Consider the following 113011-nt stretch of genomic DNA (forward strand, 5'->3'; position numbering starts at 1 on the left):
GGCCCTCTTCTCCCCCCGGGAGCACCTCCCCCTGGCCCGGGCGGAGGGGCGGGTGTGCGCCCAGCAGATCGCCCCCTATCCGCCGGGGGTGCCGGTGGTGGCCCCGGGAGAGCGAATTTGCAAAAAAAGTATCGCATATTTGGATGAAATAGGTTATAATACTCGGGAGGACATTGCGGTCGTGCCGCAGTCTGTGTGTGTTTCATAGGATTGGTTCAGAGCACCTTTTCTATAGGAGGGAGATACCATGAAGCTGATTCTTGCCATCATCAACCACGATGACGCCAACACCGTCACCCAGTCCCTGACCAAGAAGGGCTTTTCGTCCACCAAGCTGGCCACCACCGGCGGCTTCCTGATGGCGGGCAACGTGACCATCCTCATCGGCGTGGATGAGGAGAAGGTGCAGACCGTCATCGACATCATCCGGGAGCACTCCCACAGCCGCAAGCAGATGATCCCCACCGCCAGCGAGATGAGCTACGGCTACTACCCCTCCATGCCCGTGGAGGTGGTGGTGGGCGGCGCCACCATCTTCGTGGTGGATATTGAGCGGTTTGAGCGGGTGTAAGGCCCCATGAACCTGACGCGCCTGGCGGGCAACGGCCCCCTGAAGCGTCAGCTGGAGCTGGAGACCGCCCGGCGGGGCCTGTCCCACGCGTACATCCTCAGCGGCCCGGCGGGCTCCGGCAAGCGGACGCTGGCCGGGCTGCTTGCCGCCGCCCTGGTGTGCACCGGCGGGGGGGAGCGCCCCTGCCTGTCCTGCCCCGGCTGCCGCAAGGCCCTGGCGGGCATCCACCCGGACATCGTCCGGGCGGGGGACGACGGGAAGGACATCTCCGTGGCCCAGGTGCGCCAGCTCCGGGCCGACGCCTACATCCGGCCCAATGAGGCCGACCGGAAGATCTACATCCTGGAAAATGCCCAGACCATGAACCCCAGCGCCCAGAACGCCATGCTCAAGCTGCTGGAGGAGGGGCCGGCCTACGCCGCCTTCCTCCTGCTCACCGACAACGCCGCCGCCCTGCTGCCCACGGTGCGCTCCCGGTGTGAGCTGCTCCCCCTCTCCCCCGTCACCGAGGCGGAGGCGGAGGAGTGGCTGGCCGGCCGCTTCCCCAACCGTTCCCCGGAGGAGCGGCGGCAGGCCGCCCGGCGGTGCGAGGGCCTGCTGGGCCGGGCGGTGTCCCTGCTGGAGGGGCAGGCCGGCGGGGAGGACAAGGCCCTCTCCGCCGCGCTGGAGCTGGTGAAGCGCCTGGCCGCCCGGGACGAGCTGGCCCTGGCCGAGCACTGCGTCACCCTGGAGAAGTGGGATCGGGACGGCCTGCGGCAGGTGCTGGACGAGACCGTCCTGCTGCTGCGGGACGCCCTGCTCTGCGCCGCCGGCGCCCCCTGCGAGGCCGATCCCGTCCGGCGGGAGGCGGCCCGGAACGCCGCCGCGGCCCTGTCCCCCAGGGCCCTCAGCCGGGCGGTGTCCGCGGCGGAGCGCCTGCGGGACGCCCTCACCTACAACATCGGCGCCGGCCACCTGGCCGGCTGGCTGGCCGCGGCGCTGAGCACCTGACGCTATCAGGCGGGGCACGGGCCGGCCAGGTGTCCGGCCCCTACAACACATCGGAACCCCTGTTACAGGCGTACGCCGCGTAAATCCGGTATCCCGCGCCTGCCTGTAGGGGCCGCCGCCCTCGGCGGCCCGTCCGGCCCGAACCGGCGGCCCATCCTTTCCAACAGAATCGGAGGAAATTATGACCGAGATCATCGGCGTCCGCTTCAAGAGCGGAGGCAAGCAATACTATTTCGACCCCCAGGGCCAGACGGTGGAGCCGGGCCAGGGGGTGATTATCGAGACCTCCCGGGGCCTGGAGTACGGCGAGTGCGCCCAGGGCAACACCATGGTGGAGGACGAGGCGGTGGTGCCCCCCCTGCGCCCCCTGATCCGCCTGGCCACCGACAGGGATCTGGAGACGGTGGAGAAGAACCGGGAGAAGGAGAAGCGGGCCTTCGCCATCTGCCAGGAGAAGATCGCCGCCCACGGGCTGGAGATGAAGCTGGTGGAGGTGGAGTACAGCTTTGAGGGCAACAAGATCCTCTTCTTCTTCACCGCCGAGGGCCGGGTGGACTTCCGGGCCCTGGTGAAGGATCTGGCCGGGGTGTTCCATGCCCGCATCGAGCTGCGGCAGATCGGCGTGCGGGACGAGGCCAAGATGCTGGGAGGCCTGGGCATCTGCGGCAAGCCCTTCTGCTGCGCCACCTTCCTGGACGAGTTCCAGCCCGTGTCCATCAAGATGGCCAAGACCCAGAACCTGTCCCTCAACCCCACCAAGATCTCGGGCACCTGCGGGCGGCTCATGTGCTGCCTGAAGTACGAGCAGGAGGCCTATGAGGACGCGGTGAAGCGGATGCCCAAGAACGAGTCCTTTGTGGAGACCCCCGAGGGGGTGGGCACCGTCACCCAGGTGAACCTGCTGAAGGAGACGGTGAAGGTGCGCCTGGAGGAGCAGCCGGAGAGCCCCAAGTGCTTCCACAACTGCGAGATCTGCGTGGTGCGCAACGGCAAGGGCAAGATCCCCGAGGGGTACGTGCCCCCGCCGCCGGAGGAGCTGGCCAAGCTGCGCAAGGTCACCCCGGTGGAGGAGCCCCGCCATCTGGCGGGCAGCCTGGACGCGGCCCTGAGCCACCTGGGCGTGGACGCCCAGCCCCAGCCGGAGGAGAAGCCGGAGGGGAGCTCTCGCCGCTCCCGCCGCCGGGGCCGCGGCGGCTCCAGGCCGCCGCCCAGTCCGGCGGGGGCAGGCCGCCCCCAGCGGAGGACAAGCCCGCCCAGCAGCCCCAGGCAGCGCCCCAGGCAGGCGGAGGCCCCAGGCCGGAGGGCGAGGCCAGAGCGCCGGGGAGAAGTCCGGGGAGAAGAAGCGCCCCCACCGCCGCCGCTGGCGGGGCCGCCCCCGGGGCGGGGACAAGGGCCCCAAGCCGGAAAACTGACGAAAAAACGGGCGGCCCCGGCGGCCGCCCGTTTTTTGGAAAGGATGCGTCTCCATGACGGAATACGAGAAAATGCTGGCCGGGGTGTGGTATTACCCCGGTGAGGAGGAGCTGGCCGCCCTCCGCCGCCGGGCGGCGGAGGTGTGCTTCGCCGCCAACCGCCTGCCGCCGGGGCGGGAGGAGGAGCGGATGGAGCTGCTGCGCCCCCTCTTCGGCAAAACCGGGGCGGAGTTTACCATCACCCCGGTTTTCCACTGCGACTACGGCGGCAACATCACCCTGGGGGAGGGCTTTTACGCCAACTACAACCTGGTGATCCTGGACTGCGCGCCGGTAACCTTCGGGGACAACGTGCTGGTGGGCCCCGGCTGCGGGTTCTACACCGCCATCCACCCCCTGGACGCCGCCCACCGGGCCACCGGGGAGGAGAAGGCCGCCCCCATCACCGTGGGCAGCGACGTGTGGTTCGGCGGGAACGTCACCGTTCTGCCCGGGGTCACCATCGGCGACGGGGCGGTGATCGGCGCGGGCAGCGTGGTCACCCGCGACATCCCGCCGGGCGTGGTGGCGGCGGGCAACCCCTGCCGGGTGCTCCGCCCCGTGGATCAGGAGCAGGCCCCTTGACAGGGCGGGGAATTGATGGTATCATTCCCCTTGTCAAATTCATAGATTTGCCGCCGGGTAAATAGAAGCGCAGGCGTTTGTACCGATAGGCCTTTTTGCAGGTACAGACCAACCACGCTTCTTTTTTTTGCGGCAAATGGAGAGGAGTTTTTTGTTATGGCATGGCTGTTCCTGCTGGTGGCCGGCGCGCTGGAGGTGTTCTGGTCTACCTGCCTGAAGTTCTCCCAGGGGCTGACGGTGCCCAAGTTCACCGTCTGCACCATCGTGGGCATGGTGCTCAGCTTCGTCTTCCTGTCCCAGGCCACCAAGGTGCTCCCCCTGGGCACCTCCTACGCCATCTGGACAGGCATCGGCGCCCTGGGCGCGGTGGTGGTGGGCGTGGTGATCTTCCACGAATCCCTCTCCCCCGCCCGGCTGCTGTTCGCCGCCCTCCTGCTGGTGGGCATCATCGGCCTGAAGGCCACCTCGGGGCACTGAGGAGGAGATGTCCGTGACTCTGGCTATGCCCTGCGGGCCATCCAATACCTCCAGCGGGACGCCCTGGTCACCACAGAGCAGGTGGAGGCCGCAGAATAAAAGCAGAAAGACGCGCGCCTGGTACAACACCCGGCGCGCGTCCTGCATTATTTCTCTCCGGCCTGGAGCAGCTCGGTGGCCTGCTTGCCGGAGAGGTGCTCCACCGTCATCTCCAGCATGCACAGGGGGGCCCACTCCTTGTCGATGTAGCGGTTGCGGTTTTCCCGCGTGTCGCCGGGGTGGTACTTGAGGGCCAGCCGCTCCACGGCGGAGCGCCTCTCCCCGTCGTCCCCGATCACCCGGATGCGGCCGAAGGCGATCACGCTGCGGAAATAGGTGGTGTACTCCTCCGGCACCACGCGATCCTGGTCGATGACGCAGAAGGAGGCCTTGTCGCACCGGGCGACGGCGTCGAGCTTGTGGCCCGCCTTGGCGCAGTGGAAGAGCAGCTTCCCGTCCTCATACAGATAGCTCAGGGGCACCGCGTAGGGATAGCCGTCGTCGCCGGCCAGGGCCAGCACGCCGGAGGTGCCCCGGCTCAGCACCGCCTCGCAGTCGGCCCGAGACAGGGCCTGCCTCTTTCTTCTCAGCTCGCGGAACATCAGCGCTCCTCCTCCCGTTTCAGAATGGCCCGGGTAAAGCTCCGGGCGCCCTCCAGATCCATCGGATCCGGGTGGGTCTTGGCGTGGTCGTAGGCCGCCAGCATGTTCTCCAGACGCTTGTCTTCGGGGTGCTCCGCCAGCTGGGCCTCATACCGCTCCCGTACCGCCGGCGGCATCTTCCCCGGGCAGAACCAGGCGTCCACCACCCTGCTGTCCGCCGGCAGCTCCGCCTTGAACCGGTCTCCCAGGGAGGCGAAATAGCTCTCCGACAGGCCGAAGCCCGCCGTGCCGAACAGGACGACGTTCTTGCCGTGGAGGGTGTGGAGAAACGCCCGCATCTCCGGCGCGCAGGTTCCCCTGTCCGTCCAGGAGCCGGCAAACACCAGCTCCGCCTCCCCCACGTCCGCCGGCGGCGGGCCGAAGGCCACGATCTCGTGGCCCGAGCACCCCTCCCGAACCGCCAGGGCCACCTGGAGGGTGTTCCCCGTCTGACTGGCAAATATGATGGCTACTTTCATGGACGAACCTCCTTTTCTCACTGCTTGAACCTGCGGCTCTCCGCCACCGCTAATTCATCGCAGCGGTTGTTATTTGGGTTGTCGGCGTGGCCCTTGACCCAGTGGAGGCGGACGGTGTGCTTCTCGCACAGCTCCAGCAGCCTCTCCCACAGATCCGGGTTGAGGGCCGGCTTCTTGTCCGCCTTGACCCAGCCCCGGGCCTTCCAGCCCTTGGCCCAGCCCTTCTTCAGGGCGTCGATGACGTATTTGGAGTCGGAGTAGAGCTCCACAATGCAGGGCTCCTTCAGCGCCTCCAGCGCCGTGATCACCCCGGTGAGCTCCATCCGGTTGTTGGTGGTGTGGGCCTCACCGCCGGAGAGCTCCTTGCGAAACTCCCCGTACTGGAGGATGGCACCCCACCCCCCGGGGCCCGGATTGCCCGAGCAGGCCCCGTCGGTGTAAATGGTGACTGTTTTCATGTTCCTCGTTTCCATGTGTGGGCCATGCGCCCCCTCATCCGGCCCTCCGGGCCACCTTCCCCCCTGTGGGGGGAAGGTCTTTTCTTTGGCTTCCCCCCGCTGGGGGGAAGCTGGCTCGCGGAGCGAGACTGATGAGGGGATCCGCCCTTTGACCGTCCGGTCTATGGCAGCGCACACGCCCTCCAAATTCTGCTGAACCTCCAGATTGGAAAACCGCAGTACCAGCAGGCCCCAATTTCGTTCCAGGGCTTCCGTCCGTTCCCGGTCATTTTCCGGCCCGGTTCCATCGAAGTGCTGAGAGCCGTCCAGTTCCACCACAAGCCGCGCCTTTGCGCAGAAAAAATCCACAATATACCGGCCAAACACCGCCTGCCGCCGGAACTGGACGGGATAGGTGCGCAGAAAGCCGTACCAAAGCCTGTTTTCCTCCCTGGTGGCCTTCTTACGCAGTGTCCGGGCATATACCCGCATATCAGGGCGCATATCCAAAGCCCCCTCATCCGCCCCAGTCGGCGCACTGAGGCATCCCCCACAAAGGGGGAAGGCTTTTTTTACAGCTACAGCTCCTTCAAAATCTCCTGCCGTTTGCGCTCATACTCCTCCTGAGTGATGAGCTTCTGGTCACAGAGCCGCCGGAGCTCCCGGAGGCGGGCCTCCCGGCCGGCGGGCAGGGACTCCTCCGGCCACCGGCAACGGAAGAACATCCCCTTCTCCTGGAACACGCAGTAGACACAGACAGCGGCCACGGCGGCCAGCAGCGCAAGCCACCCAAGGCCCATAATCCCCAGGTAGAGGAAGCCCTCCTGCCGCAGGAAAAACACGAGCAGGCACACCGCGGCGATGGCAAAACCAGCGGCCAGAATCCGGCTCAGTATGATTTTTCCCTGCCCCGGGGCGCGGGACAGCTGCACATACCTCATGACGCCCTCCTGTCTGTCACAGCTCCTTCAAAATCTCCTGCCGTTTGCGCTCGTACTCCTCCGGGGTGATGAGCTTCTGCTCATAGAGGGCGCGGAGGGTCTCCAGCCGCTGCTGCACGTCCTCCGGTTTTCCACACTCCTCGTCCTCGATGTGGATTTCCGGGCCGGTATACTTCCTGCCGAAGGCCTGGTAGAAGCTGGCGATGGTGATGCCGGCGGCCAGGAGCGTCCACAGCACGCCGAAGGGGCCGAAGGCGGGGATGACCACGAACAGGCCGATGCCCACGAAGATGAGCCCCGCCACGCCGCCGAAGACGGAGCCGGCCTTGCTGGGCCGGTAGGTGACGCGCTTTCTGGCCATGGCTTACTCCTCCCCGGCGGCCTGGGCGTCGGCGGGCTCCTCCTCGTCCTCCTCGTGGTCGGTGCGGGCGAAGGAGATCACCTTGACCCCCTCCTCCAGGTTCATGATCTTCACGCCCTGGGCGGCGCGGCTGTAGGTGGAGATGCCGGCGGCGGCCATGCGGATGATCACGCCGGCGTCGTTGATGACCAGGATGTCGTCGGCGTCGCTGACCACCTTGACCCCCACCACGCTGCCGGTCTTTTCCGTGACGTTATAGCCCTTCAGGCCGAAGCCGCCCCGCTTCTGGGGCCCGTCGGCGCGGATATACTCGTCCATCTCGGTGCGCTTGCCGTAGCCGTGCTCGGTGATCATCAGCACCTGGTGATCCCGCTTGGCCCGGGCGGCGCCCACCACCCAGTCGCCCTCCCGCAGCTTGATGCCGCGCACGCCGCAGGCGTCCCGGCCCATGCAGCGCACGTCGTCCTCGTGGAAGCAGATGGTCATGCCGTCGTGGGTGGCGATGAGGATGGCCTGATTGCCGTCGGTCTCCCGCACGCAGATGAGCTCGTCCCCCTCCTCCAGGGTGATGCAGCGGATGCCCGCCTTGCGGGCGGTGTGGATGGAGGAGAGCTGGATGCGCTTGACGGTGCCGCTGCGGGTGACCATCACCAGGTAGCGATCCTCGGGGAAGTCCCGCAGGTGGATCATGGCGGTGACCTTCTCGTCGGACTCGATGGGCAGGATGTTCACCAGGTTGGTGCCCTTGGCGGTGCGGCCGGCCTCGGGGATCTGGTAGCCCTTCTTCCGGTGAACCCGGCCCTTGTTGGTGAAAAAGAGGATAAAGTCGTGGGTGGAGGCGGTGAACACAGTGTCCACGTAGTCCTCCTCCTTGGTGGCCATGGCGGTGATGCCCTTGCCGCCCCGGCGCTGGGCCTTGTAGGAGGAGGCGGCGGTGCGCTTGATATAGCCGCCGGCGGTGAGGGTGAAGACGCACTCCTCCTCCTCGATGAGATCCTCGATGTCGATCTCGTCCTCCACGTCCTGGATCTCGGTAACGCGCTCGTCGCCGTACTTGTCCCGGATGGCGGTGAGCTCCTCCTTGAGGACGCCGCGGATCTTCTCCTCGCTGGCGAGCAGCTCGTTGAAGTAGGCGATGCGCGCCTCCAGCTCCCTGTACTCGTTCTCCAGCTTCTCCTTCTCCAGGCCCTGGAGCCGCTTGAGCTGCATGTCCAGGATGGCCTGGGCCTGCACCTCGTCCAGGCCGAAGCGGGCGCACAGCCGCTCCCGGGCGTCGTCGTAGCTCTCCCGGATGGTCTGGATCACCGCGTCGATGTTCTCCTCGGCGATCAGCAGGCCCTCCAGCAGGTGGGCCCGCTCCTGGGCCTTTTTCAGGTCGAAGCGGGTGCGGCGGACGATGATCTCCTCCTGGAAGGAAATATACTCGTCCAGGATGTGCCGCAGGGAGAGGATCTTGGGCTGGGACTGGTTCTGCACCAGGGCCAGCATGTTGATGGCGAAGGTGGTCTGCAGCTGGGTCTGGGCAAAGAGCCGGTTGAGCACCACCTGGGGGTTGGCGTCCCGCTTGAGCTCGATGACCACCCGCATGCCGTTGCGGTCGGACTCGTCCTGGATGTTGGAGATGCCCTCCAGCCGCTTGTCCTCCACCTGGTCGGCCATGTTCTTGATGAGCTGCCGCTTGTTGACCTGGTAGGGGATCTCGGTGACGATGATGCGGGTGCGGTTCTGCCCGAACTCCTCAAACTCGGTGCGGGCCCGGATGCAGACCCGCCCCCGGCCGGTGGCGTAGGCCGCCCGGATGCCGGAGCGGCCCATGATGATGCCCTTTGTGGGGAAGTCGGGGCCCTTCACGTGCTCCATCAGGTCGGACAGCTCCGCCTCCGGGTTGTCCAGCACGCAGATGGCCGCGTCTACCACCTCCCGCAGGTTGTGGGGCGGGATGTTGGTGGCCATGCCCACGGCGATGCCGCTGGAGCCGTTGACCAGCAGGTTGGGGAACCGGCTGGGGAGCACCCGGGGCTCCTTCCGGCTCTCGTCGAAGTTGGGATCCCAGTCCACCGTGTCCTTCTCGATGTCCCGGAGCATCTCGTCGGAGATGCGGGACATGCGGGCCTCGGTGTAACGGTAGGCGGCCGGGGGGTCGCCGTCGATGGAGCCGAAGTTGCCGTGTCCGTCCACCAGGGGGTAGCGCATGGAGAAGTCCTGGGCCAGGCGCACCAGGGCGTCGTACACCGACGCGTCGCCGTGGGGGTGGTAGCGGCCCAGCACGTCGCCCACGCAGGTGGCCGACTTCTTGAAGGGCTTGTCGGCGGTCAGGTTGTCCTCGTACATGGCGTAGAGGATGCGCCGGTGGACGGGCTTCAGGCCGTCCCGCACGTCGGGCAGGGCGCGGCCCACGATGACGCTCATGGCGTACTCGATATAGGACTGCTCCATCTCGTGCACCAGGTAGGAGGTCTCGATCTTCTGGTCGGGGAAGCGGATCTCCTCCGGGTCGTACTGCGGTTTTTTACTCATGTATCTGCCTCACAATCTTTGTGATAAGGTCTCAAAGGTCTCAGCGGACGCGGCCGTCCTATATGGCGGCCCTACGGTCTCAACAGGCCGTACAGATTCCCTCGTAGGGCCGCGATACATCGCGGCCGTTCCGCGTTTCTCCCCAGGGGCCGGCCCCCTGGCCGGCCCGCCTTTCCCCGTGTTTAATAGTCCAGGTTCACCGCGTACTTTGCGTTTTTCTCGATGAACTCCTTCCGGGGCTCCACCTTCTCGCCCATGAGGATGGTGAAGGTCTCGTCGGCGGCCACGGCGTCGTCCAGCTCAATGCGCTTGAGGGTGCGCCGCTCGGGATCCATGGTGGTCTCCCACAGCTCGTGGGGGTTCATCTCGCCCAGGCCCTTGAAGCGGGAGATGTCCACCTTGGCGTTGGGGTTGTCCCCCCGCAGCTGGTTGGAGATGGCGTCCCGCTCCTCCTCGGAGAAGGCCAGGCGGGTGGTCTTGCCACGGCTCAGCTTGAACAGGGGGGGCACGGCGGCGTAGACGTAGCCGTGCTCGATGAGGGGCCGCATGAAGCGGAAGAAGAAGGTGAGCAGCAGCGTGCGGATGTGGGAGCCGTCCACATCGGCATCGGCCATGATGATCACCTTGTGGTAGCGCAGCTTGGACAGGTCGAACTCGTCCCCGATGCCGGCGCCCAGGGCGGTGATCACGGGCTGCAGCTTGTCGTTGCCGTAGACCTTGTCGGCCCGGGCCTTCTCCACGTTGAGCATCTTGCCCCACAGGGGGAGGATGGCCTGGAACCGGGAGTCCCGCCCCTGGGTGGCGGAGCCGCCGGCGGAGTCGCCCTCGACGATATACAGCTCGGTGAGCTCCGGGTTGACCTCGTTGCAGTCCCGCAGCTTGTCGGGCATGGCGGCGCCGCCCAGAGCGGTCTTGCGCCGGATGGACTCCCGGGCCTTGCGGGCGGCCTCCCTGGCCCGGTTTGCCATGAGGGCCTTCTCCAGGATGGCCTTGCCCACCGCCGGGTTCTCCTCCAGGTACTCGGAGAGCTTCTCGGTGACGATGTTGTTCACCAGGGTGCGGATTTCGCTGTTGCCCAGCTTGGCCTTGGTCTGGCCCTCGAACTGGGCCTCGGTGAGCTTGACGGAGATGACGCAGGCGATGCCCTCCCGGCAGTCCTCGCCGGACACCTTGTCGTCATCCTTGAGCAGCTTCATCTTCCTGCCGTAGGCGTTGAGCACGGTGGTCAGGGCCCGCTTGAAGCCCTCCTCGTGCATGCCGCCCTCGGGGGTGTGGACGTTGTTGGCGAAGGACACGATGGTCTCGTTGTAGCCGTCGTTGTACTGGAAGGCCACCTCCGCCATGGAGTCCTCCTTCTGGCCGGACATGTAGATCACGTCCGGGTGGATGGGATCCTTGGAGCGGTTGATAAAGGACACGAACTCCCGGATGCCGCCGGCGTAGTGCATGGTGTCCTCCTGCTCCCGGCCGGGGCGGGCGTCGATGGTGTGGATGCGCAGGCCGGCGTTGAGGAAGGCCTCCTCCCGCATGCGGGTGTGGATGGTGTCGTAGCTGTACTCGGTGACCTCGAACATCTCGGGGTCGGGCTTGAAGGTGACCTCGGTGCCGTGGCGGTCGGTGTCCCCCACCACCTGCATGGGCTGGGTCACCTTGCCCCGGGAGAACTTCATCTCATAGATCTTCCCGTCCTTGTGCACCCGCACTTCCAGCCACTCGGAGAGGGCGTTGACCACGCTGGCGCCCACGCCGTGGAGGCCGCCGGAAACCTTGTAGCCGCCGCCGCCGAACTTGCCGCCGGCGTGGAGGATGGTGAACACCACCTCCAGGGCGGGCAGGCCGGTCTGGGGCTGGATGTCCACGGGGATGCCGCGGCCGTTGTCCACCACGGTGATCACGTCCCCGTCGCCGATGGTGACGGTGATCTCGTCGCAGTAGCCCGCCAGGGCCTCGTCGATGGAGTTGTCCACAATCTCATACACCAGGTGGTGCAGGCCGCTCTCCGACGTGGAGCCGATATACATGCCCGGGCGCTTGCGGACGGCCTCCAGGCCCTCCAGCACCTGAATCTCGGAGCCGCCGTACTCGTGCTCCACCTGGGTGGGGTTGTGCTCAAATGTCTCTGCCATGGAAAAACCTCCAATTGGGAATATGGCCGGGCAGCCAAGGGCCGCCCCCGCGAAGGGCCCGCGGGAGCCGCCTTTGGCGGCCCGAATCTGTTCTCACTTATTCAAAGCTGTTGCTCTCCGCCCGCCGCAGCAGGGTGGCCGGGGAGAGCTGGGACAGGTAGATCCGCTCCTCTCCCCCCCGGTGGCGGCACAGGACAAAGGACTTGGGCAGGTCGCCGCTGGCGTTTACCACCCGGCCGGCCCGCTCCGCCCCCTCCAGAAAGGCGCGGGTGACGCGGGAGGAGCTGGTGTTGTCCAGATCAAACACCCCCAGCACGTCCCGGTAGGGCACCACCACCCCCTGGCCCAGGTGCAGGTACATCAGCCTCCCCTCCTGTCCTTGACCACCCGGGGGCCCCACAGCCGCTTCCACAGCCGCCAGCCTAGCAGGGTGCCCAGCAGCGCAAAGGCCGCCGGCACGCCGGGGACAAACAGCAGCTGGGTTACCGGGGAGACATCCGACTCCCACACGCTCAGCCGCCCCGCCGTCACCAGCGCCGTGATGGCCGCCACCGCCAGCGGCGGCAGCACCTTCCACCACTTCCGCCTGGTGAAGCGGCACACCAGATACTCCGGGATCAGCCCCGCCAGCAGCGGCAGGACGCAGAAAATGGCAATGTAGATGGGCATAGGGTTCTCCTTTTTTTGCTCGGGTGGCTGCGGTTTTCTCCGGAAGCGGGCCGCCGCCGCGGAAATGTCCGCTGCCAGCTCCGCAGGGGCGGCCTGTGGCCGCCCGTCTGGCGGGATACAGGAACTCTCCCGCATGACCCGTGGGGCGCGACGACTCGGCGCGCCGGCCGTCTGGCGGGATACAGAAATTGTCCCGAATCGATCCGTAGGGCCGCCATACATGGCGGCCGCTCAGTGGGGGCCCCGGTAATCGGGCGGCGCGTCAGGGATGCCGCGCCCTGCAGATCCGGGCGGCCACAGGCCGCCCCTGCCGGCATGGCGGTTGACACGCGCGCCGAGGTCGTCGCGCGCCACGGGCCGGCGATCTCGGCGGCCCTGGGCGGGCGGATGCTATCCGCCCCTACAGGCTGTCTTCATCTCATCGGGCAAAAGGCCCGCCGATTGGGCATGTTGACATGTTTCAAACAAGCCCTAGGAAACCAGCTGTCCGTCCCGGATGCGGAAGGTCTTCCCCTCCCCCAGGCGGTTCAGCCCCACGTCCTCACAGCAGGTGATGAACACCTGCCCGCCGGTGATGCGCCGGAGGACGAACTCCTGCCGCCGCTGATCCAGCTCGGAGAGCACGTCGTCCAGCAGGAGGACGGGCCACTCCCCGGTCTCGTGGAAGAAGATCTCCCGGGAGGCCAGCTTGAGAGACAAGGCGGCGGTGCGGGTCTGGCCCTGGGAGGCGAAGGCCTTGGCGCTCACCCCGTCCAGCTCCACGGTGAGATCGTCCTTGTGGGGGCCGGACAGGCACTGCCGGGCCTCCAGCTCGGCCTTGCGGTGGCTCTCCTGGTGGGAGAGCAGCTGGCCGAGGATCTGCCTGGGGCTCCCCTCCGGATCGGTGACGGTGGACACCGTCTCATACCGGAGATCCAGCCGCTCCCGCCCGCCGGAGAAGTCCCGGTGGATGGGGGGCGTCACCTCCCGCAGGCGCTTGACGAAGTGGGCCCGGTAGTGGATGATCAGGGCGCCGGTCTGGGCCATGCGCAGGTTGAACTCGTCCAGGGTGTCCAGCAGGGAGGGGTGCTCCTCCCAGTCCCGGAGTATGCGGGTCTTGTGCTCATAGAGCCGCCGGTACTCCGCCAGGGCCTCGGCGTACTTGGGCCGCAGCTGGCAGATGCAGGTGTCCAGGAACCGCCGGCGGGTGGCCGCCCCCTCCCGGATGAGGTACAGATCCTCCGGGCAGAAGAGCACGGTGTTGAGCACCCCGGACAGCTCCCCGGCGGACTTGAGCCGCACCCCGTTGGAGAAGAGCTGCCGCCGCACCCCCCGGCCCAGCCGGGCCTCCAGGGTGAAGTCCCGCCCCCGGGCGGACACCTCCCCCTTCACAAAGGCGTGCTCCACCCCGAACTGGATGAGCTCCTTGTCGTACCGGGCCCGGTGGGAGGAGGCGGTGGACAGGTAGGCGATGGCCTCCAGCAGATTGGTCTTGCCCTGGGCGTTCTCCCCGCAGATCACGTTGACCCCCGGGGCAAACCGGGCCTCCAGATGGAGGTAGTTGCGGAAAAAGTCCAGGGTGAGGGCGCGGACGATCATACCAGCGTGAGCTCCACCCCGTCCAGCGACACCCGGTCGCCAGGCCGGAGCTTGCGCCCCCGCTGGGTGCAGACCTCCCCGTTGACGGCCACCTCCCCGGCCTGGATGCGCTCCTTGGCCTCCCCGCCGGTGGAGGTGAGGCCCTCAAATTTCAGGAGCCCCTCCAATTTGATGAAATCCGTGTGAATGTGAACCTCTCGCGTCTCCATAACGACAACCTTTTTGAAAAAATTGATAATTGAAAATGGATCATGGACAATTTGGCTTGCTACAGCAGGGACTGAAGAATTCCGTACACCTCTGGCAGGGCCCGCTTCAGGGCCACGGGGCGGCCCTTGCTCCGGTCGTAGAAGAAGTGGCCGGAGGTGCCCTCCGCCTTCAGCTCCCCGGTGGTGGTCTCCACCATGCGGTAGCCCAGCTCCAGCTTGGCGGGGGACAGGTGGTTGATGGTCAGGGTGACAGCCACCTCCTCCCCGAAGCGGGTCATGGAGCGGTACCTGCAGGACACGTCGGTGAGGGCGAAGTCGATGCCCGCGTCCACGGCCCTGGAATAGGGGAAGCCGATCTGATCCATGAAGTCGGTGCGGGCCTCCTCCATCCAGGCGATATAGTTGCCGTGCCAGACGATGTTCATGCCGTCGGTCTCATAGAAGTGGGGCCGGCGGAGGTAGGGCTTCAGCTCCATCTCACTCCCCTGCCTTCAGCCGCACGGGCAGCACCATGTAGAGGAAGTTCTCCTCCCCCTCGGTGGGCAGGATCACGCAGGGGGACACGCCGGTGGTCAGCTCCAGCCGCACCTTGTCCGCCGGGGCGGCCTTGAGGGCGTCCATCAGGTACTTGTTGTTGAAGCCGATCTCCAGCCCGCCGCCGTCCCCCTCCAGGGGGCACTCGTCGTAGGCGTCGCCGATGGCGGTCTTGGTGGAGATCTTCAGCAGGTTGTGGTCAAAGGTGCAGCGCAGGGGGCTCTTCAGCTTGTCGCTGATGATCAGGCTCACCCGGTCGATGGAGGAGAGCAGGGCCCGGGTGTCCCCCACCACGTGGATGGTGTTGTTGCGGGGGATGGCCTGGCGGTAGGCCAAAAACTCCCCCTCCAGCCGGCGGGACACCAGCATGGTGGAGCCCACCTTGAACATCACGTGGCGGGCGCCCTGGATGATCTGGGCGGGCTCATCCACGTCGGAGCAGATCTTCTCCACCTCGGACAGGGCGGCGCCGGGCACCACGAAGGAGAAGGACTCCGCCCCCTCCTTTTTGTCGATGGCCTCGTGCCGCAGGGCCAGGCGGTAGCCGTCCACCGACACGATGGTGAGCCCCTTGTCGTCCGCCTCAAACAGGGAGCCGGTGTGGATGGGGCGGCTCTCGTTGTCGCTGACGGCGAACAGGGTCTGGCCGATCATGGCGCGCAGCTTGGCCTGGGACAGGGTGATGGTATTCTGGTATTCCACGGTGGGCAGCTCGGGGAACTCCTCCGGGTCGGTGCCCAGGATGTTGAACTCGCTCATGCCGCAGGTGATATTGACCATATAGTGGTCGGCGCGGAAGGTGACGATGTCGTCGGGCAGCTTGCGGATGATGTCGCCGAACAGGCGGGCGCCCAGCACCAGGGTGCCCTCTTCCTGGATGTCGGCGGGCACCACGGTGCGGATGCCGGTCTCCAGGTTGTAGCCGGTGAGGCGCAGCTCATTGCCCGCCTCCAGCAGGATGCCCTCCAGGGCGGGAATGGAGCTCTTTGGAGACACGGCCCTGGAGGTGGTGGAGATGGCGGCCTGCAGCAGGGCCTTTTCACAGGAGAATTTCATGGAAGGGTGACCTCCGTTCGTAGGATGGCGATCTCCCGGGAGAGGAGGGGGATCAGATCGTAATAGTAGACCGTAGGGAAATTTTTTGTGGAAAAAGCCCGGAATATGCTGGGCGGCAGGGCTTTGCCCGTCCACAGGGTATGTGGAGGCGGCCCGCCGCTTTCCACACGGGGGAGGGTGGCGGCCTGTTTGTCCACACAGGGTTGTCCACATTCCCACAAAAAGCCGTGGAAATGTGGACAGCGGCTATTCATACCGGGCGTTGATGTTGGCGTTGATGTCCTTGATGACCTCGGCCACCTCGGGGGACTGCTTGGTCAGCTTCTCGATGCGGTCGATGGAGTGCATGACGGTGGTGTGGTCGCGGCCCTCGAACTCCTTGCCGATCTCCTTCAGGGACAGGTTGGTCATGCGCCGGATCTGGTACATGGCGATCTGCCGGGCCAGGGCGGTGTCCTTGGTGCGGCCCTGCCCTCGGATGGCGTCGGGGTCGATGCCGTAGAACTTGCCCACCTCGTCGATGATGATCTCCGGTGAGGGGAGGAAGTCGGCCTTGTCCTTGAACATGTCCCGCACCGCCCGGGTGACGGTGTCCACGTCCACGCTCTCCCCCATCAGCTCCTGGAAGGCCAGGATCTTGTTGACGGTGCCCTCGATCTGCCGCACGTTGGAGGTGATGTTCTCCGCGATATACTGGAGCACCGGGTCGGGCAGGTTCATGCCCCGGCGGATGGCCTTGTTCTTGATGATGGCGACCCGGGTCTCGTAGTCCGGGGGCTGGATGTCCACGGGCAGGCCCCACTCAAACCGGGTGCGCAGCCGGTCGTCCAGCCGCAGCATCTCCTTGGGGGGGCGGTCGGCGGTGAAGACGATCTGCCGGCCCGCCTCGTACAGGGTGTTGAAGGTGTGGAACATCTCCTCCTGGGTGGACTCACGGCCGGCGATGAACTGCACGTCGTCCATCAGGAACACGTCGGCGGAGCGGTACTTCTCCCGGAACTCCGGATTGCGCCCCTCCCGGATGGCCTGGATGAGCTCGTTGGTGAAGGAGTCGCCCTTGATGTAGACGATGCGGTACTCCGGATGGTTCTGGTGGATCTTGTGGGCGATGGCGTAGAGCAGGTGGGTCTTGCCCAGGCCGGACTCGCCGTAGATGAACAGGGGGTTGTAGGTCTGGGCCGGATGCTCCGCCACCGCCAGGGCCGCCGCGTGGGCGAACTTGTTGGACGAGCCCACCACGAACCGCTCAAAGGTGTACTCCTCCGTGCCGGGGAGGAACAGCTCGTCGGTCTTCTTCTCGCCGAAGTCCTCCAGCTCCCCCTCCCCCAGCACTACCACCTCGAAGTCGGCGGAGAACAGCTCGTGCAGCGCCTTCTGGATGGCGGGCAGGTAGCGGGACACGATGATGTCCCGCTTGAAGTTGGTGGGGGTGTGGAGAATAAACCGGTTGGCCTCCAGAGCCACCGGCACGGCGTCGTCAAACCAGGTGTTGATGGTGGTGGCGGTCATGTCCCCCTCCGTCTCCATCAGAGAGAGCACCTTGGCCCAGATGTCGGCCGGGAAATTCACGAAAAGACCACCTCTTTTGAAAAATATCACAGCACTTTATTATACCAAAAATTCCGCCTCCGCGCAACAGATACTATTATAAAAAAGAAACTCTTTTTGGCTGGGGATATTGTGGGGCGCGGCATCCCTGACGCGCCGCCCGTCTTCCCCAGTGCGCACACCGGGGTGGATGAGGGGTTCCCGGATGCCCGCCCAGCCACCGCTATCCGTGGGGCGCGACGACTCGGCGCGCCGTCCGTAGGGGCGGCCTGTGGTCGCCCGTCTGGCGGGGCCCCCGCGCGGGGCGGGCCTGCCTGACCTGTCCACAAGATCTGGTATTCCCCGGGGAAGGCCGGCCCAAACGGGAAAAAAGATTGCAAAAAGGGAGTTGACAGGGCATTTTGGAATAGGCTATAATATCATCTGCATCGTATGGGCATCCATGGTGTAAAGCAGTTTTCTTTGACGACCGCAGCCGCAAGGCTGTTGTGGTGGGCGGCTCTGCCGCCGGATTACAGGACAGGAGGTGTACCGAAATGGTTCGTACCTATCAGCCCAAGAAGCGCCAGCGCTCCAAGGAGCACGGGTTCCGCAAGCGGATGCGCACCGCCAACGGCCGCAAGGTTCTGGCTCGCCGCCGCGCGAAGGGCCGCGCCCGTCTGACCCACTGATGGTCAGAGAAACGGAATAGGGCATTTCAGAGGGGCGGGGGAGCTTTTCCCACCGCCCCTGCGGAGCATACGCAGAAAAAGGGGGCGGGAGACGTGGAGCACACGGTTTCGCTGAAACTCAATCACGTGTTCCGCCGCCTGTACGGCAGGGGCAAGAGCGCGGTGAACCCGTGCCTGGCCCTGTACTGCCGCAGGAACAACCTGGGCTACAGCCGTCTGGGCCTCACCGTGGGGGTGAAGCTGGGCAAGGCGGTGGTGCGCAACCGCACCCGCCGCCGCATCAGGGAGGCCTACCGCCTCCACGAGCACCAGTTCCTCCCCGGCTACGACCTGGTGGTGGTGGCCCGGGTGAAGGCGGGGCACAGCCGCTACCGGGAGATCGAGCGCAGCCTGCTCTCCCTGGCGGACAGGCTGGGCCTGCTGCGAAAAGAGGGAGCGTAAGTGAAGCGCCTGCTTCTGGCCCTCATCCGGGGCTACCGCAAATACATCTCCCCGGCCCGTCCCCCCTGCTGCCGCTTTATCCCCACCTGCTCGGCCTACGCCCTGGAGGCGGTGGAGAAATACGGCGCGTGGAGGGGGGGGCTTCTGGCCCTGCGCCGCCTGCTGAAATGCCACCCGTTTCACCGGCAGAAATCCATCGAGTACGACCCGGTTCCGTGAGGAACCAAGAAGTAGTAAAGTAACTTGGAGGCGCGCAAATGGATATTATCCTATCCCCTTTTGTCTGGCTGCTGGAGTGGTTTAACAGCTGGTTCAACAGCTACGGCCTGGCCCTGATCCTCTTCGCCGTGGTGGTCAAGGTGGTGCTGTTCCCCCTCTCCCTCAAGGGCAAGCGCAGCATGATCCAGATGAACATGCTCTCCGGACAGATGCAGAAGCTGCAGAAGCAGTACGGCAACAACCGGGAGCGGTACAACCTGGAGGTGCAGAAGCTCTACGAGAAGGAGAAGGTCAACCCCATGGGCGGCTGCCTGTGGTCTTTCATTCCCCTGATCATCCTGATGGTGCTCTACCCCATCATCCGGGAGCCCATCCACTACATGATGGGCATCAACGACGCCAACGCCCTCAACGCCATTGCCCAGACCGTCAACTGGGGCAGTGTGGCCGTGGACAACGGCTGGATCCGCGAGGCGGCGGACACCTTTGCCAACACCGCCTACAACCAGCTGTACCTGTCCTCCCTGATCACGCCGGACAACCTGTCCGCCGTGCAGTCCGCCGCCACCGCCGCCGGCGCGGCCGGGCAGAACATCTTCTCCATCAACTTTGATTTCCTGGGCCTCATCGACCTGTCCCAGATCCCCAAGCTCCAGTTCTGGACGATGGAGGGGGGCTTCGGCCTGTTCCTCCTGCCCGTCATCTCCGCCGGCTCCAGCGTGATCTTCTCCCTCATCTCCATGAAGACCAACGCCGTCAACAAGCAGGCCCAGCAGGCGGCCAACAACGCCAGCATGAAGAGCATGATGATCGTCTCCCCCCTCATCTCCCTGTGGATCGGCTTCACCATGCCCGCCGCCCTGTGCGTGTACTGGATTGCCAACAACCTGTTGTCCATGCTGCAGGAGTTCATCTGCGGCCGGCTGCTGAAGAAGGACTATGAGAAGGCCGCCGCCGCCCAGGCCGAGCGCGAGCGCCTGGAGAAGGAAGAGGAGAAGGAGGAGCGCCGCCGCAAGGCCGAGGAGCGCGCCCGCCGCATCGAGGAGGCCAAGCTCAGCAAGGGCAAGAAGAAAAAGGCCGAGAAGAAGAAGGACGAGGACGACGACAAGATCCCCGGCTCTGTCAAGGAGAACAGCCGGGTGGGCATGCGCCAGTATGCCCGCGGCCGGGCCTACGACCCCTACCGCTACAGCGAGGACGGCCCCACCCCCTACCCCGGCGAGGCGCCCATCTTCCCGCCCCGGGCCGACTCCCGGGAGCTGAAGCGGGAGGCCCGCGAGGTGGAGGAGGAGCTGCGGGAGCTCCACACCGACGAGGCCGTTGAGGAGACCATCCTCACCGGCGAGATCCCCGCCCCCGAGACGGACAGCCAGCCCGACGCCCAGCCCGGCGAGGCCCCCGCCCCCCAGGCGGAGGAGAGCGCGCCGGCGGAGGGCGGCGGCGACACCAAAACCGACGGCGAGTCCGGCAAGTGACGGCTGGCCGCTTTCATAAGGAGAGATGCCATTTATGCTGAAATGGATCGAGAGCACCGGCAAGACGGAGGACGCCGCCATTGAGGCCGCCCTCCAGAAGCTGGGCCTGGACAGGGACGACGTGTCGGTGGAGGTGCTGGAGCGGGCCAAGTCCGGCTTCCTGGGCATCGGCAGCTGCCCGGCCAAGGTAAAGGTGACCTATGAGGCCCCCGACGAGCCGGAGGAGGCCCCCGCGCCGGAGCCGGTGCGGGAGGAGCCCCGGCCGCGGACGACGAGAAGGCCGCCAAGATCGACGCCTTCCTCACCGGCCTGCTGGAGCACATGGGCGCCGACGCCCGCCCGGTGGTGAGGGTGGACGAGAACGGCACCTACCAGGTGGAGCTGGTGGGCCAGGAGCTGGGCAGCCTGATCGGCCGCCGGGGCGAGACCCTGGACGCCATCCAGCAGCTCACCGGCTACGCGGTCAACCACGGCCAGTCCAGGCGGGTGCGCATCCACGTGGACGCCGAGGGCTACCGCGCCAAGCGGGAGGAGTCCCTGGTGCGCCTGGCAAAAAAGACCGCCGCCAAGGCGGTGAAGTACCGCCGCAACGTGACCCTGGAGCCCATGAACGCCTATGAGCGGCACGTGATCCACACCGCCCTCCAGGAGACCCCGGACGTGACCACCTACTCCATCGGCACCGAGCCCAACCGCCGCACGGTGGTGGCCTACAGCCGCGGGGAGCACCGATAAGCAGTATGAAAAGGGCGCCCGGCCGGGCGCCCTTTTTCCACAGCAGGCGGAATTTTGGGGACGGCGGCCGGCATGTATGCCGGCCCTACGCACAATCCGAATCTGTTTTGTAGGGCCGCCATATATGGCGGCCGCGCCCTGCACCCACTGACCGTGAAGAGGAGGCCCACCGTGAACAAGACTGAACTGCTGAACAAGCTGTCCCGGGACGGCGACGAGCGGCTGCTGCTGGCCCGGACGCTGGACAGGCTGGAGCTGGCCCGCACCCGCAATATCCCGGCCTGCACCGGCTTTTTGTCCCCACAGGAGCGGGCGAGTGTGGAAAACCTGCTGAGCGCCTCCGGCCATCCGGCCCACCTGTTCTACGGCGGGTATGAGGGGGCCGAGCGCACGGTGTGCGCCTTCCTCCCCGACTGGCTGGAGGGGGCGGACTGGGCCGCCGACCCGGACAGCTGCCCCGTGCGGGCCATCCGCTGCACCTGGAGCGGGGTCAGCCTGAGCCACCGGGACTTCCTGGGCGCCATCCTGGGCCTGGGCCTGGATCGGGAGAAGGTGGGCGATCTGCTGGTGGGGGACGGCGTGTGCGACATCCTGGCGCTGGAGGAGATCACCGGCTTTTTGCTTCTCCACCTGGAGCAGGCGGGCCGTGCAAAACTCAAGGCCGCCCCCCTGCCCCTGGACAGGCTGGAGCCCCCGGAGGTGAAGGTGAAGGCCATCCGGGACACCGTCAGCTCCCTGCGGCTGGACGCGGTGGCCGCCTCCGGCTTCTCCCTGTCCCGGGGGAGGGCGGCGGAGCTGATCTCCTCGGGGAAATTCCAGCTCAACCACCGGGAGTGCACCAAGCCCGACCGCCCCGTGGTGGAGGGGGACGTGCTCAGCTGCCGCGGCCTGGGCAAGTGCGCCGTCAAGACCGTGGGCGGCCCCTCCAAAAAGGGGCGCATCATGATAGAATTGGAGCGATATGTGTAATGGAACAGGCAAAGATCGACCGCATCAACGAGCTGGCCAGGAAGGCCAAGAGCGAGGAGGGCCTGACCCCGGCGGAGATGGTGGAGCGGGATCTGCTCCGGCAGGAGTACATCGCCGCCTACCGGGACAACCTCATCGCCCAGCTGGAGAACACCTACATCGTGGAGCCCGACGGCACCAAGCACAAGCTGGGCAAAAGGCCCGACTAAACCAACAGCGCCGTCCTCATTCCAGAGGGCGGCGCTGTTTTGCAGGCGGCGGTCAGGCCGCCGCGGATATCAGAACTTGACGCGCTCAGCAATATAATTTTTGACCTGATCCATGGGAATGCGCACCTGCTCCATGGAATCCCGCTCCCGGACGGTGACGCAGCCGTCGGCGGGGGTGGTGTCGTCGCCCACGGTCTGGAAGTCCAGGGTGATGCAGAAGGGGGTGCCGATCTCGTCCTGGCGGCGGTAGCGCTTGCCGATGGAGCCGGCGTCGTCGTAGTCCACCATGAAGTCCTTCGCCAGCTCGTCCCGCAGCTGCTGGGCGGGGCCGGAGAGAACCTCCTTCTTGCTCAGGGGGAGCACGGCGCACTTGAAGGGGGCCAGGGCGGGGTGGAGGCGCAGCACGGTGCGCACGTCGTCGTTGCCCTTCTTGTCCTGGCCCACCACCTCCTCGTCGTAGGCGTCCACCAGGAAGGCCAGGGTGACCCGGTCGGCGCCCAGGGAGGGCTCGATGACGTAGGGGATATAGTGCTCGTTCTTCTCCTGGTCAAAGTAGGTGAGATCCTTGCCGGAGTGCTCCTGGTGCTGCTTCAGGTCGTAGTCGGTGCGGTCGGCCACGCCCCACAGCTCGCCCCAGCCGAAGGGGAACATGAACTCGAAGTCGGTGGTGGCCTTGGAGTAGAAGGCCAGCTCCTCCTTCTCGTGGTCGCGCAGGCGCAGGTTCTCCTCCTTCAGGCCCAGATCGGTGAGCCACTTGCGGCAGAACTCCCGCCAGTACTGGAACCACTCCAGATCGGTGCCGGGCTGGCAGAAGAACTCCAGCTCCATCTGCTCAAACTCCCGGATGCGGAAGATGAAGTTGCCGGGGGTGATCTCGTTGCGGAAGGACTTGCCCACCTGGCACACGCCGAAGGGCAGCTTTTTGCGGGTGGTGCGCTGGATGGCGGGGAAGTTGACGAAGATGCCCTGGGCGGTCTCGGGCCGCAGGTAGACCTCGGTGCTGCTGTCCTCGGTGACGCCCTGGTGGGTCTTGAACATCAGGTTGAACTTGCGGATGTCGGTGAAGTCGCTCTTGCCGCAGCCGGGGCAGGTCACGCCGTTGTCCCGGATGAAGGCCACCAGCTCGTCGTTGGTCATGGCCTCCACGTTCACGTCGGTGCGGTTGTTCTCGGCGCACCAGCCCTCGATGAGCTTGTCGGCCCGGTGGCGCATCTTGCACGCCTTGCAGTCGATGAGCGGGTCGTTGAAGGTGGACACATGGCCGGAGGCCACCCACACCTCGGGGTTCATCAGGATGGCCGCGTCCAGACCCACGTTGTAGGGGTTCTCCTGCACGAACTTCTTCCACCAGGCCCGCTTCACGTTGTTCTTCAGCTCCACGCCCAGGGGGCCGTAGTCCCAGGAGTTGGCCAGGCCGCCGTAGATCTCGCTGCCCGGATACACAAAGCCCCGGCCCTTGCACAGGGCCACAATCTGCTCCATGGTCTTTTCGGTGTTCTTCATCGGTTGTACTCCTTTTTTTGAATTGAGAATGGATAATGGATAATTGAGAATGAATCCTTTTGCCGCAGGGGCCGGCCCCTTGGCCGGCCCGGCGGGGAAATATCCGCGGCAGCAAAAAAACGCCCCGAGCCGTAAGGCTCAGGGCGAAGCAAGCTCCGTGGTGCCACCTGAATTCGGGGTTATGGATGAAAACCCCGCGCTCAAATCCCATAACGGCGGGAACCGGCGGGGCATTGCCTCCCCGCGGCTCGCGGGCGCCTTCCGCCAGACCCTCGGAAGCCTTTCACCGTCCGGCTTCTCTCTCAGGGCCAGGTCTGCGCGTACTCCTCCCGGTCACTGCCTGTCGCTGGCCGATATTGTATCACGCAAAAAGCCCGCCGTCAAGGCATTTCGGCCCCTATTCCACCAGAATCAGGCCGAAGTGGCTGTGCTCCTCCCCCATCTCCCGCAGGGTGTGGATCTCCAGGCCGTGGGCGCGGGCGGTGGCGAACACGTCGATGCCGCACCCCTCCATGGAGGGGATGGCCTTCCCGGGAAAGCGGCACCCCGCCGGGTCGCAGGAGGGGCACAGCTTGCACGGCCCGCTGCCGAAGGCGAGGGCCTTGTAATACCCCGCCAGGAAGAGCCGCCGGGCGCACTCCCAGGCCATGCGGCTGGCGCCGTAATGGTGGATGCGGAACAGGATGGCGGTGGAATAGCTGTCCAGCACCGCCCGGGTGCGGGTGTAGTCCGGCGCCTCCGGCGGGCAGCAGTGGTTGTGCCCGTAGCTCTCGCACCCGAACTGGCACCGCAGCCTGGGCCACGGCGCGGTGATTACCGTATGTGGGTCGATGACGATGGCCGGGTCGGCCCCGTTTTCCCGCAGATACTCCAGACAGGCCTCCATATCGCCGTCCCTCCTCTCCCCCACAGTGTACTCCCGGCGGGAAAAACCGTCAAGGGGGGAGACAGCATCCACAGAAATATGATATAATGTGGAAAAACAGCCAGGAGGCGATTGTGATGAAACGACCCGCTGTCCGCATTACCCTCATCGACCGGCTGGGCAGGTGCGGCTGCCACCGGGGCCACAAGGTGGGGGACAGCTATGATTTCGACACCCAGCGGGGCCAGCTGTGCCCCATGGCCATGCACGTGGCCTTCCCCTATGTGGATATCCTCCGCTACGGCGGCGCCATCCCCGGCCAGCCGGAGGGTACCGCCACCTTCTGCTGCCCCGATGTGGACACCATCAACGTGTTCAAAATCGAGGTGGAAAAGTAGGGCGCGCCATCCGTATGGACGCGCATTGTGCGCCCGCCTTGTGGAGGCCCAGCCTCCCGACGGTGGCCTGCCCGGCCGGGGCCTACGCGGCCGGCGCCCCGCTTTTGATGGCAAAAGCGGGGGGAAAACCAGCAGGGAGGGGGATTTCGATTTCCCCCTCCCTGCACCCACCCCTTGAAACGACCAATCAGGGGGGAGCTGCGGCTCCCCCCTATTGGATGTACCCCCCGGAGCTGTTCTACAGGTAGCTTACCGGCGGCGAAGGCTTACTTCGTAACGCCTCCGCCGCTCGGATGCCGCCGCGACCGCCCCGGTATTTCGGAGGCATGGCACCGACGGCGGCCCGGCGGGCCAAGTTGGTACAGCGCAACTACTTTCAGGGCTTGCAGGGTAACCCCGATGCGTGCCGCCCAAGGCGCGGCAGCGCCTGTGACAAAACTACCAGGAAAACTTGCGGCGATGCTCGGCCGGTCTTTGCGGGCCAAAGACAGCGCACCGCCGCCATGAGCCCCCGTATTGGGGGCTGGGGTCGAAGGCGCCGGGGGCGCCTTCGATGAAAATCAATGCGAAGCCACCTCAAAATAGGCGAAGCCCCCCGGCCCTTCTTTCTCCCCATTTCTTCGGGAAGAAATGGGGGCGCCCGCCGCGTAGGCGCGTCCCCCGGGGGGAGCCCCCGGTAATCGAGCGGCGCGCCGAGTCGTCGCGCCCCACGGATAGCGGTGGCCGGGCGGGCATTTGGGAACCCCTCATCCGTCATTTGCTCCGCAAATGCCACCTTCCCCCCACAGGGGGGAAGGCTTCGGGCGGAGGATATCCGCCCGTGGGAAACGCCGGTTTTACGGCTGAACCTCAATGGGGATGGCGGTCTGCTCCGTGTCCGTGGTGATGGAGCGGAAGGCGGCGGCGTTGAGCAGTATCAGCAGGACGGTGGCCGCCGCCAGGCCGATGAGCACCCCGGCCACCACCCGCCAGATTCTCCGGCTCCGCCGGTTGCGCTCGGCCAGCAGGCGGTTGAGCTCGGCCAGGTGGGCGGCCACCTGGTCGGGGGCGGGCTCCTCCTCCACCGGGCCGCCCAGCAGACGGCTCACCGGCACCTCCAGCTCCTCGGCCAGGCGGAGGAGCAGCTCCGCGTCGGGCACCGACAGGGCGTTCTCCCACTTGGAGATGGTCTGCCGGGTGACGTGGAGGCGGCCGGCCAGCTCCTCCTGGCTCAGGCCCCTGGCCCGGCGTAAGGTCTTGAGATTGTCAGCGAACATGGATATCATCTCCTTTCCGCCCCAGCATACCCCAAAAACCCCCGTTGCGGCAAGCAACGGGGGCGGACATGGGCGGGATTTCACGTCTGATCCAGCCGGCGGCGGTACCAGACGCAGTTGAACACATCCCCCAGGATGAGGATGTTGCCGCAAAGGTAGAGCCACACCAGCAGGATGATCACCGAGGCCAGGGAGCCGTACACCAGGGAGTACCGGGCGGACAGGCCGATGAACCAGGAGAACAGGGCGGTGGCGGCCACCAGGGCCCCGGCGGCCAGGAAGGCGCCGGAGAGGACGGGGGGCCGGGGCTCCCCTCTGGGGGCGGCCATGCGGTAGGTCAGCAGCACGAAGAGAAGCACCAGCAGGAACAGCAGCAGGAAGCGGAACCACTGCCACTCCCAGGGCATGGCCTCCTCCGGCAGCTCCAGCCGCCCGGCCAGCCAGGAGAAGAGCCACTCCCCGGTGAAGAGCACCGCCACCGCCAGGTAGACGGTGAGCAGGAAGAGCACCGAGAAGGCCACGCTGGCCGCGATGCGCTTCACCCCCCGGTAGCCGCCCCGGCCGTACAGCTCCTCCATCACCCGCATGAGGGTGCGGAAGGCCGCCGAGGCGGAGAACAGGGTCATGCCCGCCCCGGCCAGCAGCAGGGCGGGGGACTGGTTGGTGGTGATGTAGCCCATGTAGTCGGCCAGGATGCCCAGGGTCTCCCGGGGGAGGATGGCGGCGGCGGCGTCCAGCACCGCCCCCACGTCCAGGCGGAGCAGGCCGATGAAGGCGTTGACGCAGATGAGCAGGGGGAAGAAGGACAGCAGCAGGAAGTAGGCCAACGCCGCCGCGGAGCGGGACACGTGCCGGCCGAAGTAGAGCCGGGCCACCTCCAGGCCGAAGCGCACCGGCGCCCAGTCCAGCAGCTTTTTCACGGCCTCCCCTCCCCTCTCCTACCAGCATACCCGCTTTTCCCCGGCCCCATGCCTCCGGAAAAAGCAAAAAAGCCGTCTGCCCGGCAGACGGCTTTTTCATGGGTTCACGCGTTAGGCCAGCTTGTTCAGCTTGATGGTCATGGCGCTCTTCTTGTGCGCGGCGTTGTTCTTGTGCAGCAGACCCTTGACCACAGCCTTGTCGACCGCCTTGACGGCCACCTTGTAAGCGCCCTCGGCCTCGCTGCGGTTGCCTTCGACCACCGCGGCCTCGAACTTCTTGATGTCGGTCTTCAGCGCGGACTTAGCGGCCTTGTTCTGCGCGGCCTTGGTCTTGTTCACCAGGACACGCTTCTTGGCAGACTTAATATTCGGCAAACCAAACACCTCCTCCGATGACGAAATCATATTCTTACACAGTTTGCCCGTGCAGATTCTTATTTTAACAGCCATCGGCCCAAATTGCAACTGTTTTTTTGAACTTTTTTCTCTTTTTTTGTATAGCCCGGCCTCCTTCGCAAAAAATAGGGGTATCAAATGTGCAAAATACCACATCTTGCGGTGCGGAGGGGACGACTATGCTGACATGGAGAACGGATCTGGCCCTGGAGGCGGCCCAGCTCTGGCGGGAGAGCGCCGGGGAGGCGGCTCAGCTGCCGGGGGTGGAGAGCGCGGAGGGGCTGCGGGAGGGCTACCCGGTGACCACGGTGCGCATCCTGGACGGGCGGGGGGAACAGGCCCTGGGCAAGCCGGCGGGCACCTATATCACCCTGGAGCTGGACGGCCTGGCCCACCGGGAGAGCGACGCCTTCGGCCGGGCGGCCCGGGCCTGGCCGCCGAGCTGGCCCCCTCCTCCCCGGATCCCCGGGCCCCCGCCCTGGTGGTGGGCCTGGGCAACCGGCCATCACCCCGGACAACATCGGCCCCAAGGCCGCCGACCACCATGGTCACCCGCCACCTGGTGGAGCAGGTGCCGAGCACTGGCGCCTTCCGGCCGGTGGCCGCCCTGGCCGCCGGGGTGCTGGGCACCACCGGGGTGGAGAGCGGCCAGCTGGTGCGGGCTGTGGCGAGCGCATCCGTCCGGCCTGCGTGCTCTGCGTGGCCGCCCTGGCCGCCCGCAGCGTCCGCCGGGTGTGCCGCACCGTCCAGGTGGCCGACACCGGCATCACACCCGGCTCCGGCGTGGGCAACGCCCGGGAGGCCCTCAACGCCCAAACCCTGGGCGTGCCCGTCATCGCCATCGGCGTGCCCACCGTGGTGGACGCCGCCACCCTCACCCGGGACGTGCTGGCCCAGGCCGGCCGGGAGGAGCTGGAGCCCCACGCCCTGGGAGAGGCCGGCGGGGGGCTGATCGTCACCCCCAGGGACATCGACACCCAGGTTCACGACCTGGCAAAGGTCATCGGCTACGGCATCAACCTGGCCCTCCACCCCGGCCTCACCATCCAGGACGTGGAGCTGTTTCTGAGCTAGCGGCGGGGAATCGCCGTGCCCTGCCGGGCCGGAGGGACAGGTCGCCCATGCGTGGGGCGCGACGACCCCGGCGCGCCATTTGCCAGCCGCCGCGACCTCCATGATAGTTCAGAGGCATGGCACCGACGGCGGCCCGGCCAGCGCGGGGGCACCCCGCCAGACGGGCGACCACAGGTCGCCCCTACGGACGGCGCGCCGAGTCGTCGCGCCCCACGGATAGCGGTGGCTGGACGGGCATCCGGGAACCCCTCATCCGCCCCAGTGCGCGCACTGGGGCACCTTCCCCCCACTGGGGGGAAGGCTTCGGGCGGATGATATCCGCCCCTGCGGGCTTGCCCGTTAAGGATGCTGTGCCCCGCGGGTGCGGAAGAGGAGAACGGCCCCGGCCAGGGCGGTGCACAGCTGGGACAGGGGCACGGCGGCCCATACCCCCGTCAGCCCCAGCGCCCGGGGCAGGAGGAGCAGCAGCGCCAGCAGGGCAGCGGGCTCCCCGTAGATGAGCAGGCAGGCCAGGCGATCCCGCTGGGTGGCATAGCAGTAGGAGGTGGCGGTGCGGGACAGGGCGGCGCACAGCAGGCCGGGCAGGAACACGGGCAGGGCCAGGGCGGCCTGGGCGGTCACCTCCGGGGAGGCGCCGAAGAGGGCGGCGGCCCCGCCCCGCAGGAGAAAGAGCGCCCCGGCGCACACCCCGGCGGTGAGCAGGGCCCCGGCCAGGGTCATGCCCCGCAGGGTCAGCACCCCCCTCTCATCCCCCCGGCCGTGGGCCAGGGAGAGCAGGGGCTGGCTGCCGTCGGTGACCCCCTGGATGAGGAGGAGCACCACGCAGGTGAGATAGCTGATGGCGGCGTAGCAGGCCACGGCGGAGTCGCCGCCGGCCAGGACGGCGCTCTTGTTGACAAAGATCAGGGTCAGGTTGGGGGAAAAGGTGAGGCCGAAGGGGGACAGGGCGGCCCACAGGATGCGCCGGAACAGGGCGGCGTCCCCCAGGGTGGGCTTCTCCCCCCGGCGGAGCATCACCGCCGCGCACACCAGGAAGGTGACCCCCTGGCCCAGCACGGTTGCCGCGGCGGCCCCCGCCATGCCCCAGGGGATCACCCACACGAAGAGCCAGTCCAGCACGATGTTGGAGGCAAAGCCCGCCATCATGGCGGCCATGGCCGCCACGGAGCACCCCATGTTGCGCAGGAAGGGCACCAGCCCGGTGCCCAGCACCTGGAACACCGCCCCCAGGGTCACCCAGGTCAGGTACTCCCGGGCCAGCTCCAGCACCTCCCCCCGGGCGCCGAAGAGGCGGAGCACCCCCACGCCGAAGAGCAGGTAGAGGGCGGTGAGCAGCACCCCCGCCGCCCCCAGCAGGGTCAACCCCGTGCCCAGGGCCCGCCGTCGGCCGGGGAGATCCTCCCCGCCGGTGCACACGGCGTAGCGGATGGCCCCCGCCATGCCCAGGCCGGTGCCCGCGGCCTGGAGAAAGGCGGTGAGGGGGAAGGCCAGGTTCACCGCCGCCAGGGCGTTGTCCCCCAGGGCGTTGCCCACAAAGAAGCCGTCCACGATGGCGTACACCCCGGACAGGGCGAAGGCCAGCATGGAGGGGGCCACGCTGCGGAAAAAGTCCCGCCGGTAGTCCGTCCGCATCACGCCTGCACCTCCCGGAATGTGCGGATGTAGCGGGCCTGGATGGTCATGAGGGTGTCCACCGTGTCCTCCCCCAGGGCCTCCCACACCCGCCGCTCATGGTCTATGATCTCCCGGTGCAGGGGGAGCGCGGCCGCCTCCCCCGCCGCCGTCAGGCGGACGGTCTTGCTCCGGCGGTCTTCCGGCCGGGTCTCCAGGGTTACCCATCCCCGGGCCTGAAACTGCCGCAGGATGGAGTGCACCGTCTGCTTGGACATGCTCCACTGGTCACAGATGTCCCGCTGGGTGCGCCCCCCCTCCGCCAGGGAGGAGAGCACCATCAGCTCAAAGTAGGAGAACCCCCGGGCCTGGGCCCACTCCCCATAGATCTCGTTGTCCTCCCGCCACAGGGCGTAGTAGCGGCGGAGCTTTTCCAGAAAGACGGCGTCGTCCATGCAAATTCCTCCATTGGTCTGTCTGTGGACTATAATAGTCCGAACGGGGACTATTATAGCGGGAGGGGGCGGGAAAGTCAAGGAGTGCGAAATTCAAAAAAGATGTCATCTTTCTTCATGCTTTATACATAATTTTTGTTTATCCTAGGTATCGTTCCAAGGGAACAGCGTGAGTCCGTGAAAAGGAGAGAGCAAATATGTATAACAGTGATTATAACCGGATCCCGGAGGATCGGGAACCGATCGAGACCGAGCAGTTCCACGTCTATGAGGCCGAGCCCCCCAAGCAGAAGAAGCGGAAGGGAGCGGCCCGGTTTGTGGCCCTGGGCCTGTGCTGCGCCCTCATCGGCGGCCTGGCCGGCGGCGGCGGCGTGCTGGCCTACAACCACTTCGCCGGCGGCTCCACCACCATCTATCAGGGCAGCGCCCCCACCACCGCCGTCAACCTTGCCAGCGTGGACGGCCACACCGTCCTCACCCCGGAGGAGATCTACGCCGCCAACCTGGGGGCCGCGGTGGGCGTCAACGGCGACGTGACCACCAACGCGTGGGGCTACACGGTGCGCAATGCCGTGTCCGGCTCCGGCTTCGTCATCAGCTCCAACGCCACCTCCAGCTACATCGTCACCAACTACCACGTGATCAAAAACGTGCAGGACATCAAGGTGTTCTTCGCCAACGGCGACAGCTATGACGCCACCCTGGTGGGCGGCGAGGAGGACAACGACATCGCGGTGCTCCGCATCGAGGTGGGCAACCTCCAGACCGTCACCCTGGGCGACTCCGACGCCCTCAACGTGGGCGAGAACGTCTACGCCATCGGCAACCCCCTGGGCGAGCTGACCTTCACCTTCACCGGCGGCTACGTCTCCGCCAAAGACCGCTCCGTCACCATGAGCGACGGCACCGTCATGAACATGCTGCAGACCGACACCGCCATCAACAACGGCAACTCCGGCGGCCCCCTGTTCAATGAGTACGGCCAGGTCATCGGCATCGTCTCCGCCAAGCTGTCCAGCAGCTCCAGCTCCGAGGCCAGCGTGGAGGGCCTGGGCTTCGCCATCCCCATCAACGACGTGCGGGATATGATCACCTCCATCATCGAGAACGGCTACGTCACCGGCAAGCCCAGCATGGGCATCCTGCTGGACGACGTGCCCCAGGCCGCCCAGCAGTACGGCGTGCCCGCCGGCGCCGAGGTGCTGGCCATCCTGGACGGCTCCGGCGCGGACAACGGCGGCCTCCAGGTGGGCGACATCATCACCGCCGTCAACGGCACCGAGGTCTCGGGCAGCAGCGATCTGCAGAGCGCCGTGTCGGAGTTCTCCGCCGGCGACACCGTCACCCTGTCCATCTACCGCAGCGGGGAGACCACCACGGTGGACGTGACCCTGGACGAGGAGAACACAGACCGCAACGCGGCCATGGATGAGCTCCAGCAGGAGTACAGCGCCAGCCAGCAGCAGCAGTCCCAGCAGCAACAGCAGCAGGGCGGCTACTTCCAGTGGCCCTTCGGCTGGTAACAAAATCCCAGGACAAAACAGCGGCGGCGCACGGATTTCCGTGCGCCGCCGTTTTTTTGCCTGCTATTCCCCGCCGCGGTACTTCCGCCGGGTGGCGATGCCCCCCCGGATGTGCCGCTCGGCCTTGTTCTCATCCAGCACCTGCTTGACCTGGAGGTAGAGGGGCTTGTTGAAGGCGGGCAGCCGCTCGCTCAAATCCTTGTGCACCGTGGACTTGCTGATGCCGAACCTCTGGGCCGCGCCGCGCACCGTCGCCTTGTTCTCTATGATGTAGAGCGCCAGCTGGCAGGCGCGCTCCTCGATGTTCCCTTTCACACAGCAACACTCCCCCGAATTTGTTCTCTCGGGGGATGTATATGCGCCGGCCGGGGTGGTTATGAAAAAGCTGCGGCGGGGGGCATCGGCCCCCGCCGCAGCTTTTTTGCGCGGATATGGTTCAGGAACGGCGATCAGGTCTTACACATTAAATCGGAACAGGACAATGTCGCCGTCCAGCCCCACGGAACTGCGTTCCGCGGGGGCCCCAGATTTCAACTCAGCCAGGGCGGAGTGAATCCGCCCTGGCCCAAGATTTTGGCCGGGGCCAAAACGCTTGTACGCGCAGAGCGCGTCCCGCCTTCGGCGGGTTCCACATGAAGGACGGCGATTGGGGCTTACACGTTGAACCGGAACAGGACAATGTCGCCGTCCAGCCCCACTCAACTGCGTTCCGCGGGGGCCCCAGATTTCAACTCAGCCAGGGCGGAGTGAATCCGCCCTGGCCCAAGATTTTGGCCGGGGCCAAAACGCTTGTACGCGCAGAGCGCGTCCCGCCTTCGGCGGGTTCCACATGAAGGACGGCGATTGGGGCTTACACGTTGAACCGGAACAGCACGATGTCGCCGTCCTTCATGACATACTCCTTGCCCTCGGAGCGGACTAACCCCTTCTCCTTGGCGGCGGCCATGGAGCCGCAGGCCATGAGGTCGTCGAAGCTGACCACCTCGGCCCGAATGAAGCCCCGCTCAAAGTCGGTGTGGATCTTGCCGGCGGCCTGGGGGGCCTTGGTGCCGTTGGTGATCGTCCAGGCGCGGCACTCGTCCTCGCCGGAGGTGAGGAAGGAGATCAGGCCCAGCAGGGCGTAGCTGGCCTTGATGAGCCGATCCAGGCCGGACTCGGCGATGCCCAGGTCGTCCAGGAACATCTTCTTCTCCTCCGGCTCCAGCTCGGCGATCTCCGCCTCCAGCTTGGCGCACACGGGGATCACCTGGGCCCCCTCCCGGGCGGCCAGATCGGCCACCTGCTGATAGTAGGCGTTGTCGGCGTAGGCGGCGAAGCCGTCCTCGTCCAGGTTGGCGGCGTAGATGATGGGCTTGAGGCTCAAGAGCTCCGAGGTGGCGATGAGGGCGGCGTCGTCCTCGTCGCACTGGAAGGAGCGGGCGGAGTTGCCGTCGTTGAGCCAGTCCTTCAGGGCGGAGAACACCTCCACCTCGTGGAGGAACTTCTTGTCCCCCTTGGCGGCCTTCTGGGCCTTGTCGATGCGGCGCTCCACCATCTCCACGTCGGCCATGATCAGCTCGATGTCGATGACCCCGATGTCCCCCACCGGATCCACCGGCACGTTGGTGCTGGTGTCGGCCACCACGTGCATGATGTTCTCGTCGTCAAAGCAGCGCACCACGTGGACAATGGCGGCGCACTCCCGGATGTTGGCCAGGAACTTGTTGCCCAGGCCCTGGCCCTGGCTGGCCCCCTTCACCAGGCCGGCGATGTCCACGAACTCCACCACCGCCGGGGTGGTCTTCTTGGGGTGGTACATCTCGCTGAGGGCGTCCAGGCGGTGGTCGGGCACCGCCACCACCCCCACGTTGGGGTCAATGGTGCAGAAGGGGTAGTTGGCGCTCTCCGCGCCGGCGTTGGTAATGGCGTTGAACAGGGTGCTCTTGCCCACGTTGGGCAGGCCCACGATGCCTAATTTCATCTCTATCCTGCATCTCCTTAATGATCACAATTCCAACAGGGCCGGGGCCCATACAGTAAAAGCATTGTAACACGCGGGCACCGTTTTCTCAATAGAAAAGTTGTCCGCCGGCGCGGTCATTCCCCGGCTTTGGACTGGTGGAAATAGTCCAGCAGCTCATAGAGGATGCGGATCTCCCGCTCCGTCAGGCCGGACAGGCTGAGGTGCCCGGCGGATTCCAGCCCCAGGATGAAGTCGGTGGAGACGTGGAACAGCCTGGCCAGCTCAATGATATACACGGCGGTGGGGGCGGACAGCCCGCTCTCCCAGGCGTTTACGGAAGACCGCGTGACGGAGAGCCGCCTGGCCAGCTCAGACTGGGAATAGCCGGCCCGCTCCCGCAGGATCCGAATGGTATCGCCGATCATGCCATCACCCCTTTTGTCCATCTTACAGGACTTCTTGTGACAATAAATTGTCATACAATGTATTGATTTATTGACAAACGGCGGCGGAAGTGCCATAATGGAGCCGGTATTTCGAAGATGGAAAGGATGGTTCTGACATGAAGCAGCGTATTCTCACCCTGGCCGCCCTGGCCTGCATGCTCCTCACCCTGGCGGCCTGCGGCGGCGGGCAGCAGGCCGCCGGCCCCGACGCCGCAGAGCCGGCCCAGACCACAGCGCCCGCGGCCATGAGCAAGGAGGACTACCAGACCGAGGTGGAGAATCTGAGCGCCGACATCGCTGACGCCATGACCGCCATGGGCAGCCTGTCCATCACGGACGAGGAGTCCGCCCGTACCGGCGTGGACACCCTGCGCTCCATGGCCCAGCCCTTCCGGGACTTCGCCGCCATCCCCAATCCCCCGGAGGAGTGGGCGGAGGGCCACGGCAAGATCGCCGAGGGCTGCACCCTCTTTGCCGACTCCCTGGAGGGGCTGTGCGACAGCGCCATCGGTGTGCTGGACGGCGAGATGGATCAGGGGGCGTATGCCGCGGCCATCACCGACTACAGCACCAGCCTCACCGACGCCGCGACCCTGATCACCGAGGGCCTCGGCATGCTGGAGATGTAAGCCGGCACCGTGCCGGTGCGCCCGGAAAAGGCCGCCCCTGCCCACAGGCAGGGGCGGCCTTTTCCGTCCCGTCGGCGGCGCGTCCCGCCGGGACGCAAACTTTCCTGCCGCCCCCCTTGCTTTTCCGGTGGGAAGCGTGTAGAATCGTATTCGCTCCGCCCGCGGAGGCGGAATTGAGATTTTCAAGGAGGGGTTTCCATGGGACTGCTGCGCCAGCCCACCGGCGACATCACCCAGGGCGTGATCTGGAAGCAGCTGATCGGCTTCTTCTTCCCCCTGTGGTTCGGCACCTTTTTCCAGCAGCTTTACAACACGGTGGATACCCTGGTGGTGGGCCGCTTCGTGGGCAAGGTGGCCCTGGCCGCCGTGGGCTCCACCGGCGTGATCGTCAACCTGACCGTGGGCATCTTCACCGGTCTGTCCGCCGGCGCGGTGGTGATCATCGCCCAGCAGTTCGGCGCCCGGAAGTGGGAGGACGTGCACAAGAGCGTCCACACCACCATGCTGCTGGGCGTGATTGTGGGCGCGTTCTTCATGGCGGCGGGCTTTATCCTCACCCCCTGGGCCCTGCGGGCCATGGGCACCACCCAGGAGGCCATGCCCGGCGCGGTGCTCTACCTGCGGGTCTACTTCCTGGGCATGGTGCCCAACGTGGTGTACAACATGGGCACCGGCGTGCTCCGGGCCATCGGCGACTTCCGCCGGCCCCTGTACTTCCTCATCGCCGCCTCCGGGTGCAACATCGTGCTGGATCTGCTGCTGGTGCTGGTGTTCCACCTGGACGTGGCCGGCGTGGCCATCGCCACCATCTGCTCCCAGCTGCTGTCCGCCGTGCTGGTGGTGGTGGCCCTGCTCCGCTCCGAGATGACCCCCTATCAGCTCTTCCCCCGGCAGCTGCACATCCACCCGGAGCCCATGAGGGGCATCCTCCACATCGGCGTGCCCACCGCCCTCCAGTCGGTGATGTACAGCGCCTCCAACATCGTCATCCAGGCCGCCATCAACTCCTTCGGCACCGACACCGTGGCCGCCTGGACGGCCTACGGCAAGATGGACGTGATCTTCTGGATGACCGTCACCGCCATGTCCCAGTCCATCACCACCTTCGCCGGGCAGAACTACGGCGCCGGGCAGTACCAGCGGGTGAAAAAGGGCCTGTGGGTGTCGGTGGGGATGCTCAGCGTCTTCACCATCGGCATCAGCGCCGTGTTCTTCTTCCTGGCCCGGCCCATCCTCACCATCTTCACCCCCGACGCCGCCGTGCTGGACATCGGCGTGGACATGGTGCGCTTCCTGGCCCCCTGCTACATCACCTACATCCTCATTGAACTCATCGCCGGCGCCGTCCGGGGGGCGGGCAAGTCGGTGGGGCCCATGCTCATCGACGTGTTCGGCGTGTGCGGCCTGCGCCTGGCCTGGCTCTTCCTGGTGGTGCCCGTCCACCACACCCTGACGGTGGTCATGGCCAGCTACCCCATCACCTGGACGGTCACCTCCGTGGCCCTGCTGATCTACTACTTCTTCGGCCGCTGGCTCAGGGAGCCCCAGCCCGCGCCGTAAGGGCCGCCCCCGGCACGCAGCCGCCGCAAGCGCCATGGTATTTCAGGGGCGTGGCACCGATGGCATCGTCGGCCCAAGCTGCGGATCGTTCGCTTCCGCGTAACCGCGAAAGCTCATTCCCTTCGCTGGGCCTCCTCTCCCCACGACGACCACTTCGTTGGGTCGCCGCGGGGGCCCCATTGGGCGCACCTGGTACAGCGTAGCGGCTGTCAGGGCCTGCCGGGTGTCCGGCGCGGGCCGCCCGAGGCGCGGCAGCGCCTGTTACGAAAGCAAAAAAGGAACCGGGCGTGGATGCACGCCCGGTTCTTGCCCTGTCTGTACACCTTTCCGCCGCCGTGAACCCCCGTACTGGGGGGCGCCGGGGGGACTTTCCCCCGGCCCCTTCTTTCCCACCGCTTTCTTTGGAAAGAAAGCGGTGCCGCCGGAGGCCGGGCCTCCATCGTCGGCACAAGTTACGGATCGCTCGCTTCGCCGCAAGCGGCAAAGCTCGTTCCCTCCACTGTGCCCTTGCTCCCGTCGCGGCATTGCGATTCCCGGGCCAGACTGGCCCGCCAATCGCGCCGCTCCTTTTCCCCGGCTTGCTTTATCCGCCATTGGCGGCGCTTCGCCGGGGAACTCTCCCCACCGAACCCGCTGCGCAGCCGTTGGCGGCTTTGCCGCCTTACGGATGCGGCGTGCCCCTTGCGGGTACTTCGCTGGGCTTCGGCGGGGGCCCCATCTATGGCGACCACAGGTCGCCCCTACGGACACGGCAGTTGGCACGCGCGCCGGGGTCGTCGCGCGCCACGGGCCGGTGATTCCGGGGGCGGGGGGATGATATCCACCCCAACAGGGTGGGGCAGTTATCCGCCGGCCGGGCAGGCCCCGCCCTACCCCTCCAGTTCCAGGAGCACCTGCCCGGCGGAGCGGGCGAAGAGCCGGGCGGCGGCGAGGGCCTCCTGGAGGGTGTTGCCGTGGGTGCCCACCTCCACCAGCACCGAGCCGGTGGACAGCTGCTGGTTGTACCGGGAGGAGCGCATGGTCATGGGCCGGGCCAGGGTGGGATAGAGGTTGTTCATGCTCTCCTGGAGCCTGCAGGCCAGGGCCAGGTTCTCCATCCAGCTGGGGTGCTCGCCCCCCTCGCTGGAGCCCAGCACCAGCATGACCTGGGCGGTGTCCACCCCGTCGATGCGGGTGACCGCCTTGTAGACGGTGCCGTCCTCCCCCACCAGGGCGTCCCGGTGGACGTCCAGCACGATTTTGATGGTGGGGTACTGCGCCAGGTAGTTCTTCACCGCCTCGGCGGAGCGGTCGTAGGCCCCGCTGTACCTGGGGTAGTCGTAGAGGGTGGTGTCGTGCACCACGCTCAGGCCCAGCTCGGTGAACACCCGCTCCATCTCGTCCCCCACCCGCACCATGTTGTAGTTCTCGTCCAGGGTGCGGGTGTTGTTGTCCGAGGGCTCGTAGATGTCCGTCCCGTCGGGGGTGTAGGCCTCGCTGCCGTGGGTGTGGATGATCAGGATCTGGGGCCCGTCGCCGGACAGGGTGATGTTCACCGGCGCGGCGGCCGCCGCCGCCAGATCCACGTCCAGCCCGGTGCGGTTATAGAGGTAGATGCCCCCCGCCGTCACATAGCCCTGGGGGCTGGTGGGCACCAGGGTGCGGGCCACGATGTCCCCCGGGGCGGCGGTGGTCTCCGGCGGCGGCTCGTTCACGTCGTCGTGATCCTCGGCGGGCTGCCCGGCGGGGAGATCGGGGGTGTCCGCCGCCTCCGCCCCGTACTCCGCCGCGGCCTGCCCGCCCGCCAGCAGCAGCGGTGACTGCCGCACCACCAGGCGGCCCCAGCCGTCCAGGCCCGCCAGGGGCCCGGTCTCCCCGGGGGCCTGTCCCAGCTCCAGGGCCAGGGCGGCGGAGACGAAGCCCGGGTTCTCCCCCAGGCCCCGCAGGGCCCCGGCGGCGGAGCCCCCGCCCGACACCAGCAGCAGGGCCCACACCGCCAGGGTGGCAAGGAACAGGGCGGCGCTCCGCCGCAGCAGGCGGCCCCATCGGATCTTCGGCTTCATACGGCATCATCATCCTTTGTAGTGGGATGGTGATCTCTATGCCCCGGGGCGGCAGATTATGCTACACTTCCCGGAATGTGTCCGCTTGACTTTTCGCGTCAATCCGATATAATGACTTTTACAGTTGTACAGGTTGTATGGAAAGTCTGAAAAGAGGTTCTTTATGAGTAGAATTGCCATTGCCACCGACAGCAACAGCGGCATCACCCAGGCCCAGGCAAAGGAGCTGGGTATTTTTGTGCTGCCCATGCCCTTCTATATCAACGACGAGCTGTTCCTGGAGGACATCACCCTGACCCAGGAGCAGTTTTACCAGAAGATGGAGGAGGGGGCCGACGTCAAGACCACCCAGCCCGCCCCCGGCGACGTGATCGAGTTCTGGGACAAGATCCTCCAGGACTACGACGAGATCGTGCAGATCCCCATGTCCAGCGGCCTGAGCAGCACCTGCGAGACGGCGGAGATGCTCTCTGAGGACTACGGCGGGAAGGTGCAGGTGGTCAACAACCAGCGCATCTCCGTCACCCAGCGGCAGTCCGCCCTGGACGCCCTGGCCCTGGCCGCCGCCGGGTGGAGCGCCAGGGAGATCAAGGAGCTGCTGGAAAAGACCAAGTTTGACTCCGACATCTACATCACCGTGGACACCCTGAAGTACTTAAAGAAGGGCGGCCGCTGCACCCCCGCCGCCGCCGCCATCGGCACCGTGCTGGGCATCAAGCCGGTGCTGCGCATCAAGGGGGAGAAGCTGGACTCCTTCGCCAAGGCCCGTGGGTGGAAGGCCGCCAAAAAGACCATGCTGGACACCGCCCGGAAGGTGATGGACACCGACTTCGCCGACTGCCACGGCCCGGCGGATCTCCACATCGCCGTGGCCTACACCAGCACCCGGGAGGAGGCCGAGGCGTGGCGGGCCGAGCTGGAGGAGGCCTTCCCCGGCTACGACATCCACATGGATCCCCTGTCCCTGTCGGTGGCCTGCCACATCGGGCCCGGCGCCCTGGCCGTCACCCTCACCAAGGCCATCCACATCTGAATCGGAACAGAAAAAATCCCGCTCCGGTATTCCGGAGCGGGATTTTTGATCTGCGATCAGCTCAGGTAGGACAGGGGGTTAACCGAGGTGCCGTTGATCTTCACCTCAAAGTGGCAGTGGTTGCCGGTGGAGCGGCCGGTGGAGCCCACCCGGGCGATGGGCTGGCCCTGATAGACCTTGTCGCCGGCGGAGACCAGCACGCTGGAGCAGTGGCCGTAGTAGGTCTGCTTGCCGTTGCCGTGGTCGATGATCACCAGGTTGCCGTAGCTCCACATGCTGCCGGTGGCCCGGCCGGCGAACACCACCGTGCCGCCGTCGGCGGCGGCGATGCTGGTGCCGTAGGAGGTGGCGATGTCGATGCCGCCGTGGTAGCTGTAGGAGCCGAAGATGGAGCGGTAGCCGAAGTAGGAGGTGATGTTGCCGTACACAGGCCAGATGAAGTACCCGTTGGGCAGCCAGGAGGGCCGCACCTTGGTGCCCACCGCGATGACCTTGTTGGTAGCCTCCCGGGTGACCTGGGTGGAGAGCACGGTGCGCTCCTGCTCCACGCCGTTGAGATAGGCGATGTCGGCGTTGACGATCTGCTCGCCGGGGACGCCCGCGTCAATGACCCGGGACTCGCCCTGGTACATGGAGTCGTCCTCCACCTCCACCACCGGGCAGGCGATCTCCTCGGTGTAGGTCACGTTGTCCACCGTCTTGACGGAGAGGAAGGGGATCTCCTCCTTCACGTTGAGCAGCTGGCCGATATAGATGACGTTGATGTCCACATCGGGGTTGAGCTCGCTCATCTCCGAGACGGTCATGCCGTTGTCCAGGGCGATCTGCATGAAGGTGTCGCCCGCCTGCACCTCATACACGGTCTGGCCGTTGGTGTTGGCGGTGAGGGCGGCCAGCATGGCCGCGGGATCCTGGTTCACGTCGGAGGCGGTGTACTCGTGGGTGATGTACACCCCGGAGGTGAACTCCGCGGACACCGTGTTCTCCGTGGTGTAGGCGGCCTTGATCTGCTCCAGCACCGCGTCCAGGGTCGCCCGATCCTGGGCCGCGCCGATGAACTGGCCGTCCACCGTGAGCACGTAGCTCTTCATCACCTCGCCGATCTGGTCGAAGAGATAGGTCTCAAAGTCGGCGATGGGGGTGATGCTGTCCCGCTCCGTCAGGGCGGGGGCGTAGCTGATCTCCCCCGCAATGTCGTAGTCATAGCCCAGGATTCCGGTGGCGCGGGACTCCACCCGGTTCACCACGGCCTCAAACTCAGCGGGGGCAGTGACGGTGCCCAGGGGCACGCCGTCCAGCGACACCACGTAGCTGGGGGTGTAGACCGTGCCCACCACGGCGGCCACGCCAAGCACGGCGGCGGCGGCCAGCAGGTGGAGCGGATTGACCACCCGGCGGCCCCCGGCGGTGGCGGCGTCCAGCTTGTGGCGCAGAGGCGCCAGCCGGGCGCGCAGGGCGTCGGCGCCGCCGGTCAGCCTGGCGCGCAGGGGCGCCAGAGAGAGACCGGATTCCTGGGCCTCCTCATGGCCTGTGTGCAGGAGTTCATCCATGAAGAAAAACCCTCCTATTCAGATTCTGTGGTTTGGGGCGCCGGGGCGCGAAGCCCCCGCCCGTAACAGTTGGAAAACGAAAAGTTACAAATGGTTACAATGCGTATCATACACGCTTTTTCCCAAAAAGTCAAGACTTTGGCCGAATTGGAGGGAAAACAGGGCGGTTGGCGGCGGCCGCCGGATCTGCCACGACATGTGGTGGTCGGGGGGCGGATAGGCCGCGCCCCACCCCAAGAAGGGGGAGGGCCGCCCCGCGGCGCCCCGAAAATTTTGTCAGATCTGACAGCGGGGCGTCCGGCGGCCCTTTCCGTTGACGGGAGGCGGTGGGGCGTATTATAATGAGGGAAACACACACAGAAAGGCGGACGGGCCATGAAAACGCTGGTCATTGAGCGGGAAGCCCTGCGGCACAATATCGGCGTCATCAAGGAGCGGGCGGGGCAGGCGGTGATCTACGCGGTGCTCACCGGCGACGGCCACGGGGCCGGGCTGGTGGAGCTGGCCCGGGTGCTCCGGGAGGAGGGCATCGGCCGCTTCGCCGTCAGCGAGCCGGCGGAGGCCGCCGCCCTGCGCAAGGCGGGCTTTGTGGAGGAGGAGATCCTCATGCTCCGCCCCACGGTGGATCGGGAGGAGCTGGCGCAGCTCATCGAGCTGGACGTGGTGTGCACCGTGGGCTCCTCGGACACGGGCATGGCCCTCAACGCCGCGGCGGAGGAGCGCTCCACCGTGGTGGAGGCCCACATCCAGATCGACACCGGCATGGGCTTCGGCGGCTTCCTGGCCGACGAGCCGGAGAAGATCCTGTCGGTCTACCGCAACCTGCCCAACGTGGCCATCTCAGGCATCTGCACCCAGATCCAGGTGCGCAAGAAGGACGGGCGGGACCTCACCGCCCAGCTGGAGCAGTTCCACCGGGCGGTGGACGCCATCCGGGGGGCCGGGTTTGAGACCGGCACCGTCCACGCCGCCGGCTCCTACGCCCTGCTCCACTGGGACGAGGCCCGGCTGGACGGGGTGCGGGCGGGCTCCGCCCTGCTGGGCCGGTGCCGCCGCACCCGGGGGGACGGCCTGCGCCGGGTGGGCTACGGCGAGGTGGGCATCGAGGAGACCCGCTGGCTCCCCAAGGGCCACACCGTGGGGGGCGACAGCCCCGTCAGCCTCCGCCGCCCCACCCGGGTGGCGGTGCTCCCCGTGGGCTATCAGAACGGCTTCGGCGTGGCCCGGGCCAGGGGCGGCGGCCTGTGGGAGCAGGTGCGCCGCTGGCTCGCCTCCCGCCGCCGCACCGTCCGGGTCAACGGCCAGAAGGCCCGCATCCTGGGCTCCATCGGCGCCATCGAGACCGTGGTGGACGTCACCGACATCAAATGCGCCGCCGGCGATCCGGCGGTGTTCGACCTGGATCCCCTCTACGCCAGGGGCTTTGTCCGGGAATACCGATAACAAGGAAAGGAATTTATCCACTATGCGCGCAGTTGTCACACGGGTAAAGAACGCCTCCGTCACCATCGAGGGGCGTGTCAACGGGGAGATCGGCCAGGGGTTCCTGGTGCTGCTGGGGGTGGGCCCCAACGACACCGAGGCCCAGGCCGTCAAGATGGCCGACAAGATCTGCGGCCTGCGGGTCTTTGAGGACGAGAACGGCAAGATGAACCTGAACCTGGAGGCGGTGGGGGGCTCCCTGCTGGTGGTGAGCCAGTTCACCCTCTACGCCGACACCAAGTCCCGCCGCCCCGGCTTCACCGGGGCCGCCAAGCCCGACACGGCCATCCCCCTCTATGAGAAGTTCATGGCCGAGTGCGCCGCCCGGGGCTTCCGGGTGGAGCACGGCGAGTTCGGCGCGGACATGCAGGTGTACAGCCAGAACGACGGGCCGGTGACCATCCTGTTCGACACCGACCAGATGTAGGGCGCCTTATGATGGGGAGTGAAGGCCCGCCGACGGTCTGCCAACTGCCAAGCCTGTAGGGGCGGATAGTATCCGCCCGCCCAATGGGGCCCCCGCCGAAGCCCAGCGAAGCGGGTTCGGTGGGGAGAGGAGGCCCAGCGGAGGGAATGAGCTTTCGCGTTTACGCGGAAGCGAACGATCCGCAGCTTGGGCCGACGATGTGGGGCGCGACGACCCGGCGCGCCATCTGCCTGCCGGGATGCCCCCGGGGGCGGGCCGCTTTTTTGGAGGTGGCTTCGCTGGATTTTTATCGGAAGCGCCCCCGGCGCCTCCGACGCGGCGGGCGCACCGCTTTCTTTCCGAAAGAAAGCGGTGGGAAAGAAAGGGCCGGGGGTGTGCCCCCGGCGCCCCCCAAAAACGGGGGCTCATGGCGGCGGTGGGCTGTACGGAGCTTGCAAAAACCGGGTCGGCATCGCCGCCCGCCCCATTGGCGCTTGCAGTAATTGGGGCCCCCGCCGAAGCCCAGCGAAGTACCCGCAAGGGGCACGCCGCATCCGTAAGGCGGCAAAGCCGCCAACGGCTGCGCAGCGGGTTCGGTGGGGAGAGGAGGCCCAGCGGAGGGAATGAGCTTTCGGGCCTGCCCGGAAGCGAACGATCCGTAGCTTGGGCCGACGACGCCGCGCCTTGGGCGGCCCGCATCGGGATGACCCCGCAGGCCCTGGGAGCGGGTGCGCTGTACCGGCCTGGCCCGCCGGGCCGCCGCCGGTGCGGTGCCCCTGAGAGACCGGGGCGCCTGCGGCGGCTGTGTGAATCAAAGCATCCATCTTTGCGTATTGAGGTGACAGGATATGAACATCAAAACCATGCAGGTGGGCCCGCTGGGCACCAACTGCTACCTGCTGGAGGACGAGCACACCCACGCCGCGGCGGTAATCGATCCCGGCGGAGACGGGGCGCGGATTGAGGCCCAGCTGCTGGCCGACGGGGCGGAGCTGAAGCTGATCCTCCTCACCCACGCCCACTTCGACCACACCGGCGGCGTGGCGGAGCTCCACGCCGCCCACCCCGACGTGCCGGTGTTCCTCCACCCGGCGGACGCCGCCCGCCTGGGCAGCCAGGTGTTCCCCCCCATCGGCGCGCCCACCGTGCCCTACGGCGACGGCGACGTGGTGAAGCTGGGGGATCTGGACATCCAGGTGCTCCACACCCCCGGCCACACCCCCGGCGGGGTGTGCCTGCTGGTGGGGGACGCCCTCTTCACCGGCGACACCCTGTTCCAGGGCTCCATGGGCCGCATCGACTTCGAGGGAGGCTCCTACGAGGATATCATGGCCTCCCTGGCCCGGCTGGCCCACCTGCCCGGCGACTTCCGCGTCCTCCCCGGCCACATGGACGCCTCCACCCTGGAGCGGGAGCGCAAGACCAACTACTACATCCGGGAGGCCCTGAGGGGATAAGGGGCGGGGGCATACCCGGCGTCTCCCGGCGGGCGGATGATATCCGCCCCTACACTCCCTGAAAGGAAACGCCCAATGAAGCTCTATTATCGCGGACACAACTATAAATACGCGGCGGAACAGATGCTGCTGACCCTTTTCCCCACCGAGCGGCCGGAGTACGCCGACGCACCCCCCGGGCCGGGGGAGGACGCCCTGGTGCTCTCTTTGAGCCGGGGGAAGACCTGGGCCACCGCCACGGCGGCGCTGACCTGGGGCGGGGCGGAATACCGGGCCGCCCGCCGGTGCCGGGTGTCGGAGCTCACCGACCAGCTGTCCGCCGACCGGGCTCTCCAGCGGATTCTCAAGCTGGCCTTCTACGACGCGGGCACGGCGGCGCTGGGAAAGGAGCCCCCCTGGGGGGCCCTCACCGGCGTGCGGCCGGTGAAGATCCCCGCCAAGGCCATGCTGGCCGGGGCCACCCCCGCCCAGGCGGAAAAAGTCCTGCGGGACACCTACCGGGTGAGCCCCGGCCGGAGAAAGCTGGCCATGGACTGCGCCCAGGCCAGCCTGGCCGCCCAGCGGAGCCTGGGGGAGCATGAGGTGTCCCTCTACGTGGGCATCCCCTTCTGCCCCACCCGGTGCGCCTACTGCTCCTTTGTCTCCGCCGACGTGGGCCGGGCGCTGAAGCTGATCGACCCCTTCCTGGACGCCCTGTCCGAGGAGATCCGGGCCACCGGGGCCATGCTGGAGGGGGCGGGGCTGCAGGTGCGCACCGTCTACTTCGGCGGCGGCACCCCCACCACCCTCACCGCCCCCCAGCTGGATCGGCTGATGGGGGAGCTGGCGGAGCACATCGACCTGTCCGCCTGCACCGAGTACACGGTGGAGGCGGGCCGGCCAGACACCATCACGGCGGAGAAGCTGGCGGTGCTGAGGCGCCGGGGCTGTGACCGGGTGTCGGTGAACCCCCAGTCCATGTCCGACGCGGTGCTGGCCGCCATGGGGAGGGCCCACCGGGCCGCCGACATCCTGCGGGCCTTCGCCCTGGTGCGGGAGAGCGGCATCGGGTGCGTCAACATGGATCTCATCGCCGGCCTGCCCGGCGACAGCGCGGACGGCTTCCGCGCCTCCCTGGATCAGGTGCTGGAATTGGCCCCGGAGAACGTGACGGTGCACACCCTGGCCCTGAAAAAGGGCTCCCGCTTAATGAACGGGGCCCCCAACAAGGGCAAGGCCCTTGTTGGGGAGAGGACGAGCGGCGGCATGAGTGAGCTTCCCTGGAAACAGGGAAGCGAAGGATATAAAGCCCGCGAGGACGAGGGGGATACCCCTCTGCCCGCCGGGGAGGACGTGGCCGCCATGCTGGACTACGCCTGGGCCGCCCTGCGGGAGAGCGGCCAGATCCCCTACTATCTCTACCGGCAGAAGTACATGTCCGGTTCCTTTGAGAACGTGGGCTGGTGCCTGCCCGGCACCGAGAGCCTGTACAACATCTGCATGATGGAGGAGCTGCACACCATCGTCTCCCTGGGGGGCGGCGGGGTCACCAAGCTGGTGGATCGGCACACCGGGTACATCCAGCGGGTGGCCAACGCCAAGTATCCCCAGGAGTACATTCAGAAGATCGACGCCATCTGCGCCGACAAGGCCAGGGTGGCGGAGTTCTGCCGCCAACACGGGTAAAGGAGGGAAACCATGCCCTATCAGCTCAGTGAGATCAACGACAAGATCCGCAGGGATCCGGCCGCCTTCCTGGCCGAGTGCGACGCCCACTACCAGGAGCGCATCCACACGGCGGTGGACACCATCCTGGAGCGGATGAAGGTGAGCCCCATCGCGCTGCTGTCCGGCCCCTCCGGCTCCGGCAAGACCACCACGGCCATGAAGCTGGAGCAGGAGCTGGAGCGCCGGGGGGTGAACAGCCACACCATCTCCCTGGACAACTACTTCAAGACCCTCAACCGCAAGACCGCCCCCCGCACCCCCGAGGGGGACATCGACTACGAGTCCCCCCTGCTGCTGGACATGGAGCTGCTGGACGACACCTTCTCCCGCCTGTCCCGGGGGGAGTGGGTGATCGTCCCCCACTTCGAGTTCGCCCGCCAGATGCGCAACGACAGCCAGGGCACCCCCCTCAAGCTGGAGAAGAACGAGATCGCCATCTTCGAGGGCATCCACGCCCTCAACGACGACATCGCCGGCCGCCACCCGGAGGCCACGGGCATGTACATCTCCGCCCGCTCCAACATCCTGGAGGGGGAGGCGCTGCGCTTCAAGGGCACCTGGATGCGCATCACCCGCCGGGCGGTGCGGGACTACAACTTCCGGGGCACCGACCTGCTGGAGACCCTGCTCATGTGGTATAATGTCCGCCGGGGGGAGAAAACCTACATCTCCCCCTTCAAAAGCCGGGCCCACGTGATCATCGACTCCTCCCTGCGGTATGAGGTGCCCGTGTTCGCCCACTACGCCGACGCCCTCCGGGCCGCCGTGGAGCAGGTGCCGGAGGACAACCCCCGCTGCCGGGAGTTCCACGACCTGGTGGACGCCTTCCGCTGGTTTGAGCCCATCGACCCCGCCCTGGTGGCCCCCGACTCCCTGATCCGGGAATTTATCGGCGGGGGATCCTATCATTATTGAGGGGCATCCGTCTGTAGGGGTGGTCTTTGACCGCCCGCGGGCGACCACAGGTCGCCCCTACGGGCCCCGCGTCCGGTTGCGGCGGGCAGCGCCCCCTCATCAGTCAGCCTTCGGCTGCCAGCTTCCCCCCTGAGGGGGGAAGCCAAATCCGGTTTGCAAGCCCTGTTGAACCCACAGAGCCCCCCCCTCCCCGGCCATTCTCAATTTTCCATTATCAATTATCAATTCAACCCGAGGAAAGAAGGAACGATTATCATGTCCGAATGTACCCACAACTGCTCCTCCTGCGGCGAGAGCTGCTCGGAGCGCACCACGCCCCAGGATTTCCGCGCGCCGGCCAACGGCCTGTCCCACATCGGGAAGGTGATCGCCGTGGTCAGCGGCAAGGGGGGCGTGGGCAAGAGCACCGTGACCTCCTCCCTGGCCGTAGCCATGCGCCGGCTGGGCAAGAAGGTGGGCGTGCTGGACGCCGACATCACCGGCCCCTCCATCCCCACCGCCTTCGGCGTCCACACCAAGGCCGAGGGCAGCGAGCTGGGCATCTACCCGGTGGAGACCAAGACCGGCATTGAGATCATGAGCCTCAACCTGCTCATGGAGAACGAGACCGACCCGGTGGTGTGGCGGGGCCCCGTCATCGCCGGGGCGGTGAAGCAGTTCTGGACTGACGTGATCTGGGGCGACGTGGACTACCTGTTCGTGGATATGCCGCCGGGAACCGGCGACGTGCCCCTCACCGTGTTCCAGTCCCTGCCGGTGGACGGCATCATCGTGGTCACCTCCCCCCAGGAGCTGGTGAGCATGATCGTCACCAAGGCGGTGAAGATGGCCGAGATGATGCACATCCCGGTGCTGGGCCTGGTGGAAAACTACAGCTACTATGAGTGCCCCGACTGCGGCAGGCGCCACGCCGTCTTCGGCGAGAGCCACATCGACCAGACCGCCGCCCAGCACGGCCTCAAGGTGCTGGCCCGGCTGCCCATCGACCCGGCGGCGGCCGCCGCCTGCGACGCGGGCACCATCGAGGATTTCGAGCCCAACTACCTCGCCGATGTGGCAAAGGCCCTGGCGGAGTAACCCCAATCAGCAAAGGAAGTGCATCCCCATGTCCCATACCGCCGAGCTCATCGCCGTGGGCACCGAGCTGCTGCTTGGAAATATTGCCAACACCGACGCCCAGATGCTCTCCCAGGGCCTGTCCGCCCTGGGCATCAACGTCTACTACCACACGGTGGTGGGAGACAACCCCCAGCGGCTCCGCGCCGCCGTGGAGCTGGCCCGCACCCGGGCGGACATTATCATCACCACCGGCGGCCTGGGCCCCACCTGCGACGACCTCACCAAGAACGTGCTGGCGGAGTGCTTCGGCAAACCGCTGGTGTTCCATGAGCCCTCCGCCCGCCGCATCGAGGCCTACTTCCAGCGGCTTCACGCCGGCCGGCCCATGACGGAGAACAACTACCAGCAGGCCATGCTCCCCGAGGGGTGCACGGTGCTGGACAACGACTGGGGCACCGCCCCCGGCGTGGCCTTTGAGGCCGGCGGCGTCCGGGTGATCATGCTCCCCGGCCCGCCCCGGGAGTGTAAGGCCATGTTCACCCACCGGGTGGTGCCCTATCTGAAAAGCCTGGCCGACGGGGTGATCGTCTCCCGCACCCTGAAGCTCTTCGGCATCGGGGAGTCCTCCATGGAGGCCCAGCTGCGGGACGAGATGAACGCCATGACCAACCCCACCCTGGCCCCCTACGCCAAGGAGGGGGAGTGCGAGCTGCGCATCACCGCCAGGGCGGAGGATGAACAGGCCGCCCACGCCCTCATCGACCCGGTGGAGGCGCGGCTGCGGGCCAAATTCGGCCCCCTGATCTACGGCGCCGACGTGCCCTCCATCGAGGCGGCGGTGTTCCGGCTCCTGAAGGAGAAAAACCTGACCTTCGGCTGCGCCGAGAGCTGCACCGGCGGCCTCATCGCCAAGCGCATGACCGACCTGTCCGGGGTGTCCGCCGTGTTCCGGGGGGGCGTGGTGAGCTACGCCACCCAGGTGAAGCACACCGTCCTGGGGGTGGAGCAGGCCCTCCTGGAGCAGTACGGCGCGGTCAGCGAGCCCGTGGCCCGGGCCATGGCCGAGGGGGCCCGGCGGGTGCTGGGCTGCGACATCGCGGTAGCTTCCACCGGCGTGGCCGGCCCCGATCCCGACGAGCGGGGCAACCCGGTGGGGCTGGTCTACCTGGCCCTGGCCGCCCCCGACGGCACCTGGGTGCGGAAAATCCAGCAGGGCATGGGCCGGGAGCGGGTGCGCCACGTGGCTGCCTCCCACGCCTTCGACCTGGCAAGGCGGTACCTGAGCGGCCTGGAGATGAAGTAAACAGAAAACAGCGGGTATTCTGCAAAATGCAGAATACCCGCTGTTTTCTTTTCCCGAGCCAAGTAGCGGAAATCACCCCGCCCTGTAGGGGCGGATATCATCCGCCCGTCTAATGGGGCCCCGCGGCGACCCAACGGAGTGGTCGTCGTGGGGAGAGGAGGCACAGTGGAGGGAACGAGCTTTGCCGCTTGCGGCGAAGCGAGCGATCCGTAACTTGTGCCGACGATGTAGGGGCGGATATCATCCGCCCGCTTGCCCCCGCAACCGCTGGCCCGTGGGGCGCGACGACTCGGCGCGCCGTCCGTAGGGGCGACCTGTGGCCGCCCGTCTGCCGGGGTGCCCCCGGGGACGCGCCCAATGGGGCCCCCGCGGCGACCCAACGGAGTGGTCGTCGTGGGGAGAGGAGGCCCAGCGGAGGGAATGAGCTTTCGGGCCTGCCCGGAAGCGAACGATCCGCAGCTTGGGCCGACGACGGCGCCCCCATTTTTTCCCGAAGAAATGGGGAGAAAGAAGGGCCGGGGGGCTTTCCGCCTTTTCAAAAAGGATGCTTCGCATAGATTTACATCGAAGGCGCCCCCGGCGCCTTCGACCCCGGCCCCCCAAACGGGGGCCCAGGGCGGCGGTGGGCTGTACGCACAGGGCAGAGACCGGGCGTGCATTGCCGCCCGCATCGTCGGCACAAGTTGCGGATCGCTCGCTTCGCCGCAAGCGGCAAAGCTCGTTCCCTCCACTGTGCCTCCTCTCCCCACCGAACCCGCTTCGCTGGGCTTCGGCGGGGGCCCCGTAATGATCATCTCTCCAGGCGCTGCCGCGCCCCGGGTGGCACGCATCGGGGTTACCCTGCAAGCCCTGAGAGCTGCTGCGCTGTACCGGCTTGGCCCGCCGGGCCGCCGTCGGTGCCATGCCTCCGAAATACCAAGGCATTCGCGGCGGCTGGAAAACGGCGCGTCAGGGATGCCGCGCCCTACGCCTCCAGAGTGATGGCCACGGCGTAGGCCCGGTCGTACTGGTTGAGGTAGGCCACGTCAAAGAAGCTGTCGGGCAGGGCGGCGGAGGTGACCCCCTCGCCGTCGTCGTACACCGCCAGGTAGAGGGGCGCGCGCTCCCCCACGGTCAGGGCCTGGGGGTCGTTCAGCCACGCCCAGGTGCGGCCCGTGTCGGTGCGGGTGACGCCGCTCAGGGCGGCGTTGACGCTGTACCGGCCGGAGCCGTCCTGCCAGTTGATGCGGATGCCGTCCTCCTCCAGCACCACGCCCAGCCGGAGGCTGTCGGAGGAGCCGGAAACGCCCACCGAGCCGCCCCCCACGGCCAGCCACTGGCCGTCCTGCCAGGAGAGCACCTCGATGCTGCAGCCGGTGACCGCCTCACCGGCGGAGAGCTGGTACACGCCGTACTCCGTGTCCGCGCCCCCCACCAGGGCCAGCAGGGCCGCCTCTTCCTCGCTCGGCTCCAGGGGAGCCACGGAGTTGTCCCCCAGCTCCTCGTTCTGCTCCCCGCCGCCCCGGGGGGCGCAGCCCGCCAGGGCCAGGGTGCACACCAGGGCCAGACAGATCAGCTTTTTCATGTTCCTCGTCCTCTCTTTTTAGGTAATCCAGGCGCTTCCCAGCACCGTGTCGCCGTCGTAGAACACCGCCAGCTGCCCCGGCGTGGGGGCCCGGGCGGGGGTGTGCATGCGGAGCACCACGCCCTCCCCGTCCGCCTCCAGGGCGGCGGGGAACTGGGTGCGGGAGTGGCGCAGGCGCACCTGCACCTCCACCGGGCCGGTGAGGCCGTCCGCGGCCAGCCAGTTGGGGCGGACACACCGCACCGTGTCCCTCCCCAGGTCGGAGCCGTCGGAGAGCACCACCTCGCAGGTGTCCGGCCGCAATTCCGTGACGAAGTACCGGTGGGGCCCCGACACCCCCAGGCCCCGGCCCTGGCCCAGGGTATAGCGGTGGATGCCCTTGTGCTGTCCCAGGATATGGCCCGATTTGTCCACAAAATTGCCGGGCGGTGTGGAAAAGCCACGCGCCTCCAGCCAATCGCCGTAGTCCCCCTGGGGGATGAAGCAGATCTCCATGGAGTCGGGCTTGTCCGCCACCGGGATGCCGAAGCCCCGGGCCAGGGCCCGTACCTCGGTCTTTTCGTAATCGCCCAGGGGGAAAATAACCCGCTGTAATTGCTCCCGGGTGAGCCGGGAGAGCATATAGGACTGGTCATTGGCGGGCCGCCCCTTTTTCAGCAGGCCGTTTTCCACCCGGGCGTAGTGGCCGGTGGACACATACCGGGCCCCGATTTTCTCCGCCAGGGCGAAGAGGGCGGGGAACTTCACCAGCCGGTTGCAACGGGCGCAGGGCAGGGGCGTCCGCCCCGCCAGGTAGTCGGCGGCGAAGGGGGCGCACACCTGTTCCTCCAGCTGCGCCCGGATGTCCGCGATCTCCAGGGGGATGCCCAGCCGCTCCGCCACGGCGGCGGCGTCCGCCGCCCCGCTCCCCCCCAGGCCGATGTCCAGATAGAGGCCGGTGACGTCGTAGTGCTCCTGCAGCAGCTTGGCCGCCACGGCGGAGTCCACCCCGCCGGACAGGCCAAGGACAATTTTCTCTCCCATAGGTTCTCCTTTGTGTTGGGTGATCTCAGACGGCGGGGGCAAGCCCCCGCCCTACAAGCCGGGGGCGGAATCGGGCCTGCCTCTACTTCTCCAGCTGGAGCATGAGCACGGCGATGTCCGCCGGGCTCACCCCGGAGATGCGGGAGGCCTGCCCCAGGCTGAGGGGGCGGATCCTGTCCAGCTTCTGCCGGGCCTCCAGCCGCAGGCCGGCCATGGACAGGTAGTCCAGATCCGGCGGCAGGGGCCTGTCCTCCATCTTCCGCTGCTCCTCCACCTGCCGCAGCTGGCGGTCGATGTACCCCTGGTACTTCACCGCGATCTCCACCGCCTCGGTGACGTCGGGGGGCAGGTCGGGCCGGCCCCTGTCCGCCGCCGCCAGGCCCTCATAGGTGTTCTCCGGGCGGCGGAGCAGATCCACCAGCCGCCCGTCGGGGGTGCCGGTGTGCTCCAGCCGCCTGATCTCCTGATCCACGGCGGCGTATTTGTCCAATACTTTTTGATACCGCTGGTCGCTGACCAGGCCGATGGCGTGCCCCACGGGGCACAGCCGCCGGTCGGCGTTGTCCTGCCGGTGGAGAAGCCGGTACTCGGTGCGGGAGGTCATCATCCGGTAGGGCTCGTTGGTGCCCTTGGTGACCAGATCGTCGATGAGCACCCCGATGTACCCCTGATCCCGCCGGAGCACCAGCGGCTCCCGCCCCAGAATCTTCAGCGCCGCGTTCACCCCGGCCACAAAGCCCTGGGCGGCGGCCTCCTCATACCCGGAGGAGCCGTTGAACTGCCCGGCCCCGTACAGGCCCTGGATGCGCTTGCACTCCAGAGTGGGCAGCAGCTGGGTGGGGTCTAAGCAGTCGTACTCGATGGCGTAGGCCGGGCGGGTCATCTCGGCGCGCTCCAGCCCGGGAATGGTGTGGAGCATCTGAATCTGCACGTCCTCCGGCAGGGAGGAGGAGAAGCCCTGGATGTACAGCTCCTCGGTGTTCAGCCCCATGGGCTCCACGAAGAGCTGGTGCCGCTCCTTGTCGGCAAAGCGCACCACCTTGTCCTCGATGGAGGGGCAGTACCGGGGCCCCACCCCCTCGATCACCCCGGAGAACAGGGGCGACCGATCCAGGTTGGCCCGGATCACGGCGTGGGTGGCGGCGTTGGTGTAGGTGAGCCAGCACACGGCCCTGTTCTCCGGCGGCGTCTCCGTCTCGAAGGAGAAGGGGAGCGCCTGCCCGTCCCCCTCCTGCAGCTCCATCTGGGAGAAGTCCACGCTGCGGGCGTTGACCCGGGGGGGCGTGCCCGTCTTGAACCGCCGCAGCTCCAGCCCCAGCTTTTCCAGGCTCTCCGTCAGGGGGAGGGCGGCGGCCAGCCCGTCGGGGCCGGACTGCCGCGTCACGTCCCCCACGATGGTGCGGCCACCCAGGTAGGTGCCGGTGGCCACCACCACAGCTTTGACCCGGTACACCGCCCCGTAGGCGGTGCGCACAGCGGCGACCCGGCCGTGCTCGGCAAACACGTCGGTGATCTCCGCCTGCTTCACCCACAGGTGCTCCTGCCGCTCCAGGGTGTGCTTCATGATCTCCTGGTACCGGCGGCGGTCGGCCTGGGCCCGCAGCGACCACACCGCCGGGCCCTTGCCCCGGTTTAAGAGCCGGTACTGGATGCACGCCTGGTCGGCGGCCTTTGCCATCTCGCCCCCCAGGGCGTCCAGCTCCCGCACCAGGTGGCCCTTCCCCGTGCCGCCGATGGCCGGGTTGCAGGGCATGTTGCCCACCGCGTCCAGGTTCACCGTGAAGCACAGGGTGTCCAGCCCCAGCCGGGCGGCGGCCAGCGCCGCCTCAATGCCCGCGTGGCCCGCGCCGATGACCGCGATATCGTATGTTCCTGCTTCGTAATCCATGCGTTCGATACTCTTTCCTCTGTGATGTGTATGCCTGTGCGTGGGGCCTGGAGCCCCTCATCCGCCCCGGCGGGGGCAAGCCCCCGCCCTACGAGTGGTGCGGATTCAGAACGTGCTGTGTGCCGCCACATCCGCCAAGCTCGTTCGGCGGCATGGCACCGGCGGCGGCCCGGCGGGCCAAGCCGGTACAGCGCAGCAGCTGTCAGGGCTTGCCGGGTAATCCCGATGCGTGCCGCCCGAGGCGCGGCGTCGTCGGCCCAAGCTACGGATCGTTCGCTTCCGGGCAGGCCCGAAAGCTCATTCCCTCCGCTGGGCCTCCTCTCCCCACCGAACCCGCTGCGCAGCCGTTGGCGGCTTTGCCGCCTTACGGATGCGGCGTGCCCCTTGCGGGTACTTCGCTGGGCTTCGGCGGGGGCCCCAGTTACCGCAAGCGCCAGCCAATGGGGCGGGCGGCGATGCCGGCCCGGTTCTTTCCAGCCAATCACAGCCCACCGCCGCCATGGGCCCCGGGTCCAGGGTCGAAGGCGCCGGGGGCGCCTTCGATGAAAATCCACGCGAAGCCACCTCAAAAAACGCAGGCCCTGGTGGTTTTCCCACCGCTTTTGACACCAAAAGCGGTGCGCCCGCCGCGCAGGCGCCCCCGGGGGCACCCCCGGCAGGTGGATGGCGCGCCGAGGTCGTCGCGCCCCACGTCGTCGGCACAAGTTACGGATCGCTCACTTCGCCGCAAGCGGCAAAGCTCGTTCCCTCCACTGTGCCTCCTCTCCCCACGACGACCACTCCGTTGGGTCGCCGCGGGGGCCCCATTAGACGGGCGGATGGTATCCGCCCCTACGGGCCTGGCAGTTGTCATACCGCCCCAGCGGGCGGCGCGCCGGGGATGCCGCGCCCTACTTGCCGTAGACGATGGAGACGGCCTTTTGGCAGTTGAGGATCTCCGCCGTTTTGGGGGCGCCGCCGAACTCGCCGTCCAGAGTCCAGGGCAGCTCCTGCTCACAGGTGATTTTCAGCCGGCTGGTGCGGTAGCTGGTGACCAGCCCGCCCTCGTCGGGGGACATGGTGAGCAGGGCGCGGATCACGGCCTGGAGCTGGATGGGGTTCTCCGGCCGGCGCACCAGCACCACCTCAAAAATCCCGTCGTCCAGGGCCACCGGCTGGGCGGGCGTCCCCTTGAAGCCCCCCACGGACACGGTGTTGCTCACCATGCCGTAGCAGTAGCCCCCCGCCTCCACCCCGCCGTCGTGCTCCACGGTGAGGGGGTAGGACTGGATGGAGGCAATGCGGGTGACGCTCTCCAGCATATAGGCGGTGCGGCCCAGCAGGTTCTTCACCGGCTGGGGGGTGTTGTAGGACACGTCGGTGAAGGCGCCGAAGGCGGCCACGTAGATGAAGTGCTCGCCGTTGAACCGGCCGATGTCCACCGGCCGGGGCACCCCGGCGGCGGCGGTGCGGGCCATGGCCTCCATCCCCCGGGGGAGGGACAGGTTCCTGGAGAAGTCGTTGGTGGTGCCGGCGGGGATATAGCCCACCTCCGGCCGCGCCTCGGGCGGCAGGGCCATCAGGCCGTTCACCACCTCGTGGAGGGTGCCGTCCCCCCCGCCGCAGACGATGCGGTCAAACTCCCCGGCCCGGCGGGCGGCCAGCTCCGCGGCGTCCCCGGTCCCCCGGGTGGGGTGAACCGTCACGTCCCAGTCCCGGGCCAGCTCCTCCAGCACCGCCGCCAGGCGGCTTTTCAGCAGGCCCTTCCCCGCGTGGGTATTGTAGATAAACAGCAGCTTCTTCATAGCGCTCCTCCGTTGTCATGTGCCTATATTATACAGGGATTGCCGCAAAATACAACCACCCGCCGGAGCGGGCGGCAAATTTCCGCCGGGTCTTGCTTTTTTTCGCTAAAGTGTGTAGAATAAAAATCTCAGCGCAAACACAAAGGAGTGCTGCCGATATGGATCGCAAAGCCCTGGCCGCCGCCTTCCCCGTCACCCTGCCGGTGCTGATGGGCTATCTGGCCATCGGCATCGCCTTCGGGCTGATGCTCCAGGAGATCGGCTACAACTTTATCTGGGCCTTTTTCATGAGCCTGACCATCTACGCCGGGTCGGGGCAGTATCTGGGGGTGACCCTGCTGTCCACCGCCGCGGGCCTGGGCACCGTGGCGGTCATGACCCTGCTCATCAACTTCCGCCACCTGGTCTACGGGCTGTCCATGCTGGAGAAGTTCCGGGGCATGGGCTGGCGCAAGCTGTACATGATCTTCTCCCTCACCGACGAGACCTACGCCCTGCTCTCCTCGGCCCAGGCCCCGGTGGGGGTGAATCCCAAAAGCTTCTACTTCGCCATCGCCGTTCTGGATCAGAGCTACTGGATTCTCGGCTCGGTGATCGGCGCGGTGGCCGGGGCGGTAATCCCCTTCAGCACCGAGGGGGTGGACTTCGCCATGACCGCCCTGTTCGTGGTCATCGCGGTGGAGCAGTGGAAGACCTACCGAAAGCACCTGCCCGCCCTGCTGGGGTGTGCCGTGACGATGGTGTTCCTCATCATCCTGGGCAGCGTCTTCGGGCAGGATCAGATGCTGCTCATTTCCCTGGGCGTGATCGTGCTCATCCTGCTCATCCTGCGGGACAGACTGGACGAAAAGGAGGGAGAACCATGCTGAGCACCGGCGCAGCCATCGCGGCCATCGCCGTCATGGCCATTGTCACCTTCCTCACCCGGGTGCTCCCCTTCCTGCTCTTCGACCGGGGGGAGTCGCCCCCCAAGCTCGTGCTCTACCTGGGCCGGGTGCTCCCCCCGGCCATCATCGCCATGCTCATCGTCTACTGCCTGCGGGGGGTGAGCTTTTCCACCCCAGGCGGCTGGGTGCCCCAGCTGCTGTGCGTGGCGGTGGTGGTGGCCCTCCACCTGTGGAAGCACAACAACCTGCTGAGCATCTTCGGCGGCACCGTTCTCTACATGGTGCTGGTGCAGGCGGTGTTCTGAAAAGGCCAATAAACGCAGCGGCACAGGCCCGAAGGCCTGTGCCGCTGTTTTTTGAAAGAAGAGAGGAAAGAGAGGGGGTATGGTCATCTCTGACCACGCTGTTATCCTATCCCATCCCTGTGAACCCATTTTGAACCGGATATGAACGTTTTGTAAAGGAATGGGGGGCGCGGCGGCGGCCGGCTCCGATGTCAGAAAAACGTCAGAAATAATTAAGGATTTTTCCCGGCGGAGGCGTGTATACTGACTGTACTAATGCAAGCGATACAGTTTCCGGAAAGGAGACGGCGGGATGATCCAACTGAACTACCGCGACGCGCGGCCCATTTATGAGCAGGTGAAGGACGGCCTGCGGCACCTGGTGGTGACCGGCGCCCTCCAGGCGGGGGACAAGCTGCCGTCGGTGCGGGCGCTGGCCTCCTCCCTGGCCATCAACCCCAACACCATCCAGCGGGCCTACGAGTCCCTGGAGCGGGAGGGCTATCTGTACACGGTGGCGGGCAAGGGCTCCTTCGCCGCCCCCCAGGCCGACGTGAACGCCGACCGGCGGGCGCGGCTGCTGGAGCAGTTCGACGCCTCGGCGGCGGAGCTTTTGTTCCTGGGCCTGACGGCCGGGGAGCTGGCGGCCCGGCTCCAGGCGGCGGAGACGGGCCGCACAGGGCACAGAGAGGAGGAGAGAGCATGAGTGAGGCAATGATTGAGGCCAGAAACGTGGTGAAGGCCTTTGACGGATTCAGGGCCCTGGACGGGCTGACCATGACGGTGCCCCGGGGCTCCATCTACGGCCTGGTGGGGCCCAACGGGGCGGGCAAGAGCACCCTGCTGCGCCACGTCACCGGCATCTACCGGCAGGACAGCGGCTCGGTGCTGCTGGAGGGCAACCCCATCTATGAAAATCCGGCGGCCAAGGCCCGGATTGCCTCCATCCCCGACGAGCTGTACTACTTCCTCTCCGCCTCCACCCGGGACATGATGCGCTTCTTCAAGGGCTTCTACCCCCGGTTCGACGGGGCGCGGTACGAGGCGCTGAAGGACGTGTTCACCACCATCAACGAGAAGCAGCCCATCCGCCGCCTGTCCAAGGGCATGCAGAAGCAGGCCGCCTTCTGGCTGGCCCTGTGCTGCCGGCCCGACGTGCTGGTGCTGGACGAGCCGGTGGACGGCCTGGATCCGGTGATGCGGCGGCAGGTGTGGGGCCTGCTGATGGGGGACGTGGCGGAGCACGGCACCACGGTGCTGGTGTCCTCCCACAACCTGCGGGAGCTGGAGGACGTGTGCGACCACGTGGGCATCCTGTCCAAGGGCAAGGTGCTCATCGAGCGCAGCCTGAACGACCTCCAGGAGAACCTGGTGAAGATGCAGGTGGTGTTCCAGGAGAAGGAGATGCCCCGGATGCCGGAGGATCTCCAGGTGCTCCACGTGTCCCGGGTGGGGCGCATCCACACCCTGATCGTCCGGGGCGGCGCCACCGAGGTCACCAACCGGCTGGCCGCCTTCGGGCCCATCCTGCTGGAGGCCCTGCCCCTGACCCTGGAGGAGATCTTTATCTATGAGCTGGGAGGTGAGGACTATGCGGTCCGGGACATCGTACTTTAACAAGACCCTGTTTGCCAAGCACTTCGCCCGGTTCTGGCCCATCTGGGGGCTGTACGGGCTCATCTGGACCATGTGCCTCCCCCTGGGCATCCTGCTGGACAGCCGCTCCGGCTGGACGCAGGTGCGGGCCCGTGTGCTCCCCCTCAACTACCTGGACACCACCGGCTGGTTCAGCGCCGCCACCCTCCTGGCGGTGGTGTTCGGCCTGCTGGCGGCCATGGCGGTGTTCTCCTACCTGTACAGCGCCCGCTCCGTGAGCCTGTTCCACGCCCTCCCCCTGCGGCGGGAGGGGCTCTTCCTCACCAGCTACCTGGCGGGGCTGGGCTTCCTCATCCTGCCCAACCTGGCCGTGTTCCTCCTGGCCCTGGCGGCGGAGGCGGCCTGCGGCGCGGTGGTGTTCTCCAGCCTGTTCACCTGGCTGGTGGTGTCCTCCCTGCTGGGCCTGTTCTTCTACTCCTTCGCCGTGTTCTGCGCCATGTTCACCGGCCATATCCTGGCCCTGCCCGCCTTCTACGTGGTGCTCAACGGCCTGGCCGCCGGGCTGGCCGTCCTGTTCGGCCAGATGGCCCACGAGTTCCTCTTCGGCTTCGACGGGGCGGCCTGGCTCACCGCCGTCGCCTCCTGGCTCTCCCCTGTGCTCCGGCTGTCCGCCTGCCATGTGGTCATCCCCACCGTCATGGATGCCGCCGGCAACGGCTGGGCGGACTACGCCTCCGCCTACTTCACCGGCCTGGGCTACGTGGCCCTGTACGCCCTGGTGGGCGTGGCGCTGGCCGCCCTGGCCCTGGCGGTCTACCGCCGGCGGCAGCTGGAGACCGCAGGCGACGTGGTCAGCGTCTCCTGGGTGCGGCCGGTGTTCAAGTACGGCGTGGCCTTCTGCGCCGCCGTGGCCCTGGGAGAGACCCTGTACAGCCTCTTCTCCGCCCTGCTGCCCCGGGGGGCCTGGGGCCTGCTGCTCATGCTGCTGCTGTGGGGCGCGGCGGGCTACTTCGTGGCGGAGATGCTGCTGCGCAAGAAGTTCTGGGTGTTCCGGGGCAGCTGGAAGGGCTGCGTGGTGCTGCTGTGCTGCCTCACCGCCGCCATGTGCCTGATGGAGTTCGACGTGACGGGCTTTGAGCGGCGGGTGCCCGACCCGGCCCGGGTGCAGTCCGTGTCCCTGGACGCGGGCTCCACCGCCCCCTATGACGACGCCAACGGGCAGGGGCTCCTCCTGGACGGGCCGGAGGACATCGCCGCCGTCACCGAGCTCCACCGCGCCATCGTGGCGCGGAAGGCGGCCATCGAGGGGGCGGAGCCGGACTACACCTACGAGCAGCTGGACAGCGGCCTGGAGGTGGAGACCTCCGGCCAGGCCTGGGTGCAGCTGCGCTACACCCTCACCAACGGCTCCGTGGTCACCCGCAGCTACCGCATCCCCCTGACCCAGGAGGCCCTGGACGACCCGGACACCCCCGCCGCCCGGCTGGACGCCCTCCTCAACGCCCCCGGACAGGCGGAGAAGGCCTACTTCGGCGCCATGGCCGAGGGGGACTACCTCATCAGCGCGGTGGTGACCCAGCCCCACTATGACGAGGAGGGCGCCTATTACTACGACGAGAAGCCGGTGGACAGCGCCGGGCTGGAGGAGCTGTGGAGCGCGGTGCAGGCCGATCTGGCCGACGGGAGCCTGGGCCGCCGCTACCTGCTGGAGAACCAGGCGCGGCTGGAGAACTGCTACGTCAACGACCTGATCCTCACCTTCCGCCGGGCGGGCCAGGCCGCCCGCGCCGACGGCAGCGACACCTACTCCGTCACCGTCACCCTCCAGACCACCGGCGCCCGCACCCTGGCCGCCCTGGAGCAGTACGGCTTTGACCTGGACAGCCTGCTCACCCAGGCACAGGCCCAGCTGAAAGAGCGGCAGTGAGCCGAAGATGAACCGCCTGGTTTGTTTTGCACAAACCAGGCGGTTTTTCCGCGCCGAATCCCGTCTCCCTTACCGCTCAGTCTCTAGTTGATTTTTCCCAAACGGCGCGGTATAATTGGAAGCGAAGGGTATTTTCGGTATGGGAAGAACACAAAAATTATTTTTGGAGGTTTTACCATGAAAGAAGTCTATGTCGTGAACTGCTGCCGTACCGCGGTGGGTTCCTTCGGGGGCAGCCTGAAGGACACGCCCGCCCCCGAGCTGGGCGCCGTGGTGGTGAAGGAGGCCCTGAACCGCGCCGGCGTGAAGCCCGAGCAGGTGGACGAGCTGATGTTCGGCTGCATCCTCACCGCCGCCCTGGGCCAGAACCCCGCCCGCCAGGTGGGCGTGAAGGCCGGCCTGCCCTACTCCGTCCCCGCCTACACCGTGGGCATGGTGTGCGGCTCCGGCATGAAGAGCGTCATTGAGGGCGCCCGGGCCATCCTGGCCGGCGACGCCGACATCATTGTGGCCGGCGGCACCGAGAACATGTCCGCCGCCCCCTTCGCCCTGCCCAATGAGCGCTGGGGCGCCCGCATGGGCGACAAGAAGGTCGTCGATACCATGATCAAGGACGGCCTGTGGGACGCCTACAACAACTACCACATGGGCACCACCGCCGAGAATATCTGCGACGTGTGGGGCATCACCCGGGAAGAGCTGGACGCCTTCGGCGCCGCCTCCCAGCAGAAGGCCGAGGCCGCCATCAGCTCCGGCCGGTTCAACGACGAGATTGTCCCCGTCATGGTGAAGAAGAAGGAAATGGTGGAGTTCAAGGTGGACGAGTTCCCCCGCGCCGGCACCACCGTGGAGGGCCTGGCCAAGCTGAAGGGCGCCTTCCCCGTGGGCCCCGAGGGCGTGGAGGACGAGATTGTCCACACCTTTGAGCCCACCCAGGTGCACGCCGACGACACCCGCAAGCACGTGCAGCGGGTCACCGCCGGCAACGCCTCCGGCATCAACGACGGCGCCGCCGCCATCGTGCTGGCCAGCGGCGAGGCCGTTGAGAAGTACGGCCTGAAGCCCATGGCCAAGCTGGTGAGCTGGGGCCAGGGCGGCGTGGATCCCAAGATCATGGGCGTGGGCCCGGTGCCCGCCTCCCGTCAGGCCATGGAGAAGGCCGGCCTGAAGATCGAGGACATCGACCTGGTGGAGGCCAACGAGGCCTTTGCCGCCCAGTCCATCGCCGTGGCCCGTGAGCTGGGCTTCGACATGGACAAGGTGAACGTCAACGGCGGCGCCATCTCCATCGGCCACCCCGTGGGCGCCTCCGGCGCGCGCATCATCGTCACCCTGCTCCACGAAATGCAGAAGCGGCCCGAGGCCAAGAAGGGCCTGGCCACCCTGTGCATCGGCGGCGGCATGGGTGTTGCAACCATCTTCGAAAAGTGCTAAACTAGGAATATCAGGCACGCCGGGGACAGGCCTTCTGCCCCCGGCGTGTCCGAAAATGAAACTTCCAATCTATTTTTACAGGAGGGTAACACTGTGCGCAATAAGATTATTTCTGTTGCGGAGGCCGTGGACATGATCCCCGACGGGGCGACCATCATGTACGGCGGCTTCCTGGGCTGCGGCAGCGCCCATCACATCATCGACGCCCTGGCCGAGAAGGGCACCAAGGATCTGACCATCATCGGCAACGACTGCGGTATGGCCACCGGCCCTCTGGGTGAGGAGTACTACGGTGTTGCCAAGCTGGTGCACAACCACCAGGTCAAGCACGTCATCGCCACCCACGTGGGCATGACCCCCGACGTGGGCACTCAGGGCATGGTGGACAAGACCCTGACCGTGGATCTGATTCCCCAGGGCTCCCTGGCCGAGATGATCCGGGCCGGCGGCGCCGGCCTGGGCGGCGTGCTCACCCCCACCGGCGTGGGCACCATCGTGGAGGACTCCCCCTTCTGCCTGGGCAAGCAGACCATCGACGGCAGGGAGTACCTGCTGATGAAGCCCATCCGCGCCGACTTCGCCCTGCTCAACGGCCACATCATTGACAAGTTCGGCAACATCTGGTACAAGGGCACCACCCGCAACTTCAACATCGTCATGGCCACCGCCGCCGACGTGGTCATCGCTGAGGCGGACAACGTGGTGGAGATCGGCGACATTGAGCCCGAGAACGTGGTCACCTCCGGCGCCTTTGTCAATTACATCGTGGATGGAGGGAATGTGTAATGGATAAGTCTGAGATCAAGGCCTTTATTGCCAAGCGCGTGGCCAAGGAGCTGAAGGACGGCGACGTGGTCAACCTGGGCATCGGCCTGCCTACCCTCGTTCCCGCCTATCTGCCCGAGGGCGTCCACGTGATCCTCCAGTCCGAGAACGGCATCATCGGCACCGGCGCCAAGCCCACCGCCGAGGAGGCCGACCCCCACTTCAAGATCGACGCCGGCGGCTCCCCCGCCCAGGCCGCCGTCTTCGGCTGCTACATTGACTCCGCCACCTCCTTCGGCTTCATCCGCGGCGGCCACGTCAACGCCACCATCCTGGGCGGCCTGGAGGTGGATCAGGAGGGCTCCCTGTCCAACTGGATCATCCCCGGCAAGAAGATGCCCGGCATGGGCGGCGCCATGGATCTGCTGGTGGGCGCCAAAGAGGTCATCGTGGCCATGGAGCACACCGCCAAGGGCAAGCCCAAGATCCTGAAGAAGTGCACCCTGCCCTACACCGCCGTCCACTGCGTCACCAAGATCATCACCGAGATGTGCGTGATCAACGTGACCGACAAGGGCCTGGAGCTGGTGGAGATCAACCCCGAGTTCACCGTGGACGACGTGAAGGCCGCCACCGAGGCCGACCTGATCATCTCCCCCGATCTGAAGCCCATGTGCTGAAACCTCAATCAGACGGCAGACGCCGTCTGATTGAAAACAGCCCGCTGCATGCAAGGCCGGGCCGCCGTCGGCGGCCCGGCCTCACACTTGCGGGCTGAGCAGTGTTTTCAGCCACGCACATGTCGCGGCTGAAAACTGCCTGCTATTTTTTCGCGCCGCAGGCGCGAACTCTGCGAGGCCGCCCCTGGGGGAAGGTTCCTTGACAGACGGAGCGCCGCCCCGGCATTGCCGGGGCGGCGCTTTTCTGCTATCGGGACAGATCCGCCGGGGTGTCCACGTCCATCAGCTCTCTGGGGGAGGACGCCTCCACCAGCCGCAGCCGCTCCGGGTGGCGGCGGAGCACCGCGCTGCCGCCGGTGTCGCCGGTGAGGGCGGCCAGCTCCCCAAAAAAACAGGCGGGGAAAATCACCGGGTTGCCCCGGGTTCCCCGCCAGGACAGGGCGCAGATGGCGTCCCCCGCGTCCGAAAAGGCGTCCAGCAGCCGCCGGACGCTCTCCGTGGTCAGCCAGGGCTGGTCGCAGACGGCGAACAGGGCCCCGTCCATCCCGTCCATGGCGGCCACGCCCAGGCGGATGGAGGCGGCGATGCCCTCCCCCGCCCCCGGGTTGTCCAGGGGGCGGAAGCCGTACTCCGCCCCGGCGGAGAGCACCTCCGGATAGGGGGAGCACACCACCAGCCGGCCGAAGCCGGCGGGGGCCAGGGCGGCCATGGCACGGCGGTGGAGGGGCACCCCCTCCACCGCCGTGAGCAGCTTGTTGGAGCCGAACCGCCGCCCCGCGCCGGAGGCCATCAGCACGCAGCCCACCATCAGCCGAAGCCGTTGGCCAGATACATGATGAGGAAGGGCACGGCCACCTTGATGAGGCCCACCACCAGCGTCATGACGGTGAGGAGCACCAGGGCCTTGCCCCGGCTCTCAAAGGTGTCCTCCCACCGGCGGAGCATGTTGGTGAAGTTCCGGGTGCGGTTCTGGGCGCCGATGAGGTCGGCGATGCTCTTAATCGCGTTGAAGGCGGTGTAGCCCATCCAGATGGGCAGGGCGATCATGGAGACGTTGTGGCTGAACCCCCCGCGGAACAGGAAGAACAGCGCCAGCAGGAAGCTGGCCATGGTAAACAGCAGGTAGGCCCAGACGCCGACCTTGGCGGCGCGGTCATGTGTAGGCATAGCGGTTTGTTTCCTTTCTCGGTGAAATGTTGATTGCTTCTGGTCAGGGCGCGATGCCCGCCTCCGCAAAGGCGGAGAGCAGCGCGTCCATGTCCGGCGGCACCACCAGCGGCTCCCCGGCGGCCCTGATGCCGCTCTCCACGTCCTTGAGGCCGTTGCCGGTGACGATGCTCACCACTGTGGACTCAGGGGAGATCAGCCCCAGCTCCAGGGCCTTCTTCACACCGGCGGTGCCGGTGACCCCGGCGGGCTCCCCGAACACCCCCTGGGTGCGGCCCAGCAGGCGCATGGCGTCCAGGATCTCCCCGTCGGACACGTTGACGGCCACGCCGTCCGACTCCCGGATGGCGTTGAGGGCCTTGTCCGGGTTGCGGGGCACCCCCACGGCGATGGAGTCGGCCAGGGTGTTCTCCTCCATGGGCCGCCACGGCTCCCCGGTCTGGATGGCCCGGTTGATGGGGCAGCAGCCCTCCGCCTGCACGGAGATGAGCCGGGGCAGGCGGTCGATGAACCCGGCGGCGTACAGATCCTTCAGCCCCTTCCACGCCCCGGCGATGGTGCACCCGTCCCCCACGGACAGGGCGATGTAGTCGGGCACCTGCCAGCCCAGCTGCTCCATGATCTCCAGGGTGACGGTCTTCTTGCCCTCGGACAGGTAGGGGTTGATGGCCGCGTTGCGGTTGTACCAGCCCCAGCGGTCGATGGCGGCCTTACTCAGCTCGAAGGTGTCCTCATAGGAGCCGTCCACGCTCACCACCGTGGCGCCGAAGATGCGCAGCTGGGCCACCTTGCCCTTGGGGGCCCGCCTGGGCACGAAGATGTAGGTGGACAGGCCGGCGGCCGCCGCGTTCCCCGCCAGGGAGGAGGCGGCGTTGCCCGTGGAGGAGCAGGCGATGGTGTCCGCCCCCGCCTCCCTGGCCTTGACCACCGCCAGGGCGGAGGCCCGGTCTTTCAGGGAGGAGGTGGGGTTCTGCCCGTCGTCCTTGAGGTACAGGGTTTTCAGCCCCAGGGCCCGGGCCAGGCTGTCCGCCTTGTACAGCGGCGACCAGCCCACCCGCAGGGGCGGCGGGGCGGAGCCCTCCTCCACCGGCAGGAAGGGCCGGTACCGCCACATGGTGTTGTCCCGGCAGGCGGCCAGGTCTTTGGGCGAGAAGTCCCGCCGGATGGCGGCGTAGTCGTACACGATGTCCAGGATGCCGCCGCAGGCGCAGGTGGTCAGGCCGGGGACGGCTTCATATTCCTTCCCGCACCTGACACATTTTGCACCGAGGATATACTTCATGTGGAAAACCTCCTTTCAGGGGGTGAAGAAAGGGCGCTCACCCGGGGGCATCCCGGCAGGCGGGCGGCGCGGCAGGGATGCCGCGCCCTACAGGCGGCCGCCATGTATGGCGGCCCTACGGAGGCGGGCGGATGATATCCGCCCCTACAGCGTCGGCCCAAGCTGCGGATCGTTCGCTTCCGCGTAAACGCGAAAGCTCATTCCCTCCGCTGGGCCTCCTTCTCCCCACGCGACCCGCGGCACAGCCGCTGGGCTCGCGCGGGGGCCCCATTCCCATAAGCGCCGAAGTATTTCAGGGGCATGGCACTGATGGCGGCCCGGCGGGCCAAGCCGGTACAGCGCAGCGGCTATCAAGGCTTACAGGGTAATCCCGATGCGTGCCACCCGAGGCGCGGCAGCGCCTTTTACATACGTGCCAATCGGGCGGGCGGCAATGCGCGCCCGGTCTCTGCCCTGTCCGTACAGCCCACCGACGCCATGGGCCCCGGGTCCAGGGCCGCAGCCCTGGTGGTTTTCCCACCGCTTTTGACATCAAAAGCGGTGCCCCGGCCGAGTCGGAGGCGCCGGGGGCGCTTCCGATAAAAATCCAGCGAAGCCACCTCCCAAAAAGCGGCCCGTTCCCCGGGGGCATCCCGGCAGGCGGATGGCGCGCCGAGGGTCGTCGCGCCCCACGGGTTGGTGGATACGCGGGCAAGCGGGCGACCACAGGTCGCCCCTACATCGTCGGCACAAGTTACGGATCACTCACTTCGCCGCAAGCGGCAAAGCTCGTTCCCTCCACTGTGCCTCCTCTCCCCACGACGACCACTCCGTTGGGTCGCCGCGGGGACCCCATGGAACAGGCATAGCAGTTGTCATGTCCCCGCGGGCGGCGCGGCAGGGATGCCGCGCCCTACAGGGTCTTGAGCACCCCGGCCTCCTCGTTGAAGGCGTTGATCAGCGCATCCAGCTGGTCGGCCTGCCGGTGCACGTCGTCCCACACCGTGCCGTACCACAGGTCGTTGAGCTCCTGGGCGGTGCGGCCCTGCTGCTCCACCCAGGTGTAGTATTTCAGGTTGTGCACCCGCTTGCGGTCGCAGTAGTTCAGCTCCGCCATGGAGTCGGTGCGCAGGCCCAGCAGGTGGAGGGCGTGATCCACCGCGGCGGCGGTGCCGTCGTAGGGGCCGTACTGCTCGGCCAGCTCCTGGATGCGGGAGCCGTACATGGCCGCCGAGTCGGTGAGGACGGTGGCCACCACGTCGTGCTCGGTGAGCTCGTAGTACTTGGCCAGCTTGACGCAGCACAGCACGTTGGCGATGCCCGAGATGCCCAGCAGGGACAGGTTGGCGATGGTGTCCTCATCCACCCCCACAGCGCGCAGGTAGTCGTGGCCCGCCGGGTCATTAAACAGCCGGAGCAGCCGCTGGGAGTCCTCGTCGTCGATGTCGATGACCATATCGGTGTTCTTCACGTTGTGGATCCAGGGGATGTGCTTGTCGCCGATGCCCTCGATGCGGTGGTCGCCGAAGCCGTTGTTGAGAATGGTGGGGCACTGGAGGGCCTCCCCCACCGCCAGCTTCAGGCCGGGGTAGACCTCCTTCAGGTAGTCGCCGCAGCCGATGGTGCCCGCGCTGCCCGAGGTGAAGCAGGCCCCCGAGAGCTTGTCGCCGGGGCGCCTGACGGCCTCAAAAACCTCGGCGATGGCCCGGCCGGTGACCTGATAGTGCCACAGGTGGTTGCCCATCTCCTCAAACTGGTTGAAGATCATGCAGTCCGGCTCCTGCCGCAGCTCGTGGGTCTTGTCGAAGATCTCCTTCACGTTGGACTCGCAGCCCGGGGTGGCGATCACCTCCCCGGCGATCTGGGAGAGCCACTCAAACCGCTCCCGGCTCATGCCCGCGGGCAGGATGGCCACCGACTTGACCCCCAGCAGCTTGGAGTTGAAGGCCCCGCCCCGGCAGTAGTTGCCCGTGGAGGGCCACACCGCCCGGTGGTAGCCCGCGTCAAACTGCCCGGTGACCAGCCGGGGGGCCAGGCAGCCGAAGGAGGCCCCCACCTTGTGGCAGCCGGTGGGGAACCACTTGCCCACCAGGGCCACGATGCGGGCCTTCACGCCGGTGAGGGCGGGGGGCAGCTCGATGTAGTTGGGCACGTCCCGGTACAGGCCGCCGGCCTCCGCCGGTTCGTTTTTCCAGGTGATGCGGAACAGGTTCAGAGGATTCACGTCCCACAGGCCCACGCCCCGGAGCCGCTCCTTCACCGCCTCCGGCACGGTCTCAGGATTGCGCATGTTCTCGAATGTGGGAATGATCACGCCGTTCTCCCGGGCCTTCTGAATATTGCGCGCCAGCACGTCCCGGTGAACCGTCAGATCGATCATGCAACCGCCTCCTTTTCATGCTATCTCCATGATAACACAAGGCGGGGAGAAATCAAGCCGCAATTGCCGCCGGAGACAAAAAGATGGGGCGCCGCTCTGCGGCGCCCCGGTGGTCGGCGGTTACGCGTCGTTGGAGGAGAAGGACTGGGTGTACAGCACGTTGCCCGCACCGTCCATGAAGGTGACCACCACGACGACCTCCTCGTTGGAGACCATGGACTTCAGCTCGGCGGCGGTGCTCCGGTAGGCGTCGGCGCCGGCCTCGGTGGAGGACTGGAGGGCCTCGGCATAGACGGCGCGATCCTCCTCAGAGGTCTCCAGGCTGTCGATGGTGAAGTCATACCGCAGCTCGTTGCCCTCGGCGTACATGGCCGCGGAGGTGCCCTCCTCGCCGTACTGCGCCGCGGTGGCGTCCACCAGCTCCTGCATGGCGTCGGAGTTGAAGTAGTCCTCCAGGGTGGGCAGACCGCTGCTGTCCTGGGCGGGGGCGGACTCCTGCACGGGGGCTTCGGAGGCGGGCGCGCCGGAGGGGGACTCCTGCGGGGCGTCGCCGCCGCCGCAGGCGGCCAGGGTCAGGAGCAGGCAGGATGCGGCAGCAAGAGACAGGATGCGCTTTTTCATAGCTGTGTACCTCGTTTTTTCTTAAATTGCAGGCCCCGGCGGGCGGCCGCGCCGCAGACCAGACCGGCCAGGCCGTTCAGGGAGGATATTCCGATGTACAGGGCGCCGGACACCCCGATGACCAGCAGGACGGCAAAGACGGTGATCAGCTGCAGCGCCCTCACCTCCGGCGGAGACCCGCCCCATCACGGATAAAAGCAGTGTAGCACAGGAGCCCGGGTCTTTCAATCGCTTTTCATGAAAAAAGAACATGAGAAGATTCCGCCCGCGCCCTGAACAGTATATGGCCCGGGCCGGAGAGCCATGCCGGCCGGCCGGGAAGTTCTCCTTCCCTTTTGCCCGCCGTTGCGGTATACTGGTGGTGCCAAACAGAAAGGAGGCGCGCTTTTTTATGGAAGTCGGAAGAAGCATCCCCCGCGTGGACGCGGCCGACAAGGTCACCGGCCGCGCCAAGTATACCGACGACCTCTGCCCCCATCCCGTGCTGGAGGCGGCGGTGCTCCACAGCACCATCGCCAACGGCTGGGTGAAATCCATGGATATCTCGGAGGCCCAGGCCCTGCCCGGGGTGGTGAAGGTGCTCACCTGCTTTGACGTGCCGGACATCCAGTACCCCACCCCCGGCCACCCCTGGAGCGTGGAGGCGGCCCACCAGGACGTGGCCGACCGGAAGCTGCTCAACCGCCGCGTGCGCATCTACGGGGACGACATCGCCGCCGTGGTGGCGGAGGATCTGATCACCGCCCACCGGGCGCTGAAGCTGATCAGGGTGGAGTACGAGGAGTACCCCGTGGCCCTGGAGCCGGAGGGGGCCATGGCCGAGGGGTTCCCCCCCATCCACGAGGAGCACCCGGACAACGTGCTGGCCCGGATGGATCTCCGCACCCCCATCCGGGGCGGGGAGTTTGAGACCGTGGAGGACGTGCTGTCCAGCCCTAAATTCCGCCAGTTCCAGGGGCACTATGAGACCCAGCAGGTGCAGCACTGCCACATCGAAAACCCGGTCTCCTTCGCCTACATGGAGTCAGGGCGCATTACGGTGGTCACCTCCACCCAGATCCCCCACATCGTCCGCCGGGTGATCGGACAGGCCCTGGGCATCGGCTGGGGCTCCATCCGGGTGGTCAAGCCCTACATCGGCGGCGGCTTCGGCAACAAGCAGGAGGTGCTCTACGAGCCCCTCAACGCCTGGCTCACCACCCAGGTGGGGGGCCGGTGCGTGCGCCTGGACGTTTCCAGGGAGGAGACCTTCCAGAACACCCGCTCCCGCCACCCCATCTCCTTTGACGTGGCCGCGGCGGTGGACGAGGACGGCACCCTCATGGCCCGGTACTGCAAGGCCGTGTCCAACCAGGGGGGCTACGCCTCCCACGGCAACGCCATCGTGGCCAACGCCGTCACCGGCTACCGCCAGCTGTACTTAGACCAGATCGGCCACCACGCCCAGGCCCTCACCGTCTACACCAACCGGCCCGCCCCCGGCGCCATGCGGGGGTACGGCATCCCCCAGTGCAACTTCGCCTCCGAGTGCTTTATGGAGGACATTGCCCGGGAAATGGGGCTGGATCCCCTGGAGTTCCGCAAGAAAAACGCCATGCCCCTGGGCTATGTAGACCCCTTCAACGGCATCACCTGCCACTCCACCGCCCTGCGGGAGTGCATCGACAAGGGCGCGGCGTACATCGGCTGGGACGAGCTGCGGGAGAAGTACAAAAACCAGACCGGCCCGGTGCGCCGGGGGGTGGGCATGGCCTGCTTCTCCTACAAGACCGGCGTGTACCCCATCTCCCTGGAGACCTCCTCCGCCCGCATGGTGCTCAACCAGGACGGCACGGTACAGCTCCACCTGGGGGCCACCGAGATCGGCCAGGGGGGCGACACCGTGTTCTCCCAGATGGCCGCCCAGGCCATCGGCATCCCCACCGAGGACGTGCACATCATCTCCTTCCAGGACACCGACACCGCCCCCTTTGACACCGGGGCCTACGCCTCCCGGCAGACCTACGTCACCGGCAAGGCCATCAAGAAGGTGGGGGAGGAGTTCCGGGCCAAGCTCCTCTCCTACGCCGCCGAGCTCTTCCCCGACGCCGACGGCCTGACCATCCTCCACCGGCACATCGCCGACGGCAGCGGGGAGAAGCTCATCTCCCTGGCCGACCTGGCCCTCAACGCCTTCTACTCCCTGGAGCACTCGGTGCACATCACCGCCGAGGACACCAACCACTGCAAGGACAACACCTTCGCCTTCGGCTGCTGTTTCGCCGAGGTGGAGGTGGACATTCCCGTGGGCAAGATCAAGGTGCTGCGCATCGTCAACGTCCACGACTCCGGCAGGCTGATCAACCCCCAGCTGGCCGAGGCCCAGGTTCACGGCGGCATGAGCATGGGGCTGGGCTACGCCCTCAGCGAGGAGATGAAGTTCGACCCAAAGACCGGCCGGCTGCTCAACGGCAACCTGCTGGACTACAAGCTGCCCACCGCCATGGATCACCCGGAGCTGAAGGCCCTGTTCGTGGAGACGGTTGACCCCTCCGGCCCCTTCGGCAACAAGGCCCTGGGCGAGCCCCCCGCCATCCCCGTGGCCCCCGCCGTGCGCAACGCGGTGCTCTACGCCACCGGCGTGGCGGTGAACTCCCTGCCCATGAGCCCTCAGCACATGGTGGAGGAATTTCAGAGAGGAGGGCTGATCTGAGCCATGTATGACATCCAATCCATCTATCAGGCCACGTCGGTGGACGACGCCATCCGGGCCCTCCAGGCCGACCCCTCCGCCCTCGTGATCGCCGGGGGCACCGACGTGCTCATCAAGATCCGGGAGGGCAAGCTGGCGGGCTGCTCCCTGGTGTCCATCCACAATCTCACCGGCGAGCTCTCCGGCGTCACCCTCTCCCCCGGCGGCGACGTGGAGATCGGCCCCCTCACCACCTTCCGGGGGGTGACCTTCTCCGACGTGATCCGCCAGACCGTCCCCGTGCTGGGGGAGGCGGCGGACATGGCCGGCGGGCCCCAGCTGCGGGCCGCGGGCACCATCGGCGGCAACGTGTGCAACGGCATCACCTCCGCCGACACGGCCTCCACCCTGGTGGCCCTGGACGCGGTGCTGCGGGTGCGGGGCCCCAAGGGGGAGCGGGACGTGCCCATCTCCGAGTGGTACCAGGGGGTGGGCAGGGTGGCCCTGGCCCCCTACGAGCTGCTGGTGAAGATCATCATCCCCCGCGACAACTACGCAGGGTATACCGGCCACTACATCAAATACGCACAGCGAGCCGCCATGGACATCGCCACCCTGGGGGTGAGCTGCCTGGTGAAGCTCACCGACGACAAAAAGACGGTGGACGACGCGGCCCTGGCCTTCGGCGTGGCCGGGCCGGTGCCCATGCGCGCCCCCTCCGCCGAGGCGGCGGTGCGGGGCCTGCCCATCGAGGAGGCCATCGCCGTCATCGGCAAGGCCGCCCTGGCCGACGTGAACCCCCGCACCAGCTGGCGGGCGTCCAAGGAATTCCGCATCCAGCTCATTGAGGAGCTCTCCCCCCGCGCCCTGCGGGAGGCGGCCCGGAAGGGAGGCGCCGACGTATGATCGAGATTCTGCGCTGCACTGTGAACAACAAGCCGGTGGAGATCGGCATCGACCCCCGGGAGTCTCTGGCCGACACCCTGCGGGAGCGGCTGGGCCTGACCAGCGTGAAGAAGGGCTGTGAGGTGGGGGAGTGCGGGGCCTGCACCGTCCTGGTGGACGGGGAGGCCATCGACTCCTGCATCTACCTGTCCGTGTGGGCCCAGGGAAAGACCATCCTCACCGTGGAGGGCCTCCAGGATCCCGACGGGGGCCTCTCCCCCATCCAGAGGGCCTTCGTGGAGGAGGCCGCCGTCCAGTGCGGCTTCTGCACCCCCGGCATCATCATGTCCGCTGTGGAGATCGTGGGCTCCGGCAAGCAGTACACCCGGGACGAGCTGCGCAAGCTCATCTCCGGCCACCTGTGCCGCTGCACCGGCTACCAGAACATCCTCAACGCCGTGGAGCGGGCCGTCAACGAGGCCCATAAATTCGTGGGGAAATAATCTGCCAATGGGGGCCATCCCCCCGGGGGCGGGCCTGCCCGGCCGGGGCACCGCTTTCTTTCCGAAGAAAGCGGTGGTAAAGAAAGGGCCGGGGGGAATCTTCCCCCCGGCGCCCCCCAAAAAACGGGGGTTCATGGCGGCGGTGCGCTGCGTTTGGCCTGCAAAGACCAGCCGCGCATCGCCGCCCGTTTTATTGTCTCTCATGTTACAGGCGCTGCCGCGCCTCGGGCGGCACGCATCGGGATTACCCTGCAAGCCCTGAAAGCTACTGCGCTGTACCAACTTGGCCCGCCGGGCCGCCATCGGTGCCATGCCTCCGAAAAACTTTGGTGGTTGTGGTAATTATATCCGTAGGGGCGACCTGCGGTCGCCCGCCCCGAGCCGAGGGGGCGTTACGGCGTCGGCCCAAGCTGCGGATCGTTCGCTTCCGCGTAAACGCGAAAGCTCATTCCCTCCGCTGGGCCTCCTTCTCCCCACCGAACCCGCTTCGCTGGGCTTCGGCGGGGCCCCGGCCGGGCAGGCCCGCACGGGCGGCGCGTCAGGGATGCCGCGCCCTACGGCAGGGAGATGGTCTCCCCCCGGATGGTAATGGAGGCGATGTCGTCCAGCTCCACCGGCTCGTCAAAAGACCAGAAGTCATAGCGCAGGCCGGCATCTTCCCCGATGGCCGCCCCGCCGATCTGGATGCGCAGGGGTACCTGTGTGCCGTCCTTCCGGGTGAGCACCACATGGCCCACGCTGCTCTCCGGGCTGTCCCGGTAGAACACCGCCAGGCTCAGGGGGGACAGGTGGATTTTCTCCACCTGCACACCGCCTATGGCCCGGCCCGGAGCCTGTTCCCAGGCGTCCACCGGCTGGAGTTCCAGCGGGAAGGTGACGTTGAGGGGGATGGGCTCCTCGGGGCCGTGGTAGGAGCCGCTGACGAACACGTATTCCACCTGCTCCGGCGTCACGCCGGTGGTGATGGTGTCCTCGCCGTGCTCCACCTTCACCCACTCGGTCTCCCCGGGGTATCGGTCGATGCCCTCCGCGCCGGGGATGTAGGGATAGGCATCGCCTGTCAGATCGTGGAACTGCTCGTCAAAGAGCACCAGGGCGTGGAACCGGCCTTCCCCGTCGAAGCCCACAGCGGAGAGGACATAGTCGCCGTTGTCCGGGTCGGTCACCGTATTCTGCCCCGGCAGGGCCACGGCCCTGCCGTCCACAAGGGTGGTCTGAATGGGCTTCTCGGGCAGCGTTACGGGGAGCACCGCGTCAAAAGTCCGCCGGGAGGAGTCCGCGGAGCCGACGGTCAGCGCGGCGGGCTGGCTGAAGTCCGCGCCGAAGAGCAGCTTTTCCACCAGCAGGGTATCTGTGTCCGGGTCGCAGGAAATCACCCCGCCCCCGAACCGGGCGACGGCCCCCAGGTTTTCGGCGGAGATGCCGCCGCCCACGGCGGTGTGGTCGTTGAACCGGCCCCCCTCCAGGTCGGTGAGGGTGTAGTAGACCCGGGCGCTGTACCCGTCGGTGACAGCCTCCAGCAGGCGGATCTCCACGCCGTTGACCGTGGCAGTGCCCTCCAGCGCCTGGCCGTAGGGGGCAAAAGACCCCAGGTGGGCCGACAGCGCCTGCCGGATGGAGGGCCCCGCCGCCAGGGCGGTGGCGGTCAGCGCCCCGCACAGGGCCAGGGCCAGGGCGGCCCGCCGGCCCAGCCGCCGCCGTGGCCTTTTCCCCTCTGCCGGGCCCTCTGCCAGCAGCTCCTCCAGCCGCTCCATAGCCGCCGAGCCGGGGGCCAGGCTGTCCATCTCCCGCCTATAGTCGCTCTGAAACATCGTCGTCCTCCTTCAGCGCCTCCCGCAGCATGGCCCGGGCCCGGAACAGCCGGGACTTCACCGCGCTCTCGCTTTTGCCGGTGATTTTGGCGATCTCCGCCACGCTCAGCTCCTCGTAGTAGTACAGGTGCACAGCCGTCCGGTACTTGGCGGGCAGAGCCAGCACCGCCTCCACCACGCCGCCGTCCTCGTGCTCCGGGGCGGGCAGGGAGTCCATCAGGGGCCCCTCCCGCCGCCGCCAGGGGGCGCGGAACCAGTCGTTGGCGCAGTTGGCCGCCACCCGCAGCAGCCAGGCCCGGGCGTGCGCCCGGTCGGCAAAGTCCGGCCCGGCCCGCAGCAGGCGGACGAACACCTCCTGCATGATGTCCTCCGCGTCGGCCCGGCTGCCCGTCCGGGCGTAGGCCAGGCGGTAGATGGCCGGGGCGTAGGCCCTCGCCAGCTCCGCCGGCTCCCGCCAGTTTTCGCCGTCCACGGCCCTCCCTCCTTTCCATCCTATTCTACCTGATACACGCGCCGGCGGGGCATTTGGTTGCAGAAAAACACAAAAAAATTCCGGGCAGGACTGCCCGGAATGGAAGTGCTATGGGCGCCCGGCGGGGATCTTCTCCGCCGGGCGCCGCTTTTTGGGCCGGGCGCGGCGGCGGGCGATGGCCTTGGCGCACTCGCACACCGCCACCGGCGTCACCGCCAGGGCCAGCACCGCCGCCCACTGGATGGGGCTCATGGGCACGGTGCGGAACACCGCCTGGAGGGGGGGCACGCAGAGCACCGCCAGCTGCATGACCAGGCCGATGAGGAAGGCGCGGTTCATGGCCGGGTTGGAGAACACCCCGATGTGGAACAGGGAGGCCTCCTCGCTGCGCACGTCGAAGGCGTGGAAGAGCTGGGAGAGGGTGAGGGTGGCGAAGGCCATGGTGTTGGCGGCGGCCATGGGGGCGGCGGGGCCGGGGAGCACCCAGCCCCCCAGCAGCCAGGCCGCCAGGGTGAGGGCCCCCACCATCGCCCCCTGCCAGGCCAGGCGGCGGGCGAAGCCGTGGGCGAAGAGGGAGGCGTGGGGATCCCGGGGGGGCCGGGCCATGGCCCCCTCCTCCACCGGCTCCACCCCCAGGGCCAGGGCGGGCAGGGAGTCGGTGACCAGATTGAGCCACAGCAGCTGCACCGGCGCCAGGGGCATCTGGGGGAAGCGGAACAGGGTGGCGCAGAAGATGGTGAGGATCTCCCCGATGTTGCAGGAGAGCAGGTAGTGGATGGCCTTCTTGATGTTGGCGTAGATGCCCCGGCCCTCCTCCACGGCGGCGACGATGGTGGCGAAGTTGTCGTCGGTGAGGATCATGTCCGCCGCACCCTTTGCCACGTCGGTGCCGCTCAGGCCCATGGCGCAGCCGATGTCGGCGGCCTTGAGGGCGGGGGCGTCGTTGACCCCGTCGCCGGTCATGGCCGCCACCTTCCCCCGGGCCTGCCACGCCTGGACGATGCGCATCTTGTGCTCCGGCGACACCCGGGCATAGACGGAGAATTTGTCCACCTCCTCCTCCAGCACCTCCTGGGGGAGAAAGTCCAGATCGTCGCCGGTGAGGGCCAGGTCGCCGGGGCGGCAGATGCCCAGCTCCCGGGCGATGGCAACGGCGGTGAGCTTGTGGTCGCCGGTGATCATCACCGGCCGGATGCCGGCGGCAAAGCACCGCTCCACCGCCGCCTTTACCTCTGGCCGGGGCGGGTCGATCATGCCGATGAGGCCGGCGAAGGTGAGGCCCTGCTCCAGCACGGCGCTGCTGAGCTGGGCCGGCAGGAGGGCCAGATCCTTGTACGCCACCCCCAGCACCCGCAGGGCCCGGGAGGCCATGGCCTCGTTGCGCGCCTCCAGCCGCCGGGCGGCGGCGGAATCCAGCCTGCACCGGCGAGAGAGCACGTCGGGGGCCCCCTTGACGCACACCCGGTACCCCCCGCCGGGCTTGGCGTGGACGGTGGTCATCAGCTTGCGCTCCGAGTCGAAGGGCAGCTCCCCCCGCCGGGGCCACGCCCCCTCCAGCTCGTTCTTGTCCAGGCCCTCTTTGGCGGCGGCGGTCACCAGGGCCGCCTCGGTGGGGTCGCCGGTGCTCACCGGCTCCCTCCCCTTCCAGGTCAGGGCGGCGTCGGAGCAAAGAGCCCCGATGGTGAGGGCGGTCTCCCGCCCCGACGGGCGGGGCGTCCACACCTCCACCACGGTCATTTTGTTCTGGGTGAGCGTGCCCGTCTTGTCCGAGCAGATCACCCCCGCGCAGCCCAGGGTCTCCACGGCGGGGAGCTTTTTGACGATGGCCCGGCGCTTTGCCATGCGCCCCACGCCCAGGGCCAGCACGATGGTGACGATGGCGGGCAGGCCCTCGGGGATGGCGGCCACCGCCAGGGACACGGCGGTGAGGAACATGTCCAGCATCCCCCGGCCCTGGAGCAGGCCCACCCCGAACATCACCGCGCACACGCACAGGCACACGAAGGACAGGGCCCTGGAGATCTCCGCCATCTTCTTCTGCAGGGGGGTCTCCCCCTCCTCCTGATCCAGCAGCAGGCCGGCGATGCGGCCCACCTCCGTGTCCATGCCGGTGGCAATGACCACCGCCGCGGCCCGCCCCCGGGTGAGCACCGTGGAGGCCATCACCAGGTTGGCCCGCTCCGCCAGGGGGGTGTCCTCCGGCAGGGCGGCCAGCACCCCCTTGCTCACCGGCGCGGACTCGCCGGTGAGGGCGCTCTCGTCGGCCTGGAGGCCCGCCGCCTCCAGCAGGCGGGCGTCGGCGGGCACCAGATCCCCCGCCTCCAGGTGAATGATGTCGCCGGGCACCAGCCTGTCCGTCTCCAGCCGGATCAGCTTCCCGTCCCGCACCACCCGGGCCAGGGGGGCGGACATGTCCCGCAGGGCCGCCAGGGCCTTCTCCGCGCTGTCCTCCTGGGACAGGGAGATGCAGGCGTTGACCACCACGATCACCAGGATGATGGCCGCGTCCAGCCAGTCCTCCCCCCCGCTGGCCCACAGGCTCAGCCCCGCCGCCGCCAGCAGCACCAGCACCATGGGGTCGGTGAGCTGCCCCCACAGGCGGCGGAGGAGCCCCGGCCGCCTTCCCCCCTCCAGCCGGTTGGGGCCGTACCGCTCCAGCCGCCGCTCCGCCTCCCCCTGGGTCAGGCCCCGGGTTCGGTCGGTCTCCAGCTCTGCTATGGCCTGCTGTGCGCTGTATGTATGCCATGCGCCCATCGTCTGTTCCCTCACTTCCTGGATTTTTCCAATTTCTGGACTCCAGTATAGCAGAGGGCCCGTCCGATTTTGGGGGAATCCCGCCGGGCCGTCACATTTCCGGCAGACGCCCCGCCAGGCGGCGGAGGAAGGCGTCGTTGCTGGGCCGCTCCGGCGGCAGGCCGCCCATGAGGCGGGCATAGGGGGCGCCGCCCGCCCGGTGGAGGCGGCCCACCATGGCGCGGATGTTCTTCTCCACGCAGGCGTAGCTGGTGTGCTGGGCGGCCATGGCGGCGGCATAGGCCGCCTTCAGGGGGAGAGACTCCGCCCCGCCGGCGGCCAGGGCCCCGGCGGTGAGGGCCGCCGCCTCCAGCCCCAGGCCGGCGGCCCCCATCTCCTCCAGCATGGCCCGGGCCGCCCGCACCCGGGGGCCGGGGCAGATGGAGCGCAGCAGGCTGGCCAGCTCCTCAAAATTCACCGGCTTGATATAGTAGTAGTTGGCCCCCAGGCGGCAGGCCAGGCTGGACACCGCGGGATCGGAGATCTGGGAGGTCACCACCACCACGGGGCCGCCGTCCCGCCGGCCCAGGGCCCGCAGCAGGCCCAGCCCGTCCAGCCCGGGCAGGATCAGATCCAGCACCACCGCGTCGGGCCGCTCCGTCCGGATGCGGGCCAGGGCCTCCAGCCCGTCCCGGGCCAGGCCGCACACCCGCAGGCCGTGGCGCTCCAGCAGGGCTGCGGAGAGCAGACGGGTCTCCTCCTGATCCTCCACCACCAGTACCCGCAGCTCCGCCGCCATTACTGCTCCGGCCCCAGTTCCTGGATGGAGCGGAAGGTCAGGCGCAGGATGTGGATGGCCATATCCCGGTCTACCGGGGAGAGCTCCCGCAGGTGGCGCACCAGCCGGTCAAGGCCGGGATCCGCCGGCGTCTTGCCCCAGGCCAGCTCGTCCAGCCCCCGGTGGAACACCCGGCCCAGCTCCGCGAAGATGGACATGCTCATGCACTTCTTTCCCTGCTCAATCTCGCTGACATACTGGGGGGTGATGTTCAGCTGTTCGGCCAGGGCCTCCCGGCTCATGTGCGCTGCCGTCCGCAGGTCGTATACCCGCGCCCCCACATCCTTCATCATCTGCTTCTTTTCAAAATCCTCCATGGTGCCCTCCTCAATGGTTTAACTTTAGCTATAGATTGACACAACTTTGGATTTTTACTATCAACGATAGATGATATATTTGAAACGATAATTTCAAAACGGAAAAACAGCAGGCGCAGCGCCCCCGGGCGCTGCGCCTCAGCGTGTCGAAAAAGTCTCGCAGAGTTCGCGCCCGCAGGCGCGAAAAAATGGGAATCTGTTTTCTCCGGCGACATGTGCGTCGGAGAAAACACTTCTCAGGCCGCAAGTGTGGGATTTGTCCGCCTGAATCGGACAAATCCTGCGCGCGGCGGACTGCATCCTGCTCGAAAAAGTGGCAAAAGCCACTTTTTCGACAGTCTCAGGCGCAGCGCCCCCCGGGCGCTGCGCCTGCATTGCGCAAAGAGAAGTGCAAAGGGAATTTCGTCTATTCGGCGGAGGAGGTCTCCGCCGGGGCAGGGGTTTCGGATTCAACTGCCGGGGTCTCGGTCTCCGCGGCGGGAGTCTCACTCTCCGCCGCGGGGGAGGCGGTGGCCTGGGCGGCCTGCTCGGCCTCCCGCTCTGCCTGCCAGGCCTGGGCCATCTCCGCCATGTTCACGTAGAAGGCGTGGGGATCCAGCGCCTCATAGGCGGGGGTGGTCTCCACCACCGCCTCGGCGATCCACTCCTCATTGCGCTGGTTCATGGCGTAGTTGGGGTAGATGGAGGCCATGGAGTCCCGCAGCTGCTGCCGCTCCTCGTCGGTGAAGTCCTCCCGCATCAGGATGTGGTAGCCGTAGGAGGTCTCCACCGGGTCGCTGATCTCCCCCACGGCCAGGGCCTTGGCGGCGTTGACAAACTCGCTGACCAGGGCGCCGGTGCCGTCGGCCAGGTAGCCGTCGCCGTAGAAGGTGTACCCCTCCGGCATGTACAAATCGCCGTTCTCGTCCCGGCCGTCGTCGCTGCGCTGGTTCATCACCGCGTCAAACTCCGCGGCGGGGTCGGCGGCGGCGCGGATCTGGGCGAGGAGCTGGTTGGCCTCCTCCAGCACGGCGGCCTTCTGCTCGTCGGTGGCGGCGGAGCCGTCCTCGTTGGTGGGGAAGGCCAGCAGGATGTGCTTGGCCCTGGTGTAGCCGGCCTCTTCGATCATGGCGTCCAGATCGGCCTCACCGGCCTCAAACTCGCCCCGCTCCTCCAGGGCGGCCTGGAGATCCTGGGCCAGGTAGGCCACGCTGTTGAGCTTGCGGAAGGCCGCGTCGCTGATGCACTGCTGATCCAGGTACTCCTGGTAGGTCATGCCGTAGTAGGTGTCCAGGTTCTGGGTCAGGGTCTCCAGCTCGGTGTCCATGGCGTCCTCGTCCTCCTGGCTGAGGGTGATGCCCTCGGCGGCGGCATGGTTGGCCACGGTGGTGTAGAGAATGCTGGTGTTCAGGGCGTCCTCACGCAGGTACTCCGCCGTGGGGGTGCCGTTGATCTCCTCCTCCCAGGCGTTGTCGTCGGTCAGATAGCCGCTCTGCTTGGCGGCGGCCACGCTCTGGAGCAGCCAGAACAGGTACTCGTCGGCGGTGACCTCGGTGCCGTCCACGGTGAAGAGCACCGTGTCCCGGGAGATGCCGGCGGCCTGGTAGGCGATGTCGTCGGGATCGGCCTGGGGCGCCTCGGGGGCGCAGGCGGACAGCCCCGCCAGCAGCACCGCGCCGCACACTCCGGCGCACAAGAGACGGTTCAGTTTCATGGGTGGTAATCCTCCTTTATTGCCGGCGGCCCTTTCCGGGCGGCGCGGCCGGGATCAGTTTACACCATCCCGCCGCCGCAGACAACCCAAATTTTTCGACCGGGCCGGCGGGCAAGGCAAAAAGCCGCCCCCGGAGCACGGCTCCGGGGGCGGCTGTATGGGGTCGGTTACTGCTCCGCGGCCTCCGCGGGCGCCTCGGCGGCCCTGGGGGCCTCCGGGGCCTTGGGCGCCTCGGGCTGGGCGGGGGCGGCCTCGCCGGCCTTGCTGGTGCCCAGGAACTGGGGCAGCTGCATGCCCGCCATGTCGAACATCTCGTTCATGGGGGGGATGGATTTCATCAGGCCGGAGACAAAGCCCGCCGTGGCGGTCTTGCCGTCCCTGCCCTCGCCGCCGTCCCAGACGGTGACCTTGTCGATCTTGATGTTCTTGACCGCGTCCACCTGGATGCGCATCAGCTCCTCCATCTTGTCGGCCAGCATCAGGCGCACGGCGCTGTCGGCGTTGCCGCCGGCGGCGGAGACGATCTGCCGCAGGCCGTCGGCCTGCTTGAGCAGGATCTCCTGGGCGCCCTGGGCCTCGGCCTGCATCTTGGCCAGGATGGCGTCCGCCTCGCCCCGGGCCTTCCGGCGGATCTGCTCGGCCTCGGCCTCGGCCTCCAGCTCCATGCGGCGCTTGTCGATCTCGGTGCGGACGATGACGTCGGCCTCCTGGGTGGCCTTCTCGCGCTGGGCGCGGGCCTCCTCGGCCTTCTGCTCGGCGGCGTAGGCCTCCTCCAGGGCCTGGGCGGCGGCGATCTTCTCGGCGGCGGTGGCGATGCGGGTGGCCTCGGCCTCCTTCTCCCGGCGCTGGGCGTTGGACATGGCCACCTCCACCTTGGCGGCGTTCTCACCCTGGATGGCGGTGGCGTCGGCCTGGGCCACCTGGACGCGCTGATCCTTGCGGGCGTTGGCCTCGCCGATGGAGCCGTCGCGATCCCGCTCGGCCACGTTCTTCTTGGCGTCGTTGATGGCCTTGGCGGCGGCCTCCTTGCCCAGGGCGTCGATGTAGCCGCTCTCGTCGGAGATGTCGGTGACGTTGACGTTGATGAGCCGCAGGCCGATCTTCTTCAGCTCCCCCTCCACGTTGCGGGAGACGGCCTCCAGGAACTTGTCCCGGTCGGTGTTGATCTCCTCGATGTCCATGGTGGCGATGACCAGGCGCAGCTGGCCGAAGATGATGTCCTTGGCCAGCTCCTGGATCTCCTGGAGCTTCAGGCCCAGCAGGCGCTCGGCGGCGTTCTGCATCACGCCGGGCTCGGTGGACACGCCCACGGTGAACCGGCTGGGCACGTTGATGCGGATGTTCTGGCGGGACAGGGCGTTCTCCAGATCCACCGAGATGGACATGGGGGTCAGATCCAGGAACTCATAGGCCTGGATCACCGGCCAGATGAAGGCCGCGCCGCCGTGGATGCACTTGGCGCTGCGGGTGGAGCCGTCCTTGTTGCTGCCCACCTTACCGTAGATGACCATCACCCGGTCGGAGGGGCACTTCTTGTACCGCTTGATGATGAACACCAGCAGGGAAAAGACGATGAGGACGATGACACAGACCAGAATCATGCCGAAGATACTGTCAAACATGAGCTTTCCTCCTTTGCTTTCTATTCTTCTTGCTTTTCTTGCTGCCCGGATGACGCGGGGGCGGGCTCCACCAGCAGGATGTCCCGGCCGGCCAGGCCGGTCACCCGGACGGCGCTGCCCGTGGGGATGGGCTGAGGGGAATCGGTGCGGGCGTCCAGCTCCCGCAGCTGCTCCTGCACCGTCACCATCACCTTGCCCTCCCCCGTCCGGGCGGGGGGCACGGTGAGGTACACCTGGCCGGCCAGGCCCACGGCGTTGCGCAGATCCAGGGTTCCGTCGTACTGGAGGCGCACCGCCTGGCGTACCGCCAGGGCGATGCCCACCATGCCGGCAAAGCCGATGGGCACGGCCAGAAAGACGGCCAGGAAGCCGGGCATCCCCACCTGGCACAGGCACAGGCCGCCCCACCCGAAGAGCACCAGGAAGGCCACCACGCCCCGCACCGTGAACAGGTGCAGGCCGCTGTCGGGGCCGCCGGAGTGGTCGGGGGTCAGGTCGGAGCCGTCGCCGCCGGGGGGAGCGTCGTGGCCGCCCACGTCGAAGTGGCTGTCCGCGTGGTCGAAGCCGTCGTGGTCAAGGCCGTCGTGGTCAAGGCCGCCGTCTCCCTCCCCGGCGCCGTCGCTGTCAAACACGCCGCCGGCGAAGAGCAGGACGGTCTGGATGATCAGCACCAGCGTGGCGGGGACGGCGATGTAGAGCAGAATGTGTTCCAGGGCAGTGAGGGACTGCCACCAGGCTGCCATGGACGCGCGCCTCCTTTCTCTCAGGCGAAAAATTCAGGGAACTTCAGGGATGTATCTGAAAACAGCGGCAGGGGCCGGAAAGCCGTCCCGCCGCTGGATCGGGACGCCTCAGGTCAGGGCGGACAGGAGGGCCTCCGCCTCCTGCTTGAGCCGGGCGGCCAGGTAGGCCGTCAGAATCACGTGCAGGCAGCGGGCCACCCGGTTCCGGGCGCCCGGAACCGGCTCCTGGTAGTCCTCCACCGCCGCGCGGCACCACTGCGCGGCCTCCTCCGGCCCGGTGGGGTTCTTCCGCTCCACCAGAACCACCAGGCGCACAAAATAGAGGTACAGCTGGGCGTCGTCGATCAGATCGTCCGACTCGTCGTCCAGCTCTCCGTTCACATAGGAGAGCAGGGTGCAGATCTTGTCCAGCTGCATGGAGTCCTTCAGCATGTTGATGAGGACAATGCGGCAGAACTGGCGGCGGGAATACCGCTTGCGCTCCGGCGGGGCCGCAAAGCCCCGGCGCACCCAGTTCTGGATCACATAGGGCTCCAGCCCCGTCAGGCTGGCCACCTGGGAGAGCATCAGCCCACCCGCCAAAAAGAGGGAGTTGAGCCGGGTCTCGGCCTCCTCCGGACGGCTCCAGTCCACCGGGATGGTGGTGCCGGGCAGCGTCTTGGCCATATCATCCACTCCTTTCATGCTGTGGCTTGATTATACTAAACAATCATATGATTGTCAATAGAGGTCAAGTAATTATTTTGTAAAATCGCGGAAGGTCACGACTCGGCGCGCCGCCCGGCTTCTTTCGGGGCGGATGAGGGGTTCCCGGATGCCCGCCCAGCCACCGCTATCCGTGGGGCGCGACGACTCGGCGCGCCGTCCGTAGGGGCGACCTGTGGTCGCCCGCCCCGAGCCGAGGGGGCGCCCGCCGCGTCGGAGGCGCCGGGGGCGCTTCCGATAGAAATCCAGCAAAGCCACCTTCAAAAAAGCGGCGCTCCACCGGGGGAGCACCGGTAAACGAGCGGCGCGTCAGGGATGCCGCGTCCTACGGTTGGATGGCGTGGTCGAAATCGCTGTTTTTGCCGGAAATTCCCCGCAATTTTGGGAATGACCCCTTTACAAGGGGAATAGAATATGGTAAACTACTACAGCCTGTGAACAGGCGACTCAACTTACCCCCGGCTTCGTCTCCTGGCTCTCACCGGCCGGTCACGCAGCCCCGGGCACATTGTATGAAAGGTGGAACCACAAGCATGATTCGCAAGGACGAAAAGACGGCCGTCATTGAGGCCAACCGCACCCATCCCACTGACACAGGCTCTCCCGAGGTGCAGATTGCCATTCTCACCGCCCGCATCCAGGAGCTGACTGAGCACCTGAAGGTGCACATCCACGACAACCACAGCCGCCGCGGCCTGCTGAAGATGGTCGGTAAGCGCCGCAAGATGCTGGACTACCTGGCCAAGAAGGACGTGGAGCGTTACCGCGCCATCATCGCCAAGCTGGGCATCCGGAAGTAAGAAGAAGCGCGGAGGCGTGCGGAGCAGGACAACAGCGAAACACGCAGACGAAAAAACAGGTTGGCGGAACGCCAACGGCATTTTTCGCGGAGTGTTGAGCAGTTGTCCGTCGTGCAGCCGCCGCAGCGTGACAACAACGAATCAGGGGGTGGCGCGGGACACCGTGCCACCCCTTCTTCCCATCCGTCAGAGCGCGCCTTTTAGCAGTTGAACCTGGGCCCGGCGGGCCGGACGTGGGTTCAAATGCTAAAACGAGCACGGCTCTGATGTGTGGGAGCGCCAAAACCCAGGATAAAAAGGAGGAATCCCCCACATGTCAACCATCATCAAGCACAAGGAATTTACCAACCGCCATGTCTACAAGACCGAGGTGGCGGGCCGCCCCCTGACCATCGACGTGGGCAAGGTGGCCGAGCTGGCCTCCGCCTCCGCCATGGTGACCTACGGCGAGACCACCGTGCTGGTGGCCGTCACCGTGGCCCCCCGTCCCCGGGACGGGGTGGACTTCTTCCCTCTGAGCGTGGACTTTGAGGAGAAGCTGTACGCCGTGGGCCGCATCCCCGGCTCCTTCATGCGCCGGGAGGGGCAGCCCTCCCTGCCCGCCGTGCTGGCCAGCCGGGTGATCGACCGCTCCATCCGCCCCCTGTTCCCCTACGACTTCCGCAACGACGTGGTGGTCACCGCCACCGTCATGAGCGTGGATCGTGACTGCTCCCCCGAGGTGACCGCCATGATCGGCGTGTCCGCCTGCCTGGCCTATTCCTGCATCCCCTGGGCCGGCCCCATCGGCTGCCTGGAGGTGGGCTATGTGGACGGCCAGATCGTCATGAACCCCACCAACGAGCAGAAGCACGCCTCCCAGCTGGATCTGACCGTGGCCGCCACCGAGAAGAAGGTCATCATGATCGAGGCCGGCGCCAAGGAGATCCCCGACGACATCATGTATGAGGCCATTGTGAAGGCCCACGAGGAGATCAAGGCCCAGGTGGCCTTCATCAACTCCATCGTGGCCGAGATCGGCAAGGAGAAGATGACCTACGACCACGCCGACTTCGACCAGGAGCTCTTCGACAAGATCGTGGAGGCCACCATGGACGAGGCCAAGGCCGCCATGGACACCGACGACAAGAACGTCCGGGAGGAGCGCTGGAACGCCCTCATCGAGCACTGGCACGAGCTCTTCCTGGAGGACTATCCCGAGATGGACAAGTACCTGGAGGAGATCACCTACAAGTTCCAGAAGAAGATCGTCAAGGCCTGGCTGCTGGAGGGCCACCGTGTGGACGGCCGCCAGAAGAACGAGATCCGCCCCCTGGCCGCCGAGGTGGGCGTCCTGCCCCGGGTGCACGGCTCCGGCCTGTTCACCCGCGGCCAGACCCAGGTGCTCTCCATCTGCACCCTGAACACCCTCTCCGCCTCCCAGAAGCTGGACACCATCTGGGAGGAGGAGGAGAAGCGGTATATGCACCACTACAACTTCCCCGCCTACTCCACCGGCGAGGCCCGGGCCGCCCGCTCCACCAACCGCCGGGAGAAGGGCCACGGCGCCCTGGCCGAGCGGGCCCTGGAGCCGGTGATCCCCCCCGTGGAGGAGTTCCCCTACGCCATCCGGGTGGTGTCTGAGGTGCTGAGCTCCAACGGCTCCACCTCCCAGGGCTCCATCTGCGGCTCCACCCTGGCCCTGATGGACGCCGGCGTGCCCATCTCCGCCCCCGTGGCCGGCATCTCCTGCGGCCTGATCCAGGACGACGACGGCTCCTTCCAGACCTTCATCGACATCCAGGGCGTGGAGGACTTCCACGGCGAGATGGACTTCAAGGTGGCCGGCACCAAGGCCGGCATCACCGCCATCCAGATGGACATCAAGAACGACGGCCTGAGCCACGAGATCATCAAGGAGGCCCTGGAGATCACCAAGGATGCCCGCTACGCCATCCTGGACGAGATCATGCTGCCCTGCATCTCCGCCCCCCGGCCCGACGTGGCCGACACCGCCCCCAAGATGGTGAAGATGAAGATCGACGTGGACAAGATCCGCGAGGTCATCGGCTCCGGCGGCAAGGTCATCCAGAAGATCTGCGCAGACACCGGCGCCAAGATCGACATCGAGGACGACGGCACCATCTACATCGCGGGCACCGACAAGGCCTCCTGCGACGCGGCCAAGAAGACCATCGAGACCATCGTGTTCGTGCCCGAGGTGGGGCAGCTGTACTACGGCAAGGTGGTGCGCATCCTCCAGTTCGGCGCCTTCGTGGAGCTGGCCCCCGGCAAGGACGGCATGGTGCACATCTCCAAGCTGGCCGACCACCGTGTCAACAAGGTGGAGGACGTGGTCAACATCGGCGACATGATCTGGGTCAAGGTCACCGACATCGACGAGAAGGGCCGGGTCAACCTGTCCTACAAGGACGCCCTCAAGGAGATCAAGGCCAAAAAGGCCGCCGGCGAAATGGTGAAATAAGCACGGCCCGGAGGGAAGCCTCGCAGAGTTCCCGCGGCCGCAGCCGCGGGAATCAAATGAAAATCCGTCATTTCCGGGGACATGCGCCTCGGAAATGACACTTCTCATGGCGGAGGAGACGACAATTTCGCAAGAAATCGAGTCTCCTCCGCCATGCAACTTTTCTCGGGAAAGCGGCCTGACGCTTTCCCGAGAGGCTGGGCGGGGGATTTCCCCGCCCGGTTTTTATTTTGTGTGTGACATTGGGGGCGGAATGTGATATAGTATGTTGACCATGGGAAGGGAAAGGAGAACCCGACATGAAAAAGAAGGTGCTGGGGTATCTGGCGCTGATCCTGGCCATCACGGCGGTGGTTCTGCTGTTCATCGCCCTGCGGGGGGCGTAAACCGCCCCGCTTTTGTCCATACTAGGGCTTGCTTGAAAATGTCAACATGCCCAATCGGCGGGCCCAAATCCCTCGCCGCCGGGCACATCGCCAATTTTCAAACAAGCCCTGAGCGCGAAAATACAGAGAAGTGCGAGGTTATTTCGTTTGTTTTATGAGAAAAAGACGCTCCCCAACGGGGTGCGGATTCTGACGGAGCACGTGCCCGGGGTGCGCTCGGCGTCCCTGGGCATCTGGGTGGGCACCGGCTCCCGCCACGAGAGCGCGGCGGAGAACGGCGCGGCCCACTTCATCGAGCACATGCTCTTCAAGGGCACCGGCCGGCGCACCGCCGGGGAGCTGGCCGAGGAGATGGACGCGGTGGGGGGCCAGATCAACGCCTTCACCACCAAGGAGTGCACCTGCTTCTACGCCCGGGTGCTGGACACCCACCTGAACCAGGCGGCGGACATCCTGTGCGACATGTTCTTCCACTCCAAGTTCGACGATGCCGATGTGGAGACCGAGCGGGGCGTCATCCTGGAGGAGATCGGCATGTACGAGGACAACCCGGAGGATCTGTGCGCCGAGCGGCTGGCCGGGGCGGTGTTCAAGGGCTCCTCCCTGGCCCGGCCCATCCTGGGGCGGAAGGCCACCCTGGAGAAGATGGACGGCGCCTGGCTGCGGGAATACCAGCGGGAGCACTACGGCCCCGACCGCATCGTGGTGGCCCTGGCGGGCAGCTTCACCGACGCCGACGCCCAGGCCCTGGCCGACCGCTTCGCCGGGCTGGAGGGGCGGCCCGGCCGGGCCGTGCGCCCCACCGCCTACGTCCCCGGCGTGACGGTGAAGAAGAAGGCCATCGAGCAGAACCACCTGACCCTGGCCTTCCCCGGCATCCCCTTCGCAGACCCCCGGCGGTTCCAGATGCAGCTGCTGTCCTCCATCCTGGGGGGCGGCATGTCCTCCCGCCTGTTCCAGCAGGTGCGGGAGCAGAAGGGCCTGTGCTACTCCATCTACTCCTACGGCACCTGCCACGACGACACCGGCTATTTCGGCGTCTACACCGCCCTGGGGAAGGAGACCGAGGGCCAGGCCCTGGACACCATCCTGGCCGTGATCCGCGACTTCGCCGACCACGGCGTCACCCAGGCCGAGCTGGATCGGGCCCGGGAGCAGTCCAAGGCCAACGTGCTCATGGGCCTGGAGTCCACCCAGGCCCATATGAGCAGCCTGGGCCGGGGGGAGCTGCTTATGGGCGAGGTGCTCTCCCCCGACGAGATCATCGCCGCCTACGACGCGGTGACCCGGGAGGACGTGCGCACCCTGGCCCGGGAGCTGTTCCGCTTCGAGAACGCCTCCCTCTCCGCCGTGGGACGGGTGGGCTCCGCCGAGGGGTACCAGGCCCTGCTGAGCTGAGAGCGGGCAGGGGTGGGCCGGCCGCACAGTGCAGCACAACCCCAGACAGCGTGTCGAAAAAGCGGCAAAGCCGCTTTTTCGAGAAAGGCTGCATGGCGGAAGGGGTTCGTTTTCTTGCGAAAAAGTCACCCCTTCCGCCATGAGAAGTGTCATTTCCGAGGCACATGTCCCCGGAAATGACGGATTTTGATTTTATTCCTGCGGCTGCGGCCGCAGGAACTCTGCGAGGTACTCCTTCGCAGGAGGTTTTTCGACAGTCTGAGAGGAGGACGGGAACCGTCCTCCTCTGTCTGCTAACAGGAGTTTTGCTTTTGCATTGACAGCAGTTTCACTCCGTGATACCATGGAGGCAAAAACCGGGAAAGGGGCGGTGAAGCATGGAGAAAAAGGCCTGGAAATGGACGGGGAAGCGGATTGTCCGGCTGACAGGCCGCCCGGGAGCGGCTTGCGGCCTGGCTGTCGGGGCAGACCGCCTGAGGGGGGAAAAGGCCGCATGAATGGAAGCTGCCGTCCGACGCCTCGGGACGTGATCACAATCGGAGCGCACAGCGCCGAGGAAATTTTGGAGGCCCTGAAACGGGAATTTGCCATGGAGCGGCTGGCATTTGAGAAACTGAATCCCGTAACCAGAGGCGGCTTTCAGAGAGAAAAGGAATTTCAACAGAAGAACGGGCTGCCTGTACGGGACTGGGAAAACATATGCTGCTACCGGCTTTCCTGGGATCAAAACAGCCTGCCGTATTACCGCTACCTGGAACACAGGTATCAAATGGTACCGGTGGATTTGTATGTATTCCATGAGCGGAACCAAGGGAAGCTGTTTTCCAATTGCGAGCTGCTGTCCATAAAGCTGGAGCTCATGAGAGGGATCGGGCAGGCTGAGGCAGGCGGAGAGACAAGGGCGTACAGGAATTACCTGTATCAGGCCAATCTGTTTTGTAAAACATGGGAGCAAGACCACCTGAGTGAGGAATCAGGGGAGACATCGCTGAAAGAGCCGCTTTCATAAAAACGACCGGCGGAACGGGAGAGCGTTCCGCCGGTCGTTTTGTCTGTATCAAAGCCTCTGCTTCCGCAAAAGCCGGATGTCCTCCCCGTAGAAGGGCAGCACCCGGTACTCCCCCTCCAGGCGGGAGGCGATCTGGGGGGTGTAGCGGGCCCTCACCTGATCCATAGTCAGGTTGGAGGAGATCACCGTCCCCTTGTCCGCCGTCAGGCGGGCGTTGATGAGGGTGTACAGGGCCGACTGGACAAAGGGGGTGGTGAGCTCACTGCCCAGATCGTCCAGGATCAGAAGATCACAGCCCAGGTAGCGGCGGGTCTCGTCCCTGGCCTCCCCCACCTCCTGCCTGTCCCGGGCGAACTTCTGCTCCTCAAAGCGGGCGAAGATGTTCACCGCCGTGTCGTACACCACGGAGAAGCCCTTCTCCGACACGGTGCGGGCGATGCAGGCGGACAGGAAGGTCTTGCCCAGCCCCGGCGCGCCGGTGAGGAACAGGTTGCGGAAGTAGAACTTCCCGAACCGCCGGGCATAGCTGGAGCACACGTCGAAGATGAACTCCATGTTCTCCCGGGGGGTGAGGGATTCCCCGGGAAATGGCAGGGGGGAATAGTAGTCCAGGGAGAAGGTGTCGAAGGACTGCTCCCCCAGATCCAGCAGCTTGGACAGCTCGGCAATCTGCTCCTGGGTGCATAGCTCTTTCAGGCAGGAACACATACTGGCCCCCACCCAGCCGGTGTCGCCGCACCTGGGGCAGGCGGGAGCGTCGTCCAGGGCGTCGGCGGGGTAGCCGTTGGCGGTCAGCAGCTCCGCCTTTTCCCGCTGGAGATCCAGGTTCTTGTCCCGGATCACCCCGATGGCGGGCACCGGGTCGCTGCCGCTGCGCAGGGAGGCGGCGATGATCTGGGTGATGGTCTGCCGCAGCTCTTTGTCGATGGCCGCCACCCGGGGGAGCTTGGCGTAGATCTCCGCCCGCAGGCGATCCTGCCGCTCCTCCCGGGCCTTCCGGGCCTCCTCCAGCCGCTTGGTGGCCCGGCGCAGTACGCTGGCTTCGTATCCCATGGCTTAGCCTCCCTCCTTCTCCCGCTCCCGGCGGAGAAATTCCCGCATGCGCTCCAGATCCTCCGCACCCGCTGCTCCGCCTCCCGGGCTTGGCCGGGTGGGCCTGCATGGGGCTGGGCGGGCTGGGCCGTGCTCCGGCGGGGAGTCCCCGCCTCGATCTCCGCCAGGGTGTGCAGGTTCTTCCTGTGCCAGCCCAGCAGGATGCCGTTCATGTAGTCCCAGTCCATCTTCTGCTTCCTGTACACCGTCTTCTCGTAGGCCAGGCGGAGCACCGCGTCGGGGAAGCCCATGTCCGTCCAGGCCGCCACCTTTTTCCGCTCCTTCTCCACCAGGGGGCGGGGCGGCAGATCCAGCAGGCGGAGGATCTCCCCCTCCCGGCTGCGGTAGAGGGCCTGCTTTTTCAGGTGCTCCTCCGCCGCCTGGGCCGTGTCCACCCCCAGCCGGTGCCACACAAAGCCCTCCTTCTGGATCTGGCTCATGCGGGGCTTCCGGCCGGGGCCGTACTTGCGGGCAAACTCCTCCACGCACCAGCTCACCAGCAGGCAGATCACCTCCGCCGGCAGGGCCAGATAGTCGTAGAGGGTGTACAGGCTCTTGAGATCCGCCGTGGACAGAATCTTGCCCAGCCGCCGCTGCACCTCGTTCACCAGGCCGGGGAAGGTGGAGGTCTTGTCCTCCAGCTCCCTGGTGATGTCGGCGGCGGTGTAGTCCGGCGGGCCGGGGGGCGCCTCCGGCGGAGCGGCCGCCTGGGCCGGGCCGGCCTCGCCGTCCGCCAGTCCCAGGGACACCAGGGCCTTCCACCCCTCCTCCAGCCGGGCCTCGTCCCAGTGGAGGGCCTTGCGGGCCGCGGCGGCGTCCAGCTTCCCGCCCCGGGCCAGCAGGTGCAGGTAGAGCAGGGCCGCGTCCCCGTTCCCCCCGGCCACCAGCCGGTTGGCCGCCCGGGCCGTCATGGATACAATCTCGCCGGGCAGCAGCAGCTCCGCCATGGCACTTCCCCCCTTCTGCGGTGTGGTTGTCTCATGATCATACCACAGAAGGGGGAACTTGTAAAATGGGATCGGGGCCGCCGGCGGGTTTTGCACACCGCGGGCCGGAATTGTGGAAAACCGCCGGCCCAAAAAACGAAAATTCATGAAGATTTCATTTCTCACGGGGGCCATACTATGGTATAATAATCTAAATCACTATGTGCAGGAGGGGGATCCCATGAAAAACCGGGTTACCGTCACCATCGCCGGCCAGGAGTACACCCTGGTGGGCTCCGAGGACGCGGGCTACACCAAAAAGGTGGCCGACCACGTGGACGCCAAGGTGCAGGAGGTTCTGGACGGGGCCCACGTGTCCCTGGTGGACGGGGCCATCCTGGCCGCGGTGAACATCGCCGACGAGTACTTCAAGGAGGTGGAGGCCGCCGAGAACCTGCGCCGCCAGCTCAAGGAGTACCTGGAGGAGGCCACCAAGATGAAGCTGGAGCTGTCCGAGGCCAAGCGGGAGATCTTCAAGCTCCAGAACCAGAACAACAAAAAGTAAAGGGGAATGTCCCCAACCGGAGGTTTCCGACCATGCTGGAACTGCTCGCCCCCGCCGGATCCATGGAGGCGGTGGCCGCCGCCGTGCAGAACGGCGCGGACGCCGTCTACCTGGGCTACGGGGATTTCAACGCCCGCCGCAACGCGAAAAATTTCTCGGAGGAGGAGTTTGCGGCGGCGGTTTCTTACTGCCATATCCGGGGGGCCAGGGTGTACCTGACCCTCAACACCCTGCTCACCGACCGGGAGCTGCCGAAGGCCGCCGAGGTGGCCGCCCAGGCCAGCGCCATCGGCGCCGACGCGGTGCTCATCCAGGATCTGGGGGTGCTGCGCATGCTGCGGCAGGCGGCCCCCGACCTGCCCGTCCACGCCTCCACCCAGATGACCCTCCACAGCCTGGACGGGGTGAAGATGGCCGCCGACCTGGGCCTCACCCGGGCGGTGCTCTCCCGGGAGCTGAGCCGGGATCAGATCGAATACATCTGCCAGCGCTCCCCCATCGAGATCGAGGTCTTCACCCACGGGGCTTTGTGCATGTGCTACTCCGGCCAGTGCTTCCTCTCCTCCGTCATCGGCGGGCGCAGCGGCAACCGGGGATTGTGCGCCCAGCCCTGCCGCCTGAAATACGGCTGGATGGACAGGGCGGACGGCTATCCCCTCTCCCTCAAGGATCTGTCCCTGGCGGGGCATTTGCGGGAGCTGCGCAAGATGGGGGTGGCCTGCGTCAAGATCGAGGGCCGCATGAAGCGGCCCGAGTACGTGGCCGTGGTCACCGGCATCTATGCCCGGGCCATCAAAGAGGATCGGGAGCCCACGGCGGAGGAGCTGGAGCAGCTCCGCGCCGCCTTCTCCCGCCAGGGCTTCACCCAGGGTTACTACCTGGATCAGCAGGGGCCGGACATGTTCGGCGTGCGGGAGGAGACGAAGGAGCCCAAGGAGCTCTTTGCCGCGGCCCGCAATACCTACCAGAGCGGGGAGGCCCAGCGAGTCCCCGTCACCTTCTACGCCATGCTCCGCCCCGGCGAGCCCGCCCGGGTGGGGGTGGAGGATCCCGACGGCCGGGTGGTCACCGTGGAGGGGGCCGTGCCCGAGGCCGCCCGCACCCGCCCCCTGACGGAGGAGGCGGTGGCCGCCCAGCTCTCCCGCACCGGGGGCACCCCCTACCGCTGCGAAAAGGTGCGGGCCCTGGTGGAGGACAACCTGTCCCTCCCCCTGGCCTCCCTCAACGCCCTGCGGCGGGAGGCCCTGGACGGCCTGACCAAGCAGAGGGGGGCGCCCCCCCGCCGCCGCAGCGGCGAATACCACGCCGGCGCCCGGTACGAGAACCGGCGGGAGGCCCCCGTCCTCACCATCTCGGTGCGGAAGGCCGAGCAGGTGACACAGGAGCTGCTGGCCCTCAAGCCCGCCATGGTCTACATCCCCCTGGACGAGCTGGCGGCCCACCCGGAGCTGGCCGCCGGTACGGCGGACACCGCCGTCGGGGTGATCCTCCCCCGGATCGCCTGGGATCGGGAGTTCCCCGCCCTGCGGGAGAAGCTGGAGCAGCTCCGCGCCCTGGGGGTGAGGGACGCCCTGGTGGGCAACCTGGGTATGTTCCCCATTGCCCGGGAGCTGGGCTTCACCCTCCGGGGGGACTTCGGCCTGGAGATCTACAACTCCCAGGCCCTCAAGGAGTACCGCCACCTGGGGCTCCAGTCCGCCACATTGTCCTTTGAGCTGAAATTTCCCCAGATCCGGGACATCTCCAAGGGCATCGACACGGAGCTCATCACCTACGGCCGGCTGCCGTTGATGATCATGGAGAACTGCATCATCAAAAACCGCACCGGCTCCTGCAGCTGCCAGAACACCAACATACTCACCGACCGGAAGGGCGCCCGGTTCCCCGTGGTGAGCGCCCCCGGCTGCCGCAACGAGCTGCTCAACTCCCAGAAGCTCTTCCTGGCCGACAAGGCCGCCGACTACCGCCGGCTGGGCCTGTGGGCCCAGCGGCTCCTGTTTACCACTGAGAATCCCCGGGAGTGCGTCCAGGTGGCCCAGCGGTACCTGGAGCAGGGCTCCTGGGCCCCCAACGAGTACACCCGGGGACTATACTACCGAGATGTGGAGTGAAACCGTTGATTCTGAAATATAAGGCCGTATCCGACAAGATCGGGAAGGAGATTCCCGCCCCCTTCTACGCCACCCCCGGCTCCGCCGCCATGGATCTGTGCGCCTGCGTGGACGAGCCGGTGGAGATCGCCCCCCGGGCCCTGGTGAGCATACCCACCGGCATCGCCATCGCCCTGCCCTCCCCCGCGTACGTGGCCCTGGTATTCGCCCGGTCGGGGCTGGGCATCAGGCACGGCATCTCCCTCTCCAACGGCGTGGGGGTCATCGACAGCGACTACCGGGGGGAGATCCGGGTGGGGCTCACCAACCTGTCCGACACCCCCTACACCGTCATGCCCGGCGACCGGGTGGCCCAGCTGGCCGTGGTGCCCGTGGTGCAGGCCGCGCTGGATCGGGTGGAGGAGCTGGACGACACCGGCCGGGGCTCCGGCGGGTTCGGCTCCACCGGGCGGTAACCCCCCGGAGGCCGCCATATATGGCGGCCCTATGCTGCCGTAACCGCCCTGCCCTGTAGGGGCGGATAGTATCCGCCCGCATGCCTTCCCCCCGATGGGGGGAAGGTGGCCCGCAGGGCCGGATGAGGGGTTCCCCCAGTCCCGCGCCGGGGGTGCCCCGGCGAATGGCGGGCGGCGCGCCGAGTCGTCGCGCCCCACGCGGAGATCCACAATGTCCAGCGGGCGACCACAGGTCGCCCCTACGGATCGATTCGGGACAGCGCTTGCATCCCCGCGGCCCACTGAGAAAGGAAGATAGACATGGACATCATTCTGGCCTCCCAGTCGCCCCGGCGGCGGGAGCTTCTGGAGCGCATGGGGCTCCCCTTCCGGGTCATCACCCCCGACATCGACGAGCGCATGGAGCGCGCGCTGCCGCCGGGGGAGCTGGTGGCGGCCATCTCCGCCGAGAAGGCCGGGGCGGTGGCGGCCCAGGCCGGGCCGGACGCCGTCGTCATCGCCGCCGACACGGTGGTGGCCCTGGACGGGGCGGTGCTGGGCAAGCCCGCCGACGAGAGCGACGCGGCGCGGATGCTCTCCGCCCTCTCCGGGCGCACCCACCAGGTGTTCACCGGCCTCACGGTGGCCTGCGGGGAGGACGTGCGCACCGTCAGCGAGGAGACCGCCGTCACCTTCCGCCCCCTGACGGCGGAGGAGATCGCCGCCTACGTCCGCACCGGGGAGCCCATGGACAAGGCCGGGGCCTACGGCATCCAGGGCTACGGCGCCCTGCTGGTGGAGGGCATCCGGGGGGACTACTACAACGTGATGGGCCTGCCGGTGTGCCGCCTGGGCGGCCTGCTGAGGGAGCTGGGCGTGGACTGCCTGGCCCTGGCGGGACAGAAATAAGAGGTAGAACGTGAAGGATTTTTTCCGAAACAACGGGGTCTTGATCCTCATTGCCGCCATCCTGCTGGCCCTGGTGACGGCGGTGGTGTCCGCCCTGCTGGGCGGCGGGGCCAATCCCCTGGCCAACCTGGTGAACATCGTCACCACCCCCGTCCGCAGCGGCATCAGCGCCGTGGCCGGCTGGGCGGAGGAGAAGTACAACGACACCTTTGAGCTGGAGCAGATGAAGGAGCAGCTGGAGCAGGCCCTCCAGCGGGTGGCCGAGCTGGAGGCCAAGGAGCGGCAGTACGAGGCCGCCCTCCAGGAGAACGAGCGGCTGCGGGACTTCGCGGGCCTGCGGCCCAGCAGCCTGAGCTTCGACCCGGAGTCCGCCACCGTCACCGAGCGCTCCACCTCCAACTGGAACTCCACCCTCACCATCAGCAAGGGCAGCTCCATGGGCATTGCCGTGGACGACGTGGTGGTGGATCAGTACTGGAACCTGGTGGGCGTGGTGGCCGAGGTGGGCGAGAACTGGGCCACGGTGCGCACCCTGGTGGACGTGGGCACCGAGATGGGCGGGCAGATCGCCCGCACCGGCGGCGCCGCCATCCTGGAGGGGGATTTTGCCCTCATGGGGGAGGGCAAGCTGAAGCTGACCTATCTGCCGGAGAACAGCGAGCTCATGTCCGGGGATCTGATCACCACCTCCGGCCGGGGCGGCGTGTACCCCCCCGGCCTGGCCGCCGGCCACGTGGAGGAGGTGCGCACCGACCCCTCCGGCATGACCCGCTATGCCGTGCTCATCCCGGAGACCGACCTGGCCGGCCTCCAGCAGGTCTTTGTCATCAAGGACTTCGAGGTGGTCGAGTGAAGAAATTGACAATGGATAATTGAGAATTGAGAATTGGTGTCCTGAGCCGGGGCGGGCCTGCCCGCCGGGCGGGACGGCAAGGGAGGTGAGCCGGTGACCCGGCAGGATTTTCTCATCAAGTGGGGCGTGTACGCCCTGGCCCTGCTGCCCGTGTGGTTCTGCGAGGTCTACATTCTCAACCGCATCCCCGTGCTGGGGGTGATCCCCATGCTCCTCCCCCTGGCCGCCGTGTGCGTGGCGGTGCTGGAGGGGGCCACCGCCGGGGCGGGCTTCGGCCTGTTTGTGGGCATGCTGTGCGACGCGGTGTACTTCAACGCCGACGGGGCCATGACCGTGGTGGTCTGCCTCATCGGCGTGGGGGCCGGCGCCCTGGCCCAGTATGTGCTGCGGCAGAACCTGCTGGGCTGCCTGCTGTGCTCCCTGGCGGCCCTGGCCTTCATCGACGCCGGGCGCATCGCCGCCCGGCTGCTCACCGGCCAGGCCGGCCTGCCCGCCATGCTCAGCGTGGCCGGGCGGGAGATCCTGTGGTCTATGGTATTCGTTTTCCCGGTGTACGCCCTGTTCCTGTGGGTGTTCCGCCGGGTACCCAAGAAAACCGTGCTGTAGGTGAGGAAAACATGGAAGCCATACAAACCTTCTGGAGAAAGTGGGGGCCGTGGCTTTTGCTGGCCCTGCTGGCGGCCAGCCTGGTGCCCATCCTGCTGCTGGGCCGGTACGACTGGCCCTCCGCCGACGACTATATCTACGCCTATCTGCCCCATGAGGCCCTGCTCCGGGGCGACGGCTTCTGGGGAGAGGTCTGGCACACCATGTGGGGGTACTACAAGAGCTGGCAGGGCACCTTCACCGCCCTGGCCCTCATGGCCCTCACCCCCCTCACCTTCTCCGAGTACCTGTACTGGCTGACGCCGGTGGTGATGCTGGCCAGCCTGTGCACCGGCACCTTCAAGCTCACCGACACCTTGGTGCGCCGGGGGCTGGGCGGCACCTGGCGGCAGACCGTGTTTGTGGCCGTGCCCATCCTGCTGCTGTCCATCCACTGCGCGCCCTTCCCCAAGGACACCTTCTACTGGTGGAACGGGGCGGTGTACTACACCTTCACCTACGGCATCATGCTGCTGCTCATCGAGCGCATGGCCGCCCTCAGGCTGGCACAGACCCGGGCCCAGGTGCTGTGGGCCGCCATCCCGGCGGTGCCCGCGGCCCTGCTGGTGGGAGGGAGCAACTACGTCTCCGCCCTGCTGGCCACCCTGGTGTGCGGGCTGTTCCTGCTCTGGTTCCTGGTAAAAGAGCGGGACAAGCTCCTGCCCGCCCTGCCGGCGGTGCTGGCGCTGGCGGCGTGCTTTGCCGTCAGCTTCCTGGCCCCCGGAAACCAGGGCCGGCAGAGCACCATCGACGAGCCCATGAGCCCCGCGGGGGCCGTCCTCTGCTCCATCCTCAAGGCGGGGCAGGACTGCCTGGCGTGGCCCAACGCGCCCATCCTGCTGGTGGGGCTGCTGATGATCCCGGTGGTGTGGGGACTCACCGAACGGGTGAAGTTCTCCTTCCCCCTGCCCCTGGCGTTCTCGGTGTTCACCTTCCTCCTCTTCGCCGCCCAGAACGCCCCCCACTTCTACGCTGTCTCCACCTCCGGGCCGGAGCGGCTGCGCAGCATCGTGTTCTACTCCTTCTTCTGGCTGCTGCTGCTCAACCTGTGGTACTGGCTGGGATGGCTGCGCCGGGCGGTGCTCCCCCGGCTGGCCGGCGGGGAGAAGCTCCTGCGCCGGGGCCGCGCCCTGGCGGCGGTGCCCCTGGCTCTGCTGCTCCTCACCGCCCTGGCCGGCTCCTGGCCCGGAGACCTCACCGGGGTGGAGGCCGCCCGCGCCCTGGCCGACGGCAGCGCCCGGAGCTACTGGGAGCAGCAGACAGACCGCCTGGAGGTGCTCCGGGATCCGGCGGTGGCGGACGTGTACCTGGAGCCCATCACTGTCCGCCCGCCCCTGCTGGACAACGGGGACATCACCGCCGACCCGCTCGACTGGAAGAACAACGGGCTGCGGATCTTCTACCACAAGAACAGCGTAGTGCTCATAGAATAAAAAGGAGGCCCCATGGAGGGAAAGCAATTCAACCGGCGCACTCTGGCCGTGGCGGCGGTGCTGGCTGTGATGCTGGCGGTGTTCGTCGGCGTGCTCTACAACCTGCAGATCGTCCACGTGGAGGACTACCGGGCCATGTCGGTGGTGAAAATCGACAACCGGGTCACCGTGGAGGGCGCCCGGGGGGAGCTGCTGGACCGGTACGGCCGGGAGCTGGTGACCAACCGGGCGGTGTACCGCATCACCCTGAACACCCGGCTCATGGGGGACGAGGCCGAGCGCAACCCCAACCTGATGGAGCTCATCAACATCTGCCGGGACAACGGCCTGTCCTGGTCGGACAGCCTGCCCATCTCCACCACCGCCCCCTTCACCTACACCACCGACACCCCCTTGGCCTACGAGCTGGAGGGCGGCGGCGTGGCCTTCACCCGGCTGGGCCGCCTGCTCAACGCCCTGCCCCTGGGCGAAACGGTGAAGGCGTCCCTCAACCTGCCCGACACCCGGGACATTGAGGCGGCCAAGGATCTCACCGAGATCCCCGCCGGGCCCACGGCGGAGGAGCTCATTGCCGCCCTGCGCAATTATTTTGAGATCGACCCCGCCTGGTCTGACGAGGACGCCCGGGCCCTCATCGGCGTGCTCTACGAGGTCAACCTGCGCACCTATGAGATCAACCAGCAGGAGTATATCTTCGCCCAGGACGTGGACATCGACGTCATCTCCGCCATCAAGGAGCGGGGGCTCACCGGCGTGTCCGTGGACGCCACCACCGTCCGGGAGTACCAGACCAGCGCCGCCGCCCACCTGCTGGGCCGGGTGGGCTCCATCCAGAACACTACCTGGGACTATTACCGGGAGCTGGGCTACAGCATGAACGACAAGGTGGGCATCGACGGGGCGGAGAGCGCCTTCGAGTCCTACCTGCGGGGGGAGTCGGGCACCCTGGTGCAGGAGCTGGACACCTCCGGCCGGGTGATCAGCGAGTACTGGTACACCAACTCCAAGACCGGCGAGACCGACGAGCCCCAGCCGGGGGACAACGTGATGCTCACCCTGGATCTCCGCCTCCAGGAGAAGGTGGAGGAGATCCTGGCCAACACCATCGAAAACCTGGACTCCGAGGACACCCGGGGCGGCGCCGTGGTGGTGGAGAGCGTGGAGGACGGGGAGATCCTGGCCATGGCCTCCTACCCCACCTACGACCTGGCCACCATCTACAGCGACACCGCTCTCTATAACCAGCTGGCCAATGACACCGTCCTGACACCCTTGGTCAACCGGGCCACCAATGGACGGTACTCCCCCGGCTCCACCTTCAAGCCCCTGGTGGCCATCGCCGCCCTGGAGGAGGGGCTGGTCACCCCCACCGAGGAGATCCAGGACACCGGGCGGCTGGAGCTGCCCGAGGAGGAGCACTACCCCTACGGCGACTCCCACCCACAGTGCTGGATCTACCGGCAGTACGGGGGCAACCACGGGTGGGAGAACCTGGCCGAGGCCCTGCGGGACTCCTGCAACATCTACTTCTACACCCTGGGACACCGGCTGGGCATCGACAAAATCGACGAGTACGCCGCCGCCTTCGGCCTGGGGGAGGCCACCGGGTTTGAGCTGTCCGAGTCGGCCGGCCTGGTGGCCGGCCCCGCCACCAGCGAGGCCCTGAACCAGACCTGGTACGGCGGCGAGGTGCTCAACGCCGCCATCGGCCAGGGCAACACCCTGGTCACCCCCCTCCAGCTGGCCAACTATATGGCCACCCTCCTCAATGGAGGGGACCACCTGGTGCCCCACCTGCTCAAGACCGTCAAATCCAGCGACTACTCCGAGACGGTGTACGAGCAGGAGCGGGAGGTGCGCAACAGCCTGGAGCTGGATCCGGCCAACGTGGACGCCGTCAAGCAGGGCATGTGGGCCGTGGCCAACGACCCGGAGAGCACCGTGGATCAGTACCTCAGCAATCTGGCGGTGGAGGTGGGCGCCAAGACCGGCTCCGCCCAGGTGGGTTCCGCCGAGCGGGAGGCCAACGCCATCTTCACCCTCTTCGCCCCCTACGACGACCCGGAGATCGTCATCTCCATCGTGGTGGAGGGCGGCGCCTCCGGCGGCAACCTGGCACAGGCCGCCGGAGAGATCGTCAACTACTATTTCAGCGCGGAGCACACGGTGGAATCGGTGGACGCCGAGAACACCCTGCTCCGCTGAAGGGAGCCCTTTGTTGTGTGTGATGCCCAGACCTTTGACAGCCGGGATACCCGGTACAAGCAGCCCTACGGCGCCGTCCCCTCCGGAACGGTGGTTCAGCTGACCCTCCGCCCGCCCCGGAGCGGGGGGTTCTCCAAGGGCGTCCTGATCGCCTACTTTGAGCACCGGCAGGAGGAGCGGCACGAGCAGCCCATGACCTGGGCCGGCCTGGACGGCGACCGGGACGTGTTCCAGACGGCGCTGGACACCGGGGACTATGTGGGCCTTGTCTGGTACTCCTTCCGCCTGGAGGGCCTGGACGGCCGGCAGGAGGAGCTGGGGCCCTACCAGCTCACCGTCTACGACGGGGCGGAGGATGTGCCGGAGTGGTTTGGGGAGGGGGTCACCTACCAGATCTTCCCCGACCGCTTCCGCCGCACCCGGGTGCCCGACCCCACCGGCATGGTGGGGGGGCGCAGCGTCCACACCGGCTGGGACGAGGAGCCGGAGTACCGCCCCGACCAAAACGGCGAGGTGCGCAACCGGGACTTCTTCGGCGGCAGCCTGGCCGGCGTGCTGGAGAAGCTGCCCTACCTGCGGGGCCTGGGGGTGGACACCCTCTACTTCTGCCCCGTGTTCGAGGCGCCGGAGAACCACCGCTACGGCACCGGCGACTATGAGAAGATCGACCCCATGCTGGGCACCGAGGCCGACTTCAAGGCCCTGTGCGACGCCGCCCACCAGCTGGGCATGCGGGTGATGCTGGACGGCGTGTTCAACCACCAGGCCTTTGTCAGCCGGTACTTCAACGGCGACGGCTCCTACCAGAGCGTGGGCGCCGCCCAGTCCCAGGACAGCCCCTACTACCCCTGGTACCACTTCTCCCACTGGCCCGACCACTACGACTCCTGGTGGGGCATCTACTCCCTGCCCGCCGTGGACGAGAGCCAGCCCACCTACCGGGACTTCATCTTCGCCGGGGAGAACAGCATCATCCGCCGCTGGCTGAACGCCGGGGCGGACGGCTGGCGGCTGGACGTGGCCGACGAGCTGCCCGACGACTTCGTCCACGGCATCCATGCGGCCGCCCGGCAGGCCAAGCCAGACGCGGTGGTGATCGGCGAGGTGTGGGAGGACGGCTCCAACAAGATCGCCTACGGCGTGCGCCGCAGGCACATCCTGGGCGGCCACTGCGACGGGCTGATGAACTACCCCTTCCGCAACGCCCTGCTCTCCTTCCTGCTGGGGGACGACGCCTTCCACTTCAAGCAGGCCATGGAGACCATCCGGGAGAACTATCCCCCCTTCGCCTGGCGCTCCGCCATGAACTTCCTGGGCACCCACGACACCCCCCGCATCCTCACCCTGCTGGGGGTGGGGGGCGACGGCAAGGATCACTCCAAGGACTGGCGGGCCGCCTTCCGCATGAGCGATGAGCAGTACCAGCGGGGCAGGGCCCGGCTCAGGCTGGGGGCCCTGGTGCTCTTCGCCTTTCCCGGCTCCCCCACCATCTATTACGGGGACGAGGCCGGGCTGGAGGGCTTTGAGGATCCCTTCAACCGCCGCACCTTTCCCTGGGGCCGGGAGGACGAGGAGCTGCTGGCCTGGTACCGAGCCCTGGGGGCCGCCCGGGGACAGCTGGAGGCCCTGCGCCGTGGGGAGCTGACCTGGCTGTACACCCGGGGAAGGGTGCTGGCCTTCCTGCGGGGCGAGGGGGAGCGCGCCGTGCTGGCCGCCGTCAACGCCGGCGACAGGCCGGAGGCCATCACCCTGCCCTGGCCCGCCCGGGACTGGATGACCGGCGGGGAGCTGCCCGCCGGTGCCTGTGAGCTGCCCCCCATGACCGGCTGGCTGCTCACCCCGCGGAAACCGGAGGGCTGAGGATGGAGCAGCCCCTGATCAGCGTCATTATACCGGTATATAACGTGGCCCCTTATCTGGAGCGGTGCCTGGACAGCGTGGCCGCCCAGACCTGGGAGAACCTGGAGGTTTGGCTGGTGGACGACGGCTCCACCGATGGCAGCCTGGCGCTGTGTGAGGCCCGGGCGGAGCAGGATCCCCGCTTCCAAGTGCTCCGGCAGGCCAACGCCGGGGTGTCCGCCGCCCGGAACCGGGGCATGGATCACGCGGCCGGGCAGTACCTCCAGTTCGTGGACGGGGACGACTTTCTCCCCCCCGACGCCACCGAGAACCTGGTGCGCACCGCCGCCGCCACCGGCGCCGACCTGGTGGTGGGCCGCTTCTGGCGGGTGGCGGGCGGCCGGGCCGCCGTCCGGGGCCACATCCGGGAGGCGCGGGTGCTCACCCGGCAGGACTACGCCGAGGAGATGCTCAAGGCCCCGGCCAACTTCTACTACGGCGTGCTGTGGAACAAGCTCTACCGCCGCTCCATTGTGGAGGCCGGGCACCTGCGCTGCGACACCGGCGTCAGCTGGTGCGAGGATTTCCTGTTCAACCTGGAGTACCTGCGCCGGGCCCGCCTCATCGCCGCCTGCGCCCGGCCGGTGTACTGCTACGTGAAGCGGCCGGGCAGCCTGGTGGCCACCCAGGCCACCCCCGCCCGCACCGTGGAGATGAAGCGCACCGTCTTTGCCGCCTACAAGCAGCTCTACCAGGCCCTGGATCTCTACGAGGAGAAGAAGCTCCAGGTCTACGGCTACCTGATCTCCGCCGCCCGGGACGGGGGGAGCGTCTCCCTCCGCCGCCCCCGCCGGCGGCGAAAGGGGAAACTTAAGGAATCCTTTATGTCCCGTTCACAGTCCGTTCACCAACGGCTCCAGAAAGAGGAGTAGGATCAAAAGCGTCAGGAAGAAGTGCTTGCAGACACAACTCCTCACATCTCTCAAACCTCTCTCTATCCACACACACAACAGGAATGGCCCGCCGTTCGGCGGGCCGTTCCTGTTTTTGTTTTTTTGCCCCAGGGGAGACGCGGACATGCCACTTTTGCCGCCGTCTCCCGATCCCATAGAGGGGCCCGGAGGAGAGGAGGGGGCGCCGGAACAGGGCGGCGGGCCGCCGCCGGGGAGGGACATGCTTGGCGAGGTTACAGGAGTTGGCAGAGGACTATATGGACGCGGCGATCAGATTGCGGGCGGCCCTGGACGAGACGCGCGCCGCCATGGAGGACGAGGGGGCGGATCGGAGGGCGCTGGAGGGGCGGGCCCGCCTGCTGGAGGGGATGCTGCGGGAGATGCGGGAGCTGCGCCGGCTCACCGAGGGGTACTATATCCGGCCCAGGGACGGGACATACACCGCCGCGTTCTGGCAGGCTCCGCGCCGGGATAGTCTGGAGTGAGGGCGCGGCGGGGGCAAGCCCCCGCCCTACGCGGGAGCGCCCAGCATTCAGCGGGGAGGAAGGGGGAGTCAGATGTCGGAGGCCCGGGAGGTGCGGGCGCGGGCCAGGGCGCTGCGGGAACAGCGGGGGGCGCTGGAGGCGCGGCTGGCCGCCGGGGAGGGGGATGCCCGGGCCCTGCGGCTGGAGCTGGCCCGGCTGAAGGAGGAGCTGGCGGACTGCGCCCACCGGCTGAAGGAGCTGGAGCCCCGCCACCGGGTGAGCCATGGCACCACCTGGGCGGGGGTGGACGGCTGGAAGTGGGACAGGCTCCAATACCAGACCTGGGCGGAGCTGGAGGGCGCGGAGGAGCCGGAGGGCCCCACCCGGCACGACAGGATGCGCCTGGCGGCCAGGACGGCCCGGGAGCGGGCCGTGACGGAGAAGCAGGGGGAATACCTCTCCCAGGTAGAGAAGGGACGCAGCGCGGCCCAGGCGGCCCGGGAGGCGGGTCGGGATCCCTCCGCCGTGGCCCGCACGGTGCGGAGAGGAAAGGCCAGAATCGCCCGGGACGCCAAGGCCCTGTTTGCCATCCTGGAGGCCCAGGAGAGGCCTGGGCCCCTGGTGCTTGACCTGGCGGAGCCGGCGGTGCTGGGGGCGGTGCTCTCCCTGCTGACGCCCCGGCAGCAGCTGTACCTCTATCTCTACTATGGGGAGTGGCTGAGCCTGCGGGAGATCGGGAGGCTGCTGCGGGTGGATCACGCCTCGGTGCTCCGCTCCATCCGGTGCGCGCTGGAGCGGCTGGAGGCCGTCACCTTGGGCACCGGCGTGGAGGTGCGGGGCCTGGAGGCCCTGGAGGAGGCCCTGGTGGCCCACTTCCACGCCCTGGAGCCGGAGGAGGAGGCTCCGCCCCGGCCCAAGGCCCCGGCGGCCGCCGCCCAGCCACGCAAGCCCATGCCGGCCCACCCCCTGCGGGCGCTGGTGCTCCGCCTGGTGCGGGGCGGGGAGGCGCGCACCGCCCGGCTGGGGGACAGCCTGGCCCGGACGGAGGGGCCCCGGTGGGGCTCGGGGAGGCTGCTGTCCGCCCTGGAGGAATGGGTGGAGCAGGCGCCCGGCCGGGGCAGGGAAAAAGAGAGCAGGCGGCAGAAGCTGGGCCGCCTGCTGGTGAAGATTCTGCGGAAAATCAGGGAGGAGTTGATCGGATGCTGACCATCATCGAGATTGCGGCCAGAGAGGACGGCGGCCACGGCCTGGAGAGCCAGAGCCACCGCACCGAGTGCTGGATGGAGGGGTGGATCGCCGTGCCGGAGGAGCTGGTGGACACCGCCTGGGCCTGCCGGGGTTACTGTGATCTGACCATCCAGGACGGGGTGCTCACCGGCATCACGCCCAAGGATCCGCCCCCGCTGCCCGAGCCCGAGCCCACAGCGGAGGAGCGGCTGAACGACATCGAGGAAGCGATTCAGAGGGGGTTGTCACTGTGAACGTATACGACGCGCTGGCATCGGCCATCTATGTGGCCCGGCAGAACCTGACCGGGGCGGCCATCGACACCGACGACAAGCGGCTGCGGGCCTCGGGGCTGTATGAAGATTGGGCGGAGGGGGCCTACACCGTGGGCGACATCCGCAACGCCAAGGGGCAGACCTGGGAGTGCTTCCAGGCCCACGACACGGCCACCTATCCCGACATCAACCCGGAGAACGCCGCCTGGTTCACCTTCTGGCGGCCCCTCCACGGCACCACGCCGGAGACCGCCCGGCCCTTCGTGCCGGTACAGGGCGCTCACGACATGTACCGGACGGGGGAGTACATGGTCTACACCGACGGCAAGACCAACAGGTGCCTGAGCGACACCAATTTTTCCCCCGAGGACTACCCCCAGGCGTGGGAGGCTACGGCATGAGCAAGTATATCGCGGTCATCCCCAGGGCCGGCATCACCCGGCTGGCCCTGGTGGAGGCCGGGGGCCGCCCCATGGCCCAGGTCAAGGCGGACATCGGGTGCGACTATATCCTCAATTCCTGGTTCTACAATATGAACACCGGCAAGGCCGTGGGCAATCTGTGCATCGACGGGGAGGTCAAGGCGCGGGCCGGCTGGGCGGGCTATGGCCTCACCTGGGACACCGGCCCCGACATCCGCATGGAGGTGGTGCCGGGGGCCAAGGCGGGGCGGAGCTATCTGAGCGGCGTGGAGCTGCTCACCCCCAGCCGGGGGCCGGAGGAGCCCGCCAGCTACCCCGCCGAGTACGGCGGGAAGCGGGGCCGCTCTGCGGCCCTGCTGGCCGGGGAGTACCTGATCCTGTACTGCTCCGGCGACGGCACGGCGGACGCCGCCACACCGGACGCCATGCGGGAGGAGCTGGTGGGAATCGGCACCCTGTGCGCCAGGGCGGAGCAGCTGCGGCTGCTGGGCCTGGACTCCGGCGGCTCCAGCCAGTGCGACTTCGGCGGCGGCCGGAGGATCACCAGCCCCCGGCGGGTGGCGGGGTACCTGTGCGTCTGGACAAAAGAGAGCGGCCAGGAGCCGCCGGAACAGGAGGAGAGGCCTGTGAGCAGAAAGACCGTCTGCCTGGATCCCGGCCACGGGCCGGGCTGCGTCAACGGCGCCCCGGACGGGAGCTATCAGGAGCGGGAATTTACCTGGGATATGTACCGGCGCATCGCCCCCCTGCTGGAACGGCAGGGGGTGCGCGCGCTCTGCACCCGGACGGAGGACAGCGACCCCTCCCTCACCGAGCGGGCCGGGGTGAGCAACCGGGCGGGGGCAGACTGCTACGTCTCCCTCCACTCCAACGCCGCGGGAAACGACGGGTGGTATGACGCCTCCGGCCTGGAGATCTACACCTCCGCCGGGCCGGAGACCGCCCAGCGGAACGTGCTGGCCTCCGCCCTTGCGGAGGCCTTCCGCGCCGCCGGGGTGGCCCTGCGCAGCTCCCCCATCAAGCACCGGATGTATACCGTGCTGGCAAAGACCGACGCCCCCGCCTGCCTCATCGAGTACGGCTTCCACACCTCGAAAGCGGATGTGGAAAAGCTGAAGGACTCCGGCTTCCGGGACAGGCTGGCAGAGGCCACCGCCCGGGGGCTCTGCGCCTGGCTGGGGGCGGCGTGGCAGGAGCCGGCAGAGGATGCCTCCGGGCTGGACGCCGACGTGGATACGCTGGCAGAGGCCGGGGTGATCAGCAACGCCGGCTACTGGAAAGCGGGCCGGTACGCGGCGGACACGGTGGCGGCCCTGATCGGCAGGATGGCCGAATTTGTGAGAGGAGTGGCGTAGATGGAGCACATCAACAGAATCAAGGCCGCGGCGGTGGGGGTTCTGGGGTGCCTCACCGCCCTGTGGGGGTGGTTCGGCTGGCTGGTGGTGGCCTGGATCGGCTGCATGGTGCTGGACTACGCCACCGGCTCCGCCGCCGCCCTGCGCTCCGGGGAGTGGTCGTCCAGGATCGCCCGGGACGGCCTGTGGCACAAGCTGGGGTCTATGGTGGCCGTGCTGGTGGCCGCCATTTTGGACGGGGTGATCCGGCTGGCGCTGGCGCACATTCCCGCCCTGGAGCTGCCCTTTGAGTACACCGTGTTCGTCAGCGTCCTGGTGCTGGTGTGGTATATCCTCACCGAGCTGGGCTCCGTGGTGGAAAACGCGGGAGCCCTGGGGGCGCCTGTCCCCGCCTGGCTGGCCCGCATGCTGGCCGCCCTGGAGAGCGGCGTGGACAGGACGGGCTCCGCCATGGGCGGGGACGGGGAGGAATGAGGACGGCGGGCCCTTACCCCACCCGGTTGCGCAGGGGCTCCCCCCGCAGATAGCGGCCCAGGTTGTCCAGGGCGATGGCGGCAATGCGGCGGGCGGTGTCGGGCAGGTGGTCGCCGCCGGCGGCGTGGGGGGTGATCAGGGCCCGGGGCTGGCGCCAGAGGGGGTGCTCCGGCGGCAGGGGCTCCGGATCGGTCACGTCCAGTCCGGCCCCCCACAGGCGGCCGGACTCCAGCACCTCCGCCAGGGCGGCGCAGTCCACCACGCTCCCCCGGCCGCCGTTGAGGAGGATGGCGTCCTCCTTCAGGCGCAGCAGCCGCTCCCGGCCGAACAGGCCCGCCGTCTCCGGCGACTGGGGCAGGGTCAGGGCCACCACGTCGGCCCGGGGCAGCAGCTCGTCCAGCTCGGAGAAGCCGTACATGTGCTGGATGCCGTCGGCGGGGCGGGCGGGATCCCGGCGCACGCCGGCGGTATGGGCCCCCAGGGCCAGGCACAGCCGGGCGAAGGAGGCGCCCAGATCCCCGGTGCCCACCACCAGCACCTGGGCGTCCAGCAGGGTGCGGGCCCGGCCCAGATCCTGCCACCGGGCCTGCATCTGCTGATCCCGGTACTGGGGCAGGCGCTTCATGAGGGCGAGCAGCATGGCAAACAGGTGCTCCGACACCGAGTGGCCGTAGGCCCCGGTGGAGCAGGTCAGCAGAACCCCCTCCGGCAGGACGCCGGGGGCGGTGTAGGCGTCCACCCCGGCGCTGCGGGTGTGGAGCCAGCGCAGGCCTGCCGCCCCCTTCAGGGCGGCGGGGGGCGGGTTGCCCAGGATCACCTCGGCCCCGGCATAGTCGGCGGCGTCCAGATCTCCGGCGGCGGCGAAGCACTGGGAGACGCCGGGGGCGGCGGCCAGGAAGGCCTCCTTCTCCGCCGGCGTGAGGCTGAGCAGGTTGAGAATCTTGTCCATGGTTCGGTTCGCTCCTTTCAGGGGTATGGTACCACCCTTTGGGGCGGGGGGCAACTTCGGAAAACTGAACCTCGACGGGGGATCCATAAGCGGGAATATGAGAAAGCCCGCCATGGATCAGTTCTTTTAAGCCTTTCTTCAGTTTATCCAATTTGATTTCTGTTCCATCCCGTGGTACAATGCTTTCACAATCCATTGCAGATGCGTTCCCTTTGCAAAGGAAGCTTTCGGAGCCGCTCACTGCCAACAGCCATCCGAGGCCATCCATTTGAAACAAAAAGGAGTGCATTGCTATGTCCAATACCCCGAAGGTTGCCGCCATGGAGGTCTTTCCTGTGGCGGGCAAGGATTGCATGGAACTGAACCTCTCCGGCGCCCACGCCCCCTATTTCACCCGCAACGTGGTGGTGCTCACCGACGACCGGGGCAACACCGGCATCGGCGAGGTGCCCGGCGGCCAGAAGATCACCAAGGCGCTGGAGGATGTGAAGCACCTGGTGGAGGGCACCAGCGTGGCCGACTACAAGATGACCCTGCGCAGGATCAACGAGTGGCTCTCCGCCAACATCAAGGACGACGTGCGGGGACAGCAGACCTTCGACCTGCGCACCGGCGTCCACGTGGTCACCGCCGTGGAGACCCCCCTGCTGGATCTGCTGGGCCAGTACCTGGAGGTGCCCATGGCCGCCCTGCTGGGCGACGGCATCCAGCGGGAGCGGGTGCGCTTCCTGAGCTACCTGTTCTACGTGGGCGACCGGAAGAAGACCGACCTGCCCTACTACTCCGAGCCGGACTCCGACTGCGCCTGGTACCGCCTGCGCCACGAGGAGGCCCTCACCCCCGACGCCATCGTGGCCCTGGCCAGGGCCACCTATGACAAGTACGGCTTTGAGGACTTCAAGCTCAAGGGCGGCGTGCTGGAGGGCAAGGAGGAGCTGAAGGCCGTCCAGGCCCTGAAGGAGGCCTTCCCCAAGGCCCGCATCACCCTGGATCCCAACGGCGGCTGGCTGCTGAAGGACGCGCTGGCCCTGGCGCCCGAGCTGAAGAAGGTGCTGGCCTACTGCGAGGATCCCTGCGGCGCCGAGGGCGGCTTCTCCGGCCGGGAGATCATGGCCGAGTTCCGCCAGGAGAGCGGCATGCCCACCGCCACCAACATGATCGACACCGACTGGCGGCAGATGCGCCACTGCATCGCCCTGCACAGCGTGGACATCCCCCTGGCCGACCCCCACTTCTGGACGATGGCCGGCTCCGTCCGGGTGGGCCAGATGTGCAACGACTTCGGCCTGATGTGGGGCTGCCACTCCAACAACCACTTCGACATCTCCCTGGCCATGATGACCCAGTGCGCCGCCGCCGTGCCCGGCAAGCTCAACGGCATCGACACCCACTGGATCTGGCAGGAGGGGCTGGAGCGCCTCACCAAGGCGCCCCTGCAGATCGTGGACGGCTGCATCGACCTGCCGGAGCGGCCCGGCCTGGGCGTGGAGCTGGATAGGGAGCAGCTGATGAAGGCCCACCAGCTCTATCTGGACAACTGCCTGGGCGGCCGGGACGACGCCGTGGGCATGCAGTATCTCATCCCCGGCTGGAAGTTCGACCCCAAGCGGCCCTGCCTGGTGCGCTGAGGGTCAACGGCAGAGGTTAGACGGCGGCGCCGCCCGGGATTTCCCAGGCGGCGCCGCTTTTTTGACAACCCGGGCCGCGCGGCGGCCGGAAGGAGGCACCTTATGGCAAAATTCGGACTGCTCCTCCCCCGGATGGAGATGGTGGAGCCCGCCGGGCGCATCGCCCGGGAGCTGGGGATGGACGTGGTGCTCAACCAGTCCACCAGCACCGAGCAGGTGCTGGAGGTGGCCGCCGAGGCCCGGCGGCTGGGGGCGGACATCCTGGTGGCCCGGGGGCGGCAGGCCTCCATCCTGCGGGCCCACACCGACTTCCCCCTGGTGGAGATCCAGCTCACCGGCCTGGAGATCGCCCGGCTCCTCCACCGGGCCCGCCGCCTGGCCCCCCAGGGGGCCCGGCCCCGCATCGGCGTGGTGACCATCCCCAACATGGTGGGCAGCATCCAGGGCTTTGAGGACATCCTGGACATCGAGCTGCGCACCTACTTCGTGGAGGGCAACGAGGAGATGGAGCGGGGGGCCCAGCAGGCCATCGCCGACGGGATGGACGTGATTCTGGGGGGCGACTTCGTCAACGCCTACTGCCGCCGGCTGGGCAAGCGCACCCTGTTCTTCGAGGGCACCGAGGACTCCCTGCGCACCAGCCTGCTCCACGCCCGCAGCGTGGGGCTCATCACCGACACCGAGCGGCGCAACACCGCCCACCTCCAGGCCCTGCTGGACTACTCCTTCAACGGGATTCTGGAGCTGGATCCCGACGGGGTGGTGGTGCGGAGCAACGACGTGGCCTGCAAGATCCTGGAGCTGGAGCGGGACAAGCTGGAGGGCCAGCCCCTGGCCTCCCTCATGCCCCGGGAGGACGCCGAGCTGTGGCTGGACGCCCTGACCCAGCGGCGGGAGCTCTACGCCTCGGTGCTCAACGTGGCGGGGGTGTACGTGGTGGCCAACGCCGCGCCGGTGGCGGATCTGGACGCGGTGGAGGGGATGGTCTTCTCCTTCTACGAGATGCAGCAGATGGAGCGGCAGGGCGAGCGGGCCCTGCGGGAGCGGTACCGCCTCCAGCGCTATCTGGCCCACGGCCGCTTCGAGGACGTGAGCCACACCAGCCGGGAGATGTCCCGGCTGGTCAAGCTGGCCCGCTCCTTCGCCGAGACCGGGCAGCCCATCCTCCTCTGGGGGGAGGTGGGCAGCGGCAAGTCCCTCTTCGCCCAGAGCATCCACAACACCAGCCCCTGCGCCCGGGGGCCCTTTGTCACCTTCGACTGCGCCGCCCGGGAGGCGGATCAGCGGGCCCTCCTGGCCCAGGCGGGCAGGGCGGCGGACGGCGGCACCCTCTACCTGGACAACCTGGAGCATCTGACCCAGGGGGGCCAGCGGGTGCTGTGCCGCCTGCTGCGGGAGGGGGTAGTCCACCTCCCCGAGGAGGCGGCCCCCACCCCGTCCGCCGTGCGGGTGATCGCCTCCACCACCGGGGATCTGGCCCAGCTGGTGGAGGAGGGCACCTTCCAGGCGGAGCTGTACTACCTGCTCATCCCCCTGCGGCTGGCCCTGCCGCCCCTGCGCACCCGGCCGGAGGATCTCAACCAGGCCATCGACATGTGCCTGGACGACTGCGTGGTGAAGTTCAAGCGCTACGTGGTGCTCACCAAGGAGGCCCGCAAGCGGCTCAACGACTACTCCTGGCCGGGCAATTACATCCAGCTGCGGGCCTTCCTGGAGCGGATGGTGCTCACCGCCCCCTCCCGGACGGTGAACGCCAGCTATGTGATGGGCCTGCTCCAGGAGCTCTACCCCGTCTCCACCGCCCGCAGCGAGGGGGCCCAGGCCCAGGAGATGCCGGACTCCGAGGGGGCCCGCCTGGCGGAGGTGCTCTCCCGCAACGGGGGAAACCGCGCCGCCGCGGCCGCCGAGCTGGGCATCAGCAAGACCACCCTGTGGCGGCGGATGAAGCAGTACGGCGTCAAGGATCACTACGGCACGTGAATGAAAAGCAAGGCGCGCCGCCCATATGGGCGGCGCGCCTTGCTCAGCGTGTCAAAAAAGTCTCGCAGAGTTTGCGCCCGCAGGCGCGAAAAAACTGGAATCTGTTTTCTCCGGCGACATGTGCGTCGGAGAAAACACTTCTCAGGCCGCAAGTGTGGGATTTGTCCGCCTGAAGCGGACAAATCCTGCGCGCGGCGGACTGCATCCTGCTCGAAAAAGCGGCTTTGCCACTTTTTCGACAGTCTCAGGCGCGCCGCCCGTATGGGCGGCGCGCCTTTGCGTGTCTGCTTTATTTCGCCAGGGTGTCGGAGAGCCTGAGGATCCCGTCCAGCTCGGGCAGGAAGTCCACCCGGGCCACCGCGTCGGTGGGGGCGATGCGGCTGGACACCTTCTGCCCCAGGATGCGGTTGGTGACGAACACATGGAGCCGGTCTCCCTGGACGCACACGGCCAGGGGCCGGTCGGTGCCCTCGGCCAGCTTGCGCAGGGCGGCCAGGAACT

General features: G+C 67.2%; 105 protein-coding genes, 5 pseudogenes and 1 other annotated feature (1 of these 111 cut by a window edge). Of the genes and pseudogenes, 60 read left to right on the forward strand and 50 right to left on the reverse strand.

Annotated features, from left to right (window positions below):
* The 6 genes and pseudogenes from B5E42_RS11275 to B5E42_RS11300 form a co-directional block, all read left to right on the forward strand.
* Positions 1 to 208: pseudogene (locus tag B5E42_RS11275) on the forward strand (amino acid decarboxylase); the annotation flags it as partial.
* Between the two features lie 39 nt (positions 209 to 247).
* Positions 248 to 571: a cyclic-di-AMP receptor gene (locus B5E42_RS11280; protein ID WP_087239700.1), complete on the forward strand. Its 324-nt coding sequence runs from the start codon at positions 248 to 250 to the stop codon at positions 569 to 571.
* A gap of 6 nt (positions 572 to 577) precedes the next feature.
* Complete coding sequence (locus B5E42_RS11285) at positions 578 to 1561, forward strand: DNA polymerase III subunit delta (RefSeq protein ID WP_087239702.1); 984 nt, start codon at positions 578 to 580, stop codon at positions 1559 to 1561.
* A 181-nt stretch (positions 1562 to 1742) separates the two neighbouring features.
* Positions 1743 to 2564: pseudogene (locus B5E42_RS19630) on the forward strand (stage 0 sporulation family protein); the annotation flags it as partial.
* 463 nt (positions 2565 to 3027) lie between these two features.
* Complete coding sequence (locus B5E42_RS11295) at positions 3028 to 3597, forward strand: sugar O-acetyltransferase (protein WP_087239704.1); 570 nt, start codon at positions 3028 to 3030, stop codon at positions 3595 to 3597.
* 156 nt (positions 3598 to 3753) lie between these two features.
* Positions 3754 to 4074: a multidrug efflux SMR transporter gene (locus B5E42_RS11300; RefSeq protein WP_087239706.1), complete on the forward strand. Its 321-nt coding sequence runs from the start codon at positions 3754 to 3756 to the stop codon at positions 4072 to 4074.
* 146 nt (positions 4075 to 4220) lie between these two features.
* Here B5E42_RS11300 and B5E42_RS11305 read toward each other — a convergent pair whose 3' ends face one another.
* The 15 genes and pseudogenes from B5E42_RS11305 to dnaA all read right to left on the reverse strand — a co-directional run bounded on the left by B5E42_RS11305 (position 4221) and on the right by dnaA (position 17230).
* Positions 4221 to 4715, reverse strand: a complete 495-nt coding sequence (locus tag B5E42_RS11305) for a pyridoxamine 5'-phosphate oxidase family protein (RefSeq protein ID WP_087239708.1) — start codon at positions 4713 to 4715, stop codon at positions 4221 to 4223.
* Entirely contained in the window at positions 4715 to 5233 is a 519-nt protein-coding gene (bilS, locus tag B5E42_RS11310; RefSeq protein ID WP_087239710.1) for a flavodoxin family protein BilS, read from the reverse strand. The genes B5E42_RS11305 and bilS overlap by 1 nt, the downstream gene beginning before the upstream one ends.
* Before the next feature lie 17 nt (positions 5234 to 5250).
* Complete coding sequence (gene rnhA, locus B5E42_RS19635; protein ID WP_242967131.1) at positions 5251 to 5691, reverse strand: ribonuclease HI; 441 nt, start codon at positions 5689 to 5691, stop codon at positions 5251 to 5253.
* A gap of 165 nt (positions 5692 to 5856) precedes the next feature.
* A pseudogene (locus tag B5E42_RS19640) lies at positions 5857 to 6174 on the reverse strand (endonuclease domain-containing protein); the annotation flags it as partial.
* A gap of 74 nt (positions 6175 to 6248) precedes the next feature.
* Positions 6249 to 6611, reverse strand: a complete 363-nt coding sequence (locus B5E42_RS11320; RefSeq protein ID WP_087239714.1) for an SHOCT domain-containing protein — start codon at positions 6609 to 6611, stop codon at positions 6249 to 6251.
* A gap of 16 nt (positions 6612 to 6627) precedes the next feature.
* Positions 6628 to 6972 (reverse strand): SHOCT domain-containing protein, encoded by a 345-nt coding sequence (locus B5E42_RS11325; protein WP_087239716.1) that lies wholly within the window; start codon positions 6970 to 6972, stop codon positions 6628 to 6630.
* A gap of 3 nt (positions 6973 to 6975) precedes the next feature.
* The gene (gyrA, locus tag B5E42_RS11330) at positions 6976 to 9489 is read right to left on the reverse strand and encodes a DNA gyrase subunit A (RefSeq protein WP_087239718.1); all 2514 of its coding nucleotides are present in this window, start codon (positions 9487 to 9489) and stop codon (positions 6976 to 6978) included.
* A 182-nt stretch (positions 9490 to 9671) separates the two neighbouring features.
* Positions 9672 to 11615, reverse strand: a complete 1944-nt coding sequence (gene gyrB, locus B5E42_RS11335; RefSeq protein ID WP_087239719.1) for a DNA topoisomerase (ATP-hydrolyzing) subunit B — start codon at positions 11613 to 11615, stop codon at positions 9672 to 9674.
* Between the two features lie 97 nt (positions 11616 to 11712).
* Positions 11713 to 11976, reverse strand: coding sequence for an extracellular matrix/biofilm biosynthesis regulator RemA family protein (locus B5E42_RS11340; protein WP_087239721.1), 264 nt, complete (start codon positions 11974 to 11976; stop codon positions 11713 to 11715).
* The gene (locus B5E42_RS11345) at positions 11976 to 12284 is read right to left on the reverse strand and encodes a Tat pathway signal protein (protein ID WP_087239723.1); all 309 of its coding nucleotides are present in this window, start codon (positions 12282 to 12284) and stop codon (positions 11976 to 11978) included. The genes B5E42_RS11340 and B5E42_RS11345 overlap by 1 nt, the downstream gene beginning before the upstream one ends.
* A 471-nt stretch (positions 12285 to 12755) precedes the next feature.
* Positions 12756 to 13862 carry a DNA replication/repair protein RecF gene (gene recF, locus B5E42_RS11350; protein ID WP_087239725.1) on the reverse strand — a complete coding sequence of 369 codons (1107 nt, stop codon included), beginning with the start codon at positions 13860 to 13862 and terminating at the stop codon, positions 12756 to 12758.
* Complete coding sequence (locus B5E42_RS11355; protein WP_087239727.1) at positions 13859 to 14071, reverse strand: RNA-binding S4 domain-containing protein; 213 nt, start codon at positions 14069 to 14071, stop codon at positions 13859 to 13861. The genes recF and B5E42_RS11355 overlap by 4 nt, the downstream gene beginning before the upstream one ends.
* Before the next feature lie 59 nt (positions 14072 to 14130).
* Positions 14131 to 14547, reverse strand: coding sequence for a thioesterase family protein (locus tag B5E42_RS11360; RefSeq protein WP_087239729.1), 417 nt, complete (start codon positions 14545 to 14547; stop codon positions 14131 to 14133).
* Between the two features lies 1 nt (position 14548).
* Positions 14549 to 15661, reverse strand: a complete 1113-nt coding sequence (gene dnaN, locus B5E42_RS11365) for a DNA polymerase III subunit beta (RefSeq protein WP_087239731.1) — start codon at positions 15659 to 15661, stop codon at positions 14549 to 14551.
* Between the two features lie 246 nt (positions 15662 to 15907).
* Positions 15908 to 17230: a chromosomal replication initiator protein DnaA gene (gene dnaA, locus B5E42_RS11370; protein ID WP_087239733.1), complete on the reverse strand. Its 1323-nt coding sequence runs from the start codon at positions 17228 to 17230 to the stop codon at positions 15908 to 15910.
* A 515-nt stretch (positions 17231 to 17745) separates the two neighbouring features.
* Between dnaA and rpmH the strand changes: the two genes are divergently transcribed.
* The 8 genes from rpmH to B5E42_RS11405 all read left to right on the forward strand — a co-directional run bounded on the left by rpmH (position 17746) and on the right by B5E42_RS11405 (position 21928).
* Complete coding sequence (gene rpmH, locus B5E42_RS11375) at positions 17746 to 17880, forward strand: 50S ribosomal protein L34 (protein WP_006570963.1); 135 nt, start codon at positions 17746 to 17748, stop codon at positions 17878 to 17880.
* 93 nt (positions 17881 to 17973) lie between these two features.
* Positions 17974 to 18321, forward strand: a complete 348-nt coding sequence (gene rnpA / locus B5E42_RS11380; RefSeq protein WP_087239735.1) for a ribonuclease P protein component — start codon at positions 17974 to 17976, stop codon at positions 18319 to 18321.
* Complete coding sequence (yidD, locus tag B5E42_RS11385; protein ID WP_087239737.1) at positions 18322 to 18540, forward strand: membrane protein insertion efficiency factor YidD; 219 nt, start codon at positions 18322 to 18324, stop codon at positions 18538 to 18540.
* A gap of 38 nt (positions 18541 to 18578) precedes the next feature.
* Entirely contained in the window at positions 18579 to 20015 is a 1437-nt protein-coding gene (locus B5E42_RS11390) for a YidC/Oxa1 family membrane protein insertase (protein ID WP_087239739.1), read from the forward strand.
* Between the two features lie 34 nt (positions 20016 to 20049).
* Positions 20050 to 20364, forward strand: a complete 315-nt coding sequence (locus B5E42_RS19645; RefSeq protein ID WP_242967111.1) for a Jag N-terminal domain-containing protein — start codon at positions 20050 to 20052, stop codon at positions 20362 to 20364.
* Entirely contained in the window at positions 20337 to 20750 is a 414-nt protein-coding gene (gene jag, locus B5E42_RS19650) for an RNA-binding cell elongation regulator Jag/EloR (protein WP_242967112.1), read from the forward strand. The genes B5E42_RS19645 and jag overlap by 28 nt, the downstream gene beginning before the upstream one ends.
* A gap of 171 nt (positions 20751 to 20921) precedes the next feature.
* Complete coding sequence (locus tag B5E42_RS11400; RefSeq protein WP_087239741.1) at positions 20922 to 21719, forward strand: YlmH/Sll1252 family protein; 798 nt, start codon at positions 20922 to 20924, stop codon at positions 21717 to 21719.
* A complete protein-coding gene (locus tag B5E42_RS11405) occupies positions 21719 to 21928 on the forward strand; it encodes a DUF896 domain-containing protein (RefSeq protein WP_087239743.1) in 210 nt (69 codons plus the stop codon). Before B5E42_RS11400 ends, B5E42_RS11405 begins: the two co-directional genes overlap by 1 nt.
* Positions 21929 to 21997: 69 nt before the next feature.
* On the opposite strand, the gene B5E42_RS11410 is transcribed toward B5E42_RS11405, so the two are convergent.
* On the reverse strand, positions 21998 to 23431 hold the full coding sequence (locus B5E42_RS11410) for a glycine--tRNA ligase (RefSeq protein WP_087239745.1): 1434 nt from the start codon (positions 23429 to 23431) through the stop codon (positions 21998 to 22000).
* A 136-nt stretch (positions 23432 to 23567) separates the two neighbouring features.
* Positions 23568 to 23777 (reverse strand) — a binding site (T-box leader).
* 51 nt (positions 23778 to 23828) lie between these two features.
* Complete coding sequence (locus tag B5E42_RS11415; protein WP_087239747.1) at positions 23829 to 24317, reverse strand: DUF2284 domain-containing protein; 489 nt, start codon at positions 24315 to 24317, stop codon at positions 23829 to 23831.
* Positions 24318 to 24433: 116 nt separating this feature from the next.
* On the opposite strand from B5E42_RS11415, the gene B5E42_RS11420 reads away from it, so the two are divergent.
* Positions 24434 to 24694 (forward strand): TIGR04076 family protein, encoded by a 261-nt coding sequence (locus tag B5E42_RS11420; RefSeq protein WP_204244411.1) that lies wholly within the window; start codon positions 24434 to 24436, stop codon positions 24692 to 24694.
* Positions 24695 to 25530: 836 nt separating this feature from the next.
* Here B5E42_RS11420 and B5E42_RS11425 read toward each other — a convergent pair.
* The 3 genes from B5E42_RS11425 to rpsT form a co-directional block, all read right to left on the reverse strand.
* Positions 25531 to 25950 carry a helix-turn-helix transcriptional regulator gene (locus tag B5E42_RS11425; protein WP_087239749.1) on the reverse strand — a complete coding sequence of 140 codons (420 nt, stop codon included), beginning with the start codon at positions 25948 to 25950 and terminating at the stop codon, positions 25531 to 25533.
* A gap of 80 nt (positions 25951 to 26030) precedes the next feature.
* Entirely contained in the window at positions 26031 to 26870 is an 840-nt protein-coding gene (locus B5E42_RS11430; protein WP_087239751.1) for a YihY/virulence factor BrkB family protein, read from the reverse strand.
* A 111-nt stretch (positions 26871 to 26981) separates the two neighbouring features.
* Complete coding sequence (rpsT, locus tag B5E42_RS11435) at positions 26982 to 27245, reverse strand: 30S ribosomal protein S20 (RefSeq protein WP_009260539.1); 264 nt, start codon at positions 27243 to 27245, stop codon at positions 26982 to 26984.
* A 208-nt stretch (positions 27246 to 27453) separates the two neighbouring features.
* On the opposite strand from rpsT, the pseudogene gpr reads away from it, so the two are divergent.
* A pseudogene (gpr, locus tag B5E42_RS11440) lies at positions 27454 to 28340 on the forward strand (GPR endopeptidase).
* Between the two features lie 339 nt (positions 28341 to 28679).
* Here the strand turns inward: gpr and B5E42_RS11445 are convergent.
* Both B5E42_RS11445 and B5E42_RS11450 read right to left on the reverse strand, forming a co-directional pair.
* Entirely contained in the window at positions 28680 to 29972 is a 1293-nt protein-coding gene (locus tag B5E42_RS11445) for an MATE family efflux transporter (protein WP_087239753.1), read from the reverse strand.
* Entirely contained in the window at positions 29972 to 30406 is a 435-nt protein-coding gene (locus B5E42_RS11450) for a MarR family winged helix-turn-helix transcriptional regulator (RefSeq protein WP_087239755.1), read from the reverse strand. The genes B5E42_RS11445 and B5E42_RS11450 overlap by 1 nt, the downstream gene beginning before the upstream one ends.
* A gap of 197 nt (positions 30407 to 30603) precedes the next feature.
* Between B5E42_RS11450 and B5E42_RS11455 the strand changes: the two genes are divergently transcribed.
* On the forward strand, positions 30604 to 31929 hold the full coding sequence (locus tag B5E42_RS11455) for a trypsin-like peptidase domain-containing protein (protein ID WP_087239757.1): 1326 nt from the start codon (positions 30604 to 30606) through the stop codon (positions 31927 to 31929).
* 63 nt (positions 31930 to 31992) lie between these two features.
* Here the strand turns inward: B5E42_RS11455 and spoIIID are convergent, their stop codons facing one another.
* The 3 genes from spoIIID to B5E42_RS11470 all read right to left on the reverse strand — a co-directional run bounded on the left by spoIIID (position 31993) and on the right by B5E42_RS11470 (position 34317).
* Complete coding sequence (spoIIID, locus tag B5E42_RS11460) at positions 31993 to 32244, reverse strand: sporulation transcriptional regulator SpoIIID (RefSeq protein ID WP_087239759.1); 252 nt, start codon at positions 32242 to 32244, stop codon at positions 31993 to 31995.
* A 535-nt stretch (positions 32245 to 32779) separates the two neighbouring features.
* Positions 32780 to 33889 carry a redox-regulated ATPase YchF gene (gene ychF, locus B5E42_RS11465; RefSeq protein WP_087239761.1) on the reverse strand — a complete coding sequence of 370 codons (1110 nt, stop codon included), beginning with the start codon at positions 33887 to 33889 and terminating at the stop codon, positions 32780 to 32782.
* A gap of 116 nt (positions 33890 to 34005) precedes the next feature.
* Positions 34006 to 34317, reverse strand: coding sequence for a helix-turn-helix transcriptional regulator (locus B5E42_RS11470; protein WP_242967113.1), 312 nt, complete (start codon positions 34315 to 34317; stop codon positions 34006 to 34008).
* Between the two features lie 116 nt (positions 34318 to 34433).
* Here B5E42_RS11470 and B5E42_RS11475 point away from each other — a divergent pair, with 116 nt between their 5' ends.
* Both B5E42_RS11475 and B5E42_RS11480 read left to right on the forward strand, forming a co-directional pair.
* Positions 34434 to 34946 (forward strand): hypothetical protein, encoded by a 513-nt coding sequence (locus tag B5E42_RS11475; RefSeq protein ID WP_087239763.1) that lies wholly within the window; start codon positions 34434 to 34436, stop codon positions 34944 to 34946.
* A 198-nt stretch (positions 34947 to 35144) separates the two neighbouring features.
* Entirely contained in the window at positions 35145 to 36506 is a 1362-nt protein-coding gene (locus B5E42_RS11480; protein WP_087239765.1) for an MATE family efflux transporter, read from the forward strand.
* Positions 36507 to 37375: 869 nt separating this feature from the next.
* Here the strand turns inward: B5E42_RS11480 and B5E42_RS11485 are convergent.
* The gene (locus tag B5E42_RS11485; RefSeq protein WP_087239767.1) at positions 37376 to 38548 is read right to left on the reverse strand and encodes a stage II sporulation protein P; all 1173 of its coding nucleotides are present in this window, start codon (positions 38546 to 38548) and stop codon (positions 37376 to 37378) included.
* Positions 38549 to 38711: 163 nt separating this feature from the next.
* Between B5E42_RS11485 and B5E42_RS11490 the strand changes: the two genes are divergently transcribed.
* A complete protein-coding gene (locus B5E42_RS11490) occupies positions 38712 to 39581 on the forward strand; it encodes a DegV family protein (protein WP_087239768.1) in 870 nt (289 codons plus the stop codon).
* 56 nt (positions 39582 to 39637) lie between these two features.
* Here the strand turns inward: B5E42_RS11490 and B5E42_RS11495 are convergent, their stop codons facing one another.
* Positions 39638 to 41131, reverse strand: coding sequence for a M23 family metallopeptidase (locus B5E42_RS11495; protein ID WP_087239770.1), 1494 nt, complete (start codon positions 41129 to 41131; stop codon positions 39638 to 39640).
* A 375-nt stretch (positions 41132 to 41506) separates the two neighbouring features.
* On the opposite strand from B5E42_RS11495, the gene B5E42_RS11500 reads away from it, so the two are divergent.
* The 7 genes from B5E42_RS11500 (at position 41507) to B5E42_RS11530 (ending at position 49460) form a co-directional block, all read left to right on the forward strand.
* On the forward strand, positions 41507 to 42574 hold the full coding sequence (locus B5E42_RS11500; protein WP_087239772.1) for an alanine racemase: 1068 nt from the start codon (positions 41507 to 41509) through the stop codon (positions 42572 to 42574).
* Between the two features lie 22 nt (positions 42575 to 42596).
* Entirely contained in the window at positions 42597 to 43040 is a 444-nt protein-coding gene (dtd, locus tag B5E42_RS11505) for a D-aminoacyl-tRNA deacylase (protein WP_087239774.1), read from the forward strand.
* An 827-nt stretch (positions 43041 to 43867) separates the two neighbouring features.
* Positions 43868 to 44476, forward strand: coding sequence for an MBL fold metallo-hydrolase (locus B5E42_RS11510; RefSeq protein WP_087239776.1), 609 nt, complete (start codon positions 43868 to 43870; stop codon positions 44474 to 44476).
* A 75-nt stretch (positions 44477 to 44551) separates the two neighbouring features.
* Entirely contained in the window at positions 44552 to 46141 is a 1590-nt protein-coding gene (gene hemZ, locus B5E42_RS11515; protein ID WP_087239778.1) for a coproporphyrinogen dehydrogenase HemZ, read from the forward strand.
* A gap of 12 nt (positions 46142 to 46153) precedes the next feature.
* Positions 46154 to 47098 carry an adenylyl-sulfate kinase gene (locus B5E42_RS11520; RefSeq protein ID WP_087239781.1) on the forward strand — a complete coding sequence of 315 codons (945 nt, stop codon included), beginning with the start codon at positions 46154 to 46156 and terminating at the stop codon, positions 47096 to 47098.
* A gap of 255 nt (positions 47099 to 47353) precedes the next feature.
* Positions 47354 to 48175 (forward strand): Mrp/NBP35 family ATP-binding protein, encoded by an 822-nt coding sequence (locus B5E42_RS11525; protein WP_087239782.1) that lies wholly within the window; start codon positions 47354 to 47356, stop codon positions 48173 to 48175.
* Between the two features lie 28 nt (positions 48176 to 48203).
* Positions 48204 to 49460, forward strand: a complete 1257-nt coding sequence (locus B5E42_RS11530; RefSeq protein ID WP_087239784.1) for a competence/damage-inducible protein A — start codon at positions 48204 to 48206, stop codon at positions 49458 to 49460.
* A gap of 964 nt (positions 49461 to 50424) precedes the next feature.
* On the opposite strand, the gene B5E42_RS11535 is transcribed toward B5E42_RS11530, so the two are convergent.
* The 4 genes from B5E42_RS11535 to B5E42_RS11550 all read right to left on the reverse strand — a co-directional run bounded on the left by B5E42_RS11535 (position 50425) and on the right by B5E42_RS11550 (position 55719).
* Positions 50425 to 51024: a hypothetical protein gene (locus B5E42_RS11535; protein ID WP_087239786.1), complete on the reverse strand. Its 600-nt coding sequence runs from the start codon at positions 51022 to 51024 to the stop codon at positions 50425 to 50427.
* 18 nt (positions 51025 to 51042) lie between these two features.
* On the reverse strand, positions 51043 to 52047 hold the full coding sequence (gene mnmA / locus B5E42_RS11540; protein ID WP_087239788.1) for a tRNA 2-thiouridine(34) synthase MnmA: 1005 nt from the start codon (positions 52045 to 52047) through the stop codon (positions 51043 to 51045).
* 82 nt (positions 52048 to 52129) lie between these two features.
* Entirely contained in the window at positions 52130 to 53935 is a 1806-nt protein-coding gene (gene mnmG / locus B5E42_RS11545; RefSeq protein ID WP_087239790.1) for a tRNA uridine-5-carboxymethylaminomethyl(34) synthesis enzyme MnmG, read from the reverse strand.
* An 890-nt stretch (positions 53936 to 54825) separates the two neighbouring features.
* A complete protein-coding gene (locus B5E42_RS11550) occupies positions 54826 to 55719 on the reverse strand; it encodes a YegS/Rv2252/BmrU family lipid kinase (protein ID WP_087239792.1) in 894 nt (297 codons plus the stop codon).
* Between the two features lie 158 nt (positions 55720 to 55877).
* Here B5E42_RS11550 and B5E42_RS11555 point away from each other — a divergent pair, with 158 nt between their 5' ends.
* The 8 genes from B5E42_RS11555 to B5E42_RS11590 all read left to right on the forward strand — a co-directional run bounded on the left by B5E42_RS11555 (position 55878) and on the right by B5E42_RS11590 (position 63292).
* A complete protein-coding gene (locus B5E42_RS11555) occupies positions 55878 to 56588 on the forward strand; it encodes an AzlC family ABC transporter permease (protein ID WP_087239795.1) in 711 nt (236 codons plus the stop codon).
* Entirely contained in the window at positions 56582 to 56911 is a 330-nt protein-coding gene (locus B5E42_RS11560) for an AzlD domain-containing protein (RefSeq protein WP_087239797.1), read from the forward strand. The genes B5E42_RS11555 and B5E42_RS11560 overlap by 7 nt, the downstream gene beginning before the upstream one ends.
* A gap of 292 nt (positions 56912 to 57203) precedes the next feature.
* Positions 57204 to 57596, forward strand: coding sequence for a GntR family transcriptional regulator (locus B5E42_RS11565; RefSeq protein WP_087239799.1), 393 nt, complete (start codon positions 57204 to 57206; stop codon positions 57594 to 57596).
* An 8-nt stretch (positions 57597 to 57604) separates the two neighbouring features.
* Positions 57605 to 58507: an ABC transporter ATP-binding protein gene (locus B5E42_RS11570; protein WP_087240241.1), complete on the forward strand. Its 903-nt coding sequence runs from the start codon at positions 57605 to 57607 to the stop codon at positions 58505 to 58507.
* Complete coding sequence (locus B5E42_RS19205; RefSeq protein ID WP_087239801.1) at positions 58482 to 60413, forward strand: ABC transporter permease; 1932 nt, start codon at positions 58482 to 58484, stop codon at positions 60411 to 60413. The genes B5E42_RS11570 and B5E42_RS19205 overlap by 26 nt, the downstream gene beginning before the upstream one ends.
* Positions 60414 to 60590: 177 nt before the next feature.
* Positions 60591 to 61847 carry an acetyl-CoA C-acetyltransferase gene (locus B5E42_RS11580; protein ID WP_087239803.1) on the forward strand — a complete coding sequence of 419 codons (1257 nt, stop codon included), beginning with the start codon at positions 60591 to 60593 and terminating at the stop codon, positions 61845 to 61847.
* A 93-nt stretch (positions 61848 to 61940) separates the two neighbouring features.
* Entirely contained in the window at positions 61941 to 62633 is a 693-nt protein-coding gene (locus B5E42_RS11585; RefSeq protein ID WP_087239805.1) for a 3-oxoacid CoA-transferase subunit A, read from the forward strand.
* Positions 62633 to 63292, forward strand: a complete 660-nt coding sequence (locus B5E42_RS11590) for a 3-oxoacid CoA-transferase subunit B (protein WP_087239807.1) — start codon at positions 62633 to 62635, stop codon at positions 63290 to 63292. Before B5E42_RS11585 ends, B5E42_RS11590 begins: the two co-directional genes overlap by 1 nt.
* A 247-nt stretch (positions 63293 to 63539) precedes the next feature.
* Here B5E42_RS11590 and B5E42_RS11595 read toward each other — a convergent pair whose 3' ends face one another.
* The 6 genes from B5E42_RS11595 to B5E42_RS19210 all read right to left on the reverse strand — a co-directional run bounded on the left by B5E42_RS11595 (position 63540) and on the right by B5E42_RS19210 (position 68885).
* Positions 63540 to 64100, reverse strand: coding sequence for a nucleotidyltransferase family protein (locus tag B5E42_RS11595; protein WP_242967114.1), 561 nt, complete (start codon positions 64098 to 64100; stop codon positions 63540 to 63542).
* On the reverse strand, positions 64100 to 64459 hold the full coding sequence (locus B5E42_RS11600; RefSeq protein WP_087239809.1) for a hypothetical protein: 360 nt from the start codon (positions 64457 to 64459) through the stop codon (positions 64100 to 64102). Before B5E42_RS11600 ends, B5E42_RS11595 begins: the two co-directional genes overlap by 1 nt.
* Positions 64460 to 64502: 43 nt before the next feature.
* Positions 64503 to 65741, reverse strand: a complete 1239-nt coding sequence (locus B5E42_RS11605; protein WP_087239811.1) for a threonine synthase — start codon at positions 65739 to 65741, stop codon at positions 64503 to 64505.
* Between the two features lie 892 nt (positions 65742 to 66633).
* Complete coding sequence (locus B5E42_RS11610) at positions 66634 to 68100, reverse strand: pyridoxal-phosphate dependent enzyme (protein WP_087239813.1); 1467 nt, start codon at positions 68098 to 68100, stop codon at positions 66634 to 66636.
* A gap of 120 nt (positions 68101 to 68220) precedes the next feature.
* Complete coding sequence (locus tag B5E42_RS11615) at positions 68221 to 68721, reverse strand: DUF4854 domain-containing protein (RefSeq protein ID WP_087239817.1); 501 nt, start codon at positions 68719 to 68721, stop codon at positions 68221 to 68223.
* Positions 68718 to 68885, reverse strand: coding sequence for a hypothetical protein (locus B5E42_RS19210; protein ID WP_162613976.1), 168 nt, complete (start codon positions 68883 to 68885; stop codon positions 68718 to 68720). Before B5E42_RS19210 ends, B5E42_RS11615 begins: the two co-directional genes overlap by 4 nt.
* A gap of 227 nt (positions 68886 to 69112) precedes the next feature.
* On the opposite strand from B5E42_RS19210, the gene xdhA reads away from it, so the two are divergent.
* Genes xdhA through xdhC form a run of 3 tightly spaced genes read left to right on the forward strand, consistent with a single transcriptional unit; the run spans position 69113 to position 72780 of the window.
* A complete protein-coding gene (gene xdhA, locus B5E42_RS11620) occupies positions 69113 to 71413 on the forward strand; it encodes a xanthine dehydrogenase subunit XdhA (protein WP_087239819.1) in 2301 nt (766 codons plus the stop codon).
* Positions 71414 to 71416: 3 nt separating this feature from the next.
* Positions 71417 to 72298 carry a xanthine dehydrogenase subunit XdhB gene (xdhB, locus tag B5E42_RS11625; protein WP_087239821.1) on the forward strand — a complete coding sequence of 294 codons (882 nt, stop codon included), beginning with the start codon at positions 71417 to 71419 and terminating at the stop codon, positions 72296 to 72298.
* Positions 72295 to 72780, forward strand: a complete 486-nt coding sequence (gene xdhC, locus B5E42_RS11630; RefSeq protein WP_087239823.1) for a xanthine dehydrogenase subunit XdhC — start codon at positions 72295 to 72297, stop codon at positions 72778 to 72780. Before xdhB ends, xdhC begins: the two co-directional genes overlap by 4 nt.
* 554 nt (positions 72781 to 73334) lie before the next feature.
* Here the strand turns inward: xdhC and B5E42_RS11635 are convergent.
* The 9 genes from B5E42_RS11635 to B5E42_RS19980 form a co-directional block, all read right to left on the reverse strand.
* A complete protein-coding gene (locus B5E42_RS11635) occupies positions 73335 to 74591 on the reverse strand; it encodes a DUF4179 domain-containing protein (protein WP_087239825.1) in 1257 nt (418 codons plus the stop codon).
* Positions 74572 to 75063: a sigma-70 family RNA polymerase sigma factor gene (locus tag B5E42_RS11640; RefSeq protein WP_087239827.1), complete on the reverse strand. Its 492-nt coding sequence runs from the start codon at positions 75061 to 75063 to the stop codon at positions 74572 to 74574. Before B5E42_RS11640 ends, B5E42_RS11635 begins: the two co-directional genes overlap by 20 nt.
* A gap of 108 nt (positions 75064 to 75171) precedes the next feature.
* Complete coding sequence (locus B5E42_RS11645) at positions 75172 to 77817, reverse strand: cation-translocating P-type ATPase (protein WP_087239829.1); 2646 nt, start codon at positions 77815 to 77817, stop codon at positions 75172 to 75174.
* A gap of 91 nt (positions 77818 to 77908) precedes the next feature.
* Complete coding sequence (locus tag B5E42_RS11650; RefSeq protein ID WP_087239831.1) at positions 77909 to 78595, reverse strand: response regulator; 687 nt, start codon at positions 78593 to 78595, stop codon at positions 77909 to 77911.
* A complete protein-coding gene (locus B5E42_RS11655) occupies positions 78595 to 78951 on the reverse strand; it encodes a helix-turn-helix transcriptional regulator (RefSeq protein WP_087239833.1) in 357 nt (118 codons plus the stop codon). The genes B5E42_RS11650 and B5E42_RS11655 overlap by 1 nt, the downstream gene beginning before the upstream one ends.
* 406 nt (positions 78952 to 79357) lie before the next feature.
* The gene (locus B5E42_RS11660; protein ID WP_087239835.1) at positions 79358 to 80644 is read right to left on the reverse strand and encodes a peptidylprolyl isomerase; all 1287 of its coding nucleotides are present in this window, start codon (positions 80642 to 80644) and stop codon (positions 79358 to 79360) included.
* 167 nt (positions 80645 to 80811) lie between these two features.
* Complete coding sequence (locus B5E42_RS11665) at positions 80812 to 82266, reverse strand: flotillin family protein (protein WP_087239837.1); 1455 nt, start codon at positions 82264 to 82266, stop codon at positions 80812 to 80814.
* Between the two features lie 20 nt (positions 82267 to 82286).
* Entirely contained in the window at positions 82287 to 83009 is a 723-nt protein-coding gene (locus B5E42_RS11670) for a hypothetical protein (protein ID WP_087239839.1), read from the reverse strand.
* 108 nt (positions 83010 to 83117) lie between these two features.
* Positions 83118 to 83675 carry a DUF1836 domain-containing protein gene (locus tag B5E42_RS19980; protein WP_087239841.1) on the reverse strand — a complete coding sequence of 186 codons (558 nt, stop codon included), beginning with the start codon at positions 83673 to 83675 and terminating at the stop codon, positions 83118 to 83120.
* A gap of 572 nt (positions 83676 to 84247) precedes the next feature.
* Here B5E42_RS19980 and rpsO point away from each other — a divergent pair.
* From rpsO to B5E42_RS11695, 4 genes are all read left to right on the forward strand, one after another.
* The gene (rpsO, locus tag B5E42_RS11680) at positions 84248 to 84514 is read left to right on the forward strand and encodes a 30S ribosomal protein S15 (protein ID WP_087239843.1); all 267 of its coding nucleotides are present in this window, start codon (positions 84248 to 84250) and stop codon (positions 84512 to 84514) included.
* A 313-nt stretch (positions 84515 to 84827) separates the two neighbouring features.
* Positions 84828 to 86978: a polyribonucleotide nucleotidyltransferase gene (locus B5E42_RS11685; RefSeq protein WP_087239845.1), complete on the forward strand. Its 2151-nt coding sequence runs from the start codon at positions 84828 to 84830 to the stop codon at positions 86976 to 86978.
* Positions 86979 to 87511: 533 nt separating this feature from the next.
* Entirely contained in the window at positions 87512 to 88762 is a 1251-nt protein-coding gene (locus tag B5E42_RS11690; RefSeq protein ID WP_087239847.1) for a pitrilysin family protein, read from the forward strand.
* Between the two features lie 493 nt (positions 88763 to 89255).
* Positions 89256 to 89771 (forward strand): hypothetical protein, encoded by a 516-nt coding sequence (locus B5E42_RS11695; RefSeq protein WP_087239849.1) that lies wholly within the window; start codon positions 89256 to 89258, stop codon positions 89769 to 89771.
* Between the two features lie 48 nt (positions 89772 to 89819).
* Here B5E42_RS11695 and B5E42_RS11700 read toward each other — a convergent pair whose 3' ends face one another.
* Both B5E42_RS11700 and B5E42_RS11705 read right to left on the reverse strand, forming a co-directional pair.
* Complete coding sequence (locus tag B5E42_RS11700) at positions 89820 to 90824, reverse strand: ATP-binding protein (protein WP_087239851.1); 1005 nt, start codon at positions 90822 to 90824, stop codon at positions 89820 to 89822.
* A 209-nt stretch (positions 90825 to 91033) separates the two neighbouring features.
* Positions 91034 to 91984 (reverse strand): annotated as a pseudogene (locus B5E42_RS11705) (DnaD domain protein); the annotation flags it as partial.
* 46 nt (positions 91985 to 92030) lie between these two features.
* Between B5E42_RS11705 and B5E42_RS11710 the strand changes: the two are divergent.
* From B5E42_RS11710 to B5E42_RS11785, 16 genes are all read left to right on the forward strand, one after another.
* Positions 92031 to 92354 carry a cell division protein ZapA gene (locus B5E42_RS11710; RefSeq protein WP_087239853.1) on the forward strand — a complete coding sequence of 108 codons (324 nt, stop codon included), beginning with the start codon at positions 92031 to 92033 and terminating at the stop codon, positions 92352 to 92354.
* A gap of 32 nt (positions 92355 to 92386) precedes the next feature.
* Entirely contained in the window at positions 92387 to 94465 is a 2079-nt protein-coding gene (locus B5E42_RS11715; protein ID WP_087239855.1) for a U32 family peptidase, read from the forward strand.
* Positions 94466 to 94470: 5 nt separating this feature from the next.
* Positions 94471 to 94920 carry a dUTP diphosphatase gene (dut, locus tag B5E42_RS11720; RefSeq protein WP_087239857.1) on the forward strand — a complete coding sequence of 150 codons (450 nt, stop codon included), beginning with the start codon at positions 94471 to 94473 and terminating at the stop codon, positions 94918 to 94920.
* Positions 94921 to 95220: 300 nt separating this feature from the next.
* Entirely contained in the window at positions 95221 to 95808 is a 588-nt protein-coding gene (locus B5E42_RS11725; RefSeq protein WP_087239860.1) for a Maf family protein, read from the forward strand.
* Positions 95809 to 95818: 10 nt separating this feature from the next.
* Positions 95819 to 96661 (forward strand): rod shape-determining protein MreC, encoded by an 843-nt coding sequence (mreC, locus tag B5E42_RS11730; protein ID WP_087239863.1) that lies wholly within the window; start codon positions 95819 to 95821, stop codon positions 96659 to 96661.
* Between the two features lie 93 nt (positions 96662 to 96754).
* On the forward strand, positions 96755 to 97267 hold the full coding sequence (locus B5E42_RS11735) for a rod shape-determining protein MreD (protein ID WP_087239865.1): 513 nt from the start codon (positions 96755 to 96757) through the stop codon (positions 97265 to 97267).
* Positions 97268 to 97278: 11 nt separating this feature from the next.
* Positions 97279 to 98739 carry a DUF6056 family protein gene (locus B5E42_RS11740; RefSeq protein WP_141242530.1) on the forward strand — a complete coding sequence of 487 codons (1461 nt, stop codon included), beginning with the start codon at positions 97279 to 97281 and terminating at the stop codon, positions 98737 to 98739.
* A gap of 12 nt (positions 98740 to 98751) precedes the next feature.
* Positions 98752 to 100944 carry a penicillin-binding transpeptidase domain-containing protein gene (locus B5E42_RS11745; protein ID WP_087239869.1) on the forward strand — a complete coding sequence of 731 codons (2193 nt, stop codon included), beginning with the start codon at positions 98752 to 98754 and terminating at the stop codon, positions 100942 to 100944.
* Between the two features lie 15 nt (positions 100945 to 100959).
* On the forward strand, positions 100960 to 102804 hold the full coding sequence (locus tag B5E42_RS11750) for a glycoside hydrolase family 13 protein (RefSeq protein ID WP_087239871.1): 1845 nt from the start codon (positions 100960 to 100962) through the stop codon (positions 102802 to 102804).
* A 2-nt stretch (positions 102805 to 102806) separates the two neighbouring features.
* On the forward strand, positions 102807 to 103715 hold the full coding sequence (locus B5E42_RS11755; RefSeq protein ID WP_087239872.1) for a glycosyltransferase family 2 protein: 909 nt from the start codon (positions 102807 to 102809) through the stop codon (positions 103713 to 103715).
* A 245-nt stretch (positions 103716 to 103960) separates the two neighbouring features.
* Positions 103961 to 104221, forward strand: coding sequence for a hypothetical protein (locus B5E42_RS11760; protein WP_087239875.1), 261 nt, complete (start codon positions 103961 to 103963; stop codon positions 104219 to 104221).
* 72 nt (positions 104222 to 104293) lie between these two features.
* Positions 104294 to 105406, forward strand: coding sequence for a hypothetical protein (locus B5E42_RS11765; protein WP_087239877.1), 1113 nt, complete (start codon positions 104294 to 104296; stop codon positions 105404 to 105406).
* Positions 105400 to 105681, forward strand: a complete 282-nt coding sequence (locus B5E42_RS11770; protein WP_242967115.1) for a toxin-antitoxin system toxin subunit — start codon at positions 105400 to 105402, stop codon at positions 105679 to 105681. Before B5E42_RS11765 ends, B5E42_RS11770 begins: the two co-directional genes overlap by 7 nt.
* Entirely contained in the window at positions 105678 to 106103 is a 426-nt protein-coding gene (locus B5E42_RS11775; protein WP_087239879.1) for a hypothetical protein, read from the forward strand. Before B5E42_RS11770 ends, B5E42_RS11775 begins: the two co-directional genes overlap by 4 nt.
* Complete coding sequence (locus B5E42_RS11780) at positions 106100 to 107479, forward strand: N-acetylmuramoyl-L-alanine amidase (RefSeq protein WP_087239881.1); 1380 nt, start codon at positions 106100 to 106102, stop codon at positions 107477 to 107479. Before B5E42_RS11775 ends, B5E42_RS11780 begins: the two co-directional genes overlap by 4 nt.
* Positions 107480 to 107953, forward strand: a complete 474-nt coding sequence (locus tag B5E42_RS11785) for a phage holin family protein (RefSeq protein WP_087239883.1) — start codon at positions 107480 to 107482, stop codon at positions 107951 to 107953. It begins immediately after the preceding gene.
* 13 nt (positions 107954 to 107966) lie between these two features.
* On the opposite strand, the gene B5E42_RS11790 is transcribed toward B5E42_RS11785, so the two are convergent.
* Entirely contained in the window at positions 107967 to 108902 is a 936-nt protein-coding gene (locus B5E42_RS11790; protein WP_087239885.1) for a D-2-hydroxyacid dehydrogenase, read from the reverse strand.
* A gap of 293 nt (positions 108903 to 109195) precedes the next feature.
* Here B5E42_RS11790 and B5E42_RS11795 point away from each other — a divergent pair, with 293 nt between their 5' ends.
* Both B5E42_RS11795 and B5E42_RS11800 read left to right on the forward strand, forming a co-directional pair.
* The gene (locus tag B5E42_RS11795; protein WP_087239887.1) at positions 109196 to 110530 is read left to right on the forward strand and encodes an enolase C-terminal domain-like protein; all 1335 of its coding nucleotides are present in this window, start codon (positions 109196 to 109198) and stop codon (positions 110528 to 110530) included.
* A 102-nt stretch (positions 110531 to 110632) separates the two neighbouring features.
* The gene (locus B5E42_RS11800) at positions 110633 to 112510 is read left to right on the forward strand and encodes a PrpR N-terminal domain-containing protein (protein WP_087239889.1); all 1878 of its coding nucleotides are present in this window, start codon (positions 110633 to 110635) and stop codon (positions 112508 to 112510) included.
* A 289-nt stretch (positions 112511 to 112799) separates the two neighbouring features.
* On the opposite strand, the gene B5E42_RS11805 is transcribed toward B5E42_RS11800, so the two are convergent.
* On the reverse strand, positions 112800 to 113011 hold the final stretch of the coding sequence (locus B5E42_RS11805) for a hypothetical protein (RefSeq protein WP_087239891.1). The gene runs 664 nt beyond the window's last position; 212 of the gene's 876 nt are visible here — the last part of the coding sequence; its start codon lies beyond the right edge, outside the window; the stop codon is at positions 112800 to 112802.

The organism is Flavonifractor sp. An10 (assembly GCF_002161215.1).
GTDB classification, from domain to species: Bacteria; Bacillota; Clostridia; order Oscillospirales; family Oscillospiraceae; genus Flavonifractor; species Flavonifractor avistercoris.

Excerpts from the sequence above, each read along its gene's own strand:
- B5E42_RS11280 (WP_087239700.1), top strand. The coding sequence starts at position 248 with ATGAAGCTGATTCTTGCCATCATCAACCACGATGACGCCAACACCGTC.
- B5E42_RS11285 (WP_087239702.1), top strand. The coding sequence starts at position 578 with ATGAACCTGACGCGCCTGGCGGGCAACGGCCCCCTGAAGCGTCAGCTG.
- B5E42_RS11295 (WP_087239704.1), top strand. The coding sequence starts at position 3,028 with ATGACGGAATACGAGAAAATGCTGGCCGGGGTGTGGTATTACCCCGGT.
- B5E42_RS11300 (WP_087239706.1), top strand. The coding sequence starts at position 3,754 with ATGGCATGGCTGTTCCTGCTGGTGGCCGGCGCGCTGGAGGTGTTCTGG.
- B5E42_RS11305 (WP_087239708.1), bottom strand. The coding sequence starts at position 4,715 with ATGTTCCGCGAGCTGAGAAGAAAGAGGCAGGCCCTGTCTCGGGCCGAC.
- bilS (WP_087239710.1), bottom strand. The coding sequence starts at position 5,233 with ATGAAAGTAGCCATCATATTTGCCAGTCAGACGGGGAACACCCTCCAG.
- rnhA (WP_242967131.1), bottom strand. The coding sequence starts at position 5,691 with ATGAAAACAGTCACCATTTACACCGACGGGGCCTGCTCGGGCAATCCG.
- B5E42_RS11320 (WP_087239714.1), bottom strand. The coding sequence starts at position 6,611 with ATGAGGTATGTGCAGCTGTCCCGCGCCCCGGGGCAGGGAAAAATCATA.
- B5E42_RS11325 (WP_087239716.1), bottom strand. The coding sequence starts at position 6,972 with ATGGCCAGAAAGCGCGTCACCTACCGGCCCAGCAAGGCCGGCTCCGTC.
- gyrA (WP_087239718.1), bottom strand. The coding sequence starts at position 9,489 with ATGAGTAAAAAACCGCAGTACGACCCGGAGGAGATCCGCTTCCCCGAC.
- gyrB (WP_087239719.1), bottom strand. The coding sequence starts at position 11,615 with ATGGCAGAGACATTTGAGCACAACCCCACCCAGGTGGAGCACGAGTAC.
- B5E42_RS11340 (WP_087239721.1), bottom strand. The coding sequence starts at position 11,976 with ATGTACCTGCACCTGGGCCAGGGGGTGGTGGTGCCCTACCGGGACGTG.
- B5E42_RS11345 (WP_087239723.1), bottom strand. The coding sequence starts at position 12,284 with ATGCCCATCTACATTGCCATTTTCTGCGTCCTGCCGCTGCTGGCGGGG.
- recF (WP_087239725.1), bottom strand. The coding sequence starts at position 13,862 with ATGATCGTCCGCGCCCTCACCCTGGACTTTTTCCGCAACTACCTCCAT.
- B5E42_RS11355 (WP_087239727.1), bottom strand. The coding sequence starts at position 14,071 with ATGGAGACGCGAGAGGTTCACATTCACACGGATTTCATCAAATTGGAG.
- B5E42_RS11360 (WP_087239729.1), bottom strand. The coding sequence starts at position 14,547 with ATGGAGCTGAAGCCCTACCTCCGCCGGCCCCACTTCTATGAGACCGAC.
- dnaN (WP_087239731.1), bottom strand. The coding sequence starts at position 15,661 with ATGAAATTCTCCTGTGAAAAGGCCCTGCTGCAGGCCGCCATCTCCACC.
- rpmH (WP_006570963.1), top strand. The coding sequence starts at position 17,746 with ATGGTTCGTACCTATCAGCCCAAGAAGCGCCAGCGCTCCAAGGAGCAC.
- B5E42_RS11390 (WP_087239739.1), top strand. The coding sequence starts at position 18,579 with ATGGATATTATCCTATCCCCTTTTGTCTGGCTGCTGGAGTGGTTTAAC.
- B5E42_RS19645 (WP_242967111.1), top strand. The coding sequence starts at position 20,050 with ATGCTGAAATGGATCGAGAGCACCGGCAAGACGGAGGACGCCGCCATT.
- jag (WP_242967112.1), top strand. The coding sequence starts at position 20,337 with ATGGGCGCCGACGCCCGCCCGGTGGTGAGGGTGGACGAGAACGGCACC.
- B5E42_RS11405 (WP_087239743.1), top strand. The coding sequence starts at position 21,719 with ATGGAACAGGCAAAGATCGACCGCATCAACGAGCTGGCCAGGAAGGCC.
- B5E42_RS11410 (WP_087239745.1), bottom strand. The coding sequence starts at position 23,431 with ATGAAGAACACCGAAAAGACCATGGAGCAGATTGTGGCCCTGTGCAAG.
- B5E42_RS11415 (WP_087239747.1), bottom strand. The coding sequence starts at position 24,317 with ATGGAGGCCTGTCTGGAGTATCTGCGGGAAAACGGGGCCGACCCGGCC.
- B5E42_RS11420 (WP_204244411.1), top strand. The coding sequence starts at position 24,434 with ATGAAACGACCCGCTGTCCGCATTACCCTCATCGACCGGCTGGGCAGG.
- B5E42_RS11425 (WP_087239749.1), bottom strand. The coding sequence starts at position 25,950 with ATGTTCGCTGACAATCTCAAGACCTTACGCCGGGCCAGGGGCCTGAGC.
- B5E42_RS11445 (WP_087239753.1), bottom strand. The coding sequence starts at position 29,972 with ATGCGGACGGACTACCGGCGGGACTTTTTCCGCAGCGTGGCCCCCTCC.
- B5E42_RS11450 (WP_087239755.1), bottom strand. The coding sequence starts at position 30,406 with ATGGACGACGCCGTCTTTCTGGAAAAGCTCCGCCGCTACTACGCCCTG.
- B5E42_RS11455 (WP_087239757.1), top strand. The coding sequence starts at position 30,604 with ATGTATAACAGTGATTATAACCGGATCCCGGAGGATCGGGAACCGATC.
- ychF (WP_087239761.1), bottom strand. The coding sequence starts at position 33,889 with ATGAAATTAGGCATCGTGGGCCTGCCCAACGTGGGCAAGAGCACCCTG.
- B5E42_RS11470 (WP_242967113.1), bottom strand. The coding sequence starts at position 34,317 with ATGGACAAAAGGGGTGATGGCATGATCGGCGATACCATTCGGATCCTG.
- B5E42_RS11475 (WP_087239763.1), top strand. The coding sequence starts at position 34,434 with ATGAAGCAGCGTATTCTCACCCTGGCCGCCCTGGCCTGCATGCTCCTC.
- B5E42_RS11480 (WP_087239765.1), top strand. The coding sequence starts at position 35,145 with ATGGGACTGCTGCGCCAGCCCACCGGCGACATCACCCAGGGCGTGATC.
- B5E42_RS11485 (WP_087239767.1), bottom strand. The coding sequence starts at position 38,548 with ATGAAGCCGAAGATCCGATGGGGCCGCCTGCTGCGGCGGAGCGCCGCC.
- B5E42_RS11490 (WP_087239768.1), top strand. The coding sequence starts at position 38,712 with ATGAGTAGAATTGCCATTGCCACCGACAGCAACAGCGGCATCACCCAG.
- B5E42_RS11495 (WP_087239770.1), bottom strand. The coding sequence starts at position 41,131 with ATGGATGAACTCCTGCACACAGGCCATGAGGAGGCCCAGGAATCCGGT.
- B5E42_RS11500 (WP_087239772.1), top strand. The coding sequence starts at position 41,507 with ATGAAAACGCTGGTCATTGAGCGGGAAGCCCTGCGGCACAATATCGGC.
- dtd (WP_087239774.1), top strand. The coding sequence starts at position 42,597 with ATGCGCGCAGTTGTCACACGGGTAAAGAACGCCTCCGTCACCATCGAG.
- B5E42_RS11510 (WP_087239776.1), top strand. The coding sequence starts at position 43,868 with ATGAACATCAAAACCATGCAGGTGGGCCCGCTGGGCACCAACTGCTAC.
- hemZ (WP_087239778.1), top strand. The coding sequence starts at position 44,552 with ATGAAGCTCTATTATCGCGGACACAACTATAAATACGCGGCGGAACAG.
- B5E42_RS11520 (WP_087239781.1), top strand. The coding sequence starts at position 46,154 with ATGCCCTATCAGCTCAGTGAGATCAACGACAAGATCCGCAGGGATCCG.
- B5E42_RS11525 (WP_087239782.1), top strand. The coding sequence starts at position 47,354 with ATGTCCGAATGTACCCACAACTGCTCCTCCTGCGGCGAGAGCTGCTCG.
- B5E42_RS11530 (WP_087239784.1), top strand. The coding sequence starts at position 48,204 with ATGTCCCATACCGCCGAGCTCATCGCCGTGGGCACCGAGCTGCTGCTT.
- B5E42_RS11535 (WP_087239786.1), bottom strand. The coding sequence starts at position 51,024 with ATGAAAAAGCTGATCTGTCTGGCCCTGGTGTGCACCCTGGCCCTGGCG.
- mnmA (WP_087239788.1), bottom strand. The coding sequence starts at position 52,047 with ATGGGAGAGAAAATTGTCCTTGGCCTGTCCGGCGGGGTGGACTCCGCC.
- mnmG (WP_087239790.1), bottom strand. The coding sequence starts at position 53,935 with ATGGATTACGAAGCAGGAACATACGATATCGCGGTCATCGGCGCGGGC.
- B5E42_RS11550 (WP_087239792.1), bottom strand. The coding sequence starts at position 55,719 with ATGAAGAAGCTGCTGTTTATCTACAATACCCACGCGGGGAAGGGCCTG.
- B5E42_RS11555 (WP_087239795.1), top strand. The coding sequence starts at position 55,878 with ATGGATCGCAAAGCCCTGGCCGCCGCCTTCCCCGTCACCCTGCCGGTG.
- B5E42_RS11560 (WP_087239797.1), top strand. The coding sequence starts at position 56,582 with ATGCTGAGCACCGGCGCAGCCATCGCGGCCATCGCCGTCATGGCCATT.
- B5E42_RS11565 (WP_087239799.1), top strand. The coding sequence starts at position 57,204 with ATGATCCAACTGAACTACCGCGACGCGCGGCCCATTTATGAGCAGGTG.
- B5E42_RS11570 (WP_087240241.1), top strand. The coding sequence starts at position 57,605 with ATGATTGAGGCCAGAAACGTGGTGAAGGCCTTTGACGGATTCAGGGCC.
- B5E42_RS19205 (WP_087239801.1), top strand. The coding sequence starts at position 58,482 with ATGCGGTCCGGGACATCGTACTTTAACAAGACCCTGTTTGCCAAGCAC.
- B5E42_RS11580 (WP_087239803.1), top strand. The coding sequence starts at position 60,591 with ATGAAAGAAGTCTATGTCGTGAACTGCTGCCGTACCGCGGTGGGTTCC.
- B5E42_RS11590 (WP_087239807.1), top strand. The coding sequence starts at position 62,633 with ATGGATAAGTCTGAGATCAAGGCCTTTATTGCCAAGCGCGTGGCCAAG.
- B5E42_RS11595 (WP_242967114.1), bottom strand. The coding sequence starts at position 64,100 with ATGGTGGGCTGCGTGCTGATGGCCTCCGGCGCGGGGCGGCGGTTCGGC.
- B5E42_RS11600 (WP_087239809.1), bottom strand. The coding sequence starts at position 64,459 with ATGCCTACACATGACCGCGCCGCCAAGGTCGGCGTCTGGGCCTACCTG.
- B5E42_RS11605 (WP_087239811.1), bottom strand. The coding sequence starts at position 65,741 with ATGAAGTATATCCTCGGTGCAAAATGTGTCAGGTGCGGGAAGGAATAT.
- B5E42_RS11610 (WP_087239813.1), bottom strand. The coding sequence starts at position 68,100 with ATGATCGATCTGACGGTTCACCGGGACGTGCTGGCGCGCAATATTCAG.
- B5E42_RS11615 (WP_087239817.1), bottom strand. The coding sequence starts at position 68,721 with ATGAAAAAGCGCATCCTGTCTCTTGCTGCCGCATCCTGCCTGCTCCTG.
- xdhA (WP_087239819.1), top strand. The coding sequence starts at position 69,113 with ATGGAAGTCGGAAGAAGCATCCCCCGCGTGGACGCGGCCGACAAGGTC.
- xdhB (WP_087239821.1), top strand. The coding sequence starts at position 71,417 with ATGTATGACATCCAATCCATCTATCAGGCCACGTCGGTGGACGACGCC.
- xdhC (WP_087239823.1), top strand. The coding sequence starts at position 72,295 with ATGATCGAGATTCTGCGCTGCACTGTGAACAACAAGCCGGTGGAGATC.
- B5E42_RS11635 (WP_087239825.1), bottom strand. The coding sequence starts at position 74,591 with ATGTTTCAGAGCGACTATAGGCGGGAGATGGACAGCCTGGCCCCCGGC.
- B5E42_RS11645 (WP_087239829.1), bottom strand. The coding sequence starts at position 77,817 with ATGGGCGCATGGCATACATACAGCGCACAGCAGGCCATAGCAGAGCTG.
- B5E42_RS11650 (WP_087239831.1), bottom strand. The coding sequence starts at position 78,595 with ATGGCGGCGGAGCTGCGGGTACTGGTGGTGGAGGATCAGGAGGAGACC.
- B5E42_RS11655 (WP_087239833.1), bottom strand. The coding sequence starts at position 78,951 with ATGGAGGATTTTGAAAAGAAGCAGATGATGAAGGATGTGGGGGCGCGG.
- B5E42_RS11660 (WP_087239835.1), bottom strand. The coding sequence starts at position 80,644 with ATGAAACTGAACCGTCTCTTGTGCGCCGGAGTGTGCGGCGCGGTGCTG.
- B5E42_RS11665 (WP_087239837.1), bottom strand. The coding sequence starts at position 82,266 with ATGTTTGACAGTATCTTCGGCATGATTCTGGTCTGTGTCATCGTCCTC.
- B5E42_RS11670 (WP_087239839.1), bottom strand. The coding sequence starts at position 83,009 with ATGGCAGCCTGGTGGCAGTCCCTCACTGCCCTGGAACACATTCTGCTC.
- B5E42_RS19980 (WP_087239841.1), bottom strand. The coding sequence starts at position 83,675 with ATGGCCAAGACGCTGCCCGGCACCACCATCCCGGTGGACTGGAGCCGT.
- rpsO (WP_087239843.1), top strand. The coding sequence starts at position 84,248 with ATGATTCGCAAGGACGAAAAGACGGCCGTCATTGAGGCCAACCGCACC.
- B5E42_RS11685 (WP_087239845.1), top strand. The coding sequence starts at position 84,828 with ATGTCAACCATCATCAAGCACAAGGAATTTACCAACCGCCATGTCTAC.
- B5E42_RS11695 (WP_087239849.1), top strand. The coding sequence starts at position 89,256 with ATGAATGGAAGCTGCCGTCCGACGCCTCGGGACGTGATCACAATCGGA.
- B5E42_RS11700 (WP_087239851.1), bottom strand. The coding sequence starts at position 90,824 with ATGGGATACGAAGCCAGCGTACTGCGCCGGGCCACCAAGCGGCTGGAG.
- B5E42_RS11710 (WP_087239853.1), top strand. The coding sequence starts at position 92,031 with ATGAAAAACCGGGTTACCGTCACCATCGCCGGCCAGGAGTACACCCTG.
- B5E42_RS11715 (WP_087239855.1), top strand. The coding sequence starts at position 92,387 with ATGCTGGAACTGCTCGCCCCCGCCGGATCCATGGAGGCGGTGGCCGCC.
- B5E42_RS11725 (WP_087239860.1), top strand. The coding sequence starts at position 95,221 with ATGGACATCATTCTGGCCTCCCAGTCGCCCCGGCGGCGGGAGCTTCTG.
- B5E42_RS11740 (WP_141242530.1), top strand. The coding sequence starts at position 97,279 with ATGGAAGCCATACAAACCTTCTGGAGAAAGTGGGGGCCGTGGCTTTTG.
- B5E42_RS11745 (WP_087239869.1), top strand. The coding sequence starts at position 98,752 with ATGGAGGGAAAGCAATTCAACCGGCGCACTCTGGCCGTGGCGGCGGTG.
- B5E42_RS11755 (WP_087239872.1), top strand. The coding sequence starts at position 102,807 with ATGGAGCAGCCCCTGATCAGCGTCATTATACCGGTATATAACGTGGCC.
- B5E42_RS11765 (WP_087239877.1), top strand. The coding sequence starts at position 104,294 with ATGTCGGAGGCCCGGGAGGTGCGGGCGCGGGCCAGGGCGCTGCGGGAA.
- B5E42_RS11770 (WP_242967115.1), top strand. The coding sequence starts at position 105,400 with ATGCTGACCATCATCGAGATTGCGGCCAGAGAGGACGGCGGCCACGGC.
- B5E42_RS11780 (WP_087239881.1), top strand. The coding sequence starts at position 106,100 with ATGAGCAAGTATATCGCGGTCATCCCCAGGGCCGGCATCACCCGGCTG.
- B5E42_RS11785 (WP_087239883.1), top strand. The coding sequence starts at position 107,480 with ATGGAGCACATCAACAGAATCAAGGCCGCGGCGGTGGGGGTTCTGGGG.
- B5E42_RS11790 (WP_087239885.1), bottom strand. The coding sequence starts at position 108,902 with ATGGACAAGATTCTCAACCTGCTCAGCCTCACGCCGGCGGAGAAGGAG.
- B5E42_RS11795 (WP_087239887.1), top strand. The coding sequence starts at position 109,196 with ATGTCCAATACCCCGAAGGTTGCCGCCATGGAGGTCTTTCCTGTGGCG.
- B5E42_RS11800 (WP_087239889.1), top strand. The coding sequence starts at position 110,633 with ATGGCAAAATTCGGACTGCTCCTCCCCCGGATGGAGATGGTGGAGCCC.